The organism is Mycetocola sp. Y791, from assembly GCF_059445325.1.
The window spans coordinates 517,097-631,098 of record NZ_JCAIUC010000003.1 but is presented as its reverse complement, the minus strand read 5'-3'; the positions used below and the strand labels follow the sequence as shown (position 1 = coordinate 631,098).

Annotated in this window: 108 protein-coding genes and 4 tRNA genes (2 of these 112 running past the window's edge); 78 read left to right on the top strand and 34 right to left on the bottom strand. The window is 65.1% G+C overall.

What is annotated here, in order from left to right:
• Positions 1-774: the 3' end of an Rne/Rng family ribonuclease gene (locus AC1C2N_RS12055; protein WP_495434114.1), read on the top strand. 2,013 nt of this gene lie to the left of the window's left edge; only the last 774 of its 2,787 coding nucleotides appear in the window; the start codon falls outside the window, past its left edge; its stop codon occupies positions 772-774.
• 27 nt (positions 775-801) lie between these two features.
• On the opposite strand, the gene AC1C2N_RS12050 is transcribed toward AC1C2N_RS12055, so the two are convergent.
• Positions 802-1,086, bottom strand: coding sequence for a DUF4031 domain-containing protein (locus tag AC1C2N_RS12050; protein WP_483404345.1), 285 nt, complete (start codon positions 1,084-1,086; stop codon positions 802-804).
• 219 nt (positions 1,087-1,305) lie between these two features.
• Between AC1C2N_RS12050 and rplU the strand changes: the two genes are divergently transcribed.
• The 10 genes from rplU (at position 1,306) to AC1C2N_RS12000 (ending at position 8,372) form a co-directional block, all read left to right on the top strand.
• Complete coding sequence (gene rplU / locus AC1C2N_RS12045) at positions 1,306-1,614, top strand: 50S ribosomal protein L21 (protein ID WP_108391236.1); 309 nt, start codon at positions 1,306-1,308, stop codon at positions 1,612-1,614.
• 18 nt (positions 1,615-1,632) lie between these two features.
• The gene (gene rpmA / locus AC1C2N_RS12040; RefSeq protein ID WP_108391235.1) at positions 1,633-1,893 is read left to right on the top strand and encodes a 50S ribosomal protein L27; all 261 of its coding nucleotides are present in this window, start codon (positions 1,633-1,635) and stop codon (positions 1,891-1,893) included.
• Positions 1,894-1,979: 86 nt separating this feature from the next.
• A complete protein-coding gene (gene obgE / locus AC1C2N_RS12035) occupies positions 1,980-3,536 on the top strand; it encodes a GTPase ObgE (protein WP_483404344.1) in 1,557 nt (518 codons plus the stop codon).
• A 3-nt stretch (positions 3,537-3,539) separates the two neighbouring features.
• Positions 3,540-4,349: a glutamate 5-kinase gene (gene proB, locus AC1C2N_RS12030; protein ID WP_495434113.1), complete on the top strand. Its 810-nt coding sequence runs from the start codon at positions 3,540-3,542 to the stop codon at positions 4,347-4,349.
• 10 nt (positions 4,350-4,359) lie between these two features.
• A complete protein-coding gene (locus tag AC1C2N_RS12025; protein WP_483404342.1) occupies positions 4,360-5,673 on the top strand; it encodes a glutamate-5-semialdehyde dehydrogenase in 1,314 nt (437 codons plus the stop codon).
• Between the two features lie 53 nt (positions 5,674-5,726).
• Positions 5,727-5,924, top strand: coding sequence for a hypothetical protein (locus AC1C2N_RS12020; protein WP_108391231.1), 198 nt, complete (start codon positions 5,727-5,729; stop codon positions 5,922-5,924).
• Between the two features lie 7 nt (positions 5,925-5,931).
• On the top strand, positions 5,932-6,531 hold the full coding sequence (gene nadD, locus AC1C2N_RS12015) for a nicotinate-nucleotide adenylyltransferase (protein WP_483404341.1): 600 nt from the start codon (positions 5,932-5,934) through the stop codon (positions 6,529-6,531).
• The gene (locus AC1C2N_RS12010; RefSeq protein ID WP_495434112.1) at positions 6,528-7,811 is read left to right on the top strand and encodes a hypothetical protein; all 1,284 of its coding nucleotides are present in this window, start codon (positions 6,528-6,530) and stop codon (positions 7,809-7,811) included. The genes nadD and AC1C2N_RS12010 overlap by 4 nt, the downstream gene beginning before the upstream one ends.
• 22 nt (positions 7,812-7,833) lie before the next feature.
• Positions 7,834-8,211: a ribosome silencing factor gene (rsfS, locus tag AC1C2N_RS12005; protein ID WP_483404339.1), complete on the top strand. Its 378-nt coding sequence runs from the start codon at positions 7,834-7,836 to the stop codon at positions 8,209-8,211.
• An 85-nt stretch (positions 8,212-8,296) separates the two neighbouring features.
• A tRNA-Ala gene (locus AC1C2N_RS12000) sits at positions 8,297-8,372 on the top strand.
• Positions 8,373-8,439: 67 nt separating this feature from the next.
• Here the strand turns inward: AC1C2N_RS12000 and AC1C2N_RS11995 are convergent.
• Positions 8,440-11,601 carry a M14 family metallopeptidase gene (locus AC1C2N_RS11995; protein ID WP_495434111.1) on the bottom strand — a complete coding sequence of 1,054 codons (3,162 nt, stop codon included), beginning with the start codon at positions 11,599-11,601 and terminating at the stop codon, positions 8,440-8,442.
• A gap of 236 nt (positions 11,602-11,837) precedes the next feature.
• Here AC1C2N_RS11995 and AC1C2N_RS11990 point away from each other — a divergent pair, with 236 nt between their 5' ends.
• From AC1C2N_RS11990 to AC1C2N_RS11980, 3 genes are all read left to right on the top strand, one after another.
• Positions 11,838-11,996, top strand: a complete 159-nt coding sequence (locus tag AC1C2N_RS11990; RefSeq protein WP_483404337.1) for a hypothetical protein — start codon at positions 11,838-11,840, stop codon at positions 11,994-11,996.
• A 2-nt stretch (positions 11,997-11,998) separates the two neighbouring features.
• On the top strand, positions 11,999-12,985 hold the full coding sequence (locus AC1C2N_RS11985) for an aldo/keto reductase (protein ID WP_495434110.1): 987 nt from the start codon (positions 11,999-12,001) through the stop codon (positions 12,983-12,985).
• A gap of 309 nt (positions 12,986-13,294) precedes the next feature.
• A complete protein-coding gene (locus AC1C2N_RS11980) occupies positions 13,295-13,702 on the top strand; it encodes a YchJ family protein (RefSeq protein WP_495434109.1) in 408 nt (135 codons plus the stop codon).
• A gap of 7 nt (positions 13,703-13,709) precedes the next feature.
• Here AC1C2N_RS11980 and AC1C2N_RS11975 read toward each other — a convergent pair whose 3' ends face one another.
• On the bottom strand, positions 13,710-14,300 hold the full coding sequence (locus AC1C2N_RS11975; protein WP_495434108.1) for an NADPH-dependent FMN reductase: 591 nt from the start codon (positions 14,298-14,300) through the stop codon (positions 13,710-13,712).
• Between the two features lie 65 nt (positions 14,301-14,365).
• Complete coding sequence (locus AC1C2N_RS11970; protein WP_483404333.1) at positions 14,366-15,136, bottom strand: trimeric intracellular cation channel family protein; 771 nt, start codon at positions 15,134-15,136, stop codon at positions 14,366-14,368.
• An 85-nt stretch (positions 15,137-15,221) separates the two neighbouring features.
• Here AC1C2N_RS11970 and AC1C2N_RS11965 point away from each other — a divergent pair, with 85 nt between their 5' ends.
• Complete coding sequence (locus tag AC1C2N_RS11965; protein ID WP_495434107.1) at positions 15,222-16,268, top strand: zinc-binding dehydrogenase; 1,047 nt, start codon at positions 15,222-15,224, stop codon at positions 16,266-16,268.
• A complete protein-coding gene (locus tag AC1C2N_RS11960) occupies positions 16,265-17,320 on the top strand; it encodes a glycoside hydrolase family 3 N-terminal domain-containing protein (protein ID WP_495434106.1) in 1,056 nt (351 codons plus the stop codon). The genes AC1C2N_RS11965 and AC1C2N_RS11960 overlap by 4 nt, the downstream gene beginning before the upstream one ends.
• 13 nt (positions 17,321-17,333) lie before the next feature.
• On the opposite strand, the gene AC1C2N_RS11955 is transcribed toward AC1C2N_RS11960, so the two are convergent.
• On the bottom strand, positions 17,334-18,392 hold the full coding sequence (locus AC1C2N_RS11955; protein WP_495434105.1) for an FUSC family protein: 1,059 nt from the start codon (positions 18,390-18,392) through the stop codon (positions 17,334-17,336).
• Positions 18,392-19,519 carry a winged helix DNA-binding domain-containing protein gene (locus AC1C2N_RS11950; protein WP_495434104.1) on the bottom strand — a complete coding sequence of 376 codons (1,128 nt, stop codon included), beginning with the start codon at positions 19,517-19,519 and terminating at the stop codon, positions 18,392-18,394. The genes AC1C2N_RS11955 and AC1C2N_RS11950 overlap by 1 nt, the downstream gene beginning before the upstream one ends.
• 90 nt (positions 19,520-19,609) lie before the next feature.
• Here AC1C2N_RS11950 and AC1C2N_RS11945 point away from each other — a divergent pair, with 90 nt between their 5' ends.
• The gene (locus tag AC1C2N_RS11945; RefSeq protein WP_495434103.1) at positions 19,610-20,323 is read left to right on the top strand and encodes an SOS response-associated peptidase; all 714 of its coding nucleotides are present in this window, start codon (positions 19,610-19,612) and stop codon (positions 20,321-20,323) included.
• Positions 20,324-20,357: 34 nt separating this feature from the next.
• Here the strand turns inward: AC1C2N_RS11945 and AC1C2N_RS11940 are convergent, their stop codons facing one another.
• From AC1C2N_RS11940 to AC1C2N_RS11925, 4 genes are all read right to left on the bottom strand, one after another.
• Positions 20,358-21,365, bottom strand: coding sequence for an App1 family protein phosphatidate phosphatase (locus AC1C2N_RS11940; RefSeq protein ID WP_483404968.1), 1,008 nt, complete (start codon positions 21,363-21,365; stop codon positions 20,358-20,360).
• 84 nt (positions 21,366-21,449) lie between these two features.
• Entirely contained in the window at positions 21,450-22,124 is a 675-nt protein-coding gene (locus tag AC1C2N_RS11935; RefSeq protein WP_483404327.1) for a DedA family protein, read from the bottom strand.
• A gap of 19 nt (positions 22,125-22,143) precedes the next feature.
• Positions 22,144-23,082 carry a M56 family metallopeptidase gene (locus tag AC1C2N_RS11930; RefSeq protein WP_483404967.1) on the bottom strand — a complete coding sequence of 313 codons (939 nt, stop codon included), beginning with the start codon at positions 23,080-23,082 and terminating at the stop codon, positions 22,144-22,146.
• 20 nt (positions 23,083-23,102) lie between these two features.
• Positions 23,103-23,471 (bottom strand): BlaI/MecI/CopY family transcriptional regulator, encoded by a 369-nt coding sequence (locus AC1C2N_RS11925; protein WP_483404326.1) that lies wholly within the window; start codon positions 23,469-23,471, stop codon positions 23,103-23,105.
• Positions 23,472-23,600: 129 nt separating this feature from the next.
• Between AC1C2N_RS11925 and AC1C2N_RS11920 the strand changes: the two genes are divergently transcribed.
• Genes AC1C2N_RS11920 through AC1C2N_RS11900 form a run of 5 tightly spaced genes read left to right on the top strand, consistent with a single transcriptional unit; the run spans position 23,601 to position 30,036 of the window.
• Positions 23,601-25,013 carry a cytochrome ubiquinol oxidase subunit I gene (locus AC1C2N_RS11920; RefSeq protein ID WP_483404325.1) on the top strand — a complete coding sequence of 471 codons (1,413 nt, stop codon included), beginning with the start codon at positions 23,601-23,603 and terminating at the stop codon, positions 25,011-25,013.
• Between the two features lie 8 nt (positions 25,014-25,021).
• The gene (cydB, locus tag AC1C2N_RS11915; RefSeq protein ID WP_483404324.1) at positions 25,022-26,047 is read left to right on the top strand and encodes a cytochrome d ubiquinol oxidase subunit II; all 1,026 of its coding nucleotides are present in this window, start codon (positions 25,022-25,024) and stop codon (positions 26,045-26,047) included.
• Between the two features lie 9 nt (positions 26,048-26,056).
• On the top strand, positions 26,057-27,697 hold the full coding sequence (cydD, locus tag AC1C2N_RS11910) for a thiol reductant ABC exporter subunit CydD (protein ID WP_495434102.1): 1,641 nt from the start codon (positions 26,057-26,059) through the stop codon (positions 27,695-27,697).
• Positions 27,694-29,406 carry a thiol reductant ABC exporter subunit CydC gene (gene cydC / locus AC1C2N_RS11905; RefSeq protein WP_495434101.1) on the top strand — a complete coding sequence of 571 codons (1,713 nt, stop codon included), beginning with the start codon at positions 27,694-27,696 and terminating at the stop codon, positions 29,404-29,406. The genes cydD and cydC overlap by 4 nt, the downstream gene beginning before the upstream one ends.
• A 12-nt stretch (positions 29,407-29,418) precedes the next feature.
• Positions 29,419-30,036 (top strand): TetR/AcrR family transcriptional regulator, encoded by a 618-nt coding sequence (locus AC1C2N_RS11900; RefSeq protein ID WP_495434100.1) that lies wholly within the window; start codon positions 29,419-29,421, stop codon positions 30,034-30,036.
• A gap of 10 nt (positions 30,037-30,046) precedes the next feature.
• On the opposite strand, the gene AC1C2N_RS11895 is transcribed toward AC1C2N_RS11900, so the two are convergent.
• Positions 30,047-30,496 carry a nitroreductase family deazaflavin-dependent oxidoreductase gene (locus tag AC1C2N_RS11895; protein WP_495434099.1) on the bottom strand — a complete coding sequence of 150 codons (450 nt, stop codon included), beginning with the start codon at positions 30,494-30,496 and terminating at the stop codon, positions 30,047-30,049.
• Positions 30,497-30,630: 134 nt separating this feature from the next.
• On the opposite strand from AC1C2N_RS11895, the gene AC1C2N_RS11890 reads away from it, so the two are divergent.
• From AC1C2N_RS11890 to holA, 6 genes are all read left to right on the top strand, one after another.
• Positions 30,631-32,061 (top strand): anthranilate synthase component I family protein, encoded by a 1,431-nt coding sequence (locus AC1C2N_RS11890; protein WP_495434098.1) that lies wholly within the window; start codon positions 30,631-30,633, stop codon positions 32,059-32,061.
• Between the two features lie 69 nt (positions 32,062-32,130).
• The gene (gene leuS / locus AC1C2N_RS11885; RefSeq protein ID WP_495434097.1) at positions 32,131-34,683 is read left to right on the top strand and encodes a leucine--tRNA ligase; all 2,553 of its coding nucleotides are present in this window, start codon (positions 32,131-32,133) and stop codon (positions 34,681-34,683) included.
• A gap of 113 nt (positions 34,684-34,796) precedes the next feature.
• On the top strand, positions 34,797-35,465 hold the full coding sequence (locus AC1C2N_RS11880) for a helix-hairpin-helix domain-containing protein (RefSeq protein WP_495434096.1): 669 nt from the start codon (positions 34,797-34,799) through the stop codon (positions 35,463-35,465).
• Between the two features lie 172 nt (positions 35,466-35,637).
• Positions 35,638-36,648 carry an alcohol dehydrogenase AdhP gene (gene adhP, locus AC1C2N_RS11875; RefSeq protein ID WP_495434095.1) on the top strand — a complete coding sequence of 337 codons (1,011 nt, stop codon included), beginning with the start codon at positions 35,638-35,640 and terminating at the stop codon, positions 36,646-36,648.
• 447 nt (positions 36,649-37,095) lie between these two features.
• Positions 37,096-39,285, top strand: a complete 2,190-nt coding sequence (locus tag AC1C2N_RS11870; RefSeq protein ID WP_495434094.1) for a ComEC/Rec2 family competence protein — start codon at positions 37,096-37,098, stop codon at positions 39,283-39,285.
• Positions 39,286-39,331: 46 nt separating this feature from the next.
• On the top strand, positions 39,332-40,372 hold the full coding sequence (gene holA / locus AC1C2N_RS11865; RefSeq protein WP_495434226.1) for a DNA polymerase III subunit delta: 1,041 nt from the start codon (positions 39,332-39,334) through the stop codon (positions 40,370-40,372).
• A 136-nt stretch (positions 40,373-40,508) separates the two neighbouring features.
• Here the strand turns inward: holA and rpsT are convergent, their stop codons facing one another.
• A complete protein-coding gene (rpsT, locus tag AC1C2N_RS11860; protein ID WP_495434093.1) occupies positions 40,509-40,769 on the bottom strand; it encodes a 30S ribosomal protein S20 in 261 nt (86 codons plus the stop codon).
• Between the two features lie 117 nt (positions 40,770-40,886).
• The gene (locus tag AC1C2N_RS11855; RefSeq protein WP_495434092.1) at positions 40,887-41,627 is read right to left on the bottom strand and encodes an alpha/beta fold hydrolase; all 741 of its coding nucleotides are present in this window, start codon (positions 41,625-41,627) and stop codon (positions 40,887-40,889) included.
• 145 nt (positions 41,628-41,772) lie between these two features.
• On the opposite strand from AC1C2N_RS11855, the gene lepA reads away from it, so the two are divergent.
• From lepA to hemW, 3 genes are read left to right on the top strand one after another with little or no spacing between them, the layout of a single operon-like run.
• Positions 41,773-43,626, top strand: a complete 1,854-nt coding sequence (gene lepA / locus AC1C2N_RS11850) for a translation elongation factor 4 (RefSeq protein ID WP_495434091.1) — start codon at positions 41,773-41,775, stop codon at positions 43,624-43,626.
• Positions 43,627-44,280: a DUF1990 domain-containing protein gene (locus AC1C2N_RS11845; protein WP_495434090.1), complete on the top strand. Its 654-nt coding sequence runs from the start codon at positions 43,627-43,629 to the stop codon at positions 44,278-44,280. It abuts the gene before it with no gap.
• 29 nt (positions 44,281-44,309) lie between these two features.
• Positions 44,310-45,533 (top strand): radical SAM family heme chaperone HemW, encoded by a 1,224-nt coding sequence (gene hemW, locus AC1C2N_RS11840; protein ID WP_495434089.1) that lies wholly within the window; start codon positions 44,310-44,312, stop codon positions 45,531-45,533.
• A gap of 12 nt (positions 45,534-45,545) precedes the next feature.
• On the opposite strand, the gene AC1C2N_RS11835 is transcribed toward hemW, so the two are convergent.
• Positions 45,546-46,142 (bottom strand): DUF4870 domain-containing protein, encoded by a 597-nt coding sequence (locus AC1C2N_RS11835; protein ID WP_495434088.1) that lies wholly within the window; start codon positions 46,140-46,142, stop codon positions 45,546-45,548.
• A gap of 268 nt (positions 46,143-46,410) precedes the next feature.
• On the opposite strand from AC1C2N_RS11835, the gene hrcA reads away from it, so the two are divergent.
• The 15 genes from hrcA (at position 46,411) to AC1C2N_RS11760 (ending at position 60,904) form a co-directional block, all read left to right on the top strand.
• The gene (gene hrcA, locus AC1C2N_RS11830; protein ID WP_483404310.1) at positions 46,411-47,433 is read left to right on the top strand and encodes a heat-inducible transcriptional repressor HrcA; all 1,023 of its coding nucleotides are present in this window, start codon (positions 46,411-46,413) and stop codon (positions 47,431-47,433) included.
• Positions 47,434-47,513: 80 nt separating this feature from the next.
• Complete coding sequence (dnaJ, locus tag AC1C2N_RS11825) at positions 47,514-48,611, top strand: molecular chaperone DnaJ (protein WP_483404309.1); 1,098 nt, start codon at positions 47,514-47,516, stop codon at positions 48,609-48,611.
• Positions 48,612-48,614: 3 nt separating this feature from the next.
• A complete protein-coding gene (locus tag AC1C2N_RS11820; RefSeq protein WP_495434087.1) occupies positions 48,615-49,355 on the top strand; it encodes a 16S rRNA (uracil(1498)-N(3))-methyltransferase in 741 nt (246 codons plus the stop codon).
• Positions 49,356-49,402: 47 nt separating this feature from the next.
• Complete coding sequence (locus AC1C2N_RS11815; RefSeq protein WP_483404307.1) at positions 49,403-49,753, top strand: histidine triad nucleotide-binding protein; 351 nt, start codon at positions 49,403-49,405, stop codon at positions 49,751-49,753.
• 124 nt (positions 49,754-49,877) lie between these two features.
• A complete protein-coding gene (locus tag AC1C2N_RS11810; protein WP_483404964.1) occupies positions 49,878-50,894 on the top strand; it encodes a PhoH family protein in 1,017 nt (338 codons plus the stop codon).
• Positions 50,891-51,352, top strand: a complete 462-nt coding sequence (gene ybeY / locus AC1C2N_RS11805) for an rRNA maturation RNase YbeY (RefSeq protein WP_495434086.1) — start codon at positions 50,891-50,893, stop codon at positions 51,350-51,352. Before AC1C2N_RS11810 ends, ybeY begins: the two co-directional genes overlap by 4 nt.
• A gap of 3 nt (positions 51,353-51,355) precedes the next feature.
• Entirely contained in the window at positions 51,356-52,654 is a 1,299-nt protein-coding gene (locus AC1C2N_RS11800; RefSeq protein ID WP_483404305.1) for a hemolysin family protein, read from the top strand.
• A 2-nt stretch (positions 52,655-52,656) separates the two neighbouring features.
• The gene (gene era / locus AC1C2N_RS11795; RefSeq protein WP_495434085.1) at positions 52,657-53,658 is read left to right on the top strand and encodes a GTPase Era; all 1,002 of its coding nucleotides are present in this window, start codon (positions 52,657-52,659) and stop codon (positions 53,656-53,658) included.
• Between the two features lie 85 nt (positions 53,659-53,743).
• Positions 53,744-54,946: a sensor histidine kinase gene (locus AC1C2N_RS11790; protein ID WP_495434084.1), complete on the top strand. Its 1,203-nt coding sequence runs from the start codon at positions 53,744-53,746 to the stop codon at positions 54,944-54,946.
• The gene (locus AC1C2N_RS11785) at positions 54,943-55,632 is read left to right on the top strand and encodes a response regulator (RefSeq protein ID WP_495434083.1); all 690 of its coding nucleotides are present in this window, start codon (positions 54,943-54,945) and stop codon (positions 55,630-55,632) included. Before AC1C2N_RS11790 ends, AC1C2N_RS11785 begins: the two co-directional genes overlap by 4 nt.
• A 255-nt stretch (positions 55,633-55,887) precedes the next feature.
• Complete coding sequence (gene leuA, locus AC1C2N_RS11780; RefSeq protein ID WP_483404301.1) at positions 55,888-57,648, top strand: 2-isopropylmalate synthase; 1,761 nt, start codon at positions 55,888-55,890, stop codon at positions 57,646-57,648.
• A 192-nt stretch (positions 57,649-57,840) separates the two neighbouring features.
• Positions 57,841-58,575, top strand: a complete 735-nt coding sequence (gene recO / locus AC1C2N_RS11775; RefSeq protein WP_483404300.1) for a DNA repair protein RecO — start codon at positions 57,841-57,843, stop codon at positions 58,573-58,575.
• 2 nt (positions 58,576-58,577) lie between these two features.
• Positions 58,578-59,378, top strand: coding sequence for an isoprenyl transferase (locus AC1C2N_RS11770; protein WP_483404299.1), 801 nt, complete (start codon positions 58,578-58,580; stop codon positions 59,376-59,378).
• Between the two features lie 699 nt (positions 59,379-60,077).
• Complete coding sequence (locus tag AC1C2N_RS11765; RefSeq protein WP_495434082.1) at positions 60,078-60,767, top strand: DsbA family oxidoreductase; 690 nt, start codon at positions 60,078-60,080, stop codon at positions 60,765-60,767.
• Complete coding sequence (locus AC1C2N_RS11760) at positions 60,764-60,904, top strand: hypothetical protein (protein ID WP_483404297.1); 141 nt, start codon at positions 60,764-60,766, stop codon at positions 60,902-60,904. The genes AC1C2N_RS11765 and AC1C2N_RS11760 overlap by 4 nt, the downstream gene beginning before the upstream one ends.
• Positions 60,905-60,931: 27 nt before the next feature.
• Here AC1C2N_RS11760 and AC1C2N_RS11755 read toward each other — a convergent pair whose 3' ends face one another.
• Entirely contained in the window at positions 60,932-61,417 is a 486-nt protein-coding gene (locus tag AC1C2N_RS11755) for an aminoacyl-tRNA deacylase (RefSeq protein ID WP_495434081.1), read from the bottom strand.
• Positions 61,418-61,450: 33 nt separating this feature from the next.
• Between AC1C2N_RS11755 and dusB the strand changes: the two genes are divergently transcribed.
• From dusB to AC1C2N_RS11730, 5 genes are all read left to right on the top strand, one after another.
• Positions 61,451-62,611, top strand: a complete 1,161-nt coding sequence (dusB, locus tag AC1C2N_RS11750) for a tRNA dihydrouridine synthase DusB (protein ID WP_495434080.1) — start codon at positions 61,451-61,453, stop codon at positions 62,609-62,611.
• The gene (locus AC1C2N_RS11745; protein WP_495434079.1) at positions 62,601-63,869 is read left to right on the top strand and encodes a deoxyguanosinetriphosphate triphosphohydrolase; all 1,269 of its coding nucleotides are present in this window, start codon (positions 62,601-62,603) and stop codon (positions 63,867-63,869) included. Before dusB ends, AC1C2N_RS11745 begins: the two co-directional genes overlap by 11 nt.
• A gap of 52 nt (positions 63,870-63,921) precedes the next feature.
• Positions 63,922-65,781: a DNA primase gene (gene dnaG / locus AC1C2N_RS11740; protein WP_483404293.1), complete on the top strand. Its 1,860-nt coding sequence runs from the start codon at positions 63,922-63,924 to the stop codon at positions 65,779-65,781.
• Positions 65,782-65,820: 39 nt separating this feature from the next.
• Positions 65,821-66,669: an ATP-binding cassette domain-containing protein gene (locus AC1C2N_RS11735; RefSeq protein ID WP_495434078.1), complete on the top strand. Its 849-nt coding sequence runs from the start codon at positions 65,821-65,823 to the stop codon at positions 66,667-66,669.
• Positions 66,670-66,725: 56 nt separating this feature from the next.
• Positions 66,726-66,798, top strand: a tRNA-Asn gene (locus AC1C2N_RS11730).
• 171 nt (positions 66,799-66,969) lie between these two features.
• On the opposite strand, the gene def is transcribed toward AC1C2N_RS11730, so the two are convergent.
• Positions 66,970-67,536, bottom strand: a complete 567-nt coding sequence (gene def, locus AC1C2N_RS11725; protein WP_495434077.1) for a peptide deformylase — start codon at positions 67,534-67,536, stop codon at positions 66,970-66,972.
• 42 nt (positions 67,537-67,578) lie between these two features.
• Here def and AC1C2N_RS11720 point away from each other — a divergent pair, with 42 nt between their 5' ends.
• The gene (locus AC1C2N_RS11720) at positions 67,579-68,505 is read left to right on the top strand and encodes a DMT family transporter (protein WP_495434076.1); all 927 of its coding nucleotides are present in this window, start codon (positions 67,579-67,581) and stop codon (positions 68,503-68,505) included.
• Positions 68,506-68,508: 3 nt separating this feature from the next.
• On the opposite strand, the gene AC1C2N_RS11715 is transcribed toward AC1C2N_RS11720, so the two are convergent.
• A complete protein-coding gene (locus tag AC1C2N_RS11715; protein ID WP_495434075.1) occupies positions 68,509-69,765 on the bottom strand; it encodes an RNA polymerase sigma factor in 1,257 nt (418 codons plus the stop codon).
• The gene (locus tag AC1C2N_RS11710; protein WP_495434074.1) at positions 69,747-70,124 is read right to left on the bottom strand and encodes a YciI family protein; all 378 of its coding nucleotides are present in this window, start codon (positions 70,122-70,124) and stop codon (positions 69,747-69,749) included. Before AC1C2N_RS11710 ends, AC1C2N_RS11715 begins: the two co-directional genes overlap by 19 nt.
• Positions 70,125-70,376: 252 nt before the next feature.
• On the opposite strand from AC1C2N_RS11710, the gene AC1C2N_RS11705 reads away from it, so the two are divergent.
• The 4 genes from AC1C2N_RS11705 (at position 70,377) to AC1C2N_RS11690 (ending at position 74,170) form a co-directional block, all read left to right on the top strand.
• The gene (locus tag AC1C2N_RS11705; protein WP_483404288.1) at positions 70,377-71,639 is read left to right on the top strand and encodes a glycosyltransferase; all 1,263 of its coding nucleotides are present in this window, start codon (positions 70,377-70,379) and stop codon (positions 71,637-71,639) included.
• A 9-nt stretch (positions 71,640-71,648) separates the two neighbouring features.
• A tRNA-Ile gene (locus tag AC1C2N_RS11700) sits at positions 71,649-71,722 on the top strand.
• Between the two features lie 307 nt (positions 71,723-72,029).
• Positions 72,030-72,452 carry a hypothetical protein gene (locus AC1C2N_RS11695; protein ID WP_495434073.1) on the top strand — a complete coding sequence of 141 codons (423 nt, stop codon included), beginning with the start codon at positions 72,030-72,032 and terminating at the stop codon, positions 72,450-72,452.
• A 458-nt stretch (positions 72,453-72,910) separates the two neighbouring features.
• Positions 72,911-74,170, top strand: coding sequence for a low temperature requirement protein A (locus tag AC1C2N_RS11690; protein ID WP_495434072.1), 1,260 nt, complete (start codon positions 72,911-72,913; stop codon positions 74,168-74,170).
• A 26-nt stretch (positions 74,171-74,196) separates the two neighbouring features.
• Here the strand turns inward: AC1C2N_RS11690 and AC1C2N_RS11685 are convergent, their stop codons facing one another.
• Complete coding sequence (locus tag AC1C2N_RS11685) at positions 74,197-75,069, bottom strand: MerR family transcriptional regulator (protein WP_495434071.1); 873 nt, start codon at positions 75,067-75,069, stop codon at positions 74,197-74,199.
• 854 nt (positions 75,070-75,923) lie between these two features.
• Here AC1C2N_RS11685 and AC1C2N_RS11680 point away from each other — a divergent pair.
• Positions 75,924-76,517 carry a hypothetical protein gene (locus AC1C2N_RS11680; protein WP_495434070.1) on the top strand — a complete coding sequence of 198 codons (594 nt, stop codon included), beginning with the start codon at positions 75,924-75,926 and terminating at the stop codon, positions 76,515-76,517.
• Between the two features lie 63 nt (positions 76,518-76,580).
• On the opposite strand, the gene AC1C2N_RS11675 is transcribed toward AC1C2N_RS11680, so the two are convergent.
• The 3 genes from AC1C2N_RS11675 to AC1C2N_RS11665 form a co-directional block, all read right to left on the bottom strand.
• Positions 76,581-77,408, bottom strand: a complete 828-nt coding sequence (locus tag AC1C2N_RS11675) for a hypothetical protein (protein ID WP_495434069.1) — start codon at positions 77,406-77,408, stop codon at positions 76,581-76,583.
• 217 nt (positions 77,409-77,625) lie between these two features.
• Positions 77,626-78,690, bottom strand: coding sequence for a DUF2776 family protein (locus tag AC1C2N_RS11670; protein ID WP_495434068.1), 1,065 nt, complete (start codon positions 78,688-78,690; stop codon positions 77,626-77,628).
• Positions 78,691-78,942: 252 nt separating this feature from the next.
• The gene (locus AC1C2N_RS11665) at positions 78,943-79,665 is read right to left on the bottom strand and encodes an alpha/beta fold hydrolase (RefSeq protein WP_495434067.1); all 723 of its coding nucleotides are present in this window, start codon (positions 79,663-79,665) and stop codon (positions 78,943-78,945) included.
• A 139-nt stretch (positions 79,666-79,804) separates the two neighbouring features.
• On the opposite strand from AC1C2N_RS11665, the gene AC1C2N_RS11660 reads away from it, so the two are divergent.
• Positions 79,805-80,725, top strand: coding sequence for a LysR family transcriptional regulator (locus AC1C2N_RS11660; protein WP_495434066.1), 921 nt, complete (start codon positions 79,805-79,807; stop codon positions 80,723-80,725).
• 34 nt (positions 80,726-80,759) lie between these two features.
• Here AC1C2N_RS11660 and AC1C2N_RS11655 read toward each other — a convergent pair whose 3' ends face one another.
• On the bottom strand, positions 80,760-81,704 hold the full coding sequence (locus tag AC1C2N_RS11655) for a DMT family transporter (RefSeq protein ID WP_495434065.1): 945 nt from the start codon (positions 81,702-81,704) through the stop codon (positions 80,760-80,762).
• A 109-nt stretch (positions 81,705-81,813) separates the two neighbouring features.
• On the opposite strand from AC1C2N_RS11655, the gene AC1C2N_RS11650 reads away from it, so the two are divergent.
• The 6 genes from AC1C2N_RS11650 to AC1C2N_RS11625 all read left to right on the top strand — a co-directional run bounded on the left by AC1C2N_RS11650 (position 81,814) and on the right by AC1C2N_RS11625 (position 86,220).
• Positions 81,814-82,005, top strand: coding sequence for a hypothetical protein (locus tag AC1C2N_RS11650; RefSeq protein ID WP_483404270.1), 192 nt, complete (start codon positions 81,814-81,816; stop codon positions 82,003-82,005).
• 259 nt (positions 82,006-82,264) lie between these two features.
• Positions 82,265-82,888 (top strand): hypothetical protein, encoded by a 624-nt coding sequence (locus AC1C2N_RS11645; RefSeq protein WP_495434064.1) that lies wholly within the window; start codon positions 82,265-82,267, stop codon positions 82,886-82,888.
• A complete protein-coding gene (locus tag AC1C2N_RS11640) occupies positions 82,885-83,664 on the top strand; it encodes a PspA/IM30 family protein (protein ID WP_495434063.1) in 780 nt (259 codons plus the stop codon). The genes AC1C2N_RS11645 and AC1C2N_RS11640 overlap by 4 nt, the downstream gene beginning before the upstream one ends.
• A 25-nt stretch (positions 83,665-83,689) precedes the next feature.
• Entirely contained in the window at positions 83,690-84,769 is a 1,080-nt protein-coding gene (locus AC1C2N_RS11635) for a DNA polymerase IV (RefSeq protein ID WP_495434062.1), read from the top strand.
• A 74-nt stretch (positions 84,770-84,843) separates the two neighbouring features.
• On the top strand, positions 84,844-85,557 hold the full coding sequence (locus AC1C2N_RS11630) for a VOC family protein (protein ID WP_495434061.1): 714 nt from the start codon (positions 84,844-84,846) through the stop codon (positions 85,555-85,557).
• Positions 85,558-85,614: 57 nt separating this feature from the next.
• On the top strand, positions 85,615-86,220 hold the full coding sequence (locus tag AC1C2N_RS11625; protein ID WP_495434060.1) for a hypothetical protein: 606 nt from the start codon (positions 85,615-85,617) through the stop codon (positions 86,218-86,220).
• A gap of 17 nt (positions 86,221-86,237) precedes the next feature.
• Here AC1C2N_RS11625 and AC1C2N_RS11620 read toward each other — a convergent pair whose 3' ends face one another.
• A complete protein-coding gene (locus AC1C2N_RS11620) occupies positions 86,238-87,278 on the bottom strand; it encodes a LacI family DNA-binding transcriptional regulator (RefSeq protein WP_495434059.1) in 1,041 nt (346 codons plus the stop codon).
• Between the two features lie 211 nt (positions 87,279-87,489).
• Between AC1C2N_RS11620 and AC1C2N_RS11615 the strand changes: the two genes are divergently transcribed.
• The 6 genes from AC1C2N_RS11615 (at position 87,490) to AC1C2N_RS11590 (ending at position 92,989) form a co-directional block, all read left to right on the top strand.
• The gene (locus AC1C2N_RS11615) at positions 87,490-88,818 is read left to right on the top strand and encodes an extracellular solute-binding protein (protein WP_495434058.1); all 1,329 of its coding nucleotides are present in this window, start codon (positions 87,490-87,492) and stop codon (positions 88,816-88,818) included.
• A complete protein-coding gene (locus AC1C2N_RS11610) occupies positions 88,815-89,744 on the top strand; it encodes a carbohydrate ABC transporter permease (RefSeq protein ID WP_495434057.1) in 930 nt (309 codons plus the stop codon). Before AC1C2N_RS11615 ends, AC1C2N_RS11610 begins: the two co-directional genes overlap by 4 nt.
• A gap of 4 nt (positions 89,745-89,748) precedes the next feature.
• A complete protein-coding gene (locus tag AC1C2N_RS11605) occupies positions 89,749-90,636 on the top strand; it encodes a carbohydrate ABC transporter permease (RefSeq protein ID WP_495434056.1) in 888 nt (295 codons plus the stop codon).
• Between the two features lie 22 nt (positions 90,637-90,658).
• Entirely contained in the window at positions 90,659-91,357 is a 699-nt protein-coding gene (locus AC1C2N_RS11600; protein ID WP_483404261.1) for a ThuA domain-containing protein, read from the top strand.
• A complete protein-coding gene (locus tag AC1C2N_RS11595; protein WP_483404260.1) occupies positions 91,342-92,448 on the top strand; it encodes a Gfo/Idh/MocA family protein in 1,107 nt (368 codons plus the stop codon). Before AC1C2N_RS11600 ends, AC1C2N_RS11595 begins: the two co-directional genes overlap by 16 nt.
• A gap of 139 nt (positions 92,449-92,587) precedes the next feature.
• Positions 92,588-92,989 (top strand): four-helix bundle copper-binding protein, encoded by a 402-nt coding sequence (locus AC1C2N_RS11590; protein WP_483404259.1) that lies wholly within the window; start codon positions 92,588-92,590, stop codon positions 92,987-92,989.
• 46 nt (positions 92,990-93,035) lie between these two features.
• Here the strand turns inward: AC1C2N_RS11590 and AC1C2N_RS11585 are convergent, their stop codons facing one another.
• Entirely contained in the window at positions 93,036-95,576 is a 2,541-nt protein-coding gene (locus AC1C2N_RS11585) for an ATP-dependent DNA ligase (protein WP_495434055.1), read from the bottom strand.
• Between the two features lie 25 nt (positions 95,577-95,601).
• Positions 95,602-96,264 (bottom strand): PadR family transcriptional regulator, encoded by a 663-nt coding sequence (locus tag AC1C2N_RS11580; protein WP_495434054.1) that lies wholly within the window; start codon positions 96,262-96,264, stop codon positions 95,602-95,604.
• A 143-nt stretch (positions 96,265-96,407) separates the two neighbouring features.
• On the opposite strand from AC1C2N_RS11580, the gene AC1C2N_RS11575 reads away from it, so the two are divergent.
• Positions 96,408-96,911 carry a DUF3145 domain-containing protein gene (locus AC1C2N_RS11575; RefSeq protein ID WP_495434053.1) on the top strand — a complete coding sequence of 168 codons (504 nt, stop codon included), beginning with the start codon at positions 96,408-96,410 and terminating at the stop codon, positions 96,909-96,911.
• A gap of 156 nt (positions 96,912-97,067) precedes the next feature.
• Here AC1C2N_RS11575 and AC1C2N_RS11570 read toward each other — a convergent pair whose 3' ends face one another.
• From AC1C2N_RS11570 to aceE, 6 genes are all read right to left on the bottom strand, one after another.
• The gene (locus tag AC1C2N_RS11570) at positions 97,068-98,303 is read right to left on the bottom strand and encodes a beta-ketoacyl-[acyl-carrier-protein] synthase family protein (protein WP_495434052.1); all 1,236 of its coding nucleotides are present in this window, start codon (positions 98,301-98,303) and stop codon (positions 97,068-97,070) included.
• A 120-nt stretch (positions 98,304-98,423) separates the two neighbouring features.
• A complete protein-coding gene (locus tag AC1C2N_RS11565) occupies positions 98,424-98,672 on the bottom strand; it encodes an acyl carrier protein (RefSeq protein ID WP_108391126.1) in 249 nt (82 codons plus the stop codon).
• An 83-nt stretch (positions 98,673-98,755) separates the two neighbouring features.
• Entirely contained in the window at positions 98,756-99,760 is a 1,005-nt protein-coding gene (locus AC1C2N_RS11560; protein ID WP_495434051.1) for a beta-ketoacyl-ACP synthase III, read from the bottom strand.
• Positions 99,761-99,787: 27 nt separating this feature from the next.
• Entirely contained in the window at positions 99,788-100,702 is a 915-nt protein-coding gene (locus tag AC1C2N_RS11555; RefSeq protein WP_495434050.1) for an ACP S-malonyltransferase, read from the bottom strand.
• 100 nt (positions 100,703-100,802) lie between these two features.
• A complete protein-coding gene (locus tag AC1C2N_RS11550) occupies positions 100,803-101,999 on the bottom strand; it encodes a PucR family transcriptional regulator (RefSeq protein ID WP_483404252.1) in 1,197 nt (398 codons plus the stop codon).
• A gap of 18 nt (positions 102,000-102,017) precedes the next feature.
• Entirely contained in the window at positions 102,018-104,744 is a 2,727-nt protein-coding gene (gene aceE / locus AC1C2N_RS11545) for a pyruvate dehydrogenase (acetyl-transferring), homodimeric type (RefSeq protein ID WP_495434049.1), read from the bottom strand.
• A 279-nt stretch (positions 104,745-105,023) separates the two neighbouring features.
• On the opposite strand from aceE, the gene AC1C2N_RS11540 reads away from it, so the two are divergent.
• From AC1C2N_RS11540 to AC1C2N_RS11530, 3 genes are all read left to right on the top strand, one after another.
• Positions 105,024-105,497, top strand: a complete 474-nt coding sequence (locus AC1C2N_RS11540; RefSeq protein WP_483404250.1) for a peroxiredoxin — start codon at positions 105,024-105,026, stop codon at positions 105,495-105,497.
• A gap of 67 nt (positions 105,498-105,564) precedes the next feature.
• Positions 105,565-105,637, top strand: a tRNA-Val gene (locus AC1C2N_RS11535).
• Between the two features lie 216 nt (positions 105,638-105,853).
• A complete protein-coding gene (locus tag AC1C2N_RS11530) occupies positions 105,854-106,492 on the top strand; it encodes a dihydrofolate reductase family protein (RefSeq protein ID WP_495434048.1) in 639 nt (212 codons plus the stop codon).
• An 8-nt stretch (positions 106,493-106,500) separates the two neighbouring features.
• Here the strand turns inward: AC1C2N_RS11530 and AC1C2N_RS11525 are convergent, their stop codons facing one another.
• The gene (locus tag AC1C2N_RS11525) at positions 106,501-109,254 is read right to left on the bottom strand and encodes an ATP-binding protein (RefSeq protein ID WP_495434047.1); all 2,754 of its coding nucleotides are present in this window, start codon (positions 109,252-109,254) and stop codon (positions 106,501-106,503) included.
• Positions 109,255-109,671: 417 nt separating this feature from the next.
• Here AC1C2N_RS11525 and AC1C2N_RS11520 point away from each other — a divergent pair, with 417 nt between their 5' ends.
• Positions 109,672-110,496, top strand: a complete 825-nt coding sequence (locus tag AC1C2N_RS11520) for a MerR family transcriptional regulator (RefSeq protein ID WP_495434046.1) — start codon at positions 109,672-109,674, stop codon at positions 110,494-110,496.
• Between the two features lie 78 nt (positions 110,497-110,574).
• On the top strand, positions 110,575-111,156 hold the full coding sequence (locus AC1C2N_RS11515; protein WP_495434045.1) for a small multidrug efflux protein: 582 nt from the start codon (positions 110,575-110,577) through the stop codon (positions 111,154-111,156).
• 127 nt (positions 111,157-111,283) lie between these two features.
• Here the strand turns inward: AC1C2N_RS11515 and AC1C2N_RS11510 are convergent, their stop codons facing one another.
• Positions 111,284-112,246: a manganese catalase family protein gene (locus tag AC1C2N_RS11510; RefSeq protein WP_495434044.1), complete on the bottom strand. Its 963-nt coding sequence runs from the start codon at positions 112,244-112,246 to the stop codon at positions 111,284-111,286.
• A gap of 390 nt (positions 112,247-112,636) precedes the next feature.
• Between AC1C2N_RS11510 and AC1C2N_RS11505 the strand changes: the two genes are divergently transcribed.
• Both AC1C2N_RS11505 and AC1C2N_RS11500 read left to right on the top strand, forming a co-directional pair.
• A complete protein-coding gene (locus AC1C2N_RS11505; protein ID WP_495434043.1) occupies positions 112,637-113,419 on the top strand; it encodes an aggregation-promoting factor C-terminal-like domain-containing protein in 783 nt (260 codons plus the stop codon).
• Between the two features lie 69 nt (positions 113,420-113,488).
• Positions 113,489-114,002, top strand: the 5' portion of a protein-coding gene (locus AC1C2N_RS11500) for a Nif3-like dinuclear metal center hexameric protein (RefSeq protein ID WP_495434042.1). The gene runs 305 nt beyond the window's last position; the window shows 514 of its 819 coding nt (coding positions 1-514); it begins with the start codon at positions 113,489-113,491; its stop codon lies beyond the right edge, outside the window.

Sequence of the window (114,002 nt, the reverse complement as noted above, 5' to 3'; positions counted from 1 at the left end):
GTCAAGCACCGCCAGACCCCTCAGCCGGAGACCAAGCGTCGCGGCAAGGGCGGCACTTCGAACGGCAACAGCAACGGTGGCAACACCAACGGCAACGGCGGAGGAAATAACGTCGGCCAGGCACCGAAGGCCCCGACACACGCCATCACCGATGACGCCAAGAACGCCCTCGCGAAGATCGCCGCATCGACGATCATTGCTCACGCGGACGACGCGCCGTCGGCCGATCAGGTGACGGAACAGCCCGCTGCGAGCGAGCGACGCAATGAGTCACGCAGCGAGCGACGCAACGAACGCCGGAAGAACCAGAAGGGCCAGAACCGCGGCGCCGGGTCGGCGCAGGGGAACTCGGGTGGCGGCTCAGCCGGCCAGACCGAGGACATTGCGCCTGACGCGCGTGCCGAGAGCTCGGCTCCTGCCAGCCGGGTAGAGACGAGCAGGCCAGAGACGAGCAGGCCAGAGACGAGCAGGCCGGAGACGAACAGGCCGGATTCCGGCAGGCCCGACCCCGAGCCTCAGGTTGCCGCTTCCCGCACGGAAGCCCGGGATGCCCTGTCGATCCTCGACATCCCTCTCGAGCCCGCACGCAAGGCGAAGAGAGTCGACCCGCGCGACGCTGAGGACCTCCTCGGCTCAGTGCTCGACGCGCTTCCGGAGCCCAAGCTTCCCGGCACCGGCCGTGCACGCCGCCGTCGGGTGACGACCGCCGGCCTGACCGGGACTCCCGTCGCTCACGACGCAGACGCCGGAACATCCGCGCCGGCCGCTGAGTAGCCAGTAACGACGAACGGCGGTCGCCCCTCACCCGAGGGCCGACCGCCGTTTGCGTTCTTTCGCCGTCACCCTGAGGTTGCTCTCGATCAGCCGACGGACGAGAACATTCGCGCTTACGGGTACCGCACCACCGGCGACCAGTTCGTCGAAGCGTTCCTGTGGCACGTCGTAATGGTCCAGGTCGAAGCTGCGCCGGGGGAGTGAGTGACGAGCGGCGAACGCGTGCAACTCGTCGAGAGAAACGTCGCTGATGAGGTGGGACCAGAGTGTGTTGTGGGCCGGCCATAACGGAGTGTCGATGAGCACGGTCATGACCTGAAGTCTACGAATTGCGACACGGCTGGGCGTGCATTTGTGAGATCGGGTGTGATCAAGTAAAGTTTCCTGTTGGTGCACGTTGGCTTATCCCGCGTTTTGCCCATGGTTTTCTGTCAGCTTGACCTCCCTTCCCGCTGGGGTCTACCGCACAGTGAATATTCCTTGACAGATTCAACTCGGAGCACAGGCTCCCAAGAGAAGTAGGTACGAGAAGTGGTTTACGCAGTAGTGCGCGCCGGTGGTCGGCAGGAAAAGGTAGAGGTCGGCACCATTGTGACGATGGACCGCGTCAAGAGCATCAAGGACGGCAAGGTCGAACTGGCCGCTGTTCTTCTCGTCGACGGTGACAAGATCACCACTGACGCCGAGTCGCTCGCGAAGGTCACAGTCACGGCTGAGTTCATCGAGAACCTCCGCGGCCCCAAGATTCACATCCAGAAGTTCAAGAACAAGACCGGTTACAAGAAGCGTCAGGGGCACCGCCAGGAGCTCACACGCGTCAAGATCACCGGCATCAAGTAAGCCTGAGGGAGAACAGAGATGGCACACAAAAAGGGCGCGAGTTCCACTCGCAACGGTCGCGACTCCAACGCACAGCGCCTCGGCGTGAAGCGCTTTGGCGGTCAGGTTGTCTCAGCAGGCGAGATCATCGTTCGCCAGCGCGGCACGCACTTCCACCCCGGCGTCAACGTCGGACGCGGCGGTGACGACACGCTCTTCGCCCTCGAGGCAGGAGCTGTCGAATTCGGCGCCAAGGGCGGCCGTAAGGTCATCAACATCGTGACGGCAGCTGCCGAATAGGCATCAGTTCGATGTGTCTCAGGGGCGAGCTTCGGCTCGCCCCTGAGTTTTTTATGTAGAAGAACAAACTAATTTGGAGGGCTCTCGTGGCCACATTCGTCGATCAGGTGACACTGCACCTGCGTGCTGGAAACGGCGGTAACGGATGCGTGTCTGTGCGTCGGGAGAAGTTCAAGCCGTTAGCCGGACCCGATGGTGGAAACGGCGGTAACGGTGGCGACATCGTCCTCGTTTCTGACCCGCAGGTCACGACGCTTCTCAACTACCACCGGTCACCGCACCGGAGCTCACCGAACGGTGGCCCAGGCATGGGCGACCACCGCGCGGGGACGACGGGTGAAGAACTCGAACTGCCCGTCCCGGTCGGAACCGTCGTCAAGGACGCCGATGGCAACGAACTGATCGACTTCGCCGAGCCGGGCATCCGTTACGTCATCGCGCAGGGTGGACAGGGCGGCCTCGGCAACGCGGCTCTCTCGACCACCAAGCGGAAGGCTCCCGGGTTCGCTCTGCTCGGCACGCTCGGCCAGGAGGGGTCGTTCACCCTCGAGCTCAAGGTCGTCGCTGACGTTGCGCTCGTCGGTTACCCCTCAGCCGGAAAGTCGAGCCTCATCGCCGCGATGAGCGCGGCCAAGCCCAAGATCGCGGACTACCCGTTCACGACACTGCACCCGAACCTCGGCGTTGTCCAGGCTGGCGACATCCGGTACACCGTCGCCGACGTCCCGGGACTCATCGAGGGCGCGAGTGAGGGCAGGGGCCTCGGGCTCGAATTCCTCCGCCACGTTGAGCGCTGCTCAGCCCTCGTGCACGTCCTCGACTGCGCGACCCTCGAACCGGGCCGTGACCCGATCAGTGACCTCGACATCATCCTCGGTGAGCTCGGCGCGTACCCGGTACCCGAGGGCCAGACGCCGCTTCTCGAGCGTCCGCAGCTCATCGCGCTCAACAAGGTCGACGTGCCAGAGGGCAAGGAGCTCGCCGAGCTGGTCAAGCCGGAGCTCGAAGCCCGCGGATACCGCGTCTTCGAGATCTCGACGGTCAGCCACGAAGGGCTGCGCCAGCTCTCCTACGCGCTCGGCGACCTCGTCGAGGCCGAACGCAAGGCCAAGGCCGAGCACGAAGCGGCTCACCCCCGCATCGTCATCCGCCCCCGTCCCGTGGACGAGTCGAAGTTCACGGTCACCGTCGAGGGTGGCAGCTTCGGCAACATCTACCGTGTGCGCGGCGCCAAGCCCGAGCGCTGGGTGCAGCAGACCGACTTCACGAACGACGAAGCAGTGGGTTACCTCGCCGACCGCCTCGCGAAGCTCGGCGTCGAAGACGGCCTGTTCAAGGCCGGCGCCGTCGGTGGATCCACGGTCATCATCGGTTCAGACAATGGTGTGGTCTTCGACTGGGAGCCGACGCTGACCTCGTCCGCCGAGATGATCACGACCCCTCGTGGACTCGATGCCAGGCTCGACGCGAACAACCGCCCGACCCGCAACCAGCGCCGCGAGGAGTACTTCGAGCGGATGGACGCGAAAACCGAAGCGCGTGCCGAGATGGTCCGCGAACGGGAAGCCGGGCTGTGGCGTGACCAGTACGAAGAAGAAGAACGTGCGGCCGCAGAAGCAGCCAGTGCCGAGGGAGAAAAATAGGTCATGGCGGTAGCTGATCGGTCCGACCTGGCTTCGGCCAGGCGGGTAGTCGTCAAGGTGGGCTCATCGTCGATCAGCGGTGACAACGCCGACCAGATTGCGCCGCTCGTCGACGCGCTCGCTACTGCCCACGGGCGGGGTGCCGAGATTGTCCTCGTCTCGAGCGGCGCAATAGCGACCGGGATGCCGTACCTGGCGCTCACCAACCGGCCGGTCGACCTCGCCACCCAGCAGGCCGCCGCTGCGGTGGGGCAGAACGTGCTCATCTACCGCTACCAGGACAGCCTCGACCGCTATGACATCGTGGCCGGGCAGGTGCTGCTCACCGCTGGTGACCTCGAGAACGATGCTCACCGGTCGAACGCCCAGCGCGCCATGGAGCGGTTGCTCGCGCTCCGGATCCTTCCCATCGTCAACGAAAACGACACAGTGGCAACCCACGAGATCCGTTTCGGTGACAACGATCGGCTCGCCGCGCTCGTGTCGATCCTCATCAACGCCGACGCGCTGGTGCTGCTCAGCGACGTGGATGCGCTCTACACGAAGCCGCCAGCTGAGGCCGGCGCCGAACCGATCAGCCGGGTGGAGCGCGGAGACGCCCTCACCGGTGTCACGTTCGGGGGCGCCGGCGCTGTCGGCGTCGGGACCGGGGGAGCCTCCACCAAGGTGTCAGCGGCCCGGCTCGCCGCCGATGCGGGAGCCGGTGTTCTCATCACGTCGGCGGGCAATGTTGCTCGCGCTTTGAACGGTGAAGCCGTCGGAACGTGGTTCGTGCCGGCCGAACGGGTCGAACGTACGCCCGCGGCTGGCTAATATCGGTCTTATGACCGACACCGCTGCCGTAGACATTGCTTCGTCCACCGCGAGCTCACTCGCCGATCCCGGCCACGGGGTGTCGTTCGACGAGCGCCTCCTCCGAGCACGCGACGCATCCCGCGTGCTGGCAACGGCATCCGGTGATCTGAAAAACGCCGCCCTCGAAGCGATGGCCGTCGGGCTCTCCCAGGCAAGCGAGAAGATCCTCGCCGCGAACGCGAAGGACCTCGAGAACGGACGCGCAAACGGTCTCGCCGTCGGGCTGCTGGACAGGCTGCGCCTGGACGAGAGCCGACTGGATGCCCTCGCTGTGGCGATCCGCGAAATCATGGCACTGACCGACCCGATCGGACAGAGCGTGCGAGGATCACGCCTGCCCAACGGTGTGCGCATCGATCAGATCCGGGTGCCGTTCGGTGTCGTCGGGGCGATTTACGAGGCGCGGCCCAACGTCACTATCGACATCGCTGCACTCGCGATCAAGAGCGGTAACGCTGTGGTTCTGCGCGGCGGTTCCGCTGCGGAGAACACGAACGGAAGGCTCGTTGAGGTCATTCAGGATGCCCTCGGCTCGGTCGGTCTGCCGTCGGGCGCCGCGCAGACCATCGATGAGTTCGGTCGGGACGGCGCGACGCGGCTGATGCAGGCGCGCGGCCTCGTCGACGTTCTCGTTCCGCGGGGGAGTGCATCACTCATCCAGGCGGTCGTGACCGAGTCGCGGGTTCCTGTGATCGAAACCGGGGCTGGCGTCGTCCACATCTACCTCGACGAGTCGGCTCGGGAGGACTGGGCAACGGACATCGTGCACAACGCCAAGGTGCAGCGGCCGAGCGTGTGCAACGCCGTCGAGACCGTTCTGGTGCACGCTGCAGCCGCTGACCGGCTGCTGCCCGGCGTTCTCGCCAGGTTGACGGAATCCGGGGTCACCATCCACGCCGACGATGCGACGCGTGCCATCTGGCCGGATGCCCTCGTTGCGACGGAGGAGGACTGGGCAACGGAGCACATGAGCCTCGACATCTCTGTCAGGGTCGTGGACGACCTCGACGAGGCAATCGACCACATCAGCCAGTACTCCACAGGGCACACCGAATCGATCATCACCGAGAGTGTGTCGAACGCCGAGCGGTTCCTGGCTGAAGTGGACTCAGCTGTGGTGATGGTGAACGCGTCGACGCGGTTTACCGACGGTGGTGAGTTCGGCTTCGGCGCAGAGGTGGGAATTTCAACGCAGAAGCTCCACGCCAGGGGCCCGATGGGTGTCTCCGAACTGACAAGCACGAAGTGGACGGTCCGGGGTACCGGTCAGGTGCGCGGATAGTCGTTAGACTGAATGGTGGCGTGGCCACCCCGCCGGAACTGAATGGAGCACACATGTCGTATGCGACGACCCTTCTCGCCGAAGCAGTATCACACGTGGAGCTGCCTATGCCCACCTGGATGTACGGCGTCATTGCTCTCATTGTTTTCATCTTCCTCGGCGTCGCGACGTTCAGCTACCGCGATGTCGCAAACCGCCACAGCGCGAAGGCCTCGGGACAAGCCGCGGCAGAACCCGGACACGGTCACTAGCCCCACAATGGCAGTCGCGTCGCGCCGGCCACGAGTAGGCGTCATGGGTGGAACATTCGATCCCATCCACAACGGCCACCTGGTCGCCGCCAGTGAGGTTGCCCAGTCGTTCGACCTCGACGAGGTCATCTTCGTGCCGACGGGCAGGCCGTGGCACAAGAACGTCGTCACCCCGCCCGAGCACCGTTATCTCATGACGGTCATCGCGACTGCGTCGAACCCCAGGTTCACCGTCAGCCGGGTCGATGTCGACCGCGAAGGCACGACCTACACGATCGACACGCTTCGCGACATCCACCGGAACCGCCCCGATGCTGAACTGTTCTTCATCACCGGTGCGGATGCCGTTGCCCAGATTTTTAACTGGAAAGACGTCGAGGAGCTCTGGTCTCTCGCCCACTTCGTGGCTGTGAGTCGACCGGGACATCCGCTCAGCGTTTCGGGATTACCGCCTCAAGACGTAAGCTTGTTGGAAGTTCCGGCCCTGGCGATATCGTCGACCGACTGTCGGAGCCGGGTGAGCCGGGGATTCCCGGTCTGGTATTTGGTTCCCGACGGTGTCGTTCAGTACATCACCAAACACCACCTGTATCGGAGTATTGCATGACCCCGCTGCCCGACGAGCAACCGCTCTCTCGTCGCCAGCTGCGTGAGCAGCAGCGAACGACAGACGTGACCCCCGAAACGAAATCACGTCGCGTCTCCACCACGACTCCCATGTCAGGTGGGGCGATACCCGACGTGTCCGGCTCGCAGCCCGAGGCCCGCGCCGAACCGTCGTTGACGACGGAGGAAGTTGCAGCGCTTGAGCGCGCCGCAGCCGAAGGGTCGCAGCTGACCCGGCGCCAGGCGCGTGACCTCGAACGCGTGCGGACGGCATCCGTCACCATCATTCCGCCACTCGTCGAACCCGGCGATGCCCGGCCTGGTGGGAAAGCGCCCGCGAGCAACAAGCCTGCCGAGCACGAGCACGTCGAGAATGACGCGGTCGACAACGAGCAGGTAGACGACGAGGCAGTAGACAGCGTTCCAGTAGAGAGTGCGCCAGTAGACAGCGCTCCAGTCGACGACGATGCGGTCGACGACGATGCGGATGCCAGACCGGACCGGAAGCCTCGGGCTCGCAAGGCCGCAGCATCAGACCAGTCGGGGGGAGCGCCAAAGTCGTCCCGCCTGCCGTCGTTCGTTCCGGCATCCGCTGCCCGGGCCGGTGTGGTCGACCACGAGACTCCGGGAATTGTCGTTGTCAGTGAGAGTGACGACGAGGCCCCGGCAAAGAAGCGCACGTCGTTCGGCCTCCCGATCGTCGATGATGACTCGGAAGACAGCTCGGCGTCGGACACCAACGATGACGACGAGCCGCAGCTCGCGAGTAACTTCGGTGAAGCGGTTAGCGAACGCCCGGCTCCCGTCCTCAGCGAGATCGACACCGAACTCGAGCAGCCCTTCGACCAGATCATCGCCCGCGGCCTCGAGGAAGCCGGCAACGGCGTCGGGACCAGCTCGCTGATCTTGCCATCCATGCCGACAGGGGACCCCTTCACCGGACCGCTCACGGCACAGGGCGGCGTTGTTATCACCGGCTCGATCGACATCTCGACCGGCACAGGCTCCACGGGCAAACACCCGAGTGGCTTCGACAGGTCCGACATCGATTCGATGTTCGACGAAGAAGACGAAGCACGGCCGGCCACTGCGGGGACACCGGTCTCCGCCAGCCGCGCTGTGTCGACACACACCGCTACGCGCGATGTGATTACCCCTCCAGCTCCTGCCCGCAGCAATCGACTCCTCCTCATTCTGGCGATCACCGCCGGCGTGCTGGCTGTCGCCGTGCTGTCGGTCATCATCGTCGGTATCGCGGCCGGCGCTTTCCAGTCGCGATAGCCCCCAGAAAGGCCACTTCCCAGTGACAGCACGTGAATCAACCATCGAACAACTGAACATCGCCGTAGCGGCAGCGCAGGACAAGGGTGCCGAGGACCTCGTCGCCCTTGACGTCTCCGAGCCGTTGCCGTTTGTCGACATCTTCTTCATCGCGACGGGTCGCAATGAGCGCAACGTCATGGCGGTCGCCGGTGAGATCGAGGACCAGCTCAACGCAGCAGGCCACAAGACGCTTCGGCGTGAGGGCCGCTCCGAAGGCCGCTGGATCCTCATCGACTTCGGCGACCTCGTCGTGCACGTCTTCCACGAGGAAGAGCGACTGTACTACTCGCTCGAGCGCCTCTGGAAGGACTGCCCGGTCATTCCTATCGCTGAGCCGGTGCGAGCCTCGGCTGAGTAGCCCCCGGGTTGCCGCTCGATTCGGAACATTTCGGATTGTGTAGTAATCTAAACAGGTTGCTTCGAGCGATCGAAGCGGCCGAAATGGGTCTGTGGCGCAGCTGGTAGCGCACCTGCATGGCATGCAGGGGGTCAGGGGTTCGAATCCCCTCAGATCCACCAAAACCCCTGAGAACAATAAGTTCTCAGGGGTTCTTTTCTTTGGCGTGGGCTTTAGAGTGTTTCTTTTTTATTCAGCACGGCCCAGGTGGGTGAGTATCCGCGCGACGACCTCCGATCGGGCGGTGTCCGACTCCAGCTGTTCGAGGCCGAATCCGAACAGCAGCGAGTCGGACGTGGCTGTCGAGCTGATGAACGGACCCTCTCCCGTATACCGTTCGAACTGACCGCTGTTGTCGGGACTCCCCTCCGGGGCGGCGAGGACACTCCAGGGTGAGACGTCCTCCTCTTCGAAGCCTTCCGGTTCCGTCGCCTCGCCGTTCAGCACGAACTTCGTGTCGTCCACCATGAGCCCCGTGTCGCCAGTGAAGCCGTCGGTGACGTAGCTGATCACGACCTCGACGTCCTGCCCCGCGTATGCGCTGAGGTCGAAGGACACCGGAATCCAGCCGCCGGACGAACCCGTGAAGGCGTTCCATTCGCCGGTGGTTCCGGTCGGCTCGCACGGGTCCCCAACAGTGAGGTAGTGCTCCAGCTGCGGGTGTTCTTCGACGTAGAACTCCGCCTCGCACTCCGCCGGAACATCGGTGGTGGTGGCGCCGCCCAGATCGGGAAGCGTCGTCCAGTCCTCAGTGCCTGCCGGTCGAGCCTCGACGATGACGTTGTCGTAGCCGAACTCCGTCGCGTACGAGAACTGCGCGTCGAAGGTCGCTGTTTCACCGACCCCCAGTTCCGGCACTGAGAATGTCCGGCTCAGTCGCTGATAGCCGTCATCGATGTGCGCGGCGAACATGGACCAGAGTCCTTCGATGGGGATGAACGGCCCCGATGGGTTCTGGTACTGCGCGACCGCCCAGCTCTCGAACTGCGGGAACTGCTCAACGGGGAGCACGTCGCTCGTCACGGTGAACGCGCCGGCCTCATCGACCGGATTGTCCTCCGTCGCCGGTCCCCCGAAGAGTGCCTCGATCCCATCGAGCGGTTCAGCCGTCCCCGTCACGCCGTCGGCTCCGACGGGAGTGCGGTTGTACGCTCCCAGCCAATACTGGGTGAAGTCGTCGGCCAGCAGCAGGCAATCCGAGTATGGGTCCGACGTGACGACGCAATCCTGATCCGGCGCACCGTCCAGACCGTAGTAAATCCCACCCAGCGCTCCGCCGAACTGCCCGTAGTAGGCGGCCGTCTCACCCGCCAGAGCGAGCTTGCCCCCTTCGTTGAGGTAGTCCCGCACAGCGAGTGTCAGGTATTGCTGCCGCTCCGCCACGGAGGCGTCCTCGAGGTCTCCGAAGTACGTCTGGGTTATCGCGTCCTCCGGGTCCTGGGTGAGCCGGTTGTCGCCGAGGTACCAGAACACCGCGTCGTAGTGGCTCAGCACACCGAGGTCGTGCGGCACGCCGTTCGCGTCGACGTCCCATACATCCGGCGTGACGCCGTTCGCCTCGAATGCCGCGACATGTGCGTCGAGGTATTTCGGGCCGGCACCGCTTGGAGTGGCTTCGGGGTTCACGCCCGTGTAGTCCTCGTTGGCGATGATCAGCACCGAATTGCCAGTGTCGTGCGCCACCTGGTAGGTGAAGTGCTCACTGCTGATCTTCTTCAGCGCGCGGTTCTTGATGATGTCGCGCGCCGACGGCAGCCCCGAGAACCAGACCTCGACGCTGTCGCCCGCCTTCGCGCCCTTCACGGTTCCGCGATACTCGCCGTAGTAGTCGACGTTCTCGTCGCCGTACCGCTCGCCGCCCTTCCACTCCTTCACCGGCGAGATCCGCAGGGGTCCGCCGTTTATGCGGTAGGTCATCACCTTCGCGAGCAAGTCCCGTTTTGCCCAGACGGCCACGGTCTGCGGGTCGCCGTAAGAGACCGAGAAGCTGTCGACGCGGAAGTCCTCAGCATCACGGCCTACAACCGAGACGGGGTCGTTCGGGTCCTTGGCAGATTCCGCCACGGCCAGTGCGAAGGGGATATTCTTCTCGAATTCGGCCTGGATGAGCCCCTCGTCGTCGGGGAAGTTGAAGCCGCTCTCGCAGTCTTCGGAGTTCCACTCGTCATCGTCATACAAGTCGGATACGGACTCACAAGTGCCCATCTCGGGTGTGAAGCCGAGAACTCCGTACGCCTCCTGGGCGTGCGAATCGGTATCGCCGTTGGTCGTGTACAGCTCCGCGGAGATGTCGGGGTCGTAGCCGGCGATCGCGGGCGTCGCGTCGTCGCCCACCATCGCTTCGTAGATCACGTCATCCGGCGACGGCGTCGAGACCTGCCAGCCGATACCGTGCAGCAGCAGCTCCGCGGCCGAGTGGTAATTCACGAGGAACTGCGGTGTGACCTTCGCGAACAGCGCGTCGAGCGCCTGCGTCTCGGGTTCCGATGCGGGCGCGGTCCCACGGTAGGTCTCGCTTGCCGGGTCGGGTGAGGAGCCCTCGTTGTCGTAACCCCAGCGGGTGGGGTAGTTGCGGTTGAGGTCCACCCCATCGCCGACCGTGATCTGGCCGTCTCCGTTGTTATCGCGAAGGTTCTTGCGCCAGAGTCGCTGGCCCTCGGTGAAGGTGAAGTCGTAGCCGTCGGGGTTGGCGACAGGCACGAACCACAGCTCTGTGTCGTCGACGATGCCCTTGATGCGCGGGTCGCTCCCGTAGGAATCGACATAGTAGTTGAGCAATCGCCGGACCATCTCGGGCGTGATCCATTCGCGCGCGTGCTGCGCGCCGACGTACACCGTGGCGGGGCGCTTGCCGTCCTTGGTCTTCGCGACGTTCTTCGTGAGGCGCACCGCGCCGATGTCCTGGCCGTTCACGGTCTGCCCGATCACACGGAACTCGGCAATCTTCGGGTTGGCTGCCGCCAGTGTCATGAGCTCCTCGAGGATGCCGCCCTCGCCGCTGTAGGTGCGGAACACGCCGTCGGCTGCATCCAAGGACCGACGCTTCGCCGACGGCGTCTTCACCTCGAGCGTCGTGCCTCCCTCGGCAAGCTGCGCGGCCTGATCGCCGCTCAGGATGACCTGCACGTCCACTTGGCCGGGTGCCGCGCCGTTGGGCGTCGTCACCAGCTCCTGACGGTCGACACCCAGCTCGACGATGGCGGCCAGATCCTCGACGCTCACCGTGCCGGTGTACACCGCCATGCGGTCCTGGTCTGCCTGCGGAGGCGGAGGGCTCGCCATGCTTGGCGTGGAGACGAGCATCGTGACGATCAATGCGGCGCTGGTGGCGACGGCAAGCTTGCGGAACATGCGCACTCCTTTGTGGCGCGGTGCCGGGGTTCCGGGGTCTTCGAGCGGTCCTTCCCGGGGGGTGGCGTAGCGCGAGTGATCCTCATCTTGTGCCCTCCGACGCGTGCTCGTCAAGGGAGGTGTCAACTCGATCGAGTCGAAGACGGCGTGCGTCTCTTCCATCAGCGCCGGCTCCACCGATCGGCTCCCCAACACGTGATCACCACCGAGGAACACAGATTCGCGGTGAAGGACGTATGGTCGCTGGAGGAGTAACGAAGGACGACTCGTTCACGCGCACTGACGACGACAAGGCTGAGAACGACTTTGCCTTGCGCGCCAAGTATGGGCGCGGGGCGCTGTCAGCGCGACCACCGATCGACGTTCATCTGAATACCGCTGACACGAAGGAGTGATCATGCACAACAGAATTCTCGGACAGGGCCTGGAAGTATCCGCCATCGGTTTCGGAGCGATGGGGATGTCGCAGAGCTACGGCCCCAATCCTGGCGACCGCGACGACATGATCGACGTTCTCCGTTACGCCGTCGAGCACGGAGTCACGTTCATCGACACTGCAGAGGTCTACGGCCCGTACGACAACGAGGAGCTCGTTGGCGAAGCAATCGCGCCGATCCGCGATCGCGTCACCATCGCCACCAAGTTTGGGTTCAACCTGGTCGACGGTCGCTCACAGGGCGTGGACTCAAGACCGGAAAACATTCGTCGTGCCGCCGAAGGGTCTCTGAAGCGGCTCGGCGTCGATTCCCTCGATCTGCTCTACCAGCACCGCGTTGATCCGAACGTGCCCATCGAAGACGTCGCCGGCACGGTCGGCGAACTTATCCGAGAGGGTAAGGTCAAGCACTTTGGGCTTTCGGAAGCCAGCGCTGCAACGATTCGCCGCGCCCACGCCGTGACCCCGGTCACCGCGGTGCAGAGCGAGTACTCCCTGTGGACGCGCGACCCTGAGCCGGAGGTCCTGCCCGTCTGCAGCGAGCTCGGCATCGGATTCGTCCCGTTCAGTCCGCTTGGGAAGGGGTTCCTTACCGGAACGGTTGCAGCGGATGCCACGTTCGCCGCTGACGAGATCCGCGCCCGGGTGCCGCGATTCGAGGCCGAGAACCTGCGTGCAAATCAGTCCATCGTCGATCATGTTCGCGAGCTGGCCGTGAACCGAGACGCGACACCAGCCCAGGTCGCCTTGGCCTGGCTGTTGGCGCAGCATCCGTTCATCGTTCCCATCCCTGGCACGCGGCGACGCGAGCGTCTCGACGAGAATGCCGGAGCGACATCGGTCGCGTTGTCAGCTGACGATCTTGCCGACCTCAACCGGCTTGTGGATCGGATCGGCGTCGCCGGCAACCGGTACGACGACGCCGGCATGGCTGCCGTCGGTCTTTGAGTTGACCCACCCATCACTGGCCGGTCCCGCTGATGCATGATGAGCTGGCCGCTGCGGGCTTCGAGATAGTCGAGCCACATACACGAGCCGATCCTGGCCAGCGTCCGCATGCCGCGATCATCGCACGCCGCCGCTGTTAGCTTTCCTTAATGCGGGGTGGGGTAACACCGGCCGGCTCGCGTGCGGGTTGCTCCGGAGGTTCACGGATCGTGTCTTTGCGGTCGTCGCGGGGGCTCGCTTCGCGATCTAAACCGGGCCTGGCCCAGCACCCCGCCGGTGTCTTGCAGACTGGGGCCGGATAATTGTGGGGTGACTTCTTCCGGAACCAGCCCGCTTGCCGCCGACCAGCGCTGTCCCTGCCTGAGCGGTGAGACCTACGGCGCGTGTTGCGGCCGATACCATTCCGGCGCTGCCGTGGCACCGACAGCCGAGGCACTGATGCGGTCCCGGTTCTCGGCCTTCGCGGTCGGCGACGCCGCCTACTTGCTCGCGACGTGGCATCCGTCGACCCGTCCCGGCGAACTCGAACTCGATGCCGGCCTGACCTGGTATCGGCTCGACATTCTGGACCGCCGTCGGGGCGGCCCCCTCGACGCGGAAGGTACCGTCGAATTCCGGGCCTTCTCCAAGGGAGCGGACGGCCGGAGCGAGCAACACGAGGTGAGTCGCTTCGTCAGGGACAACCGGCGCTGGTTCTACGTGGACGCCGTCAACTGATCCGGATTCAGCTCCTCGGCACGACGGTCAGCACCCGGGTGATGAACTCGTAAAAGTCGTGCATCCATTCGGTCAGGAACTGGGTGGTGCCATCGTTGGTGATTGAACCGTCCTCAGCGATGAGCCCCGGCGTGATCTGGAGGTAGGCCTCTGGCGCGTTCATCTGCGGCGAATTGCAGAAGCTGAGCACGCTGCGGAGATGCTGCTGCGCCACGGCGGTTCCGATCGCGCCGATCGAACCGCCGATCACCGCTGAGGGCTTGTGCGTGAACGAGTTGTCACCCCACGGACGGCTCGCCCAGTCGATCGCATTCTTGAGCGCCCCAGGAATCGACCGGTTGTACTCGGGAGTGACGAAGAGCACAGCATCGACACTCGCGATGGCGGCTTTGAAGTCGCGCGCCACCTGCGGGTAATCCGCATCGTGGTCATAGCTGTACAGGGGCAGATTTCCGATCGGAATCTCCCGCATCTCAAGCTCGGGGGGAGCGAGGGCGACAAGCGCACCGGCGAGTTTCCTGTTGATGGATGCCGTCGCCAGACTTCCGATGAGATAGCCCACTGAATAGGGCGGTTCGTGCTCGTGGATCGTGGCCATGATGAAACTCTTTCCCGGGGATTCTCTGGCGCGTGTCTCACGGCACCCGCCCGGACGCCCTCAGGCTATGACCGCGCCGGTGGGCTGTCCAGAGTCCCTTCGCCGTCCTGTCCCTGGTCGGGCCCAGCGCCCGTGGTATCGGGATTGTGCCGTTCACGGGCGGCGCGCCGGCGCCGACGGAACTCGGTCACCAGTCGCGGGGTCGGTACGCGGGCCTCGGTGGGGAGCGTCCAGCCAAATCGCCTGGCGAGGAGGGAGAGCACGGCTCCGCTGGTGAGCGCAACCGCGGAACCGAGGGTCGGCATGCCGAGCTTCGAGAGCACGACCATCTCAACGCTCGATACAAGTGCGCTCGTCGCATACAGGGTGTTCCCGCCGAAGATCCGAGGGATGCGGAGCAGCAGGATGTCGCGAACGGCACCGCCGCCGACCGCTGTGATGATGCCCATCACGACGGCGGGCAGCCAGCCGAGACCCGCGTCGAGCGTTTTTTGGGCGCCCGCGGCGGCCCAGAATCCGACAGCGAGTGCATCGACGAGAACAAGCGTGCGATTGGACCATTGTCCGCGGAAGGGGACGAAGAAGGCGATGACGGCACCGGCGATGGCGATCACCAGGTAGGCGGGATCAGTGAGGGCTACCGGCGGTCCCTGCTGCAGCAGCGTGTCGCGAATGATTCCGCCGCCGAGCCCGCTCATCACAGCGAGGATCACGAAGCCGACGATGTCGAGCCTGGCCGATCGTGCGGCAATCCCACCGAGGATCGCGTTGGCGAGCACGCCGCCCAGATCGACGAACCGCATAATCTCGTTGACGGTCTCAGTCGTCGTGTCCATGCCGTCCTTCCGGCCAAGCCGCAACCGGCTCTCCTGATCCGGCTCGTTCAAGCGTAGCCGAGCACGGGTGGGGGATACTTGCCTGATGCGCGCCGTGTACTACGACTCCTTTCTTCGCGAACCGACGGTCGAGGAGGTGTCGGACCCGGTGCCGACCCCTGACGGCGCTGTCATTGCCGTTGAGGCGACAGGGCTCTGTCGGAGCGACATCCACGCGTGGGAAGGACACGACGGCGGCGTCTCGCTTCCTCATGTGCCCGGTCACGAGTTCGTCGGCAGGATCGTGAGCGTCGGCAATTCCGTCTCGCGGTTCAGGCCGGGCCAGCGCGTCACTGTTCCGTTCGTCTGCGCGTGCGGCGCCTGCGCCGAATGCCGTGCAGGCCATGCGCAGGTGTGCCGGAATCAGACCCAGCCGGGATTCACGCACTGGGGCTCGTATGCCGAACGCGTCGCCATCACGTCGGCTGACGTCAACCTGATCGAGGTCCCCGAGACACTCGACGCCGGTGCTGCTGCGATTCTGGGCTGCCGTTTTGCGACATCGTATCGCGCCCTCGCGACGCAGGCCTCCGTGAGTAAGGGCGAGTGGGTCGTTGTCGTCGGTTGCGGCGGGGTCGGTCTGAGCGCCGTCATGATCGGCGCCGCCCTGGGAGCTCGGGTGGTGGCCGTCGACGTCTCCGGTGCGGCTCTCGATGTCGCGGAGGCAGCGGGCGCCGAACACACGGTGAACAGTGCCGGACTCAGCGACGCGGAGGTGATTGCGCGAGTGAAGGAGTTGACGGGTGACGGCGCGCAGGTGTCGCTCGAGGCTATCGGCCGCGAACTCACGACGGGCATCGCGATCCGGTCGCTCGCGCGGCGCGGTCGTCACGTGCAGGTGGGGCTCTTCGCACAGCCACCCCGAATCCCGATGGCCGACGTGATCGCCGGTGAGCTCACGATCATGGGCAGCCACGGGATGAGCGCGGCGGAGTATCCCGGGATGCTGGACCTGGTCGCGTCAGGTCGGCTCCGACCACAGGACCTCGTCACGCGGACCATCGGCTTCGACGAGGCGCCTGCGGCGATGCTCGCGATGAGTCAGGGGCAGAGTCCCGCCGGTGTGACGATCATCAGGCCTGACGCCCGATGAGTGCGGAGTCGGGCGCGGTAAAAGCCGCGGAACAGCGGCTGGCCGGGATGTCGCGTGACCGCAAGATCGCGAGCCTGTTCATGTTGCACCTGCCCGGGACGGACGAGGGCGCACTGCGCTCGTTCGTCGCCGACACCCAGCCGGGCGGCATGATCTTCATGCCGGACAATATTGGAGCGAGCCTGACGGACGTTGCGTCACTCGCCCGGGCGGCGCGAGAGGACGAGGACTTTCCTCCTCTCATCGGCATCGACCAGGAGGGTGGACGGGTTCGGCGCATCGCCAACGACCGCTTCGCCTCGGCGGTCACCCTCAGGCACCGCGATGCGGGGGAGTCGAGGGAGGCGTTCGCCGGCCGTTCAGCGCTGCTCGCCGAAGCCGGTATCTCCGTCAACTTCGGCGTCGTGGCTGATGTCACCGGCGAGCCCGGGTCGTTCATGTATGACAGGGTGCTCGGAACCACCGCCACCGAGGCCGCTGAGCGCGTGAGCGCGGCGGTCACGGGGGAGAGCGGGCGAGTGTTCTCCACCCTCAAGCATTTCCCCGGCCACGGCAGAACGCCGGGCGACTCCCACTCCTCGATCCCCGAGACCGCGGTCGATCTCGCGACCTGGGAGGAGACGGATGCCGTTCCGTTCCGGTCCGGCGTCCGCGCGGGTGCGGAATTCGTCATGATGGGTCACCTCAGGTATTCGACGGTGGATGACCAGCCCGCCACGCTGTCCCGCACGTGGCACTCGATACTCCGCGACAGGCTGGGCTTCGAGGGGGTCATCATCACCGACGACATGCTCATGCTGAGGGATAGCGGAGTGCCGGAGTACCGAGACGCCGCCGAGAACGCCGTTCGTGCCCTCGCCGCCGGGGCGACGATGCTGCTCTATGTGCTCCGCGGTGACCATGAACAAGTCGGTATCGACGCCGCGCGCCTGGTGCGGGCGGTCAGCGCGGCCGTTGACGCCGGAAGGCTCTCAATCGAGCACATCGATGCTGCGGCGTTAAAACTTCTCACGCTGCGGGCTCGGCTCGCGACGGCTGGCGATATCAGGTGAGCCAGGGCGCGTTTCACTCGGCGCCGACGATCTCCTCACGGATCCGACGCAGGTCCTCCATCAGCGAGCCGAACAGCATCCAGTGTTCAGGTTCGGGGCGGCTGATGCGAAGCGGCGCTGTCAACGCGGGGACCTCGTCCACCGACGGTTCGGCATCCGGCGCTTCGGCGGTTCGCGTGAGCAGTCGGAGATCGTGTGCCGCCCTGCGGAGTTGGATGGCGATTGACTGCAGTGACGGCTCTTCGACGAGAGACGCGTCATAGTGATCGTGGAACGCCCGCGTCATCCCGATCACGCGCGTCACGATCGGTGAGAGCCTGTCGAGCAGGCGATGGATGTCTTCGAGGCGGGTGCGGTGAGCAGTTTGCCGCGGGTTGAGCGTGAGCGACTCTTCACCCTGGCGAACGGATGCCTCCGCGGATTCCCGCATCGGACGCAGGAGCCTGGCCTGGATCATGAGCGAGTCGAGTTGCTGCTGAGTCTGCGGCGTGCCAAGCGCTGCGGCGAGGCGCTCGAGACTCGACGCCAGTTCACCGGCGAGTAGTGTCACATCCCGCTCGGCTGGCGCGAGTACAACGGGAGGAACGATGAGGACGTTGATGATGACGCCGAGCGCTGCGCCGATGAGCGTTTCGATGATCCGGTCGATGGCATACCCCGGCGTGGCGGCGCCGATCGCGAGGACAAGCATTGCGCTGATCGGAATCTGGTTCGCCGAGCCCGGGGTGAGGCGGAAGACCCAGCCGAAGAAGATGGAAACCACGATCGCGATGAGGATCACCCAGTTCTGGCCGCTGAAGAGCAGGCCGATGAGCGAGGCGATGATGACGCCGGCGATCACGCCGACGCTCCGCTCAATCGCTTTACCGAATGACTGGTTGACGCTCGGCTGTACGACGAGCAATGCGGCAATCGCCGCGAAGATCGGCAGTTCGGACGGCAGAACCAGGGTGGCCACGAACCACGCGGCCACCGTTGCCACCGAAGTCTTCACGACCTGCAGCAGCGGAACCCGGCTCGCGGTGCGCAATCGGCTCGAGGAGAGAGCAGCCGGCAGTCGGAAGAAACGCATCAGTGTGCACCGCTGGTCTCGAGCGAGACCACTTTCAGTTCGATCGGTTTGCCCCGGAAGCGTCCGTATTGCTCGAACGCCGTAGTCATGCCGCGTTCCTGGGTCGGCGACAGCTGTTGGAAGAGCTGCGCGGTGACATCGATTGCCTTCGCTTTGTCGCGACGCAGCCAGGTGCCGACGACGTGACCGTTGACGACAACGGTGGCCTTGAAAACACCGTTGTTGCCGGGGACGATGAGCGCGGAATAGCGGGCATCAAGGACGGCGGAGCGATCGGTATAGCCGAGCAGGAGCTCGTCGAAGCCAGGGAGCACGCGCACCGACCGCTCCGCCCGTGCGCTGTGTTCCATGACCTCGGGCGCCATGAAATAGTCTGTGTCGTCGACATCGAGGACGCTGAGCTGGTCGGTGATGGCTGCCGCGGCTGCGCGCGCGTCCGCCAGCGTCAGCCGGGCCCACCAGGCGAAATCGGCGACCGTCGCCGGTCCGTGCGACCGGAAGTAACGGAGAGCCACGGTGGCGAGTGCCTCCTCACGGTCCGGCAGCGCTGCGGTCATCGGTGCCCAATCGTCGAGCAGGACGAACGCCTGTTCCTTACCGAGGAACGGGCCGAGACAGAGCAATCCGGACTGAGCGAGCATGAACGCGAGGTGGCTGCCGCGCTGGCCAGCGGTCGACTGGCCGGCAGCCTCGAAAGCGGCAAAGAGTTCTGTGCGGGAAAGCCGCCCGGACCCGGTGGACAGCGCGGCCTCTGCAGCCCTGGCGGCATCCGTGATGTCGGTGGCATCGATGCCGAGTTCGCGGTGGCGGGCACGGAGTGAGGTCACGAGCCGGTCACGGGACAGGGGGAGGAGCATCCGGAGGGTGCCAGGGGTGAGTGCGTGAAGGGTTCCGCGCATGGGCCAGCTCCGGATGATGGCCCCCGTGTCAAAGGCATCCCGCACATCCGCCTCCGTGCTGCCGGCGGTGCGAAGGCCGATCGCCCAGAGGGTGCCAGGCAGATCCTGCCCCTGCATCGCCGTCATGGCCTCGACAGCGGCAGCTGGTTTCCGTTCGGGTGCTGCGAGGATCTCCTGGGCGCGCAGCCGCAGCGGCGCGATATCCGACTGCTTCCACGAACGTCCCATACTCCGATTCTCGCCCACCCGGGCGCTACCCAGGCACAGGTCGTGCCCGGACACGGCCACGCTGTCGGTCGACTGGGCGACAATGGGATCATGTGCGGACGATTTGCGATGAACAAAGACACCGATGATCTCATTCGGGAGTTCATGACAACGACGGGCAGGCCCGCGCCCGAGTGGCGGCCCTCCTGGAACGTGGCTCCCACCGACTCGGTTCCCGTCGTCCGTGAGCGGAGTGGGGAGAGAGAACTCGACCTCGTCAGGTGGGGAATCGTCTCGCCGTCGTCTCCTACTTTCGGAGGCGGAAAGCCGATCATCAACGCTCGCATCGAAACGGTCGCCACCAATGGTCTGTTCAAGGGCGCGTTCGCGGCTCACCGATGCATCGTGCCGGCATCCGGTTACTACGAATGGCAGCTTCAGAACGGTGGCAAGCAGCCGTACTTCATCTCGGGCGAGAAATCCGACCTTGCGATGGCCGGCATCATCCGGGCATGGCCCGATCGGTCGAAAGACCAGGGCGACCCCGATTACTGGCGGTTGTCGATGGCGATCATTACCCGGGACGCGCACGTCGCTCCGGGTGAGGTGCACGATCGTATGCCCGCGTGCCTGACGCCCGACCGGTTCGACGCCTGGCTCGGCAGCGAACTCGCGCCGGGCGAGCTGCTCACGCTTCTCGACGAATCATCGTTCGACGTGGCGCACGAGCTGGGGTACCACCCGGTCTCGAAGGCCGTCAACAGTGTCAGGAACGACGGTCCCGAACTGGTCGAGCCCATTGAACTGGATTCCGTCGAACTCTAGTCTCTCCGAACGGAGTGCCGGAGGGCTGCGCTGGCTAGGCCAGCCCGCGTTCCTCGAGCTGCCCGAGAAGCCCCGCGCCATCTGGTGCGTACACCCAGGGGGCACGAGACTCATGTTCCTCTGGCTTGGAACGACCACCGGCGAGAACAGCCTGGCTTGGTGACAGCTGACGGATGGCGACGGCGGCGACGTTCTCCGGGTGCTCAGTGGAGAACTCGCCGTAGATAACTTCGTCGTGCTGTCCGTCGTCTCCGACGAGGAGCCACTTGATGTCGGGGAATTCATCGGCGAGCCGGCGGAGATTGTCCGCCTTATGGGCCCGCCCGCTCCTGAAGATGCGGTCGGCCGTCGGACCCCAGTCCGTGAGGAGCAATGCTCCGGTCGGGTACAGGTGCCTGGTGAGGAAGCGGGAGAGTGTGGGAGCCACGTTCCACGCGCCGGTCGACAGGTAGATGATGGGGGCGCCCTCGTGGTCGCGCAACAGGCGCTCGAGGAAGACGGCCATTCCGGGAACGGGAGTACGCGCGTGCTCGTCGAGGACGAACGTGTTCCAGGCCGCGACGAAGGGGCGGGGGAGTGCCGTGACCATGACCGTATCGTCGATGTCGGAGATGACCCCGAATCGGATAGTCGGCGCCACCACAAACACGTTTTCGATAACCGGCCGGGAGTCCTCTGTCTGCAACGTGATCTGCTGCCACCCTGGTTCAAGCTCGACGGGGATCCTCGCGTCGACGACGCCGCCCCTGTCTGCCTGCACGACGTGTGTCTGGTCGCCGACGGTAACAGTGACCTGTGCAGCCACCACCGGAATACTCGTGAAGCTCCGCCAGCCACGAACACGCTGTGCGGGTGCTGCGGTCTGGGCAAGCTCAGGCTTGGTCAGCAGAACGCGCGCGAGAACACGGACCCAGGTGGTTGAGCCGTAGCCGGTGTATGGGATCACGGTGGCCTGCAGCCCATTCCGGCGGCCCCTGCGGGCACGCCAGTCCAGGAATGCGTCGTCAATTCGCGCTGCCCGGTGCAGCCTCAGAGCCGACATTGGGGTGGCCCTGCCGGGCTGTTCGAGTGAGTGCACCCGATCAGTCTGGCATGTCCGGTGACGATCGTTGGTGCGCATGTCGGTTCAGTCGCTTTCGCGCGTTGCGGGGTCGCCGTCACCCGGGCGGCTCATGTGGCGTTCCTCCGAGCGTTTCAGGAGGCGCTTGACGATGTATGCGACAACCAGGAACGCCGCGATGATCGCCACGAAGATGTAGCCGGCGTAGTGCAGCTGGTCGGCGAGCTGTCTGTAGGTGCCGGCCGCCGCCGAGCCGACCGACACGTATGCGATCGACCACACCAGGCAGGCGGGAATGGTCCAGCTGATGAATCGGCGATACGACATGGCACTCATCCCGACCGTGAGGGGGATGAGCGAGTGCAGCACGGGAAGAAAGCGTGAAATAAAGACGGCGATGCCCCCTCGCCTGTCGAGGTAATTCTCCGCCCGGACCCACTGGCGATCGCCGATCTTCCTGCCGAGACGGCTCGCCCGGATTCGGGGTCCGAAGAAGCGTCCGAGCGCGAAGCCGATGGACTCCCCGATGATGGAGCCGATCAGTACCGCGGCGATGAGTCCAACGAACTGAGCAGGGCTCGCCACCCCTGTGCTCGCCACAATGACGACGGTGTCGCCGGGAACAATGAGACCGACGAGAACACTGGTTTCGAGCATGATCGCCGTGCCCGCGAGAACCGTCCGAAGGACAGGGTCAACGCTTTGCACGAGGTCGAGCAGCCAGGTGAGGAACTCATTCACGATGCTGAGCCTATGGGACCTAGATGAGTACCAGCAGCACGGTCGGAATTACGAGAAGGGCGATGGCTCCGGTGAGGACGCAGACCCGCGCGCCGAGCCGCAGCGGCGGCTGCGGGTTCACGAGCCTCGCGACCCGCGGGCCGATCAGGCCAGGTTCGATCTCGCCGCGATTCGCCCAGGCGAGTTCGGGAGCGAGGGGATCGCTCACCGCCCCTGACCCAACGAGCGCGATGGCGGTGGCAAGTGTGCGGTCGTCCGTGGCCCTGCGGGCCTGGTCGTCGGCGAGCATTTCAACGAGAAGTGCGACGGCGTTCTCCGCACGATTGGCGATGGGGAACCACGGGAGTGCGCTGTGCCACGACTTGAAGGCGATGAGGACCAGGTGGTGCTGCTGCGCGAGGTGAGCTCGTTCGTGCGCAATGACAGCCCGCAGCTGGTCGTGATCCAGCAGGGCGAGCAGGCCCTCGGACAGTACGGTGACGGAGCTGCTTGTCCCGGCCAGGCAGTACGCAACGGGAGAGGGGTGGTCGATCACCCGGGTGCCGGGGTTTCCCTCCAGAGGTGCGCTCAGCAGGTTCACGAGCGAGAGGTGGCGCTTGCGCTGGCGCTCGCTCCTCACCGTGGTGAGCACGAGGCTCAGGAGCAGGTGCCCGGTGAGGAGAACGGCGAGGCACAGGGCGAACATCTGGGGGAGCGTCGCACCTGTCGGCAGGGTCCCGGCGAACAGATGGTTGATGAGGCGGATGCCGCCATCGATGAGATTGTCGCCGAACGGGATGAGACCGTACGTGACCAGCGACCCGATCATGGACAGGCCTCCGGCGAGGGCGATCGATTGCCAGAGCACGAGGGCGGTGCCGGGGGCGCGGGCAGTCCACCGCGCCCGTGAGAGCGCCAGGGGTACCGGCCACGCGAGCGTGAGGGCCAGTGCGGCGAGCACGACGGAGGCGGTGAGCATCACGTCGACCGAGTTTAGTGTCAGGACGTGCGAGCCCCACCGAGAAGCGCGCGCAGCGTCTCGGCCTCTTCCGGGGTGACCTGGCCGACGAAGCGTGCGAGGGCGGCTTCGCGGTCGTTGGCCGTGCCGAGCACCTCGTGCATGAGGTCGGCGGTGTGCTCAGCCCTCGACGTGACCGATCGATAGAGGTGAGGTCGGGTCGAACGGTCGCGCTCGACGAACCCCTTGTTCTCAAGTCGTGACAGCACGGTCAGTACCGTCGTCACCGCGACTTCCCGTGCGCCTGTCCCGGAGTCGAGGCTGTCGCGGAGGTCGTTCGCGCTGAGTGAGTCGTTTGTGCTCCACAGCACATCCATCACCGATCGTTCGAGTTCACCCAGGGTTGCCATTGCACAAGAATACCCCAGTTCGCGCGAATTTCTACATTTCGTAGAAAAGAGTTCTACAGGTCGTAGAAATGGGTCTAGGCTCAGACCGAAAGCTTTTCTACGCGGTGTAGAAAACTCTGTGGAGGTGACGTGAACGACCTGCTCGATCCGCTGCTACTGTCGCGCTGGCAGTTCGGACTCACGACGATCTACCATTTCCTCTTCGTGCCGCTCACGATCGGGATGGCACTGACGGTCGCGATCTTCCAGACAGCGTGGGTGCGAACCGGCAAGGTGCACTACCTCCAGCTCACCCAGTTCTTCGGCAAGATCTTCCTCATCAACTTCGCCATGGGCGTCGTGACAGGAATCGTTCAGGAGTTCCAGTTCGGCATGAACTGGTCCGACTACTCACGCTTCGTCGGAGACGTCTTCGGCGCACCACTCGCGTTTGAGGGACTCCTCGCGTTCTTCCTCGAGGCCACGTTCATCGGCCTGTGGATCTTCGGCTGGGACAAACTGCCGGCCAAGCTGCACCTCGCAACCATCTGGCTGGTGTCGATCGCCAGCATCCTCTCGGCGTACTTCATCATCGCCGCCAACGCGTTCATGCAGAACCCTGTCGCGTTCACGATCAACGAGGAAAAGGGCAGGGCGGAGCTCACCAGTATCTGGGAGCTGCTCACCAACCCGGTCGCTCTCGCGGCGTTCCCGCACACGATCTTTGCCTGCTTCATGGTCTCGGCCGGCCTCATCATCACGGTTGCGGCCTGGCACCTCTCCAAGAACCAGCACCTGGAAACCATGCGGCCGGCGCTCAAGTTCGGTCTCTGGGGAATGGTCGTCTCCGGTGCACTCACCACACTCGCGGGAGACCAGCTCAGCCTCGCCATGGTCGCGACCCAGCCGATGAAAATGGCAGCAGCCGAAGCGATGTACGAGACCTCGACCGGCGCCGACGCGTCGTTCTCCATCTTCACGCTCGGCACACCCGACGGCGTACACGAGCTCTTCTCCATCCGTATCCCATACCTGCTGTCGTTCCTGTCGACCCACACGTTCGACGGCACCGTCGAGGGCATCAACAACCTTCAGGAGCAGTACCAGACCCTGTACGGCCCCGGCGACTACGCGCCGATCATCTGGGTCACCTACTGGTCCTTCCGCTGGATGATCGGCATGGGCATCCTGCACGTCATCGTCGCGGTCGTCGGTCTGTGGCTGACCCGCAAGGGGCGGATGCCAACCAACAAGTGGGTCTGGAAGGCCGCGGTCTGGTCGTTCCCGCTGTCACTCGGCGCGATGATTGTCGGCTGGGTCTTTACGGAGATGGGACGGCAGCCCTGGCTCGTGTTCGGGTTGCTGGAGACCGCCGACGGCGTCTCTCCCGGGGTGACCGGTATCGAGGTGCTCATCTCGCTCGTTGCTTTCACTCTCGTCTACGGTTCGCTCGCCGTCGTCGAGTTCCGGCTGATCAAGAAGACCGCCCAGGAGGGCCCAGCGGCCATCGGCGAGTCAGAGGAAGAACCCGGAAAACCACTCATCCACACCACGGTCTACTAGGAAGACAAATGGATCTCACAGTTCTCTGGTTCGGCATCATCGCCTTCCTCTTCGTCGGGTACTTCGTGCTCGAGGGGTTCGACTTCGGCGTGGGGATGAGCCTCCCGTTCGTCTCGAAGGACGACACCGACCGTCGCGTCGTCATCAACACCATCGGCCCCGTGTGGGACCTCAACGAGACCTGGCTCATCGTTGCCGGTGCGTCGCTCTTCGCGGCATTCCCCGAGTGGTACGCGACGCTGTTCAGCGGGTTCTACCTCCCGCTGCTGATCATCCTTATCGCGCTCATCATCCGCGGAGTGTCATTTGAATACCGCCACCAGCGGCCGGAGAAGGAGTGGAAACGTCGCTTCGACCGGATGATCATCACCGGCAGCGCCATTCCCGCCTTCCTCTGGGGTGTTGCCTTCGCCAACATCGTCCGCGGTGTGCCGCTTGACTCCGGCCACAACTACACGGGAACCGTCTTTGACCTGCTGAACCCGTACGCGCTTCTGGGCGGCGTCACCACGCTCCTCCTGTTCTTCACCCACGGAGCCGTGTTCCTCACGCTCAAGACCGAGGGCGACCTCCGGGTCAGGTCCCGTGCCCTCGCAATCCGCGCTGGCGTCCTCACGGTTCTCGTCGCCGCGTCGTTCCTGGTCTGGACCGTGTTGTCTTACGGCACCCTGCCGGCATTCATTCTCGCCGCTGCGGCCGCCGTGACCCTGATCGCCTCGGTGTTCGCGAACATCAAGGGCAGGGAGGGCCAGGCTTTCACGCTCATGGCGCTCACGATCACCTTCGCGGTGCTCACGCTCTTTGCATCGCTGTTCCCCGACGTGATGCCGGCGAGCAACGACCCGGCCAACAGCCTGACCATCGAGAATGCGTCGTCGAGCCCGTACACGCTCCAGGTCATGAGCTGGACCGCGCTTATCGCACTCCCGCTCATCCTCGCGTATCAGGCCTGGACCTACTGGGTGTTCCGCAAGCGGGTCACTCGCGGTCACATCGAGGCCGTCGAAGACTCCCACGTCCCCGCGGCAGACTAGCCTTTGAGTGTGCGTCCCCTCGATCCCCGGCTCCTTCGATACGCGGTCAGTGCACGGTGGTTCCTGCTCGCAGGAGCTCTCGTCGGCATCGCCACCACCGCCTGCATCGTCGCTTTCGCCTGGCTCATCACCGAGTGCGTCACCGGCGCAATCGAGGGGCGCGGTCTCGATGAGCTGATGCCGTACATCGGCGCACTCGCCGGCGTCGCGGTCATCCGTGCCTCGCTCGTGTACGCGCAGGACCTCATCGCTGCGAGGGGTGCCGCGAGGGTCAAGAGCGAGCTCCGGCTCCGTGTTCTTGACGCTGTCCGGCTGCTCGGGCCTGCGTGGCTCGCCGAACACAACACGGCTCGAGTCGCGACCCTGCTCGGCAGGGGGATGGATGCGCTCGATGACTACTTCTCGAAGTACCTGCCCCAGCTGATCCTGACGGTGATCGTCACACCGATGATTGTCGTCGTGATTCTGATTCAGGATCCGGTATCCGCGCTTTTCATCCTTGTGACGCTGCCCCTCATTCCGCTCTTCATGGTTCTGATCGGCTGGGCGACCCAGGCGGTGCAGCGACGGCAGTGGTCGGTACTCGGAACCCTGTCGTCCGGTTTCGTCGACACTCTCGGCGGCCTGGCGACGCTCAAGATCTTTGGCCGCGAATCGCGGCAGGTCACACGGATGCGCGCGATCACGACGGATTATCGCGTGCAGACAATGAAGGTCCTCCGCGTCTCCTTCCTGTCGAGCTTTGCGCTGGAGCTCGCCGCGAGCCTGTCGGTCGCTCTCGTCGCTGTGTCGATCGGCCTTCGCCTCGTTGACGGGTCGCTCGTGCTCGGTGTCGGCTTGTTCGTCCTTCTCCTCGCACCGGAGGCATTCCTCCCGCTTCGCCAGGTCGGCGCGAACTTCCACGCCGCAGCCGAGGGCGTCGCGGCCGCCGAAGACGCGTTTGTCGTCCTCGATGAGGCGCGGGAACTGCCTGCGGATGCCGCGGTGCCAGCGGGTGAGGAGCGCGGTTCCGGCGTCCTCCAGTTGCGAAACGTCAGCGTCGACTACGGGTCGGGTCCGGTGTTCGCCCCCGTGTCGACCGAGTTCACTCCAGGTCGGCTGACGGTCATCGCCGGGCCGAGCGGATCGGGCAAGTCCAGCCTCGTCGCCGCGATTCTCGGCTTCGTGCCGCGCTCAGGCGACATCTCGCTTGGTGGAGAGCCCGTGCTCGCCCAGGACCGCCCGTGGCTCGCCTGGACCGGGCAGCGGCCGTCGCTGTTCCTCGGGACCGTTGCCGACAACGTGGCACTCGGGTCCGGGCATCCAGACCCCCAACGCATCAGGACCGCACTCGCCCTCGCCGCGGCCGGTGAACTGTCGCCCGACCTTCCCGTCGGCGTCGCGGGCTCCGGGCTCTCCGGCGGCCAGGCGCAGCGCGTTGGTGTCGCACGGGCGATCTATCGCACGCTGGAGAACTCCTGTTCTGTTCTTCTGCTCGACGAGCCGAGTTCTGCACTCGACCACGAGACCGAAAGTCGGCTGCTCGACGGCCTCGCGAGCATCGCGCGCTCGGGAACCGCTGTGGTCGTCGTGAGCCACCGGGCCGCCGTGATCGAACGCGCTGACGCTCTGCTTCACGTCAGCTCACTCGCGGGGGTGTCGGCATCATGAGTGCGGTACCCCATGGCTCAAACACGGTGAGTGCCGGCCAGGTTCGCGCGGTTCTCACCACCGCGCTGCCCAGGACAAAGGGAGCGATCCTCGGTGTCCTGTTCGGGATCCTCGCCGCCCTGTGCACCGTGGCGCTGCTCGCAACGAGCGCATACCTCATCACCCGCGCTGCGGAGCAGCCGCCCATTCTCTACCTGTCGATGGCTGTCGTCGGTGTGCGCGCATTCGCCCTCGGGCGTGCGTTCTTCCGCTACCTCGAGCGCCTCGCCAGCCACGACGCCGCTTTCCGGCAGCTGGAGACCGTCCGCGTGGATCTTCTGCGGAGACTCATCCCGCTCGCGCCCGATGGGCTCGGCCGGACCCGCCGTGGTTCGCTGCTGTCCTCGCTGGTCTCCGACGTCGACGAACTCCAGAACCTGCCGCTCCGGGTGCTCCAGCCCCTGGTTACGTCCCTCGGCGTTGCCGCCATCGCCGTCTGGGTCGTCGCACTGATCTCGCCGGCGGCCGCCGCGGGACTCGCACTGGCCCTCGTCGCCGCATTTGTCATCGGAACCGTGGTCTCCGGCCGTGTCGCGGCATCCGCTGAACGGTCCCTCGCTCCGCGCCGCGCTGCGCTCGTGGACGCCCTCCTCGACTACCTCGGCAGCCTCGACGTTCTCATCGCGTACGGTGCCGAGGCGGAGGGGCGCCGCAGGGTCGAAGCCGCCGACAGCGCGCTCACCCGAGCCCTCACCGCGCGATCCGCTGGCGTGGGGATCGCTGCGGCAGCGCTGTCGCTGTGCGCCGGGCTGGCCGTCGCGTGGTCGCTGGTAGCGGGGATTCCCGGCCTGTCGGCTGAAAGTGGTCTCACCGGGCCTGCACTCGCGGTCATCGTCCTCGTTCCGCTCGCGGTCTTCGAGATCGTGGCGAGCGTTCCCCTCGCGGCGAGTGCGTGGAGGCAGGTGCGAGCGAGCGCTGAACGGATTGCCCGGGTGGCACCCACCGACGTGCCGAGCGAACTTCCCTCGGATGTCGGCACCGCCGAAGTGGCTCCCAACCCGACGGCACCCGTCATCGCGCTCTCGAACGTGACCGCACGCTGGCCGGGGGCGACGGCACCGGCTCTCAGCATTGCCTCCCTCGCGATCCAGCGCGGTGAGCGAGTGCTCATCGAAGGGCCAAGCGGCGCAGGGAAGACAACGCTGGCCCACGTGCTCGTGAGATTCCTCGACTACGAGGGGAGCTACGAGCTTGCCGGGCAGCAGGTGCGCGACCTCCCCTTCGCCGCCGTGCGCGGTGTGGTCGGGCTGTGCGAGCAGGTTCCCTACCTGTTCGACGAGAGCATCAGACAAAATCTCCTGTTCGCGAGGGACACCGCAACGGATGCTGACCTCATCGACGTGCTCGAGCGGGTCGGCCTCGGCGAATGGCTCGTCGCCCGCGGGGGTCTTGACGCCAGGGTCGGTGAGCGCGGCGCGCTCGTCTCAGGCGGACAGGCGCAGCGGATCGCCCTCGCGCGAGCCCTGCTCCGGGAATTCCCCGTCATCGTTTTCGACGAACCGACGGCGAACGTGGAGGCAGATCTTGCCGAATCGCTTCTCGTCGACCTGCTGCGCGCGGGCCAGGGTGACGACAGGACCATCATCCTGATCTCCCATGCCGACCTGCCGGACGGACTCGTGCACCGGCGGTTCCGGATCGAGTCAGGCATCCTGACCTCCGTGCTGTAGAAATGATGGACCATGAATGACGATGTTGCACCGGCCGTCGGGTTACGGGCTCGCAAGCGAGCGAAAACCAGGTCCGCGATCGAACACGCGGCGATCGCACTCGTCCTTGAGCACGGATACGATCACGTCACCGTCGAGATGATTTGCGCGGCCAGCGAGGTGTCGCAGCGCACGTTCTTCAACTACTTCGGTTCCAAAGAAGGCGTGATTTTGGGCCCGGCGCCGACACTCGACGACCTTGACGGCAAGCGGTTCATCTCAGAGCCGGGTAACGACATCGTGCATGACCTCGTCCGGATCATGGCATCCGCCCTCACCGACGAATCGGTCGATGCCGAACTTCTGCGGTCACGGTTTTTCATCATCACCGCCACACCGGAGCTTCTCGGCAGGCAAATGGACTGGATGGTCGCGCAGGAGAACGAACTCGTGGATCTGGTGCTCGCTCGTTTTGCCGCCTCGGGCCGCTCGGATGGCGACCTCCGCGATGAGGCGGCGATGGTGGTGGCCCTCGCGTTCACCGTGCTGCGTTACACGCTGCAGAAGATGTTCGTCGGTCCAGGCGCCGAGTCTGTCGAGGCAATTCTCACGCAGGCATCCGCCCTGATCAGGCGCATCGCCGCCGAGTGACACCGAGCGGTCACTCCGCCTCGCGGGGCTCACAGATCACCACGGGGATGTCGCGGCTGGTCTTGCGCTGGTAGCGAGCGTACCCGGGGTATGCGGCGACGATTCGTGGCCAGAGTTCGTTCTTCTCTGCCGGGGAGGCTGTGCGAGCGCGCATCTTGCGTGTCTTACCCGACACGGTCACCGTCACCTCAGGATTGCTGCGCAGGTTGAGGTACCAGTCCGGGTGGGTATCGCTTCCGCCCTTCGACGCGACGAGGACGAGTTTTTCGGGGTCAGAGATCGGCGTTGTCAGCATCGTCGCCCGAGGACGTCCGGATGACCTACCGATCGTGTGGAGTTCCACCACATCCATCGTCCCGAGCCGTGAACCGAGCCGGCCACCCGTCACGGCAAGTATGCCCCGGTGGAGGATGTTCATGGCGCGCATTCCCGCGTCGGTGATGGCTGCTTTCAGGCTCATGGTCGCGAGTGTACGTTGCCGCGGTCCGGACTCCCGGTGCGGTTGACCGCAGCGCGGTGGCTGGTACTCCGATGACGGGTGTATTGGACGATTAGGGCCCAACACGTCACGCGCGGGCATCTAGGGTATGAACTGTGCAATCCGGAACGACGACTCGAGCGCTGGACATCTGGGTCGACCCGGAAGAGGCGTTCCTCGCCCTGTTCTCGGAATCCGAGCACGCGTTCTGGCTCGACAGCGGCAGGTCCGCCGCGACCGGGTTCAGCTATCTCGGCGACGGATCCGCAACGCTCACCGCGTCGGTCGCCGACGGCACCGTCACGTACAGCGCTAGTGGGAACGAAACGCCGCGGGTTCGCGCCGCCACCGTTTTCGATGCTCTGGCCGATGTCCTCGCTGAAGACGCGGTCCGGGCTCACCACGACGTGACGGTCGGCGAGTTCACGGCCGGCTGGGTCGGCTGGCTGGGGTACGAGGCTGGCGCGGCCCATGTCGGAAACAGACATCACCAGTCGCGGTACCCGGACGCGGCCCTGGTGCGTGCCGAGCGCGTGCTCGTCTTCGATCACGCGGCGCGCACCGTGACCGCTGTCGTCGCCGCCGCTCAGGTGACTGGTGAGGTGGCGGGGCAGGTGGCGGCGGAGCCTGACTTCTCCTGGCTCGAGCCGCTGACGCGGCGCGGCATCACGGGGGAGAGCACCGAGCCCGCCGAGCCGGTCCCGGCCGGACCGGTCCGCTGGCGCCACGATCCCGGCGAATACGGCACGCTCATCGCCCGCGCGCAGGACCACATCCGCGCGGGTGACGCCTACCTCCTCTGTCTCACCAACGAGCTGCGCATCGACGGCAGCTTCGACGCGACCACCGTCTACCGTCGGCTGAGACGGTCAAGCCCGAGCCACCACGGCGGGCTCATCCGGATCGGTGGCGTTGCGCTCGTCAGTTCATCGCCGGAGCAGTTCCTCCGGATCACTCCCGAACGAACGATTACCACGCGACCGATCAAGGGGACGCGTCCTCGCGGTGATGGACCCGCGACGGATGCCGCCCAGCGCGATGGCCTGCTGGCGAGCGTGAAGGAGCGTGCTGAGAACCTCATGATCGTCGACCTCATGCGCAACGACCTCGGCCGTATCGCGGCACTGGGGAGCGTGCGGGTGAGCGATCTGTTGACCGTCGAGAGTTATGCCCAGGTGCACCAGCTCGTCAGTACGGTGACCGCCCGGCTGGCGGAGGGCGTGACGCCGGTGGCGGCCGTTGCCGCGGCGTTCCCGGCAGGGTCCATGACCGGCGCCCCAAAACTCTCAGCGATGACCCTGCTCGATGACCTCGAACGGGGTCCGAGAGGTGTGTACTCGGGAGCGTTCGGTTACTTCGGGGCCGATGGCGCCGTCGACCTCGCCATGGTGATCCGGAGCATCCTGATCGATCATGACGGAGCAGCCATCGGAACAGGCGGCGGTATCACGGCGCTCTCGGTCGCAGATGATGAGGTCGAGGAGACCAGGCTGAAGGCTGCCGCACTTCTCGATGCGCTCGGCGCAAGCCAACAGGAAGTAGGCTAGTTGGCTGGACCGTGAGTGAGCCCGCCCTGCTCCTGCAACGGTCATTTCCCGCTTATGAATGAGAGCCACGTGTCACACGACGAACTGAATCAGGCCAGCAACAGGTACGACTTTGCCGCGATCCAGAAGAAGTGGCTTCCGGTCTGGGATGAGATGAAGCCGTTTGCGACGGATGACGCCACCGACCGGCGCCCGCGCAAGTACGTGCTCGACATGTTCCCCTACCCCTCCGGTGACCTCCACATGGGGCACGCTGAGGCGTTCGGTTTCGGCGACATCGTTGCACGGTACTGGCGCCAGCAGGGTTTCAACGTGCTGCACCCGATCGGCTGGGACTCGTTCGGGCTGCCGGCGGAGAACGCCGCCATCAAACGGGGCGTCGACCCTCGCGGCTGGACCTACGAGAACATCGCCCAGCAGAAGAAGAGCTTCCGCACCTACGCGCCGTCCTTCGACTGGGACCGCGAACTGCACACGTCTGACCCCGAGTACTACCGCTGGACGCAGTGGCTGTTCCTCCAGCTGTACAAGAAGGGGCTCGCCTACCGCAAGGACAGCGCGGTCAACTGGTGCCCGTTCGACCAGACCGTGCTCGCGAACGAGCAGGTCGTCGACGGCAGGTGTGAGCGCTGCGGCAACCTCGTCACCAAGAAGAAGCTCAACCAGTGGTACTTCCGCATCACCGATTACGCCGACCGGCTCGTTGACGACCTCAAGCAGCTCGAGGGCGCGTGGCCGGCCAAGGTGCTCAGCATGCAGCGCAACTGGGTCGGCAGGTCGACCGGTGCCGACGTCGACTTCACCATCGAGGGCAGGGATGCCGCGGTTCCCGTCTACACCACCCGTCCAGACACCCTGTTCGGCGTCACCTTCATGGTCGTGGCCGTCGATTCCGAACTCGCTGCCGAGCTCGTTGCCGATGCTCCCGCCGAGACGCAGCAGGCGTTCGCCGAGTACCTCGAGCGCGTCAAGGGCGAGAGCGACATCGATCGCCTCAGCACCGAGCGTGAGAAGACCGGTGTCTTCCTCGAGCGTTACGCCGTCAACCCGATCAACGGGGAGCGCATCCCGATCTGGGCATCAGACTACGTCCTCGCGGACTACGGGCACGGCGCGATCATGGCCGTTCCCGCTCACGACCAGCGCGACCTCGACTTCGCCCGCGCCTTCGATCTGCCTGTCCGCGTCGTCGTTGACACCAACCAGCCTGTCACCGGAGCGATCCCGGTGCTCGTCGATGGTGAGCTGCCGGACGATCTTCCTCCGACAGACCCCAAGGCCACGGGGGAGGCCCTCACCGGTCCCGGGCGACTGATCAACTCAGGTCCGTTCAACGGGCTGTCAAAGAACGCCGCCATGGCGAAGGTCACCGAGGCGCTCACCTCGTCCGGGCTCGGCCACACCGCCAAGAACTACCGCCTGCGCGACTGGCTGATCTCTCGGCAGCGTTACTGGGGCACTCCGATCCCGATCATCCACTGCGAGAAGTGCGGCGAGGTCCCGGTTCCCGAGGACCAGCTGCCGATCGAGCTTCCCTCGGCCGATGGACTCGACCTGCAGCCCAAGGGCACCAGCCCGCTCGGTGCCGCTGAGGATTGGATCAACGTCGCCTGCCCGACGTGTGGTGGACCCGCCCAGCGCGACTCAGACACGATGGACACGTTCGTCGACAGCTCCTGGTACTACCTGCGTTACCTCAACGCGACATCCGACACCGTGGCATTCGACCCGGCCGAAGCCGAGAAGTGGGCGCCGGTCGACCAGTACGTCGGTGGCGTCGAGCACGCGATCCTGCACCTGCTGTACTCGCGGTTCATGACCAAGGTGCTCTACGACCTCGACTACCTGACCTTCACCGAACCGTTCACCTCGCTGCTCAACCAGGGCATGGTGCTCATGGACGGCGCGAAGATGTCGAAGAGCCGCGGCAACCTGGTCGAGTTCGCCAGTGAACTGTCGCTCTATGGCGCAGACGCGCTTCGCGTCACCCTCGCGTTCGCGAGCCCGCCCGAAGACGACATCGACTGGGCGGATGTCTCACCAGCCGGTTCCGCAAAGTTCCTCGCCCGCGCCTGGCGTGTCGCGCAGGACGTCACGAGCGCACCCGACGTGGTGTGGAAGAAGGGTGACGCCGCTCTCCGGCGCCAGACGCACAGGTTCCTCGCCGACGCACCAGGACTCGTTGAGTCATTCAAGTTCAACGTCGTGATCGCCCGACTGATGGAACTCGTCAACGCGACCCGTAAGGTCATCGACACCGGCAAGGGACCAGCGGATCCCGCGGTGCGGGAAGCAGCGGAAGTCACCGCCGTCGCCCTCAACCTGTTCGCTCCGTACACGGCTGAAGACATGTGGGAGAAGCTCGGTTACGAGCCCACCGTCGCGCAGGTGCTCTGGCGCAAGCCCGACGCATCGCTGCTTGTTGAAGAGAGCGTCACGTGTGTCGTCCAGGTGGACGGTAAAGTCCGCGACCGGCTCGAGGTCTCGCCGCAGATCGCCTCGGACGACCTCGAGAAGCAGGCGCGGGCATCCGCTGGTGTCATTCGCGCGATCGGTGATCGTGAGATCGTCAACGTGGTCGTGCGTGCCCCTCGCGTGGTGAGCATCGGCACCCGGAAGTAGCGCTCAAGCGTCACACGAGCCCGCCGTCCCTTCACAGGGGCGGCGGGCTCGTTCTTTTCCCCACGGTGCCTGCCGAGAGCATGGTTCCGGACAGTAGCTGGTTGGCTTCAGGCATGGCCATGCAGTCGGAGGGGCATTCTGAGCGTGGGGCCACCGGGGTAAGGCGGGCAGCGCTGCAGTCGAGGAAACCGGCTCACGTTCGGCTCGGTGCTGGAGCCGTGATCGTGCTCCTCATTGCGGGACTCGCGGTCGCCGTGGTCGTCTCGCTCATCGGATCGGCGGGAACGACGTCGACACTCGCGGTACCCTCGACCGAACGATCAACCGCGCAACCGGACGCTGCCGGGGCTGTCGCGTACGTCCATATCCTCGGTGCGGTTGCGTCACCGGGCGTTTACCGGCTGCGGGAGGGTGATCGGGTGCTCGATGCCGTCGCGTCAGCGGGAGGGTTCACCCCAACCGCCGACCAGCGCGGCGTAAACCTCGCGCGGTTCGTGGTCGACGGCGAGCAGATCCACGTGCCGGAGATCGGGGCGCAGAGCTCTTCGGATGCCGTCGCGCCGGGCACAGGGGCACCGGGCAGCGGGCGGGGAAAAGTGAATCTCAACACCGCGACGAGCGATGAGCTCGAGGAACTGCCGAGGGTCGGACCGGAAATGGCGTCACGGATCATCGCCTGGCGCGACACGAACGGGCCGTTCACCGCCGTCGACGAGCTGATGAGCATCACCGGAATCGGGGAGAAAACGTTCGAAGCGCTCAGGGAACTGGTGACGGTCTGAGGCACGAGAGAGTTTCCCGGCGCCGGATCCGATGGTCGAACCGTGGCGCCGTCGGGCCTTTCGCCCCTGATGGGGATGTGCCCCGTGAGCGATGGTCATCACGGAGTCGACAGTGGTCTGAACATCGCGTCGCTCGTACTCCGTCATCCTCGTATCCTCCAAAGGAGTCATCATGAAAGCCGCCGTTGTCACCTCATTCACAGAGCCGCTGGAAATCCAGCAACGGGACGTTCCGGAGCCAGGACCGGGCGAGGTGCTTATCCGCCTGGAAACGTGTGGCCTGTGTCACACCGACATCCATGCCGCCCACGGCGACTGGCCGGTCAAACCGAGTCCGCCCTTCGTTCCAGGGCACGAGGGCGTCGGTATCGTCGAAAAGCTCGGTGACGGAGTGACCAGCAGGGCCGTCGGCGACCGGGTGGCGATCCCGTGGCTGGGTTACGCGTGTGGAGAGTGTCGATACTGCATCGACGGGCGCGAGACACTGTGTGAGAACCAGCGCAACAGCGGCTACTCCGTCGACGGGGCATTTGCCGAGTACGCCGTCGCTTCGGCACGATTTGTTGTCAGCGTGCCCGAGGGCATCTCTCCGATCGAGGCAGCACCGCTCACCTGCGCCGGTGTGACCACGTACAAAGCACTCAAGGTCGCCCACATCGTCCCAACCGAGCGGGTAGCGATCTTCGGGATCGGCGGTCTTGGACACCTCGCTGTGCAGTACGGCAGGATCATGGGCGGATCCGTCATCGCCGTAGATGTCGAGGATGCGAAGCTGGACCTGGCGAAGGACCTTGGCGCCGAGCACGTCGTGAACGCCGCGAAAGGCGATCCCGTTGAGGCCATCCGTGAGATCGGCGGCGCGGACGTTGCGCTTGTTCTCGCCGCGTCTCCGCGCGTGTTCGAGCAGGCGTTCGCGTCGCTTAACCGCGGCGGACGCCTGATCTGCGTCGGCCTGCCCGCTGACCAGGAAATGTCGGTGTCGATCTTCGAGACGGTGATCAAGGGCCTCTCGATCATCGGCTCGATTGTCGGCACCAGGCAGGACCTGGCCGAGGTCTTCGCGCTGCACGCCGCCGGACACACGCGAATAATTGCGGAGACTCGACCGCTCGACGACGTCAATGACGCGATCGCCGAGGTGCTTGCCGGAAAGGTTCCCGCCCGCCTAGTCTTCGAATACTAGGTCTTGTCCGAGGGCCTCGGTCTCCTCATCGGGCCGGGGTCCGGCGTTGTGTCAGCGCCTTCAGGCGAGGCGGGTTCCTTCACACGGCGGCGTGTTCAACGGTTGTGCACAGTGAGGTCGCGCCCGAGCCACCAGCTCCGAGAGCAGGTTGGCTGGACGGCATGACCCTGTCGTGTAGCCGTGATGACAGTGCTGGCCTCTGAGCACCGGCTCGTCCTGCCCGCAGCGGCAACGTGGATTGGGGCCGCCGTGATGGTCGGCGTTCCCGCAACCGCCGATGGTGTCGCAGCAGCCGGGATGCTGCTCACTCTGCTTTGTATCGCGCTCCTGACGCGGCGGCAACGACGTAGTCAAAGTCGCGCACTTCACCGGCGACCTCCGCGGGCGTGCCGGCGGACCGGAGGACGGTGGCCGGCCCATTCAAAGAGCTGGCTGGGCTTGCTCGCGGTGGCTCTCCTCGGTGTTGCGCTCGTGGCATCCGTGATCGCCGTCCGCGACGCATCACGCTCGCCGCCCCTGTTGAACGACGCCATCGACTCCGGACGGGGAGTCAGCGTCACTCTCACGGTGACCGACAAGACGGACCTGCAGAGTCGAACTTCGGCGACGCCGTGGGACCGGTCGACGGAGACGGGTGAACAGCGCCGAACGGAACAACGGATCCGGGGGACGGTGACCGAACTGACGGTGGGAGGTCGGACGGCGTCGGTGTCGGTTCCCGTCGTCGTGTTCGCTGAGGTGGGGCCGAGCGGACTGGCCTCGATCGGTGAGCGAGTGTCATTGATCGGGCAGGCCAGGTGGACGCCGCCGGGGGAGCAGGCGGCGGCGCTGATCTTCGCCCGTGGCGCGGTCACACCGGTGACCCAGCCGCCCGCCTGGTTGGGTTGGGCGCCGGGCATGCGCGCAGCGTTTGCCGAGCAAGCCGGGGAGTTGCCCGGTCGTGGGGGAGAGCTCCTGCCAGGGCTCGCGATCGGTGACACTACGGGGGTGTCGGGCGATCTTGACAGTGACATGATCACCAGTTCGCTGAGTCATCTGACCGCGGTATCCGGCGCGAACTGTGCGGTGATCGTCGCCGTGATCGTCCTTGTCCTGTCCGGTGTGGGCGCGCCACGGTGGCTCAGGATCGGCGGGGGACTTGTGGGGCTTGGCTTGTTCGTGATCCTGGTGACGCCCGAGCCGAGCGTTGTCCGGGCGGCGCTCATGGCCGTCGCGGTGCTGTTGTCGCTCGGCGGCGGTCGGCCGGCAGCGGGCTTGCCCGTGCTCAGCCTTGTCGTGCTTGTGATCGTGATCAGCGACCCATGGATCTCACGGAGCTACGGGTTCGTGCTCTCTGTGCTCGCGACCGCTGGACTCCTGACGCTCACGCGGCCGATTGCCGTGTTCCTCTCGACGTGGCTGCCCCGACCCGTGGCCGCTGGCATCGCCATCCCGCTCGCTGCGCAGCTCGCCTGCCAGCCGGTGGTCATCACCTTGGACGCGTCTCTGCCTCTCTACGGCGTACCGGCCAACCTGCTTGCTGCGCCCGCGGCGCCACTGGCGACCCTGCTCGGCTTGCTCGCGTGCCTGTGCGCTGGCATCCTGCCGCCGCTGTCCTGGCTGGCGCTCTGGCTCGGCTGGGTGCCCGCGTCGTGGATCGCCGGGATCGCAACGACGGTGTCGTCGCTTCCCGCGTCACGTTTGCCGTGGCTGACCGGGGTCGGCGGTGCCCTCGCACTCGTGGCGGTCACCGTTGTGCTGATCGGGGCGATGATCGCCGTGGCGCGGAAGAACCGGATCGCCGCCACAGCGCTGGCCGCACTGCTGGTCGTCATCGGGGGCGCATACGCCGGCACCCTGCTGGCCGATCGGGTTGGGCCACGGCTGGCGCTCCCGCGGGAGTGGAGTTACGCAGCGTGCGACATTGGTCAGGGCGACGCTGTCGTGATCCGTAGCGGGGGAGCCACGGCTCTCGTCGACACCGGACCGGATCCCGCGTCCCTCGGGCGCTGCCTCGACCGGCTCGGCATTGGTCGGATCGACCTGCTTTTTCTGAGCCACTTCGACCTCGACCACGTCGGCGGCGTCGCCGCAGTGGTGGCCCGGAGCGACAGAGTTCTCACACCACCGCCCGAGAACGCTGCGGACGAACGGATGCTCCGCGACCTCACAGAGGGAGGGGCGACGGTCATCGAGGTGGCTGCCGGTGACTCCGGCAGGCTCGGCGCTCTCGGCTGGCAGGTGCTCTGGCCTCCGGGCGCAACCAGGCAGCCGCCCTCGGGAAACGACGGAAGTGTGGTCCTGGAATTCGACGGTGACGGCATCCGGTCGCTGTTTCTCGGCGACCTGTCGGAGAGCGCGCAGGAGGCGTTGCTCGCGACGCGGACTGTTCGCGGCACCGTTGACCTCGTCAAGGTTGCCCACCACGGGTCAGCCGACCAGAGCGGGCGGCTGTACCGGGCGATCGCCGCGAGGGTCGGGCTGGTCTCCGTCGGTGCTGACAACGACTACGGCCATCCGGCCCCGACGCTCCTGGGCACGTTGCGGGCAGCGGGCACCGCGCCTTTGCGGACCGATGAGTGCGGCCTCGTCGTCGTCGCACCGTCTGGCGACACCCTTACGGTCTGGACCGAGCGCGGGGAGCCAGGCTGCCACTGAGTCTGTCGGTGCGCGCGGGTAAGCTTGGAGTGATTGAGGACGGTGAATTGTGGCAGCTGCACGAGGCGGGTCATCCGCTCGAACGGCGACGAAGGTCGCGATTCCCCAGCTGAGCTGGAGCCAGGTCCGTCCGGCGCCCGTTGTCCTCGTCTCGGGGACCCAGGGCTTCCTGGCGGAGCGTGCGACGAGGATACTCCGCGACTTCCTCAAGGCCGAAGACCCGAGCCTGGAGATCAACGACATACAGGCAGACAGCTACGCGCCCGGCGAGCTGATCACCCTCGCCAGTCCGTCACTGTTCGGCGAGCCGCGGCTCATCCGCGTTTCGAACGTCGAGAAATGCTCTGACGCGTTTCTTCTCGATGCGCTCTCGTACCTCGAATCGCCCGCCGAAGGTGCCTACGTGGTACTCAGGCACGGGGGAGGGGTGCGGGGAAAGAAGCTTCTCGATGCCGTTCGCGCCAACAAGGCGAACGCCATCGAGGTGGTCTGTGCCGAGCTCAAGAAAGACACCGACAAGTTCGACTTCGCCGCGGCGGAGTTCAAGGCAGCGGGCAAGTCCATCCGCCCTGCAGCGCTGCGGGCGATCGTCGCCGCGTTCTCCGATGACCTGGCCGAACTGGCAGGCGCGTGCGCCCAGCTCATCGCCGACAGCGGGTCGGAGGTCACCGAGGCGACGGTGACCAGGTATTACGGCGGTCGGGTTGAGACCAACGCGTTCGCGGTGGCAGACGCCGCGATTGCGGGCCGCTACGCCGAGGCGCTCGTCGGGCTGCGGCACGCGCTCGCGTCTGGCGCAGACCCGGTGCCGATCGTCGCCGCTTTCGCGAGCAAACTGCGCACCATGGCGAAGATTCAGGGCGGTCGCGGTTCGTCCGCTGACCTCGCCCGTCAGTTCGGACTCGCGCCCTGGCAGGTCGACCGCGCCCGCCGCGATCTCTCCGGCTGGACCGACGAGGGCCTCGGCAGGTGCCTCCAGGTGCTCGCGGACACCGACGCCGGCGTCAAAGGCGAGGGCCGTGACCCGGTCTACGCGCTCGAGCGTATGGTGCACACCGTCTCCGGTCGCGGCCGGTTGCCGCGCTGACCCCCACCAGCGCTGACCCCGCCCGGGACGACCCCGACGAGAGAAACGCGGACCGAAGACAATAGAAAAGGCCCCGCCGAAGCGGGGCCTTTTCTGTTGGACCGGGTCGAAACCCTGGACCGAAGCGGACGGACGCTTAGAGCGACGCGACCTTCTTGGCGAGAGCCGACTTGCGGTTCGCTGCCTGGTTCTTGTGGATGACACCCTTGCTCACGGCCTTGTCGAGCTTCTTGCCCGCGGTCTTCACGGTGGCCTCAGCCTTGACCTTGTCACCGGCAACGATGGCTTCGCGGGCCTGGCGCACGACGGTACGGAGCTGGCTCTTGACCGCCTTGTTGCGCTCGGTTGCCTTCTTGTTGGTTCCGATTCGCTTGATCTGCGACTTAATATTTGCCACGTTTATACGCTTTCGTTGTGTTCTGAATGGAAGTGCCGGTCAGCGAGAGAGGGCGCATTCCGACGAAAATCGTGCGGAGTAATCCACACGCAAGTCAACACGTCACTCTACCAGTCGTCAGCTGTTACCGGAAATCTCCGACGGTTGCGCGCCCAGCGTCGCAGCGGCATCCGTGATCGCCCTCGTGAAATCCTCCGGTTTGATGAGGCTCACGAGGTGGGTGGCCCCACGGATGACGACGACGGATGCCTGCGGCTTGGCGGCAGCGAACGCCCTCTGGTTGAGCCGGAAATGGTCGAGGCTCCCCGTGACGAACCACACAGGACCCGGGTAGTGGGCGAGGCTTCCGATCGGGTCGAGCCGGCCGACCGCCCCGAGGGCGGTATCCATGACGTCGAGCGCCACGCCGCCGGCGGCCATGTCGGCGAACCCCGCTGGCGGGAGGAACAGCCGTGCCATCGTGTCGTTGAGCCACGCGCCGCGGTCGGGCAGGCGGTGAATCAGCCGGGCAAGCGCCCGGTAACCCCAGAGGCCCGGCCCGCGGGGGAGGGTGAGGCAGCTCGCCGCGACCAGCCCGGCAACCCGATCGGGGTGGCTGCCTGCGTAGTCGATGGCGATATAGCCTCCGAGCGACAACCCGACGAGCAGCGCCGGCCGCCCAAACGCGTCAATGGCGTCGTCGATGGCGGCGTGGGCGGCCTCGATGCTGAACGGCTCTGCCATGCGTGTGCCGTGACCGGGCAGGTCGATCGCGGTCACCTCGAACCCCGAGGCGCGCAACTGTTCGACCTGCGCGCGCCACATGGTTCCGGACGTACGGATGCCGTGCACGAGGACGATCGGAGGGGACGCGGCCATTCCCACATCCTGCACCCTCCCGAATGGCGATGCCAGAGGCTGGCACCTCAGCCGGGCAGCTTCGTCGCGGTCGCGGCTCGACGCGAGGCCGGGGCATGGGACAATAGGGAGTTAGTCCACTCCACAACGAGACACTGAGGAACGCGTGAGCCCCAAAGCTGCGAAGGCACTCGAGCCTGCCGCTACCGACCCGTCGTTCATCCGCAACTTCTGCATCATCGCGCACATCGACCACGGCAAGTCGACGCTGGCAGACCGGATGCTGTCGGTCACCGGCGCTGTGAGCGACCGTGACATGCGAGCCCAGTACCTGGACCGCATGGACATCGAGCGCGAGCGCGGCATCACCATTAAGAGCCAGGCAGTGCGGATGCCGTGGGAGGTTGACGGCCAGGCCTACGCACTCAACATGATCGACACTCCCGGCCACGTCGACTTCACCTACGAGGTGTCCCGTTCTCTCGCCGCATGCGAGGGCGCCATTCTCCTCGTCGACGCCGCACAGGGCATCGAAGCACAGACGCTTGCGAACCTGTACCTCGCGATGGAGAACGACCTCGAGATCATTCCGGTCCTTAACAAGATCGACCTTCCGGCCGCTGACCCCGAGAAGTACGCCAAGGAAATCGCGAACCTCATCGGCGGCTCGCCCGATGACGTGCTCAAGGTGTCAGGCAAGACCGGTGTCGGCGTCGAAGAGCTGCTCGACCGTGTCGTCGCGCGGATCCCGCACCCCGTCGGTGACCCGAACGCGCCGACCCGCGCGATGATCTTCGACTCCGTCTACGACACCTACCGCGGCGTCATCACCTACGTGCGAATGATCGACGGGCACCTCAGCCCGCGTGAACGCATCCAGATGATGTCGACGCGCGCCGTCCATGAACTGCTGGAGATCGGCGTCAGCTCACCCGAGCCCGTTCCTACCCAGGGACTCGGTGTCGGCGAGGTCGGCTACCTCATCACCGGTGTGAAGGACGTCCGCCAGTCGAAGGTCGGTGACACGGTCACCACCGCTCTGAAGCCGTCCACAGACCCGCTTCCCGGCTACACCGATCCCAAGCCCATGGTCTTCTCGGGTCTGTACCCGATCGACGGCAGTGACTACCCGGTTCTCCGTGACGCTCTCGACAAGCTCAAGCTCTCCGATGCGTCGCTCAACTACGAACCGGAGACATCCGTCGCTCTCGGCTTCGGCTTCCGCTGCGGCTTCCTCGGCCTGCTGCACCTCGAGATCGTCACCGAGCGCCTCGAGCGCGAGTTCAACCTCGACCTCATCGCTACGGCGCCGAGCGTGACCTACGAAGTGACGACCGACGACAAGAAGACCGTGACCGTCACCAACCCGAGTGAGTTCCCCAGCGGGAAGATCGTCTCGGTTGAGGAACCGATGGTGAAGGTCGGCATCCTCGCCCCGAAGGACTACGTCGGCACGATCATGGAGCTGTGCCAGGGCCGACGGGGTTCGCTCCTCGGCATGGAGTACTTCGGAGAAGACCGCGTTGAGCTGCGCTACACGATGCCGCTCGGTGAGATCGTGTTCGACTTCTTCGACCACCTCAAGAGCCGCACGCAGGGGTACGCGTCGCTGGACTACGAGCCGTCCGGTTCTCAGACCGCAGACCTCGTGAAGGTCGACATCCTGTTGCAGGGCGAGCAGGTCGACGCGTTCAGCGCCATCGTGCACCGTGACAAGGCGTACGCCTACGGCTTGCTGATGACCGAACGGCTGAAGAAGCTCATCCCTCGCCAGCAGTTCGAGGTGCCTATCCAGGCCGCCATCGGCGCTCGTATCATTGCGAGGGAGTCGGTCAGGGCCATGCGCAAGGATGTTCTCGCCAAGTGCTACGGCGGAGACATCAGCCGCAAGCGCAAGCTCCTCGAAAAGCAGAAAGAGGGCAAGAAGCGGATGAAAATGGTCGGTCGTGTCGAAGTGCCTCAGGAAGCGTTCATCGCCGCACTGAGCGGTGACACCGAGGTCGCGAAAGAAAAGAAGTAAGTGCGCCGGAGTAACTTTCAAGACCAGCCCGTCGACTACGCTGCGGTCGGCGCCACCCAGGCGCACGACCTCATGCAGTACCCGCCGCAGGGATTCGTGCCCTACGAGGCATCCATTCGCCTGGGCAGCGGAGCTGAACGGTTTGAGGCGGCGTCCACCTCGCTTCTGACCTGGGCTGTGCAGCGCGGCGCAGGCCTTCGCGTCGACGATGTCCAGGCCAGCTCGGGTGAGAGCTACGGCGGAATCCGCTACGCCGAAGACGGCTCGCCGCTCGAAGCGATCCATGTCTCCACGGAGCAGCGATTCGGCGCTGACGGCACGCCATACATCACGTCAGGCACCACCGCCCGGTTGCACGGCAGGATCGGCTCATTCACGGTCGATGAGCAGATCAGGGTTGTCTACCTCATCGAGGAGCCCAACGTCGTCGCGTTCGCATACGGAACCGTCGGTGGCAAGCGCGTGAGCGGCGAAGACGCGTTCCGCATCGAACGCCGCGAGGACGACTCGGTCTGGTTCCAGGTCCGGTCGTTCAAGCGGCCGCTCGCACTGCGTTACCGGATCCTTCGGCCATTGATGGCCCTGCGCCACAAACGACTGACGACCGCGTACCTCCGCGCACTCTCGCCGTTGTGGACAGGCCCGGCCAGCTAGGTGATTCGTCACGCACCCGGGGCACACTGATGGCCGGCCCGCTTCCGCTCGGTGATCCCGCTCCGCCAGACGGATGCCTTCCGGCATCCGTTGCTGACGGCGCTCAGTCGCGGTCGCTCGCGTTCTACCTCCACGTTCCGTTCTGCCGCGTGCGGTGTGGTTACTGCGACTTCAACACCTACACCGCGACGGAGCTGCGCGGCGCCAAACAGTCCGACTACGCCGACGAGGCGGCCGCCGAGGTCGCGTTCGCCGCACGGGTTCTTCGGGACTCCGGCCTTCCACGCCGCGAGGTGAGCACCGTGTTCTTCGGCGGCGGAACGCCGACCCTGCTCCCGGCCGCCGACCTCGTACGCATGCTGAATGCTGTTCGCGCTCACCACGGCATTGCGCCTGGCGCAGAGATCACGACCGAAGCGAACCCTGACTCTGTCGATGCCGACTACCTCCGCCAGCTCGCCGACGCAGGGTTCACTCGTGTGTCGTTCGGCATGCAGTCAGCGGTTCCGCGGGTGCTCGCCACCCTGGAGCGAACCCACGACCCCGAGCGCGTACCCCTCGTGGTCGACTGGGCCAAAGAGGCCGGCCTCCAGGTGAGCGTCGACCTGATTTACGGCACTCCCGGTGAGACCATCGACGACTGGAGCGTGTCAGTGGATGCCGCGCTCGCGACGCAGCCGGATCACATCTCGGCGTATTCGCTGATCGTCGAGCAGGGAACCAAGCTGGCCAGGCAGATCAGGTCACGACTCCTCGCGCTGCCGGACGAGGATCTCCAGGCCGACATGTACGAGTTGATCGACTCCCGGCTGGCCGACGCGGGATTCTCCTGGTACGAGGTCAGCAACTGGTCGACCTCGCCGTCATCGCGGTCACGGCACAACCTCGCCTACTGGCGGAGCCAGGACTGGTGGGGGATCGGGCCTGGCGCACACAGCCACGTCGGCGGGGTGCGCTGGTGGAACGTCAAGCATCCTGCGGCGTACGCCGGCCGGATCGCCGAGGGCGTGTCTCCCGCGGTAGGCAGGGAAACGCTCGACCCGGAGGCCCGCGAGCTCGAGCGCGTTCTCCTCGGGGCCCGGATCCGTGAGGGCATCGCCGTGCGGTCGCTCCCGAGCGAGGCCCGGGTCGCCGTGGCCGGCCTGATCGCCGACGACCTGGTTAACGCCAGAGCCGCCCTCGCCGGGACAATCGAGTTGACCCTGCGGGGGCGGCTCCTGGCCGACGTTGTCGTTCGGCGGCTGACCGCCTGACGAGTGGGTGGGCTACTTCACCATGCGGAACGCGAAGAAGTAGCGGTATGCCTCACCGTTGTTGACCTTCACACCGCCGATGATGCCGAAGATGATGCCGAGCACGCCGACGATCCAGGCGGCGGGGAACAGCAGCAGCCCGATAAGCACGACCGTGAGCAGCGCGCCGAGGATGTACAGGCCGATGACGAAGATCGTCACGGTGAGCTGGAAGTTCAGCGCTTCCTTGGCTTCCTGGCGAGCGAAAGGTCCGCGGTCCTTGAAGACCAGGTAGATCACCAGCGGGGCGATCCACCCGGCGGTTCCCGCACCGAGGAAGGCTCCGAGCGCGCCGCCGAAGTGAGCGAGCGACGCCCACAGCTTGTCATCGGCCTGCGTCAGCGGGGTGGGGCCGCCGTACTGCTGCTGGCCGTACTGCTGCTGGCCGTATGGCTGCTGTGGTGCGCCGTATGGCGGCTGCTGCGGTGCGCCGTACGGGGGCTGCTGCGGTGCACCGTATGGCTGCTGCGGTGGAACCGGCCCTCCCTGGTAGCTGGGTGGCACCTGTCCGCCGTCCTGGCCCTGTCCGTGTGACGGATCGGGCTGGGAAGGCGTGTTGGGGTCGGTCATGGCATGGCCTTTCGATGAGGGGGACGCTGGGTATCAGCCGCGTCGACGAACGTCCGCGGGGGTGTGCGCCTAGTGGTACCCAACGGTACTGCCGTTGCCCCCATACAGGCAACGCTGAGCGCAATTACGACGCGGCGTGTCTCCGCGCTAGAATTAGCACTCAGGAGTATGGAGTGCCAACGCCAACTCCGCGTGCGGCATCCGCGAGTCAGTGCCCACAATCAACGCCCAGAATCAACGCCCGAAACCAGCGAAGGAGAAGACGGACATGGTCTCCGAACGAAGCCTCGAAGTGCTTCGCGTGATCGTCGAGGATTACGTCGCAAGCCGTGAGCCCGTCGGTTCGAAGGGGATCGTCGATCGTCACTCGTTCGGTGTGAGTGCCGCCACCATTCGCAACGACATGGCCCAGCTCGAAGAGGAAGACCTCATCAGTGCGCCCCATACGTCGTCAGGGCGGATCCCGACCGACAAGGGTTACCGGCTCTTCGTCGATCAGCTCGTTGAGCGGCGGCCGTTGTCCGCAGCCCAGAAGCAGGCGATTGAGGCGTTCCTCGGCCAGTCAGTCGACCTCGATGATGTGCTCGTCCGCACGGTCAGGCTGCTCTCGCAGATCACCAACCAGGTCGCGATCGTGCAGTACCCGTCGTTCGCCCGTGCGACGGTCAGGCACGTCGAGATCGTGGCTCTGAGCGATCACCGGCTGCTGACCGTGCTGATCACGGACACCGGTCGTGTCGAGCAGAGGGTCGTGGAGATCCGCGATCCTGTGGAACAGGAACTGCTCGAGTCCATCAAGACCCGCGTGAACTCGTCGCTCGTCGGACTCCCGGTCGAGGAGGCGTCGTCGACGCTCGACTCGCTCGTCGAGTCGAGCCCGCAGCTCGACAAGGAACTGATGGCGCGGATCACGTCCGCGCTCGCTGAGCAGTTCGGCGAGTACCGCCACGACAAGCTGATCATGGCCGGCGCCGCCAACCTCGCCAGAACCGAAGACGACTTCTCCGGGAGCATCTACCCGGTCCTCGAGGCACTGGAACAGCAGGTGGTTCTCCTTCGGCTGTTCAGCGAGATGGACACGGATGCCAACGGCGTCTCGGCGAGCATCGGCCGTGAGAACGCGTCCTTCGGACTCGGTGAGACGTCGATCATCACAAGCAACTATCGTTCCTCTGCTGGCGAACTTGCCAGGCTCGGGGTCCTCGGACCGACGAGAATGGACTATTCGAACAACCTTGCCGCCGTTCGCGCGGTAGCCCGCTACCTCTCTCGCCAGATCGGCGACAACTAGTCACACTTGCGCGCGGCTCGGCGCGAATACCCAGGAAGCTCGTCGAGCACATGTGCTTCCCAGACAACGAAAGGCCATGAGTGGCTGACCACTACGAAGTACTCGGAGTGTCCCGCGAGGCGACAACCGACGAGATCAAAAAGGCTTACCGCAGGCTCGCACGAGAACTGCACCCCGACGTCAATCCCGGGGCGGATGCCTCTGAGCGGTTCAAGCAGGTCACGCACGCCTACGACGTGCTCAGCGACGCCAAGCAGCGCCAGCAGTACGACATGGGCGGCTCCGGCCAGGGAGCGGCCGGTGGCTTCGGCGGCTTCGGTGACATCTTCGACACCTTCTTCGGCGGCCAAACCCAGCAGCGCGGCCCCAAGTCCCGCCGCGAACGCGGCCAGGACGCGCTGCTCCGCGTGGAGATCGACCTCGACGAGGTCATCTTCGGCACGCACCGCGACCTCGAGGTCGACACCGCAGTGCTGTGTGAGACCTGCCAGGGCTCGTGCTGCCAGCCGGGAACCTCTCCCATCACCTGCGACATCTGCCACGGCTCCGGCCAGATCCAGCGCGCCGTTCGCTCGCTCCTCGGCAACGTGATGACGTCGAGCCCCTGCGGAAGCTGCCGCGGCTACGGAACGATCATCGTTTCGCCGTGCGTCACCTGCCAGGGCCAGGGCCGGGTTCGCGCCCGCCGCACGGTGCCCGTCGACATCCCAGCCGGTGTCGACACCGGACTGCGGCTGCAGATGCCGGGCAGCGGAGAAATCGGCCAGGCCGGTGGACCCCACGGTGACCTGTACCTCGAGATCAAGGTCCGCAACCACGAGATCTTCAGCCGCAACGGTGATGACCTGCTCTGCACGCTCGACGTGCAGATGACGGATGCCATCCTCGGCGTGGAGACCACAATCCACGCGCTCGACGGTGATGTCGATCTCGATCTCAAGCCGGGAATCCAGAGCTCCGAGGTCCTCACCATCAAGGGCCGCGGTGTGACGAAACTGCGCGGTAACGGCAGGGGTGACCTGCGCATCGGCATCCAGGTCGTCACGCCGACCAAACTCGACCACCGAGAGAAGGAACTCATCAAGGCCTTCGCGGCCGGGCGCAAGCAGCAGGACACCCAGCTGGGTCACTTCCAGCAGGGCCTGTTCTCGAAGCTTCGCGATAAGTTCCTGGGCTAGCGCGTGGCCAACCTTTACCTGAACGAGGCGCTCTCTGAATCGCGGGCCGGAGAGCTCATCGAGCTCTCCGGTCCCGAGGCGAAGCACGTGACGACGGTGAGTCGGGCGAAGGTCGGCGACGACCTTCTCGTCGGCAACGGCAGGGGGCTGCTCGCCTGGGGTGTCATCGAGACCATCGAGGCCGGCCGGGTCGGCGTTCGTGTCTCCTCCGTTCGGGAGGACGCGCCGGTGGCCCCTGGCCTGGTTCTCGTGCAGGCACTCGCCAAGGGTGACCGCGACGAACTGGCGATCCAGGCGGCAACAGAGCTGGGCGTCTCGCGGATCATCCCGTGGGCCGCGGCACGCAGTGTCTCCCGGTGGGAAGGGCAGAAGAAGGAGAAGGGCAGGGCGCGCTGGGAAACCATCGTCCGCGAAGCGTCGAAGCAGAGCATCCGTTCGTTCGTCCCGTCCGTCGACGAGATCGTCAGCACGGCGGCACTGGCCTCGATGGCGGCTGAGCACCGCGTCCTCCTGCTCGAGCCGACCGCAACAGACAAGCTCTCCGACTTCGACCCTGCGTCCGACGGATCCGGTGGGGACATTGTTCTCGTCGTCGGGCCCGAGGGCGGAATCAGCAGGGAAGAACTCGCCGCTCTGACCACTGCGGGAGCCCGGGCGGTGCGGCTCGGAGACACAGTTCTGCGAACGTCGTCCGCCGGCCCGGCGGCACTCGCCGTCCTCAACGTTGCTCTCGGCCGCTGGTGACCTGTCAAGCCGGTCCACAACCGGCTCCCGGTTCGTAGGATAGAACCATGTCCGATACTGAGCGAAGCATTTTCAGCCGCATCATCGCGCGCGAGATCCCGGCAACGATCGTCGCGGAGACCGATTCCCTGATCGCCATCGAGGACATCGCGCCGCAGGCACCCGTCCACCTGCTCGTCGTTCCGAAGACGGAGAGTTACCGGAACGTGGCAGAGCTCGCCGCGGGCGACCCCGGCCTGATGGCCGAGATGGTGGCTCTCGCCCAGCAACTCGCGAACGAGCGCGCTGGCGGAGAATTCCGCCTCGTCTTCAACACCGGTCCTTCGGCCGGTCAAACAGTTTTTCATGTTCACGCACACGTCCTCGCGGGGACTCTTGGAGAGGGAACACTTGCCTGATTCTGACGACCTTTCCGGCTCGAGCGAGCCGGTGACGCCCAACCGGGCGGCCCAGGACCGCGACGCAGCGGCGCCGTCGGCATCCGAATCGTCCGAAGCAAGCCTCCACGTCGACGGCGTCGCCATGGTCAGGCTCCTCGGCGCACAGGATCGTTTGCTCACCACGATCGAGACCCAGTACCCCGGTGTGTCGCTGCATGTCCGCGGCAACGAGATCAACCTGTCCGGCGACCCCCAGCAGGTGCAGGCAGCGCGGACACTGATCCAGGAGCTCATCGAGCTGGTGAAGCAGGGCCAGGACCTCGACCCGCTCGAGGTGCGCTCGTCCGCCCGGATTCTCGACGACGCGTCTGGCCGTCCCTCTGAGCTGCTCGGCCAGGCGATACTGACCTCGCGCGGCAAGACGATCAGGCCCAAGACCCTGGGGCAAAAGGAGTACGTCGACGCCGTCGACGAGAACACCATTGTGTTCGGGATCGGCCCAGCCGGAACCGGAAAGACCTACCTCGCCATGGCGAAGGCCGTGCAGGCCCTTCAGCGCAAGGAAGTCGAACGCATCATCCTCACCCGGCCGGCCGTCGAGGCGGGGGAGCGGCTCGGCTTCCTCCCAGGGACCCTCACCGACAAGATCGATCCGTACCTGCGCCCGCTGTACGACGCGCTCAACGAGATGATGGACCCGGAACTGGTCCCCAAGCTCCTGGCCGCCGGCACCGTCGAGGTGGCGCCGCTGGCCTACATGCGCGGCCGCACGCTGAACAACGCGTTCATCGTCCTCGATGAGGCCCAGAACACCACGCCGGAGCAGATGAAGATGTTCCTGACGCGGTTGGGCTTCGGCTCCAAGATGATCGTCACCGGCGACATCACCCAGGTCGACCTCCCGGTCGGTGCCTCCGGGCTCCGCCTGGTCACCCGGGTGCTCGACGGCATCGACGACATCCACTTCGCGCGCCTCACCAGCGATGACGTCGTCCGGCACACACTGGTCGGCCGGATCGTCGACGCCTACAGCGAGTACGACCAGGTGAAGCAGGCCGAACGCTTCGAGCGTGGCCAGGCTCAGGAATTTGCCAACCGGGCCGACCGCAGGGGATCAACACCCCGCGACCGTGCGAAGAGAAGAGGAACCAGCTCGTGAGTATCGAGATCAACAACGAATCAGCGATTCCCGTCGATGAGTCGGTGATTCTCCGGTTGGCTGACTACGCACTCGGTGTCATGCACGTCTCGAGCGAGGCCGACCTCAACATCGTGCTCGTCGACGAAGCGGCCATGGAGCACTTGCACGTGCAGTGGATGGACGAACCGGGTCCAACCGACGTGCTCAGCTTTCCCATGGACGAGCTGCGGCCTGGGACAGAGGATGCGCCTACTCCGCCCGGACTGTTGGGCGACATCGTGTTGTGCCCGCAGGTCGCAGAGGCGCAGGCTGAGACGGCCGGGCACTCGACAATGCAGGAGTTGCTGCTGCTCACGACGCACGGCATCCTGCACCTGCTCGGATTCGATCACGCCGAACCGGACGAGGAGCGGGAGATGTTCGGAATCCAGCGTGACATCCTGCTTGGCTTCAGTATTGAGGAGCGCCGTTCCTAGGCCATGACACTTTTCTGGTTCATAGCCGTCGCGATAGTCCTCGTCGCATTCGGCGGACTGATGGCATCCGTCGATGCCGCGATCGGCGTCAAGTCACGCGCTGACATCGCCGAACTCGCCTCCCACTCACGACACTCGGCGGCACTGCAGGGCATCGCGGATGACCCGAACGCGCACCTCAACGCCGTCAACTTCATCCGTATCCTCGCCGAAACGACCGCGGCGGTACTCGTCACACTGGCCTTTGCGTTCAGCCTCGAGGAGCAGTGGCTCGTCCTGCTCCTGTCCGCGCTCATCATGACCGCCGTCTCGTTCGTGCTCGTCGGGGCCAGCCCGCGGAGCTACGGCCGCACGCACGCCGACGCCATCCTGCGACTCGCCGGCCCACTCGTGCGCTTCATCCGGGTGCTTCTCGGCCCGCTCGCCGACGCTCTGGTCGCGCTCGGTAACCGCGTCACCCCCGGAGTCGCTCGAAACGCGTCATTCTCGAGCGAAGAGCAGCTCCTGAGCATGGTCGACGAGGCCACCGAACTCGACGTGCTGGAGGAGGACGACCGCGAACTCATCCACAGCATCTTCGAGTTCAACGAGACGGTAGTGCGCGAGGTGATGATCCCCCGCACGGACATGGTCACCGTCGACGCGTCCGTGACCGTGCAGCAGGCAATGAGCCTCTTCCTGCGCACCGGGGTATCGCGGGTGCCCGTCACCGACGGCGAGGTCGACGACGTCGTCGGGGTCCTGTACCTCAAGGATGTCGTCCGGCTGGTTCACGAGGGTGACGCCAAAGCCAACAGCGTCACGGTACGGAGCCTGGCCCGCGAGGCGCTCTTCGTGCCGGAGTCGAAGAAGGCCGACTCGCTGCTCCAGCAGATGCAGCTGGAGTCGAACCACCTCGCCATGGTCGTCGACGAGTACGGCGGGATCGCCGGCCTGGTGACCCTCGAGGACCTGCTCGAAGAACTCGTTGGCGACATCTCCGACGAGTACGACGCGGACAGCCGCGATGTCGAGGACCTCGGCGACGGCAGGTATCGCGTCAATGCCAGGCTGCCCGTCGACGAACTCGGCGAACTGTTCGACCTCGAACTCGACGACGACGAGGTGGACTCGGTCGGCGGGTTGCTCGCGAAACTGCTCGGGCGCTTGCCTGTCGCGGGTTCCGCGGTCGAGACCGACGGACTCGTGCTCACCGCCGAGCGCACAGAAGGGCGCCGCAAGGGCGTCAGCACGATCCTCGTGGAGCGAACAGAAGCTCTCAAGGACGTGCAGGAATCTTTCGAACAATCAGAGGAGAAGTAGTCATGACCCATGACGATCAGCAGAATGACCAGCCCGATGCACAGCAGGAGCAGAAGGAGCAGCAGGAGCAGGAGCAGCCGGAGCACGTCCAGCCGGAACGGGAGATCCTTCCCGACAACGGATACCGCGCGGGCTTCGTCTCGTTCGTCGGCAGGCCCAACGTCGGCAAGTCGACACTGACCAACGCACTCGTCGGGCAGAAAGTCGCGATCACCAGCTCGAAGCCGCAGACAACGAGAAAAGCGATCCGCGGCATCCTGCACGACGAATCCGGCCAGCTCATCATCGTCGATACCCCCGGCATCCACCGCCCGCGAACTCTTCTCGGGCAGCGCCTCAACGACCTCGTGCAGTCGACGCTGAGCGACGTCGATGTGATCGCCCTGTGCGTCCCCGCCAACGAGAAGATCGGCCCAGGCGACAAGTTCATCAATGAGCAGCTCGACCAGTACCCCCGGGCAAAGAAGGTGGCGATCGTCACCAAGATCGACGCCGCGCCGCGACCCACAACCGCGGAGCAGCTTGCCGCGGTACAGGAGCTGCGCGACTGGGACCTGATCATTCCTGTGTCAGCGACAAGCAGCATCCAGCTCGACATTCTGGTCCGGGAGCTGATCGCGCTCATGCCGACATCGGAGGCTCTCTATCCCGAGGATGCCGTCACCGACGAGAGCATCGAAGACCGCATCTCTGAGTACATCCGCGAGGCCTCACTCGAGGGCGTCCACGATGAGCTGCCGCACTCGATCGCCGTCACCATCGACGACATGATCGACCGAGAGGACAAGGACATCCTCGACATCTACGCCAACATCTTCGTCGAGCGTGACAGCCAGAAGGCCATCATCATCGGCAAGGGCGGCTCCAGGCTGCGCGATGTCGGCCAGCAGGCCCGCATCCCGATCGAGAAGCTCGTCGGCAAGCAGGTGTTCCTGTCGCTGCGCGTCAAGGTCGCGAAGGACTGGCAGCGGGACCCCAAGCTCCTCGGACGCCTCGGGTTCTAGCGATTTGTACATCGGGAGGATGATCTTCACCTCCCGATGTACCGGATAGCCACGTCACGGCTCCGACGGGAACTAGCGTGGAGATATGTTCCGTCGTCTCTCGCCGCCGCAAATCACCGTCGACATCGTTGTCGCGGCGTTGTTCGGACTCGTCGTTGCGTCGGTAGAACTGCCGTTCAGCGATGGAATGGCGCCCGTGATCGTCGCACTCGGCATGACCGCATCGCTCGCGCTGCGCCGCTTGTCGCCCGGCCTCGCGCTTGCGGTGGCCTGGCTCGCGGTTGCCGTTCAGCTCACCGGCGCCATGCAGCCCGTTCCCTCGAACCTGGCGATCCTCGCCGTGCTGTACGCGACAGGGTGCTACGGAGGCACCTGGGTCCGATGGGCCGGGCTCGCCTCGGCGATCGTCGGCGGAGTGGTCGCGGCAACATACACGTCGCTTATCTTTTTCTCCACGGGATACGACCTGACGCAGATGGCGGATTTCCCCGGGGTCGTCATCGCCTCGGTCTTCGGCTCCATCGCCGCCATTTTCGTCTTCACGCTGGCGTGGACGATCGGCCTGCTCGTGCGCACGTCGCAGGCGGCGAAGGCGGAGAGTGTGCGCCGTCGACAAGCGCAGGAGGAGCAGCGACTGGCGGAGCAGACCGTCGTCGTTGAGCAGGAGCGCAACCGGATCGCCCGTGACATGCACGACGTCGTCGCGCATTCCCTCGCGGTCGTCATCGCGCAGGCAGATGGGGCGCGATACGCGCAGAAGGGTGACCCGGAGGCCATGGACTCGACGCTGGAAACGATCGCCGAGACGGCACGGGGCGCGCTCGGGGACGTGAGGCTGCTGCTGGCAGAGTTGAGGCACCGGCAGGGCGATGGCCCCCAGCCACTGCTCACCGACCTCGACGCTCTGTTTGAACAAATGAGGGGCGCGGGCCTCGACGTGCGTGTGAATATCTCGGGTGCCCAGCCTCAGCTACCGACCGGCCACCAGATCGCGATCTACCGGATCCTTCAGGAAGCGCTCACGAACGCGCTGAGACACGGCAACCGAAGCGAACCGGTGCGTGTCGACCTGCATTGGCAGAGCACGGGAGTTGCCGTCCGCGTGGACAACCTCATCGCCCCGGTTCCCTCGTCGCCGGACGGTGTCGGGCACGGACTACCGGGAATGCACGAGCGCGCCGCCCTCGTCGGCGGCTGGTTTACCGCTGAACGCACCGAGGACTCCCGGTTCGTCGTCTCGGCCTATGTCCCCGTCCCCAACCTCGCTCAGATGGGAGCAATCCGATGACCGGTGAGACCATTCGTGTCGCCCTCGTTGACGACCAGGAGCTCTTCCGTGCCGGCATCCGCATGCTGGTCAGCTCGCAAGCCGACTTCGAGTTCGTCGGCGAGGCCGGCGACGGGAGAGCGGCCCTCGCGCTCGCGCGGGAGACCCAGCCCGATGTCATCCTGATGGACGTCAGGATGCCGGTGATGGATGGCATCCAGTCCACCATCGCGATCCTCGAACAAGCGGATGCCGCCGGCACGGTGCCGCCCCGTATTATCGTTCTCACAACGTTCGATCTCGACGAGGGCGCTGCGCACGCCCTGCGCAACGGCGCCAGCGGATTCCTGCTCAAAGACACCCAGCCCGGTTTTCTCCTCGCTGCCATCCGCACCGTGCACGCAGGCAACGCGGTGATCGCGCCCGGTGCGACCCAGGCGCTGTTCAGCCACTTCGGTGGGGGGTCGCCGACCCGGCCCGTACCCGACCAGTTCGAAAGCCTCACGGCGAGGGAGAAGGGCATCTTCGCTCTCGCGGCGCGAGGAATGAGCAACTCCGAGATCGCCGCGGGCGAGTTCCTCAGCGAAGCGACGGTGAAGACCCACATCTCGCGGGTGCTCGGCAAGCTCGCTCTGCGTGACCGGGTCCAGCTCGTCATCTTCGCCTACGAGCACGGGCTCATCACCCCGGAATCGCCTGTGTCCTGACCGTGGCCGCCGGGGACTGGCATCTCGCTCGGGTCCGCCCCACGCGCGGAGTACCGAACCGAGCAGATTTTCGTGTGAGGCACCATTCGGGGATCAAAATGCCCAGAAGCGATGCGGGGGCGACGCCCGTGGTGTTAGCCTGTTTCTGTGTTGTTCGGTGCCTTCCTTCTTAGCTGCCGCGGCGAGGCTTAGCTCATAGCCCTCTCGTCGCGGAGTTCATCGTTGGCTGAACATCACACGCGAGGAGAAGAGATTATGCAAAACAACCAGACCCCGTCGGGTATGCCGATCCACAAGTACAGCCAGTACCAGGACACCTTCGACGTCAGCCTTCCCGACCGCACCTGGCCCGACAAGCGCGTCACTGCAGCACCGCGTTGGTGTGCCGTCGACCTTCGAGACGGAAACCAGGCTCTCATCGATCCGATGAGTCCCGAGCGCAAGCGGATCATGTTCGACCTGCTGGTCAAGATGGGCTACAAGGAGATCGAGGTCGGTTTCCCGAGCGCGAGCCAGACGGACTTCGACTTCGTTCGCAGTCTCATCGACGAGAACGCGATCCCGGACGACGTCACCATCCAGGTCCTGACTCAGGCGCGCGACCACCTGATCGAGCGCACCTACGAGTCGATTGCCGGCGCCAAGCAGGCGATCGTGCACCTCTACAACTCGACGAGTGTGTTGCAGCGCGAGGTCGTTTTCCGCACGGACAAGCAGGGCATTATCGATATCGCCCTCGCTGGCGCGCGCAAGTGCCGCGAGATGGAGAAGTCGATCCCGGAGACTACCGTCTACTATGAGTACTCGCCCGAGAGCTACACCGGAACCGAGCTCGAGTACGCCGTCGATGTCTGCAACCAGGTGCTCGAGGTGTTCCAGCCGACGCCCGATCGCAAGGTGATCATCAACCTCCCGTCGACCGTCGAGATGGCGAGTCCGAACGTCTACGCCGACTCGATCGAGTGGATGGGCCGCCACCTCAACCATCGCGAAAACGTCCTCATCTCGCTTCACCCGCACAACGACCGCGGCACAGCCGTTGCCGCCGCGGAGCTCGGCTACCTCGCCGGCGCTGACCGCATCGAGGGCTGCCTCTTCGGCAACGGCGAGCGCACCGGAAACGTCGACCTTGTCGCCCTCGGGATCAACCTGTTCACGCAGGGCATCGATCCCCAGATCGACTTCAGCGACATCGACGAGGTCAAGCGCACCGCTGAGTACTGCAACCAGCTCCCGGTGCACGAGCGCAGCCCGTGGGCGGGCGACCTGGTCTTCACCGCTTTCAGCGGGTCGCACCAGGATGCCATCAAGAAGGGCTTCGAGGCGATGGCTGCCGACGCTGCCGCGCAGGGCAAGGATGTCAACGAGCTCAAGTGGGCTGTGCCGTACCTCCCGGTCGATCCCAAGGATCTCGGTCGCAACTATGAGGCGGTCATCCGGGTGAACTCGCAGTCGGGCAAGGGCGGAGTGGCCTACCTGCTCAAGACGGACCACGCGCTCGACCTGCCGCGCAAGCTGCAGATCGAGTTCTCCGGTGTCGTCCAGGCGAAGACCGACGAAGAGGGTGGCGAGTTCACGAGCGACGCGATCTGGGGAGTCTTCCAGGACGAGTACCTGCCGAGCGACACCGAGGCCGAGAAGTGGGGCCGGTTCGAGCTGCAGTCGACTCGCACGTCGAGCCGCATGGCGGGGTCCGTCGAGCTCACCATCGACCTGCGCGACCGCGACACGGTCTCCGAGGCGACCGCGACGGGCAATGGGCCGATCGCTGCGTTCCTCACCGTGATGCGGGACCGTGGAATCGATGTGACGCTCTACGACTACGTCGAGCACGCACTGAGCGCGTCGGGAGACGCACTCGCCGCGGCTTACGTCGACCTGCAGGTCGGCGACCGCCGGCTCTGGGGCGTCGGTATCGATGCTGACATTTCGACGGCGTCGCTCAAGGCCGTCGTGTCAGCGGTCAACCGCGCCATCCGCACCTCGACTCCCGACCGCGAGCTCGCCGGGGTCTGACCCTGGGGCGGCTGTACCCCGCCTCGGAGGGCTCAGCCCGCCACTGCCAGCAAGGCCCCGCACCGCCGAGAGGCGCCTGCGGGGCCTTTCTCTGTCCGCTCTGCCTGCGACGGTTCGCGGGCAGCGTGATAATTGCGGATGCCACGCCCCGCGATCTGACCGAGCGCCCAGCGGGACGCGAGATACTGGACTGTGCCCGTTTACCGTGAAGAAGGAGTCGTGCTTCGCACCCACAAGCTGGGCGAAGCCGATCGGATCGTCACGCTCCTCACCCGCGGTCGCGGCAAGGTTCGCGCGGTAGCGAAGGGTGTTCGACGCACCGGCTCCAAGTTCGGCGCCCGGCTCGAGCCGTTCATGGTCGCGGACCTGCAGCTCTACGAGGGCAGAACGCTCGACGTCATCAACCAGGCCGAGACCCTCGCCTCCTACGGTGCACTGATCGCCGCCGACTACTCGAGCTACACCGCAGCGACGGTGATGGTCGAAACGGCGGACAAGCTCACCGAGTCAGAGGGCTCCCTCCAGCAGTACCTCCTGCTCGTTGGCGCGCTGCGCGCCCTGTCGCGCCACGACCACGATGCCACGCTCATCCTCGACTCGTATCTCCTCCGTTCGCTGTCGCTCGCGGGCTGGGCACCGAGCTTCTTCGACTGCGCCAGGTGCCAGGCGCCAGGACCCCACCGTCACATGGTGGTGCAACTCGGCGGGGTCGTGTGCGACAACTGCAGCCCGCCCGGCAGCCCGAGACTCGACGAAGACACCATCACCCTTCTGGCCGCACTGCTCACCGGCGACTGGGACGCGGCAGACGCCTCGGGCGACCAGCTCCGGTCGCGCGCGAGCGGTGTTGTCGCCGCGTATACGCAGTGGCACCTCGAGCGCGGTCTGAAATCCCTTGTCCACGTGTCACGAGAGCGAGCACAGTAACTTTGCCCAAGCCATTCACGCACAAGGATGCCGTTCCGTTCCGTCCCCTCGACTGGACGGGCATCTACCCGCCACAGGTTCCGGCTGCGGCAGTCCCGAAGCACGTCGCGATCGTCATGGACGGCAACGGGCGCTGGGCCAACCGCAAGGGGCTGCCCCGGGTCGAGGGCCACCGGGCGGGTGAGGCGGCGCTGCTCGACGTTGTCGCCGGCGCCATCCAGATGGGCGTCAAGCACCTCTCCGTGTATGCCTTCTCTACCGAGAACTGGCGCAGGTCCCCCGACGAGGTGCGGTTCCTCATGGGCTTCAACCGCGATGTGCTGCACCGCCGCCGCGACCAGCTCAATGAGTGGGGGGTTCGTGTGCGCTGGGCGGGGCGCAAGCCGCGGCTGTGGGCATCCGTGATCAACGAGCTTCAGTACGCCGAGAAGCTCACGCAGGACAACGACGTGCTGACGTTGACGATGTGCGTCAACTACGGCGGCAGGACCGAGATCACGGATGCCATGCGCCAGCTGGCAGAGCAGGTCGCTGCGGGCACCCTCAAGCCGTCCGGCATCACCGAGAAGTCGATCCAGCGCCAGCTGTACGTGCCGGACCTGCCCGACGTCGACCTGTTTGTGCGCAGCTCGGGGGAGCAGCGCACGAGCAACTTCATGCTGTGGCAGTCGGCGTATGCCGAGATGGTGTTCCTCGACACGCTCTGGCCGGACTTCACCCGCGAGGACCTCTGGGAAGCGGTTGGGCTGTACGTGGACCGCGACCGACGCTTCGGCGGGGCCGTCGACAAGCCCGGAACCTGACGGGCCTGCGCGCGCCGCTTCAGCAGTCACAAACGCACGTTACGACCCACGGAACCGTGCATTCGTGACAGTTGAGTGGCAGAACGGCGGGGGTTCGCGGCTTCAACTGTCGCAAATGCACGTTACGACCCACGAGAACGTGCATTCGTGACAGTTGAGTGGCAGAGGGTGCGGGGCCCGCCGCTTCAGCTGTCGCAATCGCACGTTATGACCGACGGAAGCGAGCATTCGTGACAGTTGAGTGGTGCCGGAGCAGGGGTGACGTGCTTTTGGACGGTTGAGTGGTGCCGTGACGGATGCCCGCTCTGGGCCGTCCGCGACAGCATCCGCCCGTCGGTCGCGTCTCCCGCCGCATGGGCCGCGGCTTCAACTGTCGGAAATGCACGTTACGACCCGCGGAACCGTGCATTCATGACAGTTGAGTGGCAGAGGTGCGGGGTCGGCCGCTTCAACTGTCGCAAATGCAGCTTATGACCCACGAAAACGTGCACTCATGACAGTTGAGTGGCAGAAGGGCGGGGCCCCCAGCTTCAGCTGTCGCGATCGCGCGTTATGACCGAAGGAAACGTGCATTCGCGACAGTTGAGTGGCTGTGGAGGAGGGGTGACGTGCATTCGTGACGGATGACGGCGACGGCATCCGCCAATCGAGCCATACGGCGGCGGGAATACAACCGCGAGCACCCCGGTTGGCGTGAGTGTGAGTGAATCAATCAAGATCGACATCTGGTCAGACATCGCGTGCCCCTGGTGCTACATCGGCAAGCGCAAGTTCGAGACGGGAGCCGCCGCGTTCGCCGAACAGGCCGGCGCCAACGCACCCGCGGTGACCGTCGAATATCACAGCTTCGAACTCGCGCCGGATACCCCCGTCGATTTCGACGGCGATGAGGTTGAATTCCTCTCGACCCACAAGGGCATGCCTGCCGAGCAGGTTCGCGGCCTGCTCGACAACGTCAGTGGCATTGCCAAGGCGACGGGCCTCGACTACAACTACGACATCCTCAAGCACACCAACACGGTCAAGGCCCACCAGCTGCTGCACTACGCGAAGGCGCACGGCAAGCAGCTCGAGGCGAAAGAGCGCCTGCTCAAGGCATACTTCACCGAGGGCAGGCACGTCGGCCGGATCGAAGATCTCGCCGACCTCGCCGCCGAGATCGGGCTGGACCGCGACGATGTAGTTCGATCGCTCTCCGCCGACGAGTACCTCGGCGACGTGCGCGCCGACCAGGCCCAAGGCCACGAGTACGGCATCCAGGGCGTGCCGTTCTTCGTCATCGACGGCAAGTACGGCATCTCGGGAGCCCAGGAGGCTGCGGCCTTCGCCCAGATCCTCGAGCAGGTCTGGATGGAACGACAGATGGAAGATGAAGGAGCGACAGCATGAGTGAGAACAGCACACGTCCACGCCTGACCCTGCTTGGTGACACGGATGCCGTCAGCTGCGAGGGCGACGCCTGCGTGATTCCGTCCCTCGCCGAGGTCACCTCGGCTGTGGAGAAGGCGTTTCGCTCGGGTCTCTAATCACCGCGAGCGGTCGCGCCCGTCGGCTCACTCCGGATCGGTGATGTCTGCCACCACGGCGTCGAACGCCCGCGCGAGCGCGTCCGCGTCCACGAACGCGCTCAGCCCCGGCGCTCCGGCGCCGAGCGCGACGCGAGTGCCGACGACGGACTCGTCGAGATACACGGGCCACGGGGTCGTGCTGCCGAGCGGTGTGATCGTGCCGCGGGCGTATCCCGTCGCGTCGAATGCCGTGTCCGCCGATGGCAGCGACAGCTTGTTCACGCCGACGAGGGCGCGCAGCTTGGGCCACGAGATCTTCCGCCCGCCCGGCACCAGCGCGAACAGGAAATCACCGTCGTGGCGCTTCACGACGAGCGTCTTGACGATGCCACGAGGTTCGATGCCCAGGAGCGCCGCCGCCTCCTCGAGGCTCGATGCGTCGGGGCGCGGGACGATCTCAACCTCGAGGTCACGACCGGCGGCATCCGCCCTCACCCGGTCCGATCCTGACGGCAACTGCTCGACGGTCATGTATTCGCCAGCTTTCTGGGAGAATTGAAGGACATGTCTGTTTCTCCAACGATAAGCCACACCCCGGCACTGTCGATCGGCTCTCTCGAGCTCGATGTGCCGGTCGTTCTCGCGCCCATGGCCGGGATCACCAACACCGCGTTCCGCCGGCTCTGCCGCGAGTTCGGCGCCGGGTTGTACGTCAGCGAGATGATCACCTCCCGCGCGCTCGTCGAGCGCAATAAGGAGACCATGCGGCTGATCAACCACCACGAGTCGGAGACGACCCGCAGCATCCAGCTCTACGGCGTCGACCCGAAGACCGTCTCAGAAGCTGTCACGATCCTCGTCGCCGAAGACCGCGCCGACCACATCGACCTCAACTTCGGCTGCCCGGTGCCCAAGGTCACCCGCAAGGGCGGCGGAAGCGCGCTGCCGTGGAAGCAGGACCTGTTCCGCGACATCGTCGAGGGTGCTGTGAAGGCGGCCGGCGACATCCCGCTCACGGTGAAGATGCGGAAGGGCATCGACGCCGACCACCTCACCTACCTCGAGGCGGGCAAAGCCGCCGAGGGCGCCGGAGTCGCAAGCATTGCCCTCCACGCCCGCACGGCGAGCGAGTTTTACTCCGGTCACGCCGACTGGTCTGCGATCACCAAGCTCAAGGAGACGGTGACGGGCGTCCCCGTCCTCGGCAACGGCGACATCTGGTCGGGCGAAGACGCCCTGCGGATGATGTCCGAGACCGGCTGCGATGGCGTCGTCGTCGGTCGCGGCTGCCTCGGCAGGCCCTGGCTCTTCGGCGACCTCGCCGCGGCGTTCACCGGCAGCGACCAGCGGTTCACGCCCAGCCTCGGTCAGGTGGCCTCCACCTTCCGCCGGCACGCCGAGCTGCTCGCCGAATTCTTTGAGAGTGAAGAACGCGGATGCCGTGACATCCGCAAGCACGTCGCCTGGTACTTCAAGGGGTACCCGGTTGGCGGCGACCTCCGTGCCCGCCTCGCCACTGTCGAGTCGCTCGAGCAACTCGACGAACTGCTCGCGACGCTCGACTGGACACTGCCGTACCCGGGTGCCGACGCCGAGGGCCAGCGCGGTCGCGCCGGCTCACCGAAGCGCACGGTGCTGCCCGACGGCTGGCTCAACTCGCGGACGCTGGACAGCGTCGGACGCGGCACCCTGACCGAGACCGAGAGCGACACCAGTGGCGGATAGCGCGCCGACGCCGGGTCAGTACTCGGAACACGACACCGAACGGGCACTGCCCGAAGAGCACTCCTCGAGGCGCAGCGACTTCGCCCGCGACCGGGCGCGCCTGTTGCACTCGAGCGGACTCCGGCGCCTCGCCGCGAAGACCCAGGTGCTGAGCCCGGCGGCCGGACTCGACTTCGCCCGCAACCGGCTCACCCACTCGCTCGAGGTGGCCCAGGTCGGCCGCGAACTCGCCACCAGCCTCGGTCTCGAACCCGACGTCGTGGACACCGCCTGCCTCGCCCACGACCTCGGTCACCCGCCGTTCGGCCACAACGGTGAACGTGCGCTCAACATCTGGGCCGAAGACATCGGCGGCTTCGAGGGCAACGCCCAGACCTTGCGGATCCTGACCAGGCTCGAACCGAAGGTCTTTGGACCCGACGGGCACTCCTACGGGCTGAACCTCACCCGGGCGAGCCTCGACGCGAGCTGCAAGTACCCGTGGCCCGCCGCCCACGCCGTTATCGATCCGGGCGGACGCGCGAAGTACGGTTTCTTCGACGACGACAGCGACGCCTTCGTCTGGCTGCGCCAGGGTGCGCCGCCGCGCCAGCGCTGCATCGAGAGCGAAGTGATGGACCTCTCCGACGACATCGCCTACTCGGTCCACGACTTCGAAGACGCCATTGTGAACGAGTACATCGACCCGGCGTTTCTCAGCGCGAGGGCCGGACACGACTCGCTCATCGCCGCTGTGCAGGAGTGGGCGGGCGCCGACTTCACCCTCGACGACATGGCTCAGGCCTTCGATCGCCTGGCTGCCCACCCGCTCTGGGTGTCGAGCTGGGACGGGTCGCGGCGCGACCTCGGCAAGCTCAAGAACTTCACGAGCCAGATGATCGGCCACTTCGCGCAGTCGGCGACCAAGGCAACCCGCGAGGCGTACCCGCAGGAGAGCGTCATCCGGTTCAGCGCGTCCGTCGTCGTTCCGCACGACGTGCAGGCCGAGATCGCCGTGCTCAAGGGCGTCGTCGCGGCGTTCGTCATGTCGAGCGACTCGCGCCAGCCGATCTACCGCAAGCAGCGCAGCCTGCTCACCGACCTCGCCGACCAGCTCTATGCGGCGGGACCCGAATCGCTCGACCGCGGGTTCGCCGATGACTGGGCCGCGGCATCCGACGATGCTGCCCGCAAGCGGGTCATCGTCGACCAGGTGGCGAGCCTCACCGACCAGTCCGCCCTCGCGTGGCACGAACGACTCACCGTTGGCAGGCACTGAACCGTGCCTGTTGAGGAGCGTTCCGGCCATACCCGATCGGTAGGATAGACGGATGGCCGGCCGTATTCGTTCAAGCGACATCGAAGAGGTCAAGTCGCGCACGAACATCGCCGATATCGTCGGTGATCACGTCAGCCTCAAGTCAGCCGGCGTCGGCTCGCTCAAGGGCCTGTGCCCGTTCCACGATGAGCGCAGCCCCAGCTTCCACGTGCGCCCGCAGCTCGGTTTCTACCACTGCTTCGGCTGTGGTGAGTCCGGCGACGCCATCTCGTTCCTGCAGAAGATGGACCACGTCAGCTTCGCGGATGCCGTCGAGCGGCTGGCACAGCGGGTCGGCTTCACCCTCACCTACGAAGATGGCGACGGCGCGCCGAGCGACTCCACGAACCGGGCACGGCTGCTGGCCGCAAACGCGGCGGCGGAGGCGTTCTTCCAGGAGCAGCTCACGACGCCAGGAGCAGATCCGGGCCGCCGGTTCCTCGGCGAACGCGGCTTCGACCACATCGCCGCAGCGCGGTTCGGTGTCGGTTTCGCGCCGAAGAGCTGGGACGCCCTGACCAAACACCTTCGTTCCAAGGGTTTCAGCGTCGAGGAGATCACGACGGCCGGGCTCGTCTCCCAGGGCGACCGCGGCGTGTACGACAGGTTCCGTGGTCGGCTGATCTGGCCCATTCGCGATGTCACCGGCCAGACCGTCGGCTTCGGTGCGCGCAAGCTGCTCGACGACGACAAGGGACCCAAGTACCTCAACACGCCTGAGACACCCGTCTACCACAAGGCCCAGGTCCTCTACGGGCTCGACCTCGCCAAGCGTGATGTGTCCCGCAGCCACCGCGTCGTGGTCGTCGAGGGATACACCGACGTCATGGCGTGCCACCTCGCGGGAATCACCACTGCCGTCGCGACCTGTGGCACCTCGTTCGGCGTCGACCACATCAAGACGCTCCGGCGCGTGATGGGCGACGACACTGCGAACGGCGAAGTGATCTTCACCTTCGACCCGGATGCCGCTGGCCAGAAGGCCGCAATGCGCGCGTTCGCCGAAGAGCGCCGCTTCTCTGCCCAGACCTATGTCGCTGTCGCACCCGACGGGCTCGACCCCTGCGACCTGCGGCTCAACCGGGGCGACGACGCGGTGCGGAGGCTCGTCGACAATAAAGAGCCGATGTTCGAGTTCGTGATTCGGCAGACCCTCGCGAGCTTCGACCTCGAAACCGTTGAGGGCAGGGTCGGCGCGCTGCGGGCATCCGCCCCTGTCATCGCCGACATCCGCGACCCGTCGCTTCGGCCCGGGTACACCCGTGTGCTGGCCCGGCACCTCGGCGTCGACCTGCCCGAGGTGCAGGCCGCCGTCTCCCGCGCATCGCGCGGCGCCCTCGGAACGTCACAGGACAACGGATCGCGCCAGGCCGGAGCCGACGGAGTCGTCGCCGAACGCCCCGCGTCGATCCGCGATCTGCCCCGCGACCCGGCCACACGACTTGAGCGGGATGCGCTGATGGCGATCCTGCAGCATCCGGCCCTCGCGGGGCGCGAGCTCGTCCAGCGGGCCATGCTCACGACCTTTGTGAACCCGACGCTCGCGATCGTCCGGGATGCGATTGCGGCGAGCATGGACGCCTTCGGCACGGATGCCTGGTTCACCCGCGTGACCGAGATGGCGCCAACGCCGATGACGGGCATCGTGCAGCAGCTTGCCGTCGCACCGATTCCGGAGCGATCGGAGCGCGACCTGACCGCGTACGTTCGTGAAATCACCGTCGCCCTCATCGACCGGGAACTGCTCAGGCAGTCCCACGAACTGCTCGGACGACTGCAGCGCGTCGACCCGAAGGAGCGCGAAGGCTACCGCGCCCTCCAGGCGCAACTGATGGCCATCGAGGGCGAACGACGGAGCCTCCGCGAGGGCTAGCGGGTTCGCGATCCACACGCCTTAAGGCAGGATGTAACCATGAGTTCCCCGGCAAACACAGGCGATGCGGCAGTCATCGTCGACGATCTGACCGTCGACTATCCGGCGCACCGGGCAAGCGTGGCGCACCGCGCGGTCGACGGGGTCAGCCTGACTGTTGCCAATGATGAGGTCATCGGAATCATCGGCGAATCGGGGTCGGGCAAGTCGACACTCGCCCGGGTGCTCGCCGGTGACCTGACCAGTGCGCGCGGAACCGATCCGGCCCCGGTGATCTCCGGGGGAGAGGCACGCGTCCTCGGTCACGCGCTTCGCGGCATCCGTCGCAGGGAGCTGGCTCGGCTGACCTTCAACGTCGCGTACCTGCCCCAGGATGCCGCCGCGCGGCTTGCGCCGGAGCTGACCGTCGCCGAACTCGTCGGAGCGCCGATCCTGGCTCGCGACCGACGGTACGACGCCAAGGCGGTGGGCCTCCGGGTCGCCACGATGCTCGACCAGGTGCAGTTGCCCCTCGCTGTGCTCGACAAGTACCCGTTCGAGCTCTCCAGCGGCCAGCGGCAGCGGGTTGCGATAGCGAGGTCGCTCGTGCTCGCCCCACGCGTGTTGATCGCCGACGAGCCGACCGCCGGCATTGACGTGACGGTACGCGGTTCGATCAGCGAACTCATTGAACGGCTCCGGGTTGAGGGAAGCTTTTCCGCGATCCTCGTCAGCCACGATCTCGCCCTGCTCAGGCACACCACACGGCGGGTCGTTGCGTTGCACGCGGGTCGAATCGTTGGTCTCGCGCCCATCGATGAGCTGTTGGGCGAAGGCGCGCACCCGTTCCTGGCGGGCTTCGCCGAGGCAACCGGGCAGCGCGACGGCGACAAGACTCGCCCGAGGTGACCGTCTCGATTTTGTGTTTCGCAAAGCTTTGGTAAAGTAGCTACGCAACGCAATGATCCTCGATAGCTCAATTGGCAGAGCAATCGGCTGTTAACCGGTAGGTTCTTGGTTCGAGTCCAAGTCGAGGAGCGAAAAGGCCACAAGGGCTCCACCCCTGTGGCCTTTTTTCTTGCCCGGATGCCGGATGCGGGATCCCGGATGGCGGTCGACCGGCTGTCGTATCGGTCGCGATCCTCGGGGCACAAAAAAGGCGCCGTCCGCAGAGTTCCTGCGAGCGGCGCCTTTGTCGAAAGTGCCGGTTCAGGCGTCGAGGTCGTCCACGCCGGGCATCCAGCTCACGCCGGGTACGCCCCAGCCCATTTTTTTCGTGATCTTCGCCACGATCTTGCGGTCGTGGCGGCCGAGGCGGTCGACGTACAGGTACCCGTCGAGATGGTCGTACTCGTGCTGGAGGATCCTCGCGTGCCAGCCGCTGACCCTCAACTCAACCGGGTTCTGCTCGAGGTCGACTCCGGTGAGGATCGCTTCCTCGCCGCGCCGGAGGGGGAATCTCTCGCCGGGGAACGACAGGCATCCCTCTGACTCTTCGTCCTCGTCGGGCTCTCCCGCAGGAGGGGGAGTGATCCACAACTCGGGATTGATCACGACACCGCGCCAGGGCCCGACCTCGTCGGTGTCGTAGCCGTACACGAACAGGCGCAGGGGAACACCGACCTGCGGCGCCGCGAGCCCGACGCCGGGAGCGGCATCCATCGTCTCGAACATGTCGCTGACGAGCTGCCGAAGTGAGTCATCGAAAACCGTCACGGGTTCGGCGGGGGAGTGCAGGGCGGGGTCACCGGTGATACGGATGGGGAGAATGGCCATTCGTTGAGCCTAACCAAGAGCCGCCCGTTGTAGGCTCACAACGTGATGTTTGCGAACAACGACTTCAGCGACCTGACGAGCGAGTTTGTTCGCAACCCGAGCCAGCTCATCGGCATCCCGCTCGCCATCGTCGGCGCAGTCTTCATGTCGCTCGGCGCGCAGTTCCAGCACCGCGGTGTGACCAAGGTCGAATCGTCGAGCGGTGTCGATGCGACTACCGGACTCAACTTCAGCCAGCTGAAGCTTCTGCTCACCCGACCGTCATGGGTTCTCGGCACACTCATGCTCGGGTTCGCCATTGCGTTCCAGCTCAGCGCTCTTGCCTTTTCGCCGCTGATTCTCGTTCAGCCGCTCGGCGCCATCGCCCTCGTGATCACCGCGATTCTCAACGCGCGCATTTACAAGATGAGCCTCAACCGCCCGAGTGTGATTGCGATTTCCGCCTGTGTGGCCGGCGTCGCTCTGTTTGTGACGATCGCGGCGCTCGTCGGCGGTGAGAAGCCGGTGTCCAACGTCGATCTCATCACGATCCTCATCATGCTCGGTGTGGTGCTCATCCTCCTGACGCTCGGGTTCCTGTTCTTCCGCAAGCGCGCCAAGGCGCTGTTCTACATCCTCGCCGCGGGAATCATCTACGGTTTCGTCGCGACGCTCGCGAAAGTCGTCATCAACCGCATAGTTCACGAGAACTTCGACTGGCTGACCGTCCTGTGTGTCGTCGGCCTTCTCGTTGCCGCTGGCCTCGGCGCGTACTTCGTGCAGACCGCGTACTCTTCTGGGCCGCCTGACCTCGTCATCGCCGGGCTCACCGTCGTCGACCCAATGGTCGCCGTCGCGATCGGCATCGTCGTCCTCGACGAGGCAAGCGGCGCGCCGCTCTGGGCCGTTATCGGGTTTGCCGTCGCCGGTGCAATCGCGGTCTGGGGAGTGTTCCAGCTGGCCAGGCACCACCCGCAGGTGCAGGCGTAGATTTCAGTCGCCGGATGCCTCGTCGGCGCGGACCGCATCAGCGCGGTCGCGAAGCCACGCACGGGTGGGTGCGTCCGTCGTGAGTGAGATCGCCCTCTCGTAGGCGGCGACCGCTTCCGAACCACGACCGGCCTGGGCGAGAAGGTGGGCCCGAACGGCCCACGCGGGCTGGAACCGCGAAACGCCAGCGTCCGCGATCGCGTCGAGAGCGTCGAGGCCCGCCGTCGGTCCGTCATCCTGGCCGATGACCGCGGCGAGTGCGACCCGGGCTCCGAGCGTTGGCGCGACGGTCACGAGGGCTTCGGAGAGGGTGCGAAGTGCGCGCAGGTCGGTCGTGCCCGTGCTGGCCCTCGCGCAGTGCACCGACTGGATCGCCGCTTCAATCTGGAAGCGCCCGGGTGCGCCGAGCCTGTGCGCCCGCGACAGGTATGCCTCACCACGGGCGATTGCGGCGGCATCCCACACCGCGGTGTCCTGCTCGTCAAGCGGCACCAGGGTTCCGTCCGGGAGGGTCCGCGCTCCCGTGCGCGAGATGCTCAACCAGAGCAGGGCGGCAAGGCCGAGCACCTCCGGTTCGTCCGGGAGGAGCTCGGCGAGGATCTCCGCGAGATTCACCGCTTCAGTCGAGAGCGAACCCCTGATGGTGGTTCCCGAGACGACTTGCCAGTCGATCGCGTAGGCGCCGTAGATGGCCTCGAGCACCGCGGGAAGCCGTCCGGCCATCTCCGAGCGGTCGGGTACACGGAACGGGATCCCGGCATCCCGGATGCGACGTTTGGCACGAACGAGGCGCTGAGCCATTGTGTGGCGCGGGGTCGCGTATGCGGTGGCAACACGCTCGGCGTCGAGGCCGAGAACCGTCTGAAGCATGAGCGGTGTGCGGATGGCGGGGTCGATGCCCGGATGCGCACAGGTGAAGAGGAGCGCCAGTCGTTTGTCCGGGATCGCGTCGAGGTCAACGTCGTCCGAACTGTCCTCGGCAGTGTCGGCGCTCTCCAGCGGGACAGACCTCCGCTGGGCGGCTGAGTGAAAGTGGTCCCGCAGCCTGTTGCGTGCCACCTGGAAGATCCAGCCCTCGGGGTTCTTCGGTACCCCGGTGTCCGGCCAGTTGAGTAGCGCCCTCTCGAGTGCGTCGGCGAGCGCGTCTTCCGCGGCGAAGATGTCCCCGCTTCGTGCCGCGAGGAGCGCGAGCAGTCGCCCGTGGGAATCCCGGGCGACCTGCTCGGCCACCTCCGCGACCGTCAGGCCGCGTTCTGCCACTGCCCCTCCGCGAAGTACAGGGCGGTGGGTCGGACCTCGATCACACCGTACTGGGCGGCCGGGCACTTTTCGGCCCAGGCGATGGCGGCATCCAGGTCGGCGACATCGATGACGAAAACGCCGTTGAGCTTTTCGCGCGTATCCGCAAACGGTCCGTCCTGCACCTGCAGCGCACCGTTGCGGAGGGTGACAGTCGTGGAGGACGCGACCGGCTGGAGGATATCGACGCCGATGAGTGCGTCGGCATCCGAGAGGGACTTCGCGTAGGCGTCGAACGCGGCCATTGCCGGTTCCATGTCCGCCTCGGTGATGCCGACGTCGGCCGGCTCAGGGTTGTTCAGGAGAAGTGCGTATCGCATGGGCTTACCTTTCTGCTGGGTGGTCAGGCTAACGCCGCAACTGGCGTGCCGCTACAGAGATGACGATCCAGCGGGGCGCCAATCGACAGGAACACACTCCCGGTGTCGGCGGCATGCCCAGCGGCACGCCAGCCATGTCCGGCAACACGCGCTGGGTGCCCGATAGTATGAGAGCGATTGATCCCCGGCGGCCCCCGCCAGAGGATGTGGTCGGGGTGATCATCTCCGGCCGATGACGGAGGAATCCCCACAGTGCCAGAATCAGTTCACTCGACAAACGCCGGGTCAACCGACCAGCCCCACGACGATAGCCGTCCGCTCCGAATCATCATCGGGGCGGACACCTTTGCTCCCGACGTCAATGGCGCTGCCCGGTTCTCTGAGCGCCTCGCCGCCGGCATGGTTGCGCGCGGACACGAGGTCCACGTGGTTGCTCCAGCCGCGTCCAGGAAGCACGGCACGTGGACGGAGACCCACGAGGGTCAGCAGATGGTCGTCCACCGGGTCAAGAGCTGGCGTTGGTATCCGCACGACTGGCTGCGGTTCGCCCTCCCGTGGCGTCTGAACAAAGACGCCGCACAGATCATCGACGCCGTTAAGCCCGATGTCATTCACTCTCAGTCCTACGCCCTCGTCGGGCGCGGGTTGTCGAACCAGGGCGCCAAGCGTGGCATTCGGATCATCGCCACCAACCACCTGATGCCCGAGAACGCTCTCGAGTTCACGTTGTTGCCTCATCGCTTCCGTGAGTCGCTCGTGCGCTGGGCCTGGAAGCTGGCCCGCGGCAACCTCCTCCTGGCTGAAGAGGTCACAACGCCAACGCGCCGGGCGGCGGACTTTCTGGAGAAGTACACCGGCCTGACCGGGGTTCACGCGATTTCCTGTGGAATCGACGCGCAGATGTACACGCCGAGTTTCGAGCCACGGACCGAGAACCGCATTGTGTTCGTCGGCCGGGTCACCGGCGAGAAGCAGATCGACGTCCTGATCAAAGCGTTCGCGACCCTCGACCCCGCACTCGATGCGAAACTTGAGATCGTCGGCGGGGGAGACCAGAAGCGCAACCTCGAGACGCTGACAACATCGCTGGGTCTCGATGACCGGGTCATCTTCACCGGTTATGTGAGTGACGAAGAACTGCGCGAAACCTACACCCGCGCAACGTTGCTCGCGATGCCGTCGATTGCGGAACTGCAGAGCATCGTGACGATGGAGGCCATGGCATCCGCGCTTCCGGTTGTCGCGGCGAATGCGATGGCCCTGCCGCACCTCGTGCACAACGATGTCAACGGCTACCTGTTCGAACCGGGCAACGTTTCGGAGCTCGCTGCGCGGTTGACGGATGTCCTCACCGCGTCACCCGAGAAGATGACGTCGATGAAGCGCGAATCGTTGCGCATGATCAAGGCGCACGACATCCAGCGCACGCTGTCGACGTTCGAGAGCATGTATCGTGGACAGTCGGTGACCGACCCGGTCACCGAGGCGATTCCCATCCAGGTGTCAGACAACTAGACACCATCAGGGGCGGTAGCTCAGCTGGTTAGAGCAGCGGACTCATAATCCGTCGGTCACGGGTTCAAGTCCCGTCCGCCCTACATAAAAAAGATCTCTGATCAGGGATTCCAGCGGCCTTGCGTGCTGTTCACCTCGCACCCGCAGTGCTAACTCCGTTCTAGACTCCGGTGGAGGTCATAGAGTTCTCTGTTGTTGGCCGACCCAGGTAGTCGCCTCTAAGCGTCAATGCGACCGATTCGCTCCTACGACGACCTTGCCCTGGTCAGGGGCGATCGCACTTGCAGTATGGTGTCCAACCATGTCCGGTGTCGTGGACTCTTTCACCGTCGCCACATCCTCGAAACTGCACGCGTCACCCGCTAGTCTCAGCTCAAGCGAAGGAGCCTTATGACCCGTTCAGCAACGTTGCGCATGGGATCGCTCACCGCAGCTCTTGTACTTTTCACGGGCTGCACGTCCGGCTCTGAGCCGGTCTACACCGAGTTGGACAGGCCGCAGGTCGACTCCGACATCTTCCCGGAGGCCAATTCGGAGATCCTGGACACAGAGTCCACCCGGCTCGTTGGCGAGTTCGAGGGGCGATCCTTCTACCTTGCACTACCCGCCCACGACGAGATCGAGGACGGTATCTGCATCCTCGTTGCTGGCGTTGACGTTCCAGACGGCGCCGTCAGTACTTGCACTGGGCCGAATTCCGTGACCGGGTACCCGTTCGGGGACCTGAGGCACGACCCGTCACGGATCCCGGACTCGGCGGTCCAAGACGGATGGTTGCGTATCTCGGACAACCTGATTTTCAAGCCTAAGTAATCGCCCGCGCGCTTCCACACCTCCCATTTTCGCCAAAGATATTGGAGGTCGAAACGATCCCTGCCGGAATCTGTCGTCGCGAACGCGACCGGATTCTAACTCCGACCGACGCGACAGAGGGGGTCCTGTTGGTGCCCGGGCTCGGGAGGGTCTGGTTGCCGGAACGGCACGCGAGTAACGTCGGCGGCGGCGATGGCAGCAGTGATCGGACAACGCGGCCGGCCGGAGTGATGCATTGGCGGGCCGTCCAGTGAAGGAGAACGTGTTGGCTGTTCCTGACCCAATCGGCCGTCCGCGTGCGGCGATTAGTTCCCATGACGCTTGGACGAGGTTCTACCTGAGCTCGGTGGTGACCGAGGCTGGCACAGCGTGAGAACCCTCTCTTGCCGCCGATGTGTTCGGTCCAGCCGGGTAGATTTTCCTAGGACGGTAACCCCAGCTGTGCCACAGTATCTCGCATGACTACCGCCCGGCCCCAGTCGTCAGGTCCACTGAACCACCGTCTGCGCCGCATGACGGCGCGCGACCCCGACCAGGTGCACCGCGGGGCCACGCCGCTTGAGCTTCTGTTCGACCTCACCTTTGTTGTGGCATTCGGCCAGGCCGCCGACCAGTTGGCACACTACCTCGCAGAGGGCCATGTGTTGTCCGCGCTCACCGGCTTCGTGTTGTCGATGCTCGCCGTGTGCTGGGCGTGGATCGGGTTCAGTTGGATGGCGTCGGGCTACGATACCGACGACTGGTTTTTCAGGATCATGACCATGGTGCAGATGGTCGGCGTGCTCGTACTTGCGCTGGGTATTCCGGCCTTCTTCGGCTCCATCGACGAGGGAGAGCCGCTGGAGAGCGGCATCATGGTGGCCGGTTACGTGGTCATGCGCGTTGCCGTGGTCGCCCAGTGGGTGCGCGCGGCATGGCAGGACGCCGCCCACCGGGCCGCGAATATCGCGAATGCCGCAGTGGTCCTCGTCTCGTCACTGACGTGGGTAATGTTCTACCTCCTGCGCACCATGCCTTCGTCCGTTGTCGCCCTGGTGCTGGTCGTCGCGGTAGTGACAGACTTCGGCGGCCCTTTTGCCGTCGACAGGAGGTTCGGCGGCAAAGGCTGGCACGCGGCTCATATCGCGGAGCGCCACGGGCTGCTCGTGATCATCGCTCTTGGCGAGGCGATTTTCGGTACGATCGCTTCGGTATCGGCCATCGTGCAGCACGACGAGTGGACATCGGAGGCCGTGCTCATCGTGGTCGCCGGCACCGGCTTGACCTTCGGACTCTGGTGGTCATACTTCACCCTTCCCTCAGCGCAGGTGCTCGCCGTACGGCGCTCCCGCGCAGCGCTGTGGGGTTACGCACACATCCTGGTCTTCACGTCAATCGCCGCGGTCGGTGCAGGGCTGCATGTTGCCGCGTATGTCATCGAGGGACACGCGCGGATCAGCGCCGTTGGCGCAGTAGCGTCGGTGGCGGTGCCCGTGCTGGTGTTTCTCCTGGTCATCTTCGCACTCAACGCCTTTTTAGTGCGAGCTCTCGACCCGTTCCACCTTGTGCTTCTCGCGGGAATGGTCATAACTCTCGCGTTATCACTCATCGTTGTTTGGGTCGGGGCAAGCATAGGGACGGGCCTGATGATCGTCATGGTCGCACCGCTTGTCGGCGTCGTCGGATACGAGACCGTGGGGTCAAAGCACGAGGAGCAGGTGTTGGCGCGTCTGGAGTGACTAGAGGGCTCCGCAACGGGAAGGATCTAAGAAGCGGCAGACTCGCGGGCGGCGAGTTCTGCGGCCAGTTCCATGCAACGCAAGCGGGCCGGGGAGAAATCGTATGGCATTTTTCCGATGGCTTCGACTATGCTCATGGACTCTTGCCCCCTGCCCGAGCCCTGGCCGGCCTCGTCCTCAACTTCATCAGCGGTAGCGTGGTGCAAGGCCTCCCAGGAATCGAAGAGTGCGTCATTTTCCTGCGCCAGCCCGGACTCCTCGATGACGCCATCCAGCATCAGTTCGAAGGCGTGCCGCTCGGCAGCCACCTGTGCCACGCGGGGGTCGTCGACAGCGATCGTGTCGTCGAGGGCCTCCTCGGCGGCATCCACGCGGTCGGATTCGTCCCGCAGACCCTGATGGGTGGCCAGTGCAATGTAACGCCCGGCGTTGACGGCCGCACCGAGCGGGCCGAAGATCCGCTCCATGACCAGCAGGTTATCCAGGTCCGCCTCCCGCAGGGAGCCATCGGGCAGGCTCGTGAGGCGGCTGGCGACGAAGTCAGAGAGCAGCCCCATCCTGCCGCCTTGGGTACGCATGCGCTGCACCGCAGTCCGCTGCCGCTTCACTTCCGCTTCCTGGGCAGCGAGGGTTTTCTCCAACCGTTCAAGCACACTGCCGACGTCGAGGTCGCTGCCGGCACCAGCAGGAGCCGAGTGAGCGAAGGCGTCACGGATGTCGGCCAGGGCGATACCGGCGTCGGCCATCTTCCGGATCCACAGGAGCCGGATCATTTCTTCGTAACCGTAGCGGCGGCGGTCGTCATTGCCCCGCTCGGGCTCGGGGAGCAGGCCGATCTCGTGGTAGTGACGGATCGCCCGCGGCGTGGTGCCGACGAACGAAGCCGCGTCACCGATCATGACCTGACGCGGCGGGATAAAGGACGAATGCATGAGCGGGGCTTTCCTCGGTGGGGCGGGATGTGAATACACCAAATCACATAACGCTACGTGAGGTGCAACTCCGCGCACTCCGAGGCAATCCGGCGCGTGGGGGGAGGACCCGCCGCCTGTGGGGTGCGCCCGTTAGGCCGTCGACCGCCGACAGCGATCATTGGTTAGCTCGCAACACAGGTGAACTCCGGAAACCGGGCGGGTAAGGGGCGAACGGCGCGGACTCGGTTCCGGTAGCTTGAGTCTCGGCGGAATCGCTTCGTCGAATACCGTCCAGTGTTGATAGTTCTTACGCTGATCTCGGCGTGAGCGGATTGCGACAGCAGGGACGAAGAAGGAGGATGACCGAAACGTGACGGGTCCCAAGGAGCCTCGTGGATTCCGGTGGAGTATTCACGGTGCCGCAGAATTCTTGAATACGCATCCGATGGCGAGGGCTAAGGCAAGGGTGGTCGGGACGGCATTGGCAGTCGCGATCGCAGGCGCTCTTGTGCTCGTGCCGTCATCTGTCCAAGCTCTCGACAAGTCCGTGGATGGCACAGTCCGGGTGAACGACTCGAGGGTGTGGTACAGCGAAACTCATTACCACGCCATCGCTGGTCCCATTCAGTTCAGTTATAGCGGGACAGACACCGGAGACACATGCGGCGGGGCACATGAGATCGGCCTCCGACTCCAAGGAGGGAGCACCCAATACACAAATACGCTCACCTTCTTGTCCGGTCCCGCCAAGCGCACGTTCACCCGGACGTTGAACGACATCATTCATATGCCTGCTGGCACCTATCAGTTGGTTGCCGGTAACGCTGGTGGCAGCAAATGTGGCTACCATTCCTACCGTTGGTTCGGCACGCTGCACATCTAGGGATAACGAGATCATCAAAAAGACACGTGCCGCGCTCACAGGAGTTCTCGCCGTGCTGTTCGGCGGGCTCGCGGTCGGTGCGGTGGCAGCGGGTATTCCGGAAAAAGCACCGGGGCCCATCGTTGACCGGGCGGCGGCCTTGTCTGCTGGGTCCACCCCCCGCTTCAGCGACGGAAGCGAGAGCGAGTCTGCCTATCGCAAGGCTATTGCGAGTCTCCCGTATCAGTTAGCCCACGGCCATACATGGCCAGAATCGCTGCCCTCGGAACTGGTCGATCCCACTGCCCTGTTCGAAGCAGGCTATGTGGAAGGCAGGGCGGTCAGTTACTGGGCGTGCACTTGGTCGGTGGCGATTCTCGACGCATATGAAAGTGGGGACGGTGAGGCTGCATCAGAGGGGATCGCGATGCTGGCAGCCTATGGTTCGCTGCCTTGGACCAAGGCTCACTTTCCGGACTACGATGTTTGGTACGCGGACGTCGTCCTGCCATTAGCCCGAAACGACACCACTGCTCTCAAGGCGTTAACGCCTGTGGAGTGCGCACTCTAGAAAACGGGGATCAGTGGCAATTGCGATATTCGTCGGCGTGGACGACTGGAGTGTTGCCAGCGCTCACCTTCCGATGTGCTGCAGGCTCGTGGCGCACTGGCGTGAGGATCCGAACTGCTCGATTCCTGAGCGATCCGCGCGCGAGAACACTTCGGCCGCGTTTTTCCAGTAATCGGCTTGGCCGCGATCCTGTGGGTCATCACCGAACCTCAGATTGGGCCACTCCAGAGAGCCAATGAGAGTTGTGCCCGCGTCTGACCGCCGCTGCGAATCTTTGTCTGCGTCCAACCATTCCTCAATCCAGAGGCACTGAACGGCTTGTTCCCAGGACCCCTTCTGCGCGGACGCCTCCACGACGATTCCCTCGGTGCCGTAGTCGCGCAGGATCGTGTCGTGCCACCCCTGCGCATGTTGAGTGGCGGCTTCCTCGAGCACAATTCCGTGAGGTTCCGGAAGCGATAAGTCGTATGCGCCCAAGGCCCAGGCGACGTAGTCGGTTGCTGCTGGGTTGACCCAGGTTGCTCCCTCCATCTCGTGTCCGGGGGCGAGTGGAGCGTGTTGGGCGTTCTCAGGTGACACCACTGGCGAAGGTGCAACGAACGGTCTCTCGGTGCTCTCGGGGATGTTTTCAATCAGTGCCCCGATCGTGTTTCTCACCGAGTAGACAGCAACAGTGCCGGCTATCAAGGTGATGCAGAGTATCGCCCCGGCGAACGCCGTGAACAGTCGCCGATGGGGCTCGGGGCCTCCCGGTCCCGGGCTGACATCGAGCTTTTCGAGATCAAGAGTCTCCTCTGCGCTCGATTTCCCTGACACCGCCTCGCGGGTGCCCTCCGGCAGCTTCCCCACGTCGACGCCGTCCGACGGAACCCGTCGCGAACGCATAGTCATGCAGTCCCTCCAGCGCGCATGCGCGCTATTTGACTATTCAGAGCCCAGAAACGGATTCACGCTGAGGCGTCCTCAGCGCGCAGTGCTCCGGCTCAGCAATTCAAGCACAGGCACCCATCTTCTTCAGTGCCGGGACTGCGGTCGCCTGGCTGGGTCCGTTCTGGCGGGGGACCTCGTACCGTGCGTTAGGTGGGGACTCCTGTCCGGCTCCTGTGGCTCACTTGCTGGACGATGTGCCGCTCTCCAAAATACTGACGATTGAGTAGAGCGAGAAGCAGATTGCTCCCAAACCGACGAGGACGTGCGCTGCAATGAACACGTTCGCGTTGACGAGGGCGGCCTGGAACAGGAACGCCGCCAGGAAGAGACACGTCAGCGCCGTGACGACCGGGATCAAGGGCACCCGATTGGCGAGTGCAAACGTCCGCCGCCACACGAGCGCAAGCAGGCCTACCTTGCTGAGGATGCTGAAACAGACGAGGCCAAGGCCGATCATTACGAAGCCGGGTGTCCAGAAGTAGGGCTCGCTGTGGAGCCCGACCAACACAATTCCCCAGATGAGGTTGACGGAGCCCATGATTATGACGATCGAGGGCCAGACGATTCGCTCTCGGCGGGCGTACGAGTTCTCGACCTGGCGAAGGATGCTGAAGACCAAAGTGATCAGGCACGTGCAAACCAAAGCGAGCCCGCCGACCACGTGGCCGACAGTGAACCGACTGGGAGTGGTTGGGAGAATGAGGTTCGTGATCGAGAAGATCCACGCGACTACCGCCAGGACGATCGGAATGGCACCGAGCGCCACGACCGCGGCTTTCGGGAACGCGGCTGGCGGAACGTCGGTGCTGTCTTCTGCCGCATGTGAGTTCACCGGGATGAGCGAGAACTTAGTGGATGCCGTCGCGACGGTTGCGATACAGCCGCTGATGAGCCCGACTCCGAACACAACATGACCGGCGATGAATCGCTCGTTCACGCCGGTACTCGGTTCACCAAGAAAGAGCGATATGCCGTATACGACCGTTGCCGCGGCGGCAAGATAGCCGATGGTCGGGTACGCGATTCGATCGATCGTCGTGTAGCGGTTGATCAACTGGCGGATGATGGTTGCGGCGGTGCAAAAGAGGCACAGGCAGATTACGCCGAGGGACATGACCACCCGGCCGGCAACGAAATTCGCGGGTGCCGCTCCTGCAGTTGCCACGTACAGGCCAAAACCGAGGCACACCGCCATCATCGCGAGCGGGATCGCGCGAAAAATTACACTCACTGCGTGGTTCATGCCGGGAGGGTAAACCGCGCTGGTCAGCGGCGGAAGGGGCCTGTGTCCTGACGGGGCGACCACAGTTTGCGCATACGACCGGCATCCTCCTGACGGGTCTGGAGGTTGAAAACATAGGTGGCTCACTCGTTTCCGTCGCCGTCTTGATTGACCGTCTGCTTCGGCGTTCGCCTCGATCGTGATCTATCGCGGCGAATCCACCGTCTTCAGCTCGTTGACACGACGGTGGCGCTGAACCGCCAGGCCGGAGCCTCACGCAGGGACGCTCACAGCTCCCACCGCCGCCTCGATCACGTTGACGACATCCGTCGGGTGGGTCAGCATCATGAGGTGCGGGGAATCGACCTCGATGATCTGCTTGAAACCCGCTCGCTCGTAGCCAAACCGCTGGACGTCGGGCTGTACGGTTTCGTCGGCGGCGGCGACGAGACCCCAGCTCGGCGTGGTCTTCCATGCCGCCGTTGACGCAGCTTCGGTGTAAGCGGCATCCGCGAAGGAACGTTGGGATACCGCGAGTACTTCCGCTGTGCGCGGGTCGAGACCGGCAGCAAACACCGGCAGGAATGCGTCTGGAGCCACCGACAGTTCGATCCCTTCTTCGCGTCCTGGCGTTGGGTTCGGCAGGGTCACGATGTGGTCGCGGAGCGCAGTAGCGGGGTAACGGGCATCCAGGTCGGCGGGGCTTTCGCCCTCGTCCGGAGCGTATGCGGCGACGTAGACCAGGCCGACAACGTTCTCGGCGGCGCCCGCAACGGTGATGACGGCGCCACCGTAGGAGTGACCGGCAAGCACAACAGGGCCGTCGACGGCGTCAACGACCCGGCGAACGCTCGCCGCATCACTCGAGAGCGTGCGGAGGTGGTTCGGAGGGACGATGACCGGGTAACCCTGGTCGAGAAGCGCCCGGGTAACGGGTGCCCAGCTCGCTGCATCGGCGAACGCTCCGTGAACCAGGACGATGGTGGGTTTGTTCATGGGGATAGCTCCAAATCGTGTTGACAGTCTCGGCAGATCGCCTGAGAAATACTCACTTTAGGAGTATGTTCTCCCGCAGATAAAGGAGTGAATCTGCACAGCCAGTGTGCAAATCTGCACCGACTGACGGGAGTTCATCGTGGGGCACAGAGTCGACATCCGGAACGTTCGCGCCGATGACCTGCGTTACCTCGCCGCGGTGGCGGACACCGGCGGGCTGGTTGCCGCGGCACGGTGTCTCGGTGTCGACCACAGCACGGTTTCACGGCGTCTTCAGGCACTCGAGGCGACCCTGGGGACCCGGCTTATCGGACGAGGCAATGACGGCTGGGTATTGACCGGCGAGGGTCGCATGGTTGCCGAGCACGCGCGCACGATCGAAGACGCGGTTGAACGAGCAGCACAATCCGTTGCCCGAGCGGCGGCGGACACCATTACGGGCACGATCCGGGTCACGGCAGCCGATGGGTTCGGAACTCGGTTCGTCACTCCGGCTCTGACACGGCTTCGCGTCCAGCATCCGAGTCTCAACATCGAGCTGCTGACGGGAGCCCAGCGCCTGAATGTGCGCCAGACGAACTTCGACATCGCCCTCACGATCGGCGAACCACCCAAGAGTCGCCTGTTCGTGGAAAGACTCTGTGAATATGATTCGTCCTTCTACGCGAGCGAAGCGTACCTGGCGGAAAATGGTGACCCGGAGTCGGCCGAAGAGCTGCGGCATCACGCGCTCATTTATCTGGTCGATTCGCTTGAGCACGTGAGAGAGCACCAACTCAGTGCCTACGTTCGTGGCGCGACTGTTGGCTTTGCGTCGACGAATATCTTCGCCTTGCTTGAGGCGACCCGGCAGGGCGGCGGGGTCGGGTTGATCCCCAAGTTCATGGCCGAGACCGTGCCCGAACTTCAGCGAGTTGCCGCTCCGCTGCAACCAGCGAGAGTGCCCGTGTCAGTTATAACGCGCCCCGAGGCCGGGAACCGGGTCGATGTGCAGGCGGTTCGCCTGGCGTTGCACCAGGAAGTTCTCAACCGCCGGGACGAACTCATCTGGCGGACCTGACTTCGGGGCTCGCCCATGGTCGGATGTGCTGCCTTCAGCGCTGCCGGTCCTCGAGCGACGGCTCGTCGTCGGGAGCGACAGTGGTTTCGGTGCTGCCGACGGCGGCCCGTTTGCGCGGGTTGAGTTCGCTCACCACAGCACCGGCGACGATAAAGACAGCGCCGAGAATCGCGATGGCGGGAAGCCGGTCGCCCGCCACCCGGCCGATGATTCCTGCCCACACCGGCTCGGCCGCGTAAATAATCGTCGCGCGGGTTGGCGACACCGATCGCTGTGCCCAGTTCATAGTGAGCTGGATGATGCAACTCGCGGCCCCCAGCGCCACTGCAGCACCGAGCCAGACCCAGGAGAACTCCGGCACCTGTTCACCGACCACCGGCATCGTGGCGAGCGCCAGAAGCCCGGCGACGAGTAACTGGACAACGGTGACCCGGCCAAGGTGTACCTTGCCTGCGAACACGCTGATCAGGATGATCTCCAACGCAATCGGCAAGGTACTAACGAGCGTCACGATCTCACCGGCACCAAACGTGAATCCGACGCTTCCAGGATCAGCCAGCAGGATCAGGCCGATGAACGCGAGTGCCACGCCGATCCACGTGAGCAGCTTAGGCGCCTTCCGGAACACCACCCACTGCAGGATCGGAACGAGTGGCACATAGAGGGCGGTGATGAAGGCGGAGGTACTGCTGGTGATGGTTTGCAGACCGACAGTCTGCAGGCCGTAGCCGAGGTAGATCATCACGCCGATCGCGGACCCCGCTCCGATCTCCTTCCAGGTCAAACCGGAGAGGGCCTTCGCGAAGATGACGGCGCTGATGATGCCAGCGGCGAGGAACCGCATCCCGACAAAGAACCACGGCCCGCTGTACCGGACGGCGATGTGCACAATCAGGAACGTCGCTCCCCAGACCACGGTGATCAGAACAAGCGCCAGTTCGGGCTTCGAAAGCAGGCCCCTCCGTGGAATGTGCGGCATGCTTCCACTTTATGGTGCCGAAAGGTGGTGAAAAGCCATGCGGAAAGAGGACGAGGCTAGCGTCAGCCCCGGCCGGGGACGATGACCGCCCTGTCGTACACTGTGAGCCATGCCGACCGAAGGATTCGCCGTGACCGACACCAGTGACAACACCCCTCACCAGCACGTTCCCGCGCCGGACGAGTCAACAATTCCGGAACTCGAGGCCGATGAGACGATCGCGCCGCGGCCCGAGGAAGAGATTGCTGACGTGCTCCGGGCGACCCCCGATGTCGAGGATCACAGCGAAAACCCCGCCTAGCGTTTCGCCGCGGGCCGCCGGAACCACACCCACTCGCCGTAATCTCACCACCCGCCGTGCTTGCCGGGCGCTCTGGAAGCGGCGGGCGGAGGAGGGTAGCCTTGCCGGTGATACGTGGTGTGATCGGGCATCACGACGCTGCTTGGTAAAGGCGATCCGGTGAAGGTCAACACGCGAATCTGGACAGGTCGATGACTCCGCACGGGGTCCTCCGTGGAGGGCGCTGCTGTGGCGTGTCCGTGAGCGTCGGGACGCTGTCGTGAGTGAGCTCGGCTGGATCCTGGTCAGCCTGGCATCCGCCATCCTCGCCGCCAACGTCGCAGTGGTCATCGCGGTTCGGGCGTTTTACCGCAGGGTCAAACGGAACCTCGCTCTCAACGGTGCCGCACTGCGGGTACGGTCGCGGCTCAGCCGGGGCAGACAGTGCGAAGTCCTGAAACTCCGGGTGCAGCTGAAAGAGACCCTGGACAGCGGACGGGCCGCGATGGATCTGGTCACCCGCAGTGACGGCCCACGCGGTGAACTCCCTCGCCTCTTCCGTCGCCTCGAACTTGAGAGTGCCGGCCTGGAGTCACAGTTACGCCTCCTCGAAAGTGAGAATGACGGCGTCGTGCTCGCCGAAGCGCTGGAAACCGCGCATGCACGGGTCGACGAGGTGACCGGCCTCGTTCGCCGGCTCCGTTCCGCTGTCGCATCGGGTCTTGGCGGCATCTCCGACGACAGCCTGACGGCACTGCGCTCCGATGTCGACCGCGAGGTCACGGCCGTGCGTGCCGGACTCGACGAACTGCACGAGCTCAATGTGCAGGGCAGGCTCTACGACACTCTTCAACACCAGCAAACAATCCGTACCCCCAGGGGTGAGCGAGGGAACCAGCCATGAGCAACACATCGCGGATACGCAACATTCTTCGGAGCAAAGCGTCCAAGGGACTCGACAAGCTCGAGGACCCGCGCGATGTGCTCGATGACAGCTACGACCAGCTGGTCAGGATGCTGCAACAGGTGCGGCAGGGCCTGGCCGAGGTTGCGACCGCAAAGAAGCGCATCGAACTCCAGGGGCAGGAGATGGGCACGCGCCACAGTCGGTTGACCCGTCAGGCGCAGGAAGCGATGGCTCATGGCCGGGATGACCTCGCCCGCATTGCGTTGGAGCGGCGGGTGTTCCTCGAGGGCCAGGTCGCGTCGATCCGCACGCAGTTCACCGCGCTGCAACGACAGACGGCTGGCTTGCAAGACAAGGAGCGTCGGCTCGCGGAGCGCGTCGCCGCTTTCCGGATCGAGAAAGAAACGATCAAGGCCACCTACACCGCCTCCGAGGCCCAGGTCAGGGTGAACGAGACGTTGGGCGGCGTCGGTTCGCAAATGAGCGACGTGGGCGAGAGCCTGGATCGGGCACGCGACCGTGTCGCGCAGATGCGGGCGCGGGCAGCGGCGACGGACGAACTGTTGTCGAGCGGCGCGCTCGGCGACCTCACCGCGGCGCCCGACGCTGACCTCGAACGCGCCCTGGAGTCGCTCGCGCTCGATGCGGAAGTGGACCAGCAACTGCGCTCGATGAAGAATGCTGGCGCAGCCGATACCGAACTGGCGGCCACTCCACAGGCTGACGAGCCCGACGCCTGGTTGAGCATCGGCGGCGAGCCAGGCGCGCGCTGAACCGACCTAAGCAAAGGGTGGTCGGATGAGTTCAGCAGACACGCCGTGGGTGTTGCACGTGGACCTCGACCAGTTCATCGCGGCCGTTGAGGTGCTTCGCCGTCCGGAGCTCGCCGGTAAGCCGGTGATCGTCGGTGGACGCGGCGATCCGACCGAGCGCGCCGTCGTCTCGACCGCGTCCTACGAGGCACGCGAGTTCGGTGTCGGTTCGGGGATGCCGCTCCGAATTGCTGCCAGGAAGATTCCGGATGCCGTCATCCTGCCCGTCGACGCGGAAACGTACAACGCCGCATCGCACGAGGTCATGGCGACCCTCAAGGAGCAACCGGGTGCAACGGTGCAGGTGCTCGGCTGGGACGAGGCCTTCGTCGGGATCGTCACTGATGATCCCGAGTCCTACGCCAGAACGATCCAGCGGGCCGTTCTTGACCGGACGCAGTTGCACTGCAGTGTTGGTATCGGCGACACGCTCGTTCGGGCGAAGGTTGCCACCGGCTTCGGAAAACCGCGCGGCGTCTTCCGGCTGACGGCCGACAACTGGCTGGAGGTCATGGGTGCACGCCCGACCATCGACCTCTGGGGTGTCGGCTCGAAGGTCTCCCGTCGCCTCGCCGGGCTGGGTATCACCACCGTTGCAGAGCTGGCCGCCTCCGAACCCGCGGACCTCATCACGGAGTTCGGCCCGAAGATGGGCCCCTGGTACCGGCAGCTCGGTCGCGGCGAGGGTGCCAGGGAGGTCGATGACACGCCCTGGGTGGCGCGTGGGCACAGTCGTGAGACGACCTACCAGCAGGACCTCGTGTCTCGCGCTGATGTAGAAGCGGGGGTGCGAGAGTTGGTCGACCGCGTGCTGCGGGACGTTCAAGACGAGGGCCGGCCGGTGGTCGGCGTGACCCTGAAGGTGCGTTACGCGCCGTTCGCGACGAAAATCTTCACGAAGAAGATCCCTGAGACGACAGATCCGGAGGCCGTGCTGGACCGCGCGATGGAGCTTGTGGGCAGGATCGAGGCGGATCGCCCCATTCGGCTGCTCGGGTTCCGTGCGGAGATGCCGATGCCTCTCGAGTCGAGGGAAGGCCACACACCGACGCGGAGCGGCTGGTAAGTGCCGGACCCAACCATGCGGGGTACCGCAGGGGAGAGGTGTTTTCTGACGGGGAACAGGTGTTGACTTCTGGTGTGTCTATTACGTTGCAGTCGGTTGCGTTCCAGTCTGAAAATCCCCAGCGGGATGCAAACTTCTGGGGAGCTGTTCTGAACCGTCCAGTTGAGAGCGAGGGCGGAGAGAGCCTTCTCAGGGGAGAGGCCGGGCAGGTCAGTATCCGGTTCGCCTCCGGCCCTGCTCATGAGGAAAACAGAAGCAACCGTCTTCACCTTCATCTGGCCGATGGGCCCCTCGACCAGAGCGGCACGATTGCGATGTGCCTGGAACTCGGGGCGCGGCTTCTCGGCAGCGGACGTATACCGGAGAACAGCTACGCGGGTATGGCCGATGTTGCTGGAGACGAGTTCTGTGTTATCGAGGACCATAACGCTTACCTGGCCGGGTGTGGTCCGTTGGCGGAAGTGACGTGCGAGGGCACGCGAACGGTTGGACTGTTTTGGAGCAACGTTCTTGCCTGGCCTCTCGTGTGGGATGAAGGCGGAGAGACTGCCATCCAGTCGCCTGCCGGTGGAACAAAGATCGCGTGGAACGGTGAAAGCGTGATGCCGGATGCCACGCGAGCTCGCCAGTACTTCGTGCTCACGGTCCCCGGTAATGAGCTCGATCACGAGGTGCGGAGGCTGCTGGACCTCGGCGCATCGGGCCGCCGCGTTGACCAGGCGGGTGAGACGGTTCTCCGCGATCCGGACGGCTACGAATTCGAAGTTCGCACTACTTCGGCGTATTAGCTGTTCGAGCGGGCCCCGGAGTCAGCCCGGAGGTGGTGCCGCTGCCATCATGAGGTTATGACTCTGTATTCCGACTTCGGTGCCCGCAAGGCACGCCAAATCATCGGCGATGTGCTCGCCCTCTTCCTGATAGGCGTCTCGGTCTGGCTCGGAATTACCGTGTATGCGATCGTCGCGAATCTCGCTTCCTTCGGGGAGCAGATGGAGGATGCAGGCGCGGGCTTCGAAGAAGCCATGACCGAAGCTGGCGACACTCTTGGAGGAGTTCCGCTGATCGGCCGTGAGATCAGATTGCCCTTTGACGGGGCGAGCGGCGCCGGTGGAGCTCTCGAGGCGGCGGGGCAGAACCAGCAAGTGGCAGTCGGTCAGCTTGCCACTGGCCTCGGCATCGGGGTCGCCGCTCTGCCGGTCATGGTGATTCTCGTGCTGTGGCTGATTCCCCGGGCCCGGTTTGTCTGGAAAGCCAGGCAGGACAGGTCGGCGTTGAAGTCTGGCACCGGGATTGACCTTCTCGCCCTGCGTGCCCTCGCGACCCAGGACATATCGAGCCTCGTACGAATTCATCCGGACGCAATGGGCGCGTGGAGACGCGGTGACGAGGGCGTCGTGCGCGCACTCGCCCAACTTGAGCTGAAGAGTTCCGGCGTGCGCCTGGGTCAATAGCCAGGGGTGTCGTCTGGCTAGGAGCGCGTGCTGATCAAGCGGGCCGTCGAATCCCGAACGACGAGCTCGGTGGCCAGTTCCATGTGCTCTGAGTCAAGCCGCTCGCCGCGCGCCAGCCGCAGAACACCGCGAAGCGCGGCACGACCCATTTCCTGCAGCGGCTGGGCTACCGACGTCAGCCGGGGGAGCGTTTGCTCCGCGAGCGGGGTGCTGTCGAAGCCGACGAGGCTGAGGTCCTCCGGTACCCGCACGCCCCGTTCCCGTGCCACCTCGAGCACGCCGAGGGCAATCGTGTCACTCGCGGCGAAGATCGCCGTTGGTGGCTCAGCGAGATCGAGGACAGCGCGGGTTGCCGCAACTCCCGTCTCCCGGTTGAACCCGCCGTCGAAGACGTAATCGGCGCGCGAGGCAATCCCGCGGCTCATCAGAGCAGCCAGATAACCGTGCAGGCGGGCGATGCTGCACTCGGCAGCCGTCGGCCCACCGAGGAACGCCACCCGTTCGTGGCCCAGTGAGAGCAGGTGCTCGGTCGCGGCTTTGCCCCCTGCCCAGTTCGTGGCGCCGACGCTCGCATACCCACCCGGCGGGGGAGGGTTGAGCGGATCGATGACCACGACGGCGATGCCCCGCTGGCTGAAGGCGTGGACCTGATCGCTGGACACCTGCGAGGTGACAAAGATGATGCCGGTGCGGCCCGACTCTTTCATCCGTTGCGCCCACTCCTCGTGGTCGACCCGCGACAGCCTGTTCGGGGTGTGGCTGCTCACGACGACGTCCACGTCGACAGTCACGGCATAATCGAGGATGCCGCGAAGCACTTCCATGGAATAGGCGCCATCGTGCACACCGATCACCAGGTCGACCATTGCCGGTCCAGTCGAACGGATGCGACGCTGCGAGGGCGAGCGGTACCCGAGCTGGTCGAGAGCGGCCTGAACCCGCACCCGGGTTCCCTCGGCGACGTCGTCCCTGCCATTGATCACCTTGGAGACCGTCGGTGCCGATACTCCAGCCAGCTCGGCGACCGTCGCGAGAACCGGGGTGGATCGTGAAGTCATGTCTGTCACCTTGCGGTCAGGGCAGCGAAATGTTTCGGTGCGTTTAGTCTGCACCACACCGCGCCCGCGGGGCAACAGAAGCCTCTGGATACTTGACATTATTTGTTGTGGCTAGCTACATTTGAGGCATCGCCACGAGCTTCTTTCGAAACATATCGAAAGAACGTGGCATCGCCGACAGGTACTGCCCCATTTATCAATGGAGATAGAAATGGAAACCAAGGCCACACCGTCACGTCGCACCTTCATGTCGCTCGCGATCGCGGCCCCGCTGCTGACATGGGGTCTCACCTCGTGCGGTACCACCGGACCCGGCGGCGGCTCCGCGGGAGGTGCGTCGCTCTGGGCTCTCTCGGGCGATCCCAACGAAACGATCCGCAAGAACTCGGTGGACGCCTTCAACAAGGCGAATCCCAAAACGCCGCTCGGACTCACCTTCTTTCAGAACGACGCGTACAAAACCAAGATCAAGACGGCCATCGGCGCCGGGCAGGCGCCGACGATGATCTATGGCTGGGGTGGTGGAACGCTGAAGTCCTACGTTGACGGCGGCCAGGTGGACGACCTGACCAGCTGGTTCGAGGAGAACCCCGACGTCAAGGAGCGCCTGTTTGCCGGAGCGTTCGGCGCCGGCACGATCGACGGCAGAATTTACGCCATTCCCATCCAGACGGTCCAGCCCATCGTCTTCTTCTACAACAAGGAACTCTTCGAGCAGGCCGGAGCCGAACCTCCCCAGACCTGGTCGGATGTGATGAGCCTCGTCACCACGTTCAACGAGCGCGGCATCGCCCCATTCTCGCTCGGCGGCCAGTCTCGCTGGACGTCGATGATGTGGCTTCAGTACATGTTCGATCGGGTGGGCGGCCCCCAGGTCTTCACCGACATCTTCAATGGCAAAACGGATGCCTGGTCGCACCCGGCCGCCATCGAAGCGCTCACCAAAATCCAGGAGCTCGTGAAGGCCGATGGGTTCATCAAGGGCTTCAACTCGATCACAGCAGACAGCAATGCCGACCAGGCGCTCCTGTACACCGGCAAGGCGGCCATGATGCTGCATGGTTCGTGGACGTACGGCGGGATGAAGAACGACGGCGGCAGCTTCGTCCAGGACGGCAAGCTTGGCTGGGTGCCCTTCCCGACCGTTGATGGCGGACTCGGTGACCCGAAGAACGCCGTCGGGAACCCCTGCAACTTCCTCTCCATCTCGTCGAAAGCATCCGATGAGGAGAAGGAGACGGCGAAGAAATACTTTGCCGAATCACTCTCCAACGACGACGAGGTTGCCGCCTTCATCGAGACCGGTGCGGTTCCCGTGGTGAACGGCATCCAGGACAAGATCAAGGAGACCGAAGAGAGCGACTTCCTGAGCCACGTCTACGAACTCGGCGCAAACGCTCCCGCGTTCCAGCAGTCATGGGACCAGGCGCTGAGCCCGACCGCCGCTGAAGCATTGCTCAACAACATCGACCAGCTGTTCGTGCTCTCGATCACCCCGGAGCAGTTCGCAACGAACATGAACGAGACTCTCGGGAAATGACCGCAACGATCACCCCGCGACGGGCGCAACGCGAGCGCGCGGCGCCCGTCGCCGGGGGCAGTACCGGCAGGATCGCCTGGCTCGCGCTCCCCGCTCTCGTCTTCTTCGTCGCCTTTGCCGTCGTTCCGCTTGTCGGCGTGCTGATCCTCAGCTTCACGAACTGGGACGGTATCGGCGCCATCACGCCGGCCGGCTTCGCGAACTGGGCGTCGGTGCTCGTCGATCCGGACATGCTGCACTCGCTCGGGCTCACCCTGCTGGTCATGGTGCTCTCGTGGCTCGTGCAGACACCGATGAGCCTGTTGCTCGGTGTCTTCACCGCCGGAACCCAGAAGTACCGCACGGTTCTCGCCGTGCTGTACTTCCTGCCGCTCCTCTTGTCGTCAGCGGCCATCGCTGTCGCCTACAAAGCATTGCTCGATCCGAACTTCGGGCTCGGCGCCGGGCTCGGACTGCCGTTCCTCTCCCAGGACTGGCTCGGCAATCCACAACTCGCCTTCGGTGTCGTCATCTTCGTCATCGCCTGGCAGTTCATCCCGTTTCACACCCTGATCTATCAGGGCGGCGTTCGACAGATTCCGCGGTCAATCTACGAGGCGGCGGAGATCGACGGAGCGGGGCGCGTCAAGCAGTTCTTCCTGATCACCATTCCCCAGTTGAAGTACACGATCATCACGTCGTCGACCCTGATGACTGTCGGGGCGCTGACGTATTTCGACCTGATCTTCGTGCTCACCGGCGGTGGCCCGGCAAACGCGACCCGGATCCTGCCGCTCGACATGTACCTGCTCGGATTCCGGGCCAACCTGATGGGGCCGGCGAGTGTGATCGCGGTCATCCTCGTTGTCCTGGGCCTGGCACTCGCCCTGTTCCTTCAAAGGCTCGGTGGCAAGGACAACTCGGCGTCACAACTCGAAGGGATGTGATGAAATGACCAGCACCGTGGACGCAGAAGCTTCCGTCACCCCGCAACCGCAGGCATCCGCTCGCTCAAGACGCCGGTTCCGCCAACTGAATATCCCCGGCGGACTCGCCGGCTGGATCTGGCTCGCGATCATCATCATCCCGATCTACTACGTGGTGATCACGAGCCTCAAGACCCAGGCAGGGTACTTCGGTCAGAACCCACTGCTGCCGCCACTGTCGCCGACCCTCGAGAACTACGTCATGGTGCTCGAAGCGGACTTCGCCCGCTACTTCCTGAACAGCGCCATCATCACCATCGGAGCTGTCGTTCCGACACTCGCCGTGTCGTTCATGGCGGCATTTGCGATAGTGCGGGGTAACGGGAAGTTCCTCAAGGGCGTCAACGGCCTGTTCCTGATGGGGCTCGCCATCCCGCTGCAGGCCACGATCATCCCGGTCTACCTCATCATCATCCGGCTCAGCCTCTATGACAGCCTGCTCGCCATCATTCTGCCGTCGATCGCGTTTGCCATCCCGCTCAGCGTGCTGATCCTGTCGAACTTCATCCGCGATGTCCCGAAAGAGCTCTTCGAATCGATGAGGCTCGACGGCTGCAGCGAGTGGCAGACCCTGTGGCGACTGGCGCTCCCACTCACCAAGCCGGCCATCGTCACCGTCGCCATTTACAACGGCCTCGGTGTGTGGAACGGCTTCCTGCTGCCGCTGGTTCTCACGCAGAGCCCGGATCTGCGGGTCCTGCCCCTCGCGCTCTGGAACTTCCAGGGTGAATTCAGCGTGAACATTCCGGCGGTGCTCGCCTGCGTTGTGCTGACGACGCTCCCTATTCTTGTCCTGTATATCATCGGCCGTCGCCAGCTCCTCGCCGGGCTGACCGCCGGCTTCAGCAAGTAACAACCAAGTAAGGAAGTAACACATGACGAATGCCCGCACCGCTCTCGTAGTCCGTGGAGGTTGGGACGGTCATCAGCCCGTCGAGGCGACCAACCTCTTCATCCCTCACCTCGAAGCCAACGGTTTCACCGTGAGGGTCGACGAGAGCCCGGCGGTCTACGCCGATGCCGACTACATGGCAACGGTCGACCTGATTGTTCAGTGCAACACGATGAACACCATCGAAAAAGAGGAATTCGCGGGCCTGAGGGCCGCGATCGAGTCCGGCACAGGAATGGCAGGCTGGCACGGCGGAATCGCTGACTCGTACCGCAACAACTCCGACTACCTGCACCTCATCGGCGGCCAGTTCGCGTGCCACCCCGGCAAGCACCCCGACGAGCGCATCGGAGACGCATCGGACAACTTCATCGATTACCGGATCGAAATGACGGATGCCGCTGCCACGCACCCGATCACCGAGGGCATTTCGGACTTCGACCTGACCACAGAGCAGTACTGGGTGCTCAACGACGACTACATCGATGTTCTCGCCACGACGACCCTCGCCGCGCGCGAGTGGGACGCGTGGAACCGCCCGGTCACCTCGCCCGCGGTCTGGACCAGGCAGTGGGGTGCAGGCAGGATCTTCGTCGCGACGCCGGGTCACTCGGTTGACGTCCTCCAGAACGATAACGTCAGGACAATCATTGAAAGGGGCATGCTGTGGGCAAGCCGCTAGAACCACTCAAGGTCGGTATCGTCGGCGCGGGAAACATCATCGCCGCGTACCTCGAGACGTTCCCCAAGCTCGATGCGGTTCGACTCGTCGCCGTGGCCGATCTCGACCGCTCCCGTGCGGACGCCATCGCCGACGCTCACCCCGGCGTTCGGTCGCTCAGCGTCGACGAGTTGATGGCCGACGATGAGGTCGAGCTGGTGCTCAACCTGACGATCCCCGCTGCTCACGCGCAGGTCGCGCTTCAGGCAATCGCGGCCGGCAAGCAGGTGTACGGGGAGAAGCCGCTGGCAGCCAACACCGAGCAGGCATCCGCCGTCCTCGAGGCAGCGAAGGAGGCAGGCGTGACGATCGCGTGCGCCCCGGACACCGTGCTCGGTACCGGAACGCAGACCGCTCGCCGCGCCATCGACGATGGACTCATCGGCACACCGGTCTCCGCGACTGCGACGATGATGACACCCGGCCACGAGCGGTGGCACCCCAACCCCGACTTCTACTACCTGCCGGGCGGCGGTCCACTGCTCGACATGGGTCCGTACTACATCTCCGCGCTCATCACCCTTCTCGGCCCGGTCGCGTCGGTGATCGGCGCGGCAAGCCACACCCGAGCGTCGCGCACGATCGGTTCGGGAGCGCGGCAGGGAGAGTCGATTCCCGTCTCAACCGACACCCATGTCACCGGCGTTCTCGTCCACGAATCGGGTGCGCTGTCAACGCTCGTCATGAGCTTCGACGCTGTCGCAACGCAAGCGGCCAACATCGAGATCCACGGCGAGACAGGTTCGCTCATCGTCCCCGACCCGAACCGGTTCGATGGCGACGTGAAACTGCGCACACTGGGGTCCACGGAGTGGGAGACTCTGCCGGTGTCGGCGGGTTATGTCGACGCGAGCCGGGGGATCGGCCTCCAGGACCTGGCCATGTCAGGTGCGGATGCCGCGCCGCGGGCGAGCGCGACCCTCGCGTTCCACGCCCTCGAGGTGATGGAGTCGGTGCTCCGCTCTGCGCACACGGGGCAGGCGGTTACGGTCGAGAGCACGTGCGAGCGTCCGCGAGCGGTACCCCTGACCGAACTGACGGTTCCGGTCTGACATCCTGGGGCACTTCGTGCCTCAAGAGACTGGCGCACACGGCATCCTGAACCTACTCTTGTGGTCACGGGGCCACGTGCGACACCCCTGATGTCCGGCGAATTCGGCCCGTCGCACCGCGAGCTAAGGGGTAGGCGACATGAGTTTTGCAGAGTCAATGCTTCTCGCCTACCCCCGGCCGCTGCCGCACGTCGACAGGATCGCGCTTACGGAGTGCATCGAGGCGTGTATGGAGTCAGCCCAGATCGCGACCGCGTGCGCTGAAGCTTGCCTGTCCGAGCCGGATCTACCGGATCTCGCCGGGTGCATCAGGGCATCACTCGACTGCTCCGATGTCGCCGGCACCACGGCGAAAGTACTGGCCAGGCATCCGGGCTACGACGCCAACCTCCGTCGTGCGCTCCTCGCGGCCTGTCGTGCCGCCAGTGCTTTGTGCGCCGAACAGTGTGAGCGGTTCGCCGAGGCGCACAGGCACTGCAGGGTGTGCGCTGAGGCGTGTCGACGCACCGAGGCGGCTTGCGAGCGCTTGCTCGACGTTTAGCGCTCGGCGTGGAGCGCGCGACTCTGCAACGCGCAGCGTGCGGGTCTTATTCGATGACGACGTCCTCCGGCGATTTGTCTGGCCGCCAGCCACGCCACGACGAATGCCGCAGTGCACCCGTCGATGTCCACTGGAGGAACGTGACCTCGCCGACGAGATCGGGTCGGATCCACTTCGCATGCCTCAGTTCGTCGTTCGGCGCGTCATGCACCGGTGGAGAATCGACGCCCATCGATGCGAACGTCTTCAGGAAGGATCGCCGGTCCTTATCGGTGAATCCTGTGCCGACCCTGCCGGCATAGCGGATGCCGTCCTCATCGGGGATCCCGAGCACGAGCGAACCGACGGCGTTTGCCGCGTTTCCTGCGCCGGGCCGCCAGCCGACGACGACCACTTCCTGCGTCTTCGCGTGCTTGACCTTGATCCACGACCTGGACCTCTTGCCGGGGAGGTACGGGCTGTCGCGTTCCTTCGCGACGATGCCCTCAAGCCCGAGTTCGAGGCTCGAGGAGATCGCAGCCTCGAAATCGCCGTCGAACTCGGGCGGAACCCGGACCGGCCCGGTCGGGGTCACCGTCCTGTCGAGGGCTGCGCGTCGCACGTCATACTCTTCGCCGGTGATGTCGTGGCCCTCGAGTTCGAGCAGGTCGAAGAGCATGAGCTCGATGCTCGCGGATCGAGCAGCGGCCTCGTCGTCGCTCAGCCCGGCGCGCGACTGCAGGAGGTGGAAGTTCGGCTTGCCCATCTTGTCCATCGCGACGACCTCACCGTCAAGCACAGCAGACGTCGCTCCCAGTGACTCGCGGAGCGGGGCGGCCAGTTCGGGGAACGTGTCGGTGAGGTCGTTGCCGTTGCGGCTCAGGAGGCGAACGGCGCCGTCGTCGATGTACACGACGGCTCGATAGCCGTCCCACTTCATCTCGAATGCCCACTCGTGCTCATCGTCGATGTCTGTCGCGTTCCCGTTGGCCGCGAGCATCGGCCGGATGACCTCGCGTCCCAGCGGCGTCGCTGGTGCGGCGATGGACGAGCGACGCGCCGCCGCGGGTGGCGGTGCCGACGGTGCTTCCGTTTCGCCCTGCGGATGGGGCGCAGCGTCGTGCGCTGGTTCGCGCGTCGGCGAATGCCTGCTGCCGGTCTTCTTTGCCGCAGGGTCCATGAGGTGGATGAGCCAGTTGTTCTCGGCACCCGGGCGTTTGGTGTGAATCAGCGCGTACTTGCGGGGGACCCCGCCGAGCCCACCGTCGTCCTGGCCGGAGAGCGTCACGATCACTTCCTTGTCTTCGCGCCACTTCTCCAGCTCGAATGTGCCCGAGTCCCAGATGGTCACCTCTCCAGCACCGTATTCGCCCTTGGGGATGCGCCCCTCGAACGTTCCGTACTCGAGCGGGTGGTCTTCGGTCTGCACCGCGAGGTGGTTCTCGTCGCTCGTGAGTGGCGGGCCCTTGGGCACCGCCCATGACACGAGGACCCCGTCGTGCTCGAGGCGGAAGTCGTAGTGCAGGCGGCGGGCGTGGTGCTCCTGGATGACGAACGAATTGCCCGAGGTCAGAGCAGCGACCGCTTCGGGTACCGGTTCAGGGGTCTTCGTACCGTCGCGCATGCTGCGGTACTTGGCAAGCCGGTCCGTGCTCTCCGCCGTGCTCTCGAACCGCGCCATGTGATCCGGTGTCGGCTCAAGTCCAGCGGTACGCGCGGATGCCAGCGGCGCGAGGAGGTCGCCGTCGCGAGCGACGCGCTCGAGAACCTCCTCAAAATCGAGCTGGGCGATGGTCGGAGATTCCAGCTCCTCCCATGAACGCGGTGCCGCCACCGTCGGAGTGAAGCGCCCCCTGAGCGAATAGGGCGCGATCGTCGTCTTGGCGCTGTTGTTCTGGCTCCAGTCGATGAGAACTTTCCCGACGCGAAGCGACTTCTTCATGTCACTCACTATGAGATCCGGATGATCTGCTTCGAGCGCCCGCGCCAGTTCATGCGCGACACTCGACACCGTGTCGCTTGGCAGTGAGCCGTCGAGCGCCGCGTACAGGTGGATTCCCTTGCTCCCGCTGGTCACCGGCAGGGGATTCAGGCCCATATCGGAGAGGATGTCCCGCGCGAGGAACGCGACAGCGGCACAGTCCGCCAGGGTGAGTCCCTCGCCCGGGTCGAGATCGAGCACCAGACGGTCGGGGTTACGTGCGCCACCGGTGCGCTCGAACTGCCACTGCGGTACGTGGATCTCGAGGGCGGCGATTTGCGCGAGCCAGGCCAGCGTCGCCCTGTCGTTGACGAGCGGGTAGTCGTTGTTCCTGCTGCTGTGCTCGATCGAGCGGCGGGCAACCCACTCCGGCGTCGAGTCGTCGAGGTTCTTCTGGTAGAACACCTCGCCCGGTTTGTCGGGGGTGCCGACGCCGTGGACCCAGCGTTTGCGCGTCGCGGGTCGGCCCGCCGTGTATGGCACCATGACGTTGGCGATCTCGGCGTAGTAGCGCAGGACGTCGGCCTTGGTTGTTCCGGTTTCCGGGTAGAGCACCTTGTCCAGGTTGGTGAGTGTGATCCGCCGGCCGTCAACGTCGACGGTCTGGCGGGAGCCTGACTTCGCCATTACCCGGTCCTTCCCTCCGGCACCCTCAGGCCCGATCGTGCAGCATCGGTCCCGGCCTGCGACCGCGAAGTGGGCGGATGCTGCGGAGCGGGATGCTCGGATCGCCAACCGCGCTGAGGCGGGCCTCGACATCGCCGAGCCAGTCGATGGCGGCGCGAGCGACGCGCTGCTCGGCCGAGCGGGCAAGCTCGACCCGCAGAGAAGGCGGACCGCTGTCGTCGCCGGCCGGCACGGCATCCGCTGCCGTCCACGAAGCGAGCTGCCTGGCGATGACCTTCCGCCATCCGGAACCGGGCAGGCTCGACGCCACGAGAACCTGGTCGGCCATGTCGGCCCAGTTGCGGACGTCGGGTGCTGTCGGTGCGCCGAGCCAGTCGATTGCGGCCGCGTGGCCTGTCGGCGTGAGCGTGTAGAGCGGCAGGTTGTCGTCGGTCGCGGTGTCTGACCTGATCAGGCCGTCGCGAACGAGCCGGTCGAGCGTGGAGTAGACCTGGCCGACGTTCACCCCCGCACGGTGAGGGGCGCGGGCGGCGAGCTCGTCGCGGAGCTGGAGGCCGTAAGCGGAACCGAGAGTGAGGATCGCGAGGATCGCATCCTTCACCGCCATGGGGTTCCTTCCGGTAACGACGATCCGGCGTTTGCGAATCTCTACCCAGTATAGAGATTCGGCGACACGCCGGGTCAGCATAATCACATCGTTGTGATTCCTGTGCTATTTGGGGCATAATGACGAGGACGGCGGTTTGCCGGACAACTGAATACCGGATGCTGCATCTCACTTTTTTCACGGGTCGTTGGGGAAGACGTACCACGGTGAACAAGGAGGAGAAAATGGTGGCATCTGTCGCACGCGGAGTGATTTTGGTTCACTCCTCACCGCGCGCTCTGTGCCCGCATGTCGAGTGGGCTGCAGGTCGCGCTCTTGGTCGTGCTGTGAACTTCGCCTGGGTAGAGCAGCCGGTGCTGAAGGGCGCCCAGCGCGCTGAGTACTACTGGGAAGGTCACCAGGGCATGGGGGCCGCCATCGCTTCCTCGCTTCGCGGCTGGGAGCACCTGCGTTTCGAGGTGACCGAAGACGCGTCGCCCGGCGCGGATGGCGGACGCTGGCTGCATACCCCCGACCTCGGTATTTTCTACGCACAGACCGACTCCGCGGGCAATGTCGTGGTGCCGGAGGATCGCATCCGCTACGCCATGGATACCGCGGGCGCGAACCCGGCCGAACTGCAGCGCGAACTCCGGATCGCCCTCGGCCAGGCCTGGGATGACGAGCTCGAGCCGTTCCGCTACGCGTCAGATGACTCGAGCGTGATCTGGCTGCACAAGGTCGGCTAGGCGCTTGCCTGTGTGATCCCAGGGCCATCCCGGTGGCATGCTGCGCAGGTCGGTGACTCCTCCCGGCTGGCGCGGACCGTGAAACCGACAGGCCCTGCTACGAAGAAAACCCCGCACACCTTTCGGCGTGCGGGGTTTTCGAGTGTTGCGGCGAACTCAGAAGCTCCGGAACGCAGCGACGGCGTTGTGGCCGCCGAACCCGAAGGAGTTGCTGATCGCGAGCAGGTCACCGGTTCCGAGGTCGCGGGGCGTCGTCACGACGTCGAGCGGGATCGCCGGGTCCTGGTTCTCGAGGTTGATCGTCGGGGGAGCGACGCGCTCGTGCAGGGCCTTGACCGTGAACAGCGCCTCGATCGCACCTGCACCGCCGAGCAGGTGACCGGTGGACGCCTTTGTCGCGCTGACGGCAATCGACTCGAGGTGGTCGCCGAAGACGCGCCTGAGCGCGTAGTACTCGGCGATGTCACCGACCGGAGTGCTCGTCGCGTGAGCGTTCACGTGCACAACATCGGTGAGTGCCAGGCCGGCGTTCTCGACGGCGGCAATCATCGCACGGGCCGCTGCCGATCCTTCCGGGTCCGGAGCGGTGATGTGGTACGCGTCGCTGGTCACGGCGCCGCCCAGAACCTCGGCGTAGATCCGGGCGCCACGGGCCTCGGCGTGCTCGAGCGTTTCCAGGACCAGTGCGGCGGCTCCCTCACCGAGGACGAATCCATCGCGGCTGACATCGTAGGGGCGTGACGCGGTCGCCGGGTTGTCGCTGCGCTTCGAGAGTGCCTGCATCGCTGCGAAGGATGCGATGGGCAGCGGGTGAATTGCCGCCTCGGAGCCGCCGGCGATGATGACATCCGCCAGGCCCGCCTGCAGGTGCGCAAACGCGTTTGCGATTGATTCGGTGCTGGATGCGCAGGCCGACACAACGGTGCGTTCCCCGGCGCGCGCGCCGAGGTCCATGCCGATGGCCGCGGCAGGACCGTTGGGCATCAGCATCGGCACGGTCATGGGCAGTACCCGGCGTGGACCGCGCTCGCGCAGGGTGTCCCATGCGTCGAGCAACGTCCAGACTCCGCCGATTCCGGTCGCCCAGTCGACACCGAGCCGCTCGGGATCGACGCCGGGCGTTCCGGCATCCGCCCACGCCTCGCGTGCAGCGATGAGCGCGAACTGGCTGGACGGGTCGAGACGCTTGGTCTCCATGCGGGGGAGCACGTCGGTGGCAGGCACGGCAGCCTGGCCGGCGATGGTGATGGGGAGCTCGTACTTGGCTACCCAGTCCTGCTCGAGAGTGCGAACGCCCGATGCGCCCGCGAGGAGGTTATCCCAGGATTCCTGGGCTGTGCCACCGATCGGTGACGTTGCACCAATCCCTGTAACGACAATTCTTTTGGTCATTCGATGAAACTCTCTTGGTGCTGGTCACGATTTGAAGCGATCTCAGGGATGGCTCGTGAGGCGTGATGAGGGACCGGGTGTGGGTTTGGGCCGCGACCCGGTCCTCATCGACGCAGGGTGTTAGCCCTGTGCTTTGACGATGAAGTCGACGGCGTCGCCGACTGTCTTGAGGTTCTTGACTTCCTCGTCCGGGATCTTGACGTCGAACTTCTCTTCTGCGTTGACAACGATGGTCATCATCGAGATCGAGTCGATGTCGAGGTCGTCGGTGAAGGACTTGTCGAGCTCGACGGTGTCTGCAGCGATTCCGGTCTCGTCGTTGACGAGCTCGGCCAGGCCGGCGAGGACTTCTTCAGTGGACAGTGCCATGGTGTTATCTCCTTGAGTATCGATTGACCGTGAAACAGTCTATGGGGGTGGTTGCGCCCGGTACTGGCACGCGAGGGGTGTGGCTAGGGAAGTACGACGACCTGGGCGGCAAACACGAGGCCGGCCCCGAAGCCGATCTGCAGTGCGAGCCCGCCGGACACCTCGGGGTGCTCCTGCAGCAGCCGGTGCGTCGCAAGAGGGATCGAAGCGGCACTGGTGTTGCCGGTGGTGGCGATGTCACGGGCGATGACGACGCTCTCGGGGAGCCGCAACTGCTTGGCGAACTCGTCGATGATGCGCATGTTGGCCTGGTGCGGGATGAACGCCGACAGCTGGTCGGCGGTGATGCCTGCCTTTTCCAGCGCTTCCTTGGCCACCTTGGCCATGTCCCACACGGCCCAGCGGAAGACGGTCTGCCCTTCCTGACGGAGGGTGGGCCACGGCGCTTCGCCCCTGCGGTACTCCTGGAGCGTCGCGTTCATGCCAACTGCACCAGCCTTGGAACCGTCGGAGCCCCACACGGTGGGGGAGATGCCGGGGAAGTCGCTCGGCCCGATGAGGGCGGCGCCCGCACCATCACCGAGCAGGAAGGAGATCGACCTGTCCTCGGGATCGACGACATCCGACAGCTTCTCGGCGCCGATCACGAGCACGTACTTGGCGACACCGGTGCGGATGAGTGAGTCGGCCTGAGCGATGGCGTACGGGTACCCGGCGCACGCGGCGTTGACGTCGTAGGCTGCAGCGGGGTTCGCCCCGACACGGTCGGCCACGACCGCCGCCATGGACGGGGTCTGCTGGATGTTGCTGATGGTCGCGATGATGACGGCGTCGACCTCGGCCGGGTCCACCCCCGACGCTTTGATCGCCTCTCGAGCGGCATCCGTTGCGAGGTCGACGGCGAGCACATCCTGGCTCGCACGTTTGCGTTCGATGATGCCGGTGCGCTGGCGGATCCACTCGTCTGAGGAGTTGATCGGTCCGACGAGGTCGTCGTTCGGCACTGACAGGTCGCCGCGAGCGGCACCCATGCCCAGGATGCGCGTGAACGCTGGCCCCTGGGACTGGTTGAGGGTAGGTCTGGTCATTCGTCTCTCTCGGGTAGCGGAGATTGTCTAAGCGTGAAGCAGTTCGAGCGCTGCAGGAATGTCGTCGGGAGTCTTGATCGCCACTGACGGCGTTCCCTTCAGCCCGCGTTTCGCGAGGCCAGTGAGGGCGCCCGCCGGGGCGACCTCGACGATGCCGGTGACCCCATCGGCCGCGAACGCGTCCATGCAGAGGTCCCAGCGTACCGGCGACGCCACCTGTCCGACGAGGAGTTCGACGAATCGCGAACCGGAGTCAACGACGCTGCCGTCGCGGTTCGTCCACAGGCGAAGTTCGGGGTCGGATGCCGTCAGGCCGGCGGCGCCGGTCGCGAGCGCGTCGCGGGCTGGTGCCATGTACCTGGTGTGGAATGCGCCTGCGACCTGCAACGGGATCACGCGCGTGCCTGGGACCGGATCGGCCGCCAGCCGGGCGAGCGCGTCGAGAGCACCGGCAACCACGATCTGGCCGCCGCCGTTGAAGTTCGCTGGCTCAAGTCCGAGTTCGTTCAGCCGCGCGAGCAACGCATCGACGTCTCCGCCGATCACGGCGCTCATTCCCGTTGGCGTCGCTCTGGCCGCAGCGGCCATCGCTGTCGCACGGGCGGCAACGAAGCGCATGGCGGCATCCTCGGTGAGCACGCCGGCGCCGACGGCCGCGGTGATCTCCCCAACGGAGTGACCGGCGATGCCGGGGACCGTGGCGGGGTGGCCGACGTCGGCGAGTGCGTGCAGGGTGAGCAGCCCGGCGGCAACGATCAGGGGCTGCGCCACGGCGGTGTCGCGGATCGTCTCCTGGTCGGATTCGGTACCGTGCTTCACCAGGTCGAGTCCTGCGGCTTCCGAGTACCGCTCGACCAGTCGCAGGTAGTCGCTGTTTTCAAGCCAGGGGGAGAGGAAGCCGGGGGTCTGGGAGCCCTGTCCGGGGCAAACGAGAACGATCACGGTCCTAGTCTGCCAACAGAGTGTGCGGCGGCTGTGTTGAACACGTCACAAGAATCCGCCAATCGCTTGTGTATGTTCCACATAGCCACGGAGGTTGTCTCTACCGTCGGCGTTTGAATCCGTCGGGTTCTGCGATCGAACCGAGGATCAGCGCGGCCTGGAGGATGAGCGCCTCCCGAGCGCCGGTCGCGTCCCACCCGATCACGTCGGACACCCGCTTGAGGCGGTACCGGACGGTATTGGGGTGCACGAAGAGCTCGCGTGCGGTGGCCTCGAGCGACCTGCCGTTGTCGAGATAGCACCACAGCGTCGTGACCAGCTCGGTCGAGTGCGCGTGAAGCGGCTTGTAGATGCGTTCAATGAGCGTGGTTCGAGCGAGCGAATCGCCGGCCAGCGCGCGTTCCGGCAGCAGATCGTCTGCCTGTACCGGCCTTGGGGCGTGGCGCCAGGCCCGCGCGACGGCGAATCCGGCGAGGGCCGCGCGTGCGCTCCTGGACGCTTCAACGAGGGTGGGCACCGCGTGACCGAGCACGAGATAGCCCGGGCCGAAACCCGGCTCGAGGTGCGTGGCGATCTCGACGAAACTCAGGGATGCGGCTGTGCCGATCTCTTCGTCGTCGACACCGTGGCTGGTCTCGGCGCGTCCGATGACGAGGACAAGCCGGCCGCCCTGCACGCCGATGAGAACATCCGCCGCCATGTGACGCGCCGTTCGTCGCAACTGATCGACGTCGAGCTGCGGGGGCGTTGTGCCGACGAGAACGGCTACTTCACCGTGTCCATGCCAGCCGAGGGCAGCAATCCGACTGGGCAGCTCGTCATCGGCCTCACCGGAGAGGATGGAATCGACGACGAGCGCTTCGAGCCTGGCGTCCCAGAGCCCGCGTGCCTCCGCTGCCCTGGCGTAGACGTCGGCCGCGGCGAACGCGATCTCCCTGGAGTACAGCAGGATCGCTTCGCGAAGGTCCTCGCCGCCGTCCTTGATCCGTTCTTCAACGACTTCGACCGTGACGCGAATGAGCTGAAGCGTTTGCTGCAGGCTCACCGAACGCAGGAGTTCCCTCGGGGCAGCGCCGAAGACATCCGCCGCGATCCACGGAGTGGACTTCGGGTCGTCGAACCAGGCGATGAACGAGGTGATGCCCGCCTGGGCAACCAACCCGACCGCAGACCGCCGCCCTGGCGGCATTTCTGCATACCAGGGCAGCGTGTCTTCGAGCTGTTTCAGCGTTGTGGTGGCGAGCTCGCCCGACAGTCGTCGAAGCCAGGCGAGCGTTTCACCCTTCGAGCGCGGCACGGCCGGCGGTGTGATGGTCTAGCTTTCACCACCGGCATTGCCGGTGGTTCCAGCGTTGACGTCGAGAAGCTTGTACTTGTCGATGGCGCGGCCGGGCAGCGAAGCGTCGACCTCGCCGCGGGCGGCAAGCAACTCGAGTGCACGAACAACCATCGACGGTCCATCGATCTTGAAGTATCGACGGGCAGCCGCACGGGTGTCCGAGAATCCGAAGTTGTCTGCACCGAGTGTGGCGAAGTCGCCCGGCACGAACTGGCGGATCTGATCGGGCACCGCGTGCATGTAGTCGGTAACCGCGATGAACGGTCCCTGCTCATCCTTCAGTCGCTCGGTCACGTACGGGACCTGCGGTTCCGCATCGGGGTTGAGGAAGTTGTGCTCCTCAGCACGGATGCCGTCACGGCGCAATTCAGACCAGGAGGTAACCGACCAGACGTCGGCAGACACGCCCCAGTCCTCAGCCAGCAGGTGCTGGGCTTCGATGGCCCACGGCACCGAAACGCCCGAAGCGAGGAGCTGGGCCCTCGGTCCCTCGGTCTCGGAGCCCTTCACCTTGTAGATGCCGCGGAGCAGTCCGTCGACGTCGAGGTTCTCAGGTTCCGCGGGCTGCACGATCGGCTCGTTGTACACCGTGATGTAGTACATCACGTTGGGGTCTTCGTGCTTGCCGCCGTACATCCGGTCGAGACCGGCGCGCACGATGTGGCCGATTTCGTAGCCGTATGCCGGGTCGTAGGTGACCGTGGCCGGGTTGGTCGACGCGAGGAGGGGGGAGTGGCCGTCAGCGTGCTGAAGTCCCTCGCCTGTGAGCGTCGTGCGGCCCGCTGTCGCACCGATGATGAAGCCTCGGGCCATCTGGTCGCCGGCGGCCCACAGTGCGTCGCCCGTGCGCTGGTATCCGAACATCGAGTAGAAGACGTAGATCGGGATCAGGGGCTCGCCCTGGGTGGAGTATGTGGTTCCGATGTTGGTGAACGCGGCAGCGCCACCCGCCTCGTTGATGCCGACGTGGAGGATCTGGCCCTGCGGGCTCTCCTTGTATGCGAGGAGGAGTTCGCGGTCGACGGAGGTGTAGTGCTGTCCGTTCGGGTTGTAGATCTTCGCGGTCGGGAAGAACGCGTCGATACCGAAGGTTCGAGCCTCGTCCGGGATGATCGGGACGATCCGGTTGCCGAAGTCCTTCGAGCGGATCAGGTCCTTGAGCAGTCGGACAAACGCCATGGTTGTGGCGATCTCCTGAGAGCCTGAGCCCTTCTTCGAGATCGCGTAGGTGGAGTCCTCAGGCAGCTTGATGTCGGTGTACTTCGACCTGCGTTCGGGGACGTATCCGCCGAGCGCCGTGCGACGTTCGTGCAGGTACTGGATGGCCTCGTCCTCGACACCCGGGTGGTAGTACGGCGGCAGGTACGGGTTCTCCTCGAGCTGGGCGTCCGTGATCGGCACGCGCATTTCGTCGCGGAACATCTTGAGGTTGTCGAGCGTCATCTTCTTCATCTGGTGGGTCGCGTTGCGCCCCTCGAATGACGGGCCGAGACCGTAACCCTTGACGGTCTTGGCGAGGATGACGGTCGGCTGGCCCTTGTGCTCTGATGCGGCCTTGAAGGCGGCGTACACCTTGCGGTAGTCGTGGCCACCGCGCTTGAGGTTCCAGATCTGCTCGTCGGAGTAGTCCTCGACGAGCTTGAGCGTGCGCTCGTCGCGACCGAAGAAGTTCTCACGGACGAAGGCTCCGCTTTCGGCCTTGTAGGTCTGGTAGTCGCCGTCGGGGGTGGCGTTCATGAGGTTGAGGAGAGCACCGCTCGAGTCCTTCGCGAGCAGGTCGTCCCACTCGCGGCCCCAGACCACCTTGATGACGTTCCAGCCGGCACCGCGGAAGAAGCTCTCGAGCTCCTGGATGATCTTGCCGTTTCCGCGCACGGGGCCATCGAGGCGCTGCAGGTTGCAGTTGATGACGAAGTTGAGGTTGTCGAGTCCCTCGTTGGCGGCAACCTGGAGCTGGCCACGGCTTTCGACCTCGTCCATTTCGCCATCGCCGAGGAACGCCCAGACCTGCTGGTCACTCGCATCCTTGATCCCCCGGTTGGTCAGGTACTTGTTGGCCTGTGCCTGGTAGATGGCGTTGATCGGGCCGAGACCCATCGATACCGTCGGGAACTGCCAGAACTCGGGCATGAGTCGCGGGTGCGGGTACGACGAGATGCCGTGTGGCGCACGGGACTTCTCCTGACGGAACCCGTCGAGCTGATCCGTTGACAGGCGACCCTCGAGGAATGCGCGAGCGTAAGTTCCGGGGGAGGCGTGACCCTGGATGAAGATCTGGTCGCCACCGCCCGGGTGGTCCTGGCCGCGGAAGAAGTGGTTGAATCCGACCTCGTAGAGCGCGGCGGATGATGCGTACGTCGAAATGTGTCCGCCGACACCGATACCGGGGCGCTGTGCGCGGTGCACGGTGATCGCCGCGTTCCAGCGGATCCAGGCGCGGTAACGACGCTCGATGTCCTCGTTTCCGGGGAACTCCGGTTCGTTCTCCGGCGCGATCGTGTTGATGTAGTCCGTCGTCGGCACCATCGGAACGCCGAGGTGAAGTTCACGGGAGCGCTTCAGCAGGCTCAGCATGATTTCGCGAGCACGGCCGTGACCGTGGGTAGCGACGAGCTGGTCGAGCGACTCTTGCCATTCCGCGGTTTCTTCGGGGTCAGCATCGAAGTTGTCAACCGAGTATGGGTCCTGGTCGTTTACAGTCACCGTCGACCTTTCTGTATGGGCAGATCGTGCCTGGTTTTCCGAGGTGCAAATGTCAGACAGGGTCGGGTTACGACGCGCGCAGGCACCTCAGATCAGCCTAGCGACTTACGCGGGCAACTGGCGACTTCCACAGCAAAGGGCGACTTAAGGCTGGAGGTGTGCGCTATCTCCCGCTCGATCGTTTGGTGTTGGAGAAGCGCGGGTCTAGTGTGTGTCACTGGTTTGGAACCGGATCCTCGCGCAGCCGAGGCAGGACCATTCCGGAAAGGACTCAATCCGATGGCTCTCGAGAACGACACCAGGGCTCCCGACTTCGCGCTCGTCAACCAGTTCGGTGAGACCGTACAGCTCGGCAGCTTCCGTGGAAAGCGGGCCGTCGCACTGGTCTTTTTCCCGCTCGCTTTCTCTGGCAGGTGCACGAGCGAGCTGTGTGAACTCCGCGACAACCTCTCGCTGTTCCAGGATGCCGGGATCGAACTCATCGGCATCTCCGTTGACTCGAAGTCCGCGCTCCGGGCGTGGGCCGAGCAGGAGGGCTACGAGTTCACCCTGCTCTCAGATTTCTGGCCACACGGTCAGGTCAGCAAGGAATACGGCGTGTTCCTCGACTCGAAGGGATTCGCCAACCGGGCGACGTTCGTGATCGACGTGGACGGAATCATCCGGGCGAGCTTCATCACTGCTCCAGGGGAAGCCCGCTCGCTCGAGGCGTACCGCACAGCTGTCGAGAACCTGCAGCGCCAGCCCGCGTGAGTGGGCATCCGGTTTCAGGTCGTGGCCGGAAAGTGTGTAACATGATCACGCTGCCATCGGCAGTGAGGGGCCTTTAGCTCAGCTGGTAGAGCGCCACGTTTACACCGTGGATGTCATCGGTTCGATCCCGGTAGGGCCCACACACGTTAAGCCCATTTCGGGTCTGAACCCGCGAACCGCGGTCTGTCTTCGACAGGCTGCGGTTTTTGCGTTCGCGAGGCGCGACAGCCGCTGATAACAACACCCGTGGTGTAGCCGCGACGTTCGGCGTATCGTCAGCACCGGCACCGGGGCAGCTGCGGCACGGCGCGTGTCGCCTCGTTGAGAGCCCCGGACAGTCACGAAAGGAGCTCTCCGTGTCCGGCCGCATTCATATTGACCACTTCACCACACTCGATGGCGTCGCCCAGGCGCCGGGGGGTCCCGACGAAGACGCCGGCGGCGGATTCGCGTTCGGGGGCTGGCAGGCGCCCCTCATCGACAGCACAGTGGGAGCTCAGGTCGACGAGGGGATACGGAGCATGGACGCCCTGCTTCTGGGCCGTCGCACCTACGAGATTTTCGCCGCGTACTGGCCACACCACCTCGACGGACCCGATGCCGACATCGCCCGCAAGTTTGACGCGATCCCCAAGTACGTCGTGTCGCGGGGCACGCCGGAGCTCGACTGGCGCGACTCGCACCTGATCGGTGGCGATCTCAGCACGGAGGTGTCAGTGCTGCGCGAGCGGCACCGGGAGATCCACGTCATCGGCAGCATCGACCTTTCCCGCACCCTCGTCGCCGAGAACCTGTTCGACCAGTTGAACCTGTGGGTATACCCGATCGTCGTCGGTGCCGGCAAACGCCTGTTTCCCGACGACGGCCCGCCAGTGGCCCTCGAACTTCTCGCTGCGGAGGGGGCGTCCGAACAGGGCGCGGTTCTCCTGCGTTACCGATCGACGGGTTCTGTCCCGGCGACGGGCGACATGGGCGAGGAGAATTCCGCACCCTGACAGCGTCGTCAGGCGAGCTGCAAATCCTTGAGCTGCCTGCGTGACGAGATATCGAGTTTCTGGAAGATGTTGCGCAGGTGGGATTCAACGGTTCGCGGGCTCAGGAAAAGCTGCGAGCCGACCTCCCGTGAGGTCGCGCCGGTGGCTACCAGTCGTGCAATGTGTAGCTCCTGGGCCGTGAGTTCGTCGGTTCGTCGGGCGGTGCGTTTTCTCGGGTGCTCGCCGGTGGCGTGCAACTCGCGTGCAGCTCGGGCGGCGAAGGCTTCCGCGCCCATCTCTGAGAAGAGTTCGTGGGCCGTTCGCAACTGACCACGTGCCTCCTGGCGACGTCCCTCTCGGCGTAACCATTCGCCGTAGAGCAGCTGGGCACGGGCGGCCTCGCCAGCAATGCGTGACTTACTGAGGTGTGCGATCGCTCCGAGATACCATTCCTCCGCCGCAGGGCCGGCGATCGTCAAGGCTCTGGATCGTGCCTCAAGACCGAGCGCCCAATCCGTGCCACTGGCACGCGCACGCACAGATAAGCGCTCGAGTGCGTCCGCTGCACTCTCGGGGTCGCCGCCACGGACTGCTGCCTCGATCAACTCGGGCAGACCGATCGTGCTGAGGGAGAGTTCGGCCGCGTTGGAAGCCTTTACGGCGGCTCCCTGGGCCGCCGCGTACTCGCCGAGCCCGTTGTAAAGCACGGCGCTTGCGTAGTGCGCCATCGTTGCTTCCGAACTCCCATCGGTGTTGCCGGGTCTCAGGAAGGTGAGGCTGTTCAGCTCTTCTACCGCTGTCCGGTCACCGCCCCATGCGGCGAGGATGGCCTGGGTGTGGCGCAGTTTCACTCCTCCAATCGATTCTGCGATCGCCTCCGCCTCAGAAGTCAGCTCCCGCGCACGGGTAAGTTGCCCGCTTATCGTCAGGATGTTGGCGTGGAGTTTCAGAGCGGCGGGGAGCCCGGCCAGAGCGCCCGTGCTGCGCGACACGGCGACAGCGCATTCGGCGAGGTGATGGGCGCGTTCGTCGTCGAGGATACCGACCGCGAGTCGGCCCGCCAGCCAGAGCCACGACTGGCTGACATCCTCCTCCTGTACGGTGTCTGGGCGCGTCGCCTCGCCCAGCGCGTCGAGCGCGAGCCGCAAAGCCGGGACGCCCGGCGAATAGCCGTGGACCATCGTCACCGCGAGCGCGTCCAGAAGCAGGTCCACAGGCCGAATGGCCTGGGCTGGCGGTGCGGTGAGAGCCGTTTGCGCGATGGCCGTCGCCTGAGAGGCGCCGCTGATGATTGCCGCGTCCAGCGCGTGCAGATAGGTCTCGCGCGACAGGTCGGGGTCGAACGGGGCAAGCGTCGCGGCGGCATCCAGCAGCATGTCCGGAACGTCAGCACCGCGGGTGAACTGAAACGCGATCTGGGCGCGGAGCAGCGCGACTCGAGCGCTTTGCAGCGAATCGGCCGGCCCACCCTCGGCGATCGCGAGCAGGTCCACCGCGTTCTCAAATGCGCCAGCGTTGGCCAGCGAGCGCGCTGCTTCCAGCGCGCGCCTGGTGCGATCCACGACGTCAGGGCTGAGCTCTGACGCACGTCTCAGGAACGCACCTGCGGCGGCGTGGCCGCCGCGCGAACGCGCCCGCACTGCCGAGCGCTCTAGCTGTGCGGCAACCTCCTCATCAACGCCCAGCACCGCCTGAGCGCAGTGCCAGGCGCGCCGGTCAGGGTCGAGGGTTGCATCGGTGGCCGCGGCCAACGCGCCGTGCACGCGGCGGCGGGCCGCCGGGTCCGCGGCCCGGTACACCGCCGATCGCACCAGAGGATGGCGAAATCGCACTACGGAATCGATCTCAATAAGTCCGGCGGCTTCCGCCGGAGCGGCGGACTCCGACGTCATGCCGAGTTCGGTGGTCGCACGGCACAGCAGTGCCGGGTCTCCGGTGGGCTCAGCCGCCGCGGTGAGCAGCAGCAACTGCGTCGTCTCGGGTAACTCACTCGAGCGTCGTCGGAATCCACTCTCGACTCGGCCTGGAACATCCGACACGTCAGGAAGCTGGAATCCGCCAGCGAGTCGAACTGCTGGCGCACTCGCGGGGAGCTCAAGGAGCGCAAGAGGGTTGCCACGTGCCTCCGCGATGATGCGCTCGCGTACGTCGTCGTCCAGCGGAACGCGAACAGCGGCGTCCAACAGCTTTCGCGCAGAGACACCGTCGAGTCCCGTCAACCTCAGCTCCGGCAAGCCGGGGAAGAGGGTTCGCTGCCCGCTGACATCTCGCTCACCGAAGACCATGACGAGCCGGTCAGCATCGACCCGGCGAGATACGAATGCCAGCACTTCGGCGGAAGCCTGATCGAGCCACTGTGCGTCATCGACCAGACAGAGCAGCGGACCCTGCTCGGCGACCTCCGCAATCAGGTTGAGAGTAGCCAGTCCAATGAGGAACCTGTCCGGTGCTGGACCGCTTCTCAGTCCCAGGGCCACCCCGAGCGCTACCTGCTGCGGCTCGGGTAGCGCGCTGAGATGATCGAGGAACGGGGCGCAGAATTGATGAAGACCCGCGAACGCGAACTGCGTCTCCGTTTCGATACCGGTCGATGATTCCACACGGAATCCAGAGGCGGCGGCGACATCGCCCAGGTGTGCCAGCAGCGCCGTCTTCCCGATTCCCGCGCCGCCGCGCACCACGAGGACCGCGCTGCCGCCGGCTTGTGCCTCGATCAGCAGCTGCTCGACCTCACGGCGCTCCAGGCGCCTACCCAGAAGTTTCGACAGGTTTGCTCCGTTCAAAGGCTGACTGCTTCTGCAACCAACCCTGTAGTTACCACAGCATTATGGCCGACGAGGGCGGTGTAGGACCCGGATCGCTGATATTGCGCACATCTCAGTGCTTTCTACCGACGCGAGGCCACCGCGTACGGACGACGCTGAAGACCTGGGCAGGTTCGGTGACGAGTTGCCCTTCGTGACACATCGTTCGAACAAGGGAGAGAGACCGTGGGAAGCGATATATCTCGAGCAGGCGTCTGCGGTGCAGGTGCGCAGACCGCACGTTGCAAATCCGATCAGCGCGAAGCTTCCCGCTGGCCGCCTGACGGCTCGGAGACTTCGCTGGACGACTCCGTGAGCCTGGCTGTGGCGCTTGCCTCGATCATGCTGAGCCTCGGCTCTGCCGGTGCGCGGACTCGCGGATCAGGGGGATAGACCGTGGCATGGAGTACACGCGAGCTCGCGGAGCTCGCCGGGACGACGGTCAACACGATCCGGCACTATCACCGGATCGGCCTGCTGGACGAGCCGGAACGGACGTACAACGGATACAAGCAGTACGGCGTTCGGGAGCTGGTGTGCCTGTTGCGGATCCTCCGGCTGGCTGGGCTTGGCGTGCCGCTGGCGAAGATCGCTCATGTCGGGGCGGGTGGGCAGGCTGCGAAAACTGCCCTGGAAGAAGTGGACGACGAACTTGTCGTGCGTATCAAGCGGCTGAAGCAGGCTCGTGCCGATATCGCCGCAGTCCTTCGTGACGACGCCCCACCGGACGCTCCTTTCGGTTTCGTCTCCGTGGCATCTCGATTGTCTGAGTCTGACCGGTCGATCCTCCACATCTGGAACCGGCTCTACGACGAGGATGCGATGGCTGATCTGCGGCGGATGGTGGAGCTGGATTCGGATGCCGGCGCGCTTGGGAAAGAGATTGATGCGCTCCCGCCCGCCGCGAATGAGGCCACGCGGGCACGGCTCGCAGCAGGTCTGGCGCCGATCCTGGCGCGCAATCTGGTCGATTACCCCTGGCTGAGGAACCCGGCCGAGCACCTCGCGAAAGGGGAGCGGGTCACGCGACTGACGTTTGTCGAAGCACTTACGGAGCTGTACAACCCAGCCCAGCTCGATGTGTTCGCGCGCGCGGGCGCCCTCGCGCGGCAGCGGCAGGCTGACGTCCCAGCCCACGACAAAATTACTGTGTCAAGCCGCCGCCACGCGGAACATCCGCTCGCTCCCCGAGTCCGGCGACCGCTGCCTCTCGGGGCTTGACTGTGTTCTGGGAACACAGCCTCTAATGGTCGGAACGTCGACATATTCGACGCCTGACAACAGAGAGGAACCACAGAAATGAACCCCACAGAGGAACTCGTCCGCAATTTCCAGGAGCTCGTGGCCCAGGTGCCCGAGATCGTTCAACCGTTCGTCGTGATGCTCGCGTCGGCAATCCCATTCGTCGAGGGTGAGGGCGGTGCGCTCGTCGGTATGGTCGGTGGACTTAACCCGATTCTCGTCGGCGTCGCGGCGGCGGCCGGCAACTTCCTCAGCGTCCTTCTGGTCGTCGTTGTCAGTTCCCGGGCGCGTGGCGCTGTGGTGGATCGCCGAGCAGCACGCCGCCAGCTCGTGAGCGTTGGTGCGGGGGGAGCGGCCGCGACGGAAGGAGGGTACGTCGGGACGCTCGAAGAGGTCCCGGCCAAACCTGAGTCGAAGGGCCAGCAGCGCGTCAAGGGGTGGCTGCTCCGGTTTGGCGTACCCGGAGCCAGTATCCTCGGCCCGTTGGCGATCCCGACGCAGTTCACCTCCGCGATCTTCGTCGCTGGCGGTGCCTCGCGCGGCTGGGTCCTGCTCTGGCAGGCCGTCGCGATCGCGCTGTGGACGACGGCAGCCACAGTCTCCGCCTGGGCCGCACTCACGTTCATCGTCGGCATCTGACGGACGGAGCGGCGCATGTGTAACCGGGCGCTGAATAACAAAGGGAGGGCTGGCCAAATGTGGCCAGCCCTCCCTTTCTCAGTCGGAACGGTGAGCTTCTCTGAAGATCAGCGTCCGGCATCCGTGACTACTTCGTCGTCGGCGGCACCGGCGCGAAGAGCGCCTCGATGTCGGCCAGTTCCATCTCTGCCGTTGCCTGGATGAGCGCCAGGAGATCGGTGTCGAGCCCAGGGGAGAACTCTTCAAAGCGCTCAGGCGCGATGGTCGAGGGTACCCCGGCCGGTGCCTGCTCGTTGGCGATGAGTTCTGTTCCGTCGTTCGAGGGGGAGAGCCCCTGGAAGATCTTGCCCGCCTCAGACTGTCCGGTGAGGTCGAACGTGTACTGCTTGCTCTGGAGCCCCAGATCGAGCAGCTTCTTGACCTCGGGGAACTTCTCGGCGTTTGTCTTCGGAATGGGCAGCGCCGTCTTCCAGTTCACGCCGAGGGTTTCCAACGCCTTCGCGTAGGCGTTCTCGTGTGCCTGGTCGCGGACGATCAGATACGCGACAGTAGAGCGCGCCGTCACGTTGTCGGTCATCTCGTAGATTCGGCACTTCTGCAGCCGGCCGGTCGACTCGAGCATGAGGTTGTAGAGCAGGTCGAGAACGAGGTTGCCCGAGTTATACACCCAGCTTCCGTTCCACGGGTTACCCGCTGCGTCGACCGGAAGCGCGCCCTGCGCGCCGACGAGGTAGTGGTGAATGTTGCTCTCAGAGAGAGCGATGTTGAGCGGTGTCGCGCCCCCAGAGCCCGGCTTGTCGAGAGGATCGGTCGGCTTGCCCGAGTATTCCGGTGACCCGTCGAGCAGCCGGGAAATCGTCGTGCCGATGAGTTCGACGTGACTGATCTCTTCGGTTCCGATTCCCTGAATCAGGTCCCGATACGGTTTCGCGCTCGGACCACGGAAGTTCATCGACTGGAACAGGTATTGCATCATCGTTCGCATTTCACCGAACTGGCCGCCAAGCCCCTCCTGGAGCGCGTTCGCTGCTGCGGGATCAGGTTCGCCCGGCACTATTTCGTTGATCAGTCGTTGCACGTGAAAAAACACTGCTACCTCCTGTTTATGATCTGCGGATTCGCAGTTCTGACTCTGCACCCGTTGCGTACGGTGAACCAGAGGCTGGACGCGAGCGAAATGCACGGCTACTATCGTCCGCAGTCCGACCTCCACACACCTCTTGCACAGGGTTCGGAGCGGAGTTTCCCAGTTGGACCGCGCACACTTGACCAATCAGTCGCCTGCGCGCCCGAATCGCCAGGCGTGACGTGAACAGGATTCGCGTCAGCCCGACATCGACCGTCATCCCCGAAGCCTCAGAGCAGCCGTACCCCCGGCCCTCGCTCCACGATTCGGTTGAAGCCCCGTTCAGTGCGGCTTCACCGTGTCGAGGCTCACGCTGGGCGTGAACTGACGCGCGCCGGCCCAATCCCGGAAAATATGCTTTTACTCAAAAAATTTACCCGCGCCCAAATTCTCATCGCATCACTCGTTCTCGTCGGTGTGCTCATCGCCTCCTTCCTCACCATCCAGTCCACTGTCATCCGCGCGCAGAGCGTTGCAACGGGCGACAAGATTGGGAGCTCGTCGAGCAAGCTCGCCACAGCCCTCACCGGTACATCAGCCCTCGTATCGAAGGCCAAGGCCGACAATCACGCTGAGGCGGTGCTGGCCGAAGCGAATCAGGTCGTCGTTGAGGTGCAGGCGAAAGTCGACACGGCTCCGCTGACCACCTCAATCGCCTCGCTCGCCTCCTACGCCAGCCAGGACGAGGCCACCGTGATGGAACTCGCATCGACAACGCAGGCGACGTCGGCTCAACTGCGCGCGCAAGCGGCAGAGGCCGACCGTCTGGCCGCCGAAGCGCAGGCAGCCGCAGCAGCGGCAGCCGCCTCGGCCCAGGCAGCCGCCAACACCCCCGACGGTGCCCGTGCAACGGCTCGCGCCCTCGCCCAGTCCAGGCACGGCTGGGGCGAAGACCAGTTCTCATGCCTGAACAAGCTGTGGCAGAAAGAGTCCGGCTGGTCCGTGAACGCGTTCAACGCCTCCAGCGGCGCTACCGGCATCCCGCAGGCTCTCCCCGGAAGCAAGATGGCGACCGCCGGCAGTGACTGGGCGACCAACGCGTCCACCCAGGTTGCGTGGGGTCTCGACTACATCGACCGCGCCTATGGCACCCCGTGCTCAGCGTGGTCGCACTCACAGGCCGTCAACTGGTACTGATCCTCGCATAACGGCATCCTGCGCACAGAGCCGGCCCAGAAAGCGAAACGCTTTCTGTAGGCTGGCTCTGTGCCATATTCACTCCGCGAGGTCCGCGACACTGTCGAGTTGCTGTGGCCGATCGCCGGCGCTGAATCCTGGGATGCATCCGGCCTGATCGCCGGTGACCCCGATGACCAGATTTCCCGGGTCCTCTTCGCTGTCGACGCCGTGTCTGAGACCGCGACGCAAGCGGTCGAGTCGAAGACCGACCTTCTGCTCGTGCACCACCCGCTTCTCCTCCGCGGTGTTACAACCGTCGCGGGCGACACGTACAAGGGCTCAGTTCTCACCCGGCTGATTCGCGGCAACTGTGCGCTTCTCGCTGCGCACACCAACGCGGATGTCGTCGCCGACGGAACCTCGGGAGTTCTCGCGAAGCTGCTCGGACTGACGGATGTCGCCCCACTCGTTCCCTCCGCCGACGGCGTCAGTGGCATCGGGCGGGTGGGCCGATTGCCAGCTCCAACCTCGCTCGGCCACCTCGCACACACGCTCGCGAAAATTCTTCCAGCCACCGCGACGGGCATCCGTGCGTCCGGCG

What these genes read in the sequence shown, in the direction of transcription:
- AC1C2N_RS12050 (WP_483404345.1), bottom strand. Translation starts at nt 1,086, where the DNA reads ATGACCGTGCTCATCGACACTCCGTTATGGCCGGCCCACAACACACTC.
- rpmA (WP_108391235.1), top strand. Translation starts at nt 1,633, where the DNA reads ATGGCACACAAAAAGGGCGCGAGTTCCACTCGCAACGGTCGCGACTCC.
- proB (WP_495434113.1), top strand. Translation starts at nt 3,540, where the DNA reads ATGGCGGTAGCTGATCGGTCCGACCTGGCTTCGGCCAGGCGGGTAGTC.
- AC1C2N_RS12025 (WP_483404342.1), top strand. Translation starts at nt 4,360, where the DNA reads ATGACCGACACCGCTGCCGTAGACATTGCTTCGTCCACCGCGAGCTCA.
- AC1C2N_RS12020 (WP_108391231.1), top strand. Translation starts at nt 5,727, where the DNA reads ATGTCGTATGCGACGACCCTTCTCGCCGAAGCAGTATCACACGTGGAG.
- nadD (WP_483404341.1), top strand. Translation starts at nt 5,932, where the DNA reads ATGGCAGTCGCGTCGCGCCGGCCACGAGTAGGCGTCATGGGTGGAACA.
- AC1C2N_RS12010 (WP_495434112.1), top strand. Translation starts at nt 6,528, where the DNA reads ATGACCCCGCTGCCCGACGAGCAACCGCTCTCTCGTCGCCAGCTGCGT.
- AC1C2N_RS11995 (WP_495434111.1), bottom strand. Translation starts at nt 11,601, where the DNA reads ATGTTCCGCAAGCTTGCCGTCGCCACCAGCGCCGCATTGATCGTCACG.
- AC1C2N_RS11990 (WP_483404337.1), top strand. Translation starts at nt 11,838, where the DNA reads ATGGTCGCTGGAGGAGTAACGAAGGACGACTCGTTCACGCGCACTGAC.
- AC1C2N_RS11985 (WP_495434110.1), top strand. Translation starts at nt 11,999, where the DNA reads ATGCACAACAGAATTCTCGGACAGGGCCTGGAAGTATCCGCCATCGGT.
- AC1C2N_RS11975 (WP_495434108.1), bottom strand. Translation starts at nt 14,300, where the DNA reads ATGGCCACGATCCACGAGCACGAACCGCCCTATTCAGTGGGCTATCTC.
- AC1C2N_RS11970 (WP_483404333.1), bottom strand. Translation starts at nt 15,136, where the DNA reads ATGGACACGACGACTGAGACCGTCAACGAGATTATGCGGTTCGTCGAT.
- AC1C2N_RS11965 (WP_495434107.1), top strand. Translation starts at nt 15,222, where the DNA reads ATGCGCGCCGTGTACTACGACTCCTTTCTTCGCGAACCGACGGTCGAG.
- AC1C2N_RS11960 (WP_495434106.1), top strand. Translation starts at nt 16,265, where the DNA reads ATGAGTGCGGAGTCGGGCGCGGTAAAAGCCGCGGAACAGCGGCTGGCC.
- AC1C2N_RS11955 (WP_495434105.1), bottom strand. Translation starts at nt 18,392, where the DNA reads ATGCGTTTCTTCCGACTGCCGGCTGCTCTCTCCTCGAGCCGATTGCGC.
- AC1C2N_RS11950 (WP_495434104.1), bottom strand. Translation starts at nt 19,519, where the DNA reads ATGGGACGTTCGTGGAAGCAGTCGGATATCGCGCCGCTGCGGCTGCGC.
- AC1C2N_RS11945 (WP_495434103.1), top strand. Translation starts at nt 19,610, where the DNA reads ATGTGCGGACGATTTGCGATGAACAAAGACACCGATGATCTCATTCGG.
- AC1C2N_RS11940 (WP_483404968.1), bottom strand. Translation starts at nt 21,365, where the DNA reads ATGTCGGCTCTGAGGCTGCACCGGGCAGCGCGAATTGACGACGCATTC.
- AC1C2N_RS11930 (WP_483404967.1), bottom strand. Translation starts at nt 23,082, where the DNA reads ATGCTCACCGCCTCCGTCGTGCTCGCCGCACTGGCCCTCACGCTCGCG.
- AC1C2N_RS11925 (WP_483404326.1), bottom strand. Translation starts at nt 23,471, where the DNA reads ATGGCAACCCTGGGTGAACTCGAACGATCGGTGATGGATGTGCTGTGG.
- cydB (WP_483404324.1), top strand. Translation starts at nt 25,022, where the DNA reads ATGGATCTCACAGTTCTCTGGTTCGGCATCATCGCCTTCCTCTTCGTC.
- cydC (WP_495434101.1), top strand. Translation starts at nt 27,694, where the DNA reads ATGAGTGCGGTACCCCATGGCTCAAACACGGTGAGTGCCGGCCAGGTT.
- AC1C2N_RS11900 (WP_495434100.1), top strand. Translation starts at nt 29,419, where the DNA reads ATGAATGACGATGTTGCACCGGCCGTCGGGTTACGGGCTCGCAAGCGA.
- AC1C2N_RS11895 (WP_495434099.1), bottom strand. Translation starts at nt 30,496, where the DNA reads ATGAGCCTGAAAGCAGCCATCACCGACGCGGGAATGCGCGCCATGAAC.
- AC1C2N_RS11880 (WP_495434096.1), top strand. Translation starts at nt 34,797, where the DNA reads ATGGCCATGCAGTCGGAGGGGCATTCTGAGCGTGGGGCCACCGGGGTA.
- adhP (WP_495434095.1), top strand. Translation starts at nt 35,638, where the DNA reads ATGAAAGCCGCCGTTGTCACCTCATTCACAGAGCCGCTGGAAATCCAG.
- AC1C2N_RS11855 (WP_495434092.1), bottom strand. Translation starts at nt 41,627, where the DNA reads ATGGCCGCGTCCCCTCCGATCGTCCTCGTGCACGGCATCCGTACGTCC.
- hemW (WP_495434089.1), top strand. Translation starts at nt 44,310, where the DNA reads ATGGCCGGCCCGCTTCCGCTCGGTGATCCCGCTCCGCCAGACGGATGC.
- AC1C2N_RS11835 (WP_495434088.1), bottom strand. Translation starts at nt 46,142, where the DNA reads ATGACCGACCCCAACACGCCTTCCCAGCCCGATCCGTCACACGGACAG.
- hrcA (WP_483404310.1), top strand. Translation starts at nt 46,411, where the DNA reads ATGGTCTCCGAACGAAGCCTCGAAGTGCTTCGCGTGATCGTCGAGGAT.
- AC1C2N_RS11815 (WP_483404307.1), top strand. Translation starts at nt 49,403, where the DNA reads ATGTCCGATACTGAGCGAAGCATTTTCAGCCGCATCATCGCGCGCGAG.
- AC1C2N_RS11810 (WP_483404964.1), top strand. Translation starts at nt 49,878, where the DNA reads ATGGTCAGGCTCCTCGGCGCACAGGATCGTTTGCTCACCACGATCGAG.
- AC1C2N_RS11800 (WP_483404305.1), top strand. Translation starts at nt 51,356, where the DNA reads ATGACACTTTTCTGGTTCATAGCCGTCGCGATAGTCCTCGTCGCATTC.
- era (WP_495434085.1), top strand. Translation starts at nt 52,657, where the DNA reads ATGACCCATGACGATCAGCAGAATGACCAGCCCGATGCACAGCAGGAG.
- AC1C2N_RS11790 (WP_495434084.1), top strand. Translation starts at nt 53,744, where the DNA reads ATGTTCCGTCGTCTCTCGCCGCCGCAAATCACCGTCGACATCGTTGTC.
- AC1C2N_RS11785 (WP_495434083.1), top strand. Translation starts at nt 54,943, where the DNA reads ATGACCGGTGAGACCATTCGTGTCGCCCTCGTTGACGACCAGGAGCTC.
- leuA (WP_483404301.1), top strand. Translation starts at nt 55,888, where the DNA reads ATGCAAAACAACCAGACCCCGTCGGGTATGCCGATCCACAAGTACAGC.
- AC1C2N_RS11760 (WP_483404297.1), top strand. Translation starts at nt 60,764, where the DNA reads ATGAGTGAGAACAGCACACGTCCACGCCTGACCCTGCTTGGTGACACG.
- AC1C2N_RS11755 (WP_495434081.1), bottom strand. Translation starts at nt 61,417, where the DNA reads ATGACCGTCGAGCAGTTGCCGTCAGGATCGGACCGGGTGAGGGCGGAT.
- dusB (WP_495434080.1), top strand. Translation starts at nt 61,451, where the DNA reads ATGTCTGTTTCTCCAACGATAAGCCACACCCCGGCACTGTCGATCGGC.
- dnaG (WP_483404293.1), top strand. Translation starts at nt 63,922, where the DNA reads ATGGCCGGCCGTATTCGTTCAAGCGACATCGAAGAGGTCAAGTCGCGC.
- AC1C2N_RS11735 (WP_495434078.1), top strand. Translation starts at nt 65,821, where the DNA reads ATGAGTTCCCCGGCAAACACAGGCGATGCGGCAGTCATCGTCGACGAT.
- def (WP_495434077.1), bottom strand. Translation starts at nt 67,536, where the DNA reads ATGGCCATTCTCCCCATCCGTATCACCGGTGACCCCGCCCTGCACTCC.
- AC1C2N_RS11710 (WP_495434074.1), bottom strand. Translation starts at nt 70,124, where the DNA reads ATGCGATACGCACTTCTCCTGAACAACCCTGAGCCGGCCGACGTCGGC.
- AC1C2N_RS11695 (WP_495434073.1), top strand. Translation starts at nt 72,030, where the DNA reads ATGACCCGTTCAGCAACGTTGCGCATGGGATCGCTCACCGCAGCTCTT.
- AC1C2N_RS11690 (WP_495434072.1), top strand. Translation starts at nt 72,911, where the DNA reads ATGACTACCGCCCGGCCCCAGTCGTCAGGTCCACTGAACCACCGTCTG.
- AC1C2N_RS11685 (WP_495434071.1), bottom strand. Translation starts at nt 75,069, where the DNA reads ATGATCGGTGACGCGGCTTCGTTCGTCGGCACCACGCCGCGGGCGATC.
- AC1C2N_RS11675 (WP_495434069.1), bottom strand. Translation starts at nt 77,408, where the DNA reads ATGACTATGCGTTCGCGACGGGTTCCGTCGGACGGCGTCGACGTGGGG.
- AC1C2N_RS11670 (WP_495434068.1), bottom strand. Translation starts at nt 78,690, where the DNA reads ATGAACCACGCAGTGAGTGTAATTTTTCGCGCGATCCCGCTCGCGATG.
- AC1C2N_RS11665 (WP_495434067.1), bottom strand. Translation starts at nt 79,665, where the DNA reads ATGAACAAACCCACCATCGTCCTGGTTCACGGAGCGTTCGCCGATGCA.
- AC1C2N_RS11655 (WP_495434065.1), bottom strand. Translation starts at nt 81,704, where the DNA reads ATGCCGCACATTCCACGGAGGGGCCTGCTTTCGAAGCCCGAACTGGCG.
- AC1C2N_RS11650 (WP_483404270.1), top strand. Translation starts at nt 81,814, where the DNA reads ATGCCGACCGAAGGATTCGCCGTGACCGACACCAGTGACAACACCCCT.
- AC1C2N_RS11640 (WP_495434063.1), top strand. Translation starts at nt 82,885, where the DNA reads ATGAGCAACACATCGCGGATACGCAACATTCTTCGGAGCAAAGCGTCC.
- AC1C2N_RS11635 (WP_495434062.1), top strand. Translation starts at nt 83,690, where the DNA reads ATGAGTTCAGCAGACACGCCGTGGGTGTTGCACGTGGACCTCGACCAG.
- AC1C2N_RS11625 (WP_495434060.1), top strand. Translation starts at nt 85,615, where the DNA reads ATGACTCTGTATTCCGACTTCGGTGCCCGCAAGGCACGCCAAATCATC.
- AC1C2N_RS11620 (WP_495434059.1), bottom strand. Translation starts at nt 87,278, where the DNA reads ATGACTTCACGATCCACCCCGGTTCTCGCGACGGTCGCCGAGCTGGCT.
- AC1C2N_RS11615 (WP_495434058.1), top strand. Translation starts at nt 87,490, where the DNA reads ATGGAAACCAAGGCCACACCGTCACGTCGCACCTTCATGTCGCTCGCG.
- AC1C2N_RS11610 (WP_495434057.1), top strand. Translation starts at nt 88,815, where the DNA reads ATGACCGCAACGATCACCCCGCGACGGGCGCAACGCGAGCGCGCGGCG.
- AC1C2N_RS11605 (WP_495434056.1), top strand. Translation starts at nt 89,749, where the DNA reads ATGACCAGCACCGTGGACGCAGAAGCTTCCGTCACCCCGCAACCGCAG.
- AC1C2N_RS11600 (WP_483404261.1), top strand. Translation starts at nt 90,659, where the DNA reads ATGACGAATGCCCGCACCGCTCTCGTAGTCCGTGGAGGTTGGGACGGT.
- AC1C2N_RS11590 (WP_483404259.1), top strand. Translation starts at nt 92,588, where the DNA reads ATGAGTTTTGCAGAGTCAATGCTTCTCGCCTACCCCCGGCCGCTGCCG.
- AC1C2N_RS11585 (WP_495434055.1), bottom strand. Translation starts at nt 95,576, where the DNA reads ATGGCGAAGTCAGGCTCCCGCCAGACCGTCGACGTTGACGGCCGGCGG.
- AC1C2N_RS11580 (WP_495434054.1), bottom strand. Translation starts at nt 96,264, where the DNA reads ATGCTGACCCGGCGTGTCGCCGAATCTCTATACTGGGTAGAGATTCGC.
- AC1C2N_RS11575 (WP_495434053.1), top strand. Translation starts at nt 96,408, where the DNA reads ATGGTGGCATCTGTCGCACGCGGAGTGATTTTGGTTCACTCCTCACCG.
- AC1C2N_RS11570 (WP_495434052.1), bottom strand. Translation starts at nt 98,303, where the DNA reads ATGACCAAAAGAATTGTCGTTACAGGGATTGGTGCAACGTCACCGATC.
- AC1C2N_RS11565 (WP_108391126.1), bottom strand. Translation starts at nt 98,672, where the DNA reads ATGGCACTGTCCACTGAAGAAGTCCTCGCCGGCCTGGCCGAGCTCGTC.
- AC1C2N_RS11560 (WP_495434051.1), bottom strand. Translation starts at nt 99,760, where the DNA reads ATGACCAGACCTACCCTCAACCAGTCCCAGGGGCCAGCGTTCACGCGC.
- AC1C2N_RS11540 (WP_483404250.1), top strand. Translation starts at nt 105,024, where the DNA reads ATGGCTCTCGAGAACGACACCAGGGCTCCCGACTTCGCGCTCGTCAAC.
- AC1C2N_RS11515 (WP_495434045.1), top strand. Translation starts at nt 110,575, where the DNA reads ATGAACCCCACAGAGGAACTCGTCCGCAATTTCCAGGAGCTCGTGGCC.
- AC1C2N_RS11505 (WP_495434043.1), top strand. Translation starts at nt 112,637, where the DNA reads ATGCTTTTACTCAAAAAATTTACCCGCGCCCAAATTCTCATCGCATCA.